We start from the raw sequence: 113,899 nt of genomic DNA, 5'->3' as shown, positions 1-113,899 counted from the left end.
CGACCCGGTATATTCAAAGACACCTGCGAATTGGCGAGGGAGGAATACGAGAATAGTGCCCGAAAAAAAAACGCCAATAAGTATGTTTTAGTAATTGATGAAATGAATAGAGCCAATATATCGCAGGTATTCGGAGAGTTAGTCACGCTACTTGAGAAAGACAAACGTGGCGAAAAAATCACACTCGCACACTCCAAAGATAAGGAATTCTCTGTCCCCCCAAACCTCTACATCATTGGAACGATGAACACGTCTGACCAGTCTATCGCGCTAATTGACTCTGCGATCCGCCGACGATTTCGGTTTATCCGATTCGGTCCTGATTACGAATATCTCCGTGAAGTCTACAGTATGTCTGGACAGGATGAACAGCCGACCAATCTTGAACGTCGTCTCCAACTAAACTCCATTGATGCTCTCGAAGTGATCAACGACAGAATTCTCGACGCGGTTGATTTAGGGCAAGGAAAGCAGATCGGTCACTCGTATCTGTTATCGGATTCTGAACCCCAAGAGTATGACTTAGAAAGTCTACACGACGCGTGGAAATATGAGATTCTCCCGCTGATAGAGGAGTACTACTTCGGTGATTTCTACCGAATCCGCGATCAGGTCTTTGCCGAAGTTGATGAACAGCTTACTCACCCATCTCGTCCAGAATTTCGAAGTGACTTCACTCTTGAAAATCTTGACCAGACACTCCGTGGATTAGTTGATACATAGTGATGGTGACTGAAGAACCGCTTCGTGAATGGGTCCCTTCTGACCCATTATCACTGAGTACCCAAGATTTAGAGTATATCAACCAGAAAATAAACCGTAACTCTGACGGTAAGAAGGTCACGAAGCTTGATGTTAAACCTTACTCATCTGAGAGATTTAAGATTACTTCCAAAAGGCACGTTGGGACTGTCTCCTTACCTAGTGGTACTGTTCTACGTATCCGGCCCAAAGTTGAATTGGAGCTCCTGAATTTGGTTCGTTTCGGAATCGGCGCACCTCCAGACTCGTATCTTGAAAAGGCTAGTTATGAGGTCGCTGACGATTCAGAGTTCACGCGTCTCATTGCCTACTATTATTCTTCAATTCTACAGCGAGTGCTTCAACGAGGTATCCGGCCTGAATACGTCAATCAGAATGAGAGCAGAAAACAGGTAAGAGGGAAAATAAACCTCCATCGTCAACTCCAGAAGAGAGGACCTATTTCGACTGAATTTGAGTGTGATTACTCTGAGCTCAGTTATGATTCGACTCTGAATCAGACGCTCGTACATGCTGCTATTATCCTCACACGACTACATTCAGGTGACAAAATAACTCATCGTCTTAACCGGCAGATTACCATACTCAAGGATGCAGGGGTTTCACAGAGGAAAGTTCCCATACATAGCCTGCAGACTATTTCCTCACAAATGAGACTCACTTCCACGTACGAAACGGCACTAAAGATTGCGAATATGGTGATCCGGCAAACTTCTATTGAAAATCTGCATGCCGGAGCTGGCGCTGGAGCGACGTTCCTCCTGAATATGGACAATCTCTTTGAAATGGTTGCCCGGCGTGCTGTAAAAGCCGTTTTTGATAACTCGAAAATAACCGTCACGAAGCGTAATATTGGCTATTTGGCGAAGCGACGATCAGATGATCAACCTCTCGGTAGACCTATGCAACCGGATATTATTGCTCAACTCAATGGGGGCAGTGTTCTTGTCGGAGACGTTAAATGGAAGGATGTATCAACCCCAAGCAAGCAGGACGTGTACCAGGTATTATCATATTCTACACATGAGCACGCTCCCGGCATCTTATTATATCCTCCTAGTGTGGTGCCTGAGCCTCGGGTCTATCAACTGAGTAATGATCAAGAACTCTGTGTCCTCAGCCTTAATCTGGATAAACCGAGCTATGAGGACTTTGTTGCCACTATTACTGAAGATGTACAGACTGCCGTAGAATCGCTAGAAGTTTTCTGAGTAAAGCAATAAAATCACCTGTTGTATATCGATTGAAAAGTTGTTTCTGCCGTCCGAAGCGCTCCAATCGTAGTGTACTGAATCGATTGTGGGGACCTCTTCTTACACGGAACTTGGACTCCTATCCATCTCACCCTATGATGACTCACCGACACTATATCAAAACCTATGTATGAATCATGGATTAAGACCTCGATAGCAAGATATCATAGAGCGAATAGTTTGGATAGTCGTATATAAGTATAACTGCCGAACAAGCCGTATCTGATTGAGTTATGCAATTAGATTAATACAGAAGCATATTAAATATTATATTAGATCCGTCTATCTTGATATTTTATTCGCAAACAATCTCACGAAGCTCTTTGAGTAACTCAGGATGATGCTCAGCAAGAACTTCCAAATCTTTGGGTAGCTCATCTTGTACCCTGCCCCTGACTCGAGAAATAGCCTGGTATCGCTTATTTTCTTCAGTTTCACTCGTGTTCGAAATTTGTTCACGATCGGTCTTGGTCATGAGTGCACGTGTTCTACCCATCGATTTGGAGTTTATATCCACCATTCTAAATACTCCGTTGATGTGCACATATACAAACGTATGCAAATATGCAAACATTTATGATGCAAACAGTACAATAGATAATTGAGAACTCATCCAGAAGATTCCCGACGATGTGCGTCGTCGGGGTGGGTTCTCATAATCTAGGAGAAAACCCATGAGAATAAACGGACCAATAATAAAAAAGACTGTTGAACACAACTTAATTGAAGAAATATATCAACTGAAAATAAATTTTCTCGGGGAAGGGGAGGCGCTGTGCGAAGCGTGCTCCCGCAGAGTAACGGCTGGATCGCCGGTTATAGCGTGTTTCAGCCGATCGGCAGAGTCGGATTGCTACACGATTGATGGGCTACGATGTGCGGACCATCCTGATTGTCCGGACGACTTTACGGACGAGCGAGACGCGGTGCTCGTACGCGGTCGGATGGCACGGTGCGCAGATCAGGCAATGCAGACATCGTGGCCGGTCTTTCTTGGCGAAGCGATCGTTGCGGTTTCACGTACTGGGTCGACAGAACTCACACGGGTTTGTGGACCCACTGAACAGACAGATGGTTTTCAAACGACATTGCCAACCGCTGGCGATGGTGGATGGACATATGGCGATCGCATCGCAGCAGATGTAAACACAGCGTACGAGGAAGACTCAACAACGAATATGACAGAGCTGTGTGATCCGATCGCGGACGGCTCTGAATCAAGAAACTCGATAACTGAAAGAGGGGAGCACTGACCATGCGATCGGACGACGATCGCGGGTTTGAGAGTGATCACCTTCCGATGGAATTCGACCTCCCTGTCGACATCTCGGAGACAACGTTCCCGGATATCTACGTTGGACTCAATATTGGATTGTTAGCGCCCGGTGACGGGATTATCACCGATCGACATCATGCCTCGGCCGATCGGTATGAGGCGGATGACCCGATGAACCAAATAGCAGGCCAGATCTCGCCGTTCACGTTGAGTGGATGGCTGCGACATGGCTGTGAGCGAGTGCATCATATCGCTGGCGTCACAGCATGCCATCCCGGTGAGCCGAATGCGGATTTCAAACTCAAAGATGTGTACGATCGGGATTTGGCGGCGGGCTATCACGAGAAAGGAAGCTGCGATCCAGACCGTCGTGATGGAGAATCCAAGTTCCCGATGCCAACCAGCACGTGCGTTGTGTATGACTTGTTTGGTGGGTTTGGCCATCAGGCAGGGAAGCTAATTCGTCGGCCGATCGGGTTTTCGCCGATCCGCCGGCATGTAGATGTCCTCAAAGGCGAAGCCGAAGCACATTATCGACAGCTGAATACACATGTCCGATCGCGGAATGAGGCGGATGAAGGCCAACCACTCCGGCATGCGACACAGGATGCGGTTGGAAATCTGGACGGGACGTGGCGACTGACGCTCCGAGAACTCCGCCCAGAGTATGTGGGATTGATTTGTGAGGCAGTGTGCTATCTCAAATCGAATAATGACACATATTCAATGCAGTTAGGCGGATCGCGGAATTTCGGTGCAGGCATTGTCCATGCGAACGTGATCAATCCACTGTATTCGGATGCAGAGGTACGGCGTGTCTACAATCGCGCACAGGGGCCCACACAGTCGATGGAGAAGAAAGACGAACTCTGGCGCGAGGGATTACGAGATAGCTTTGTCGAAGCATTACAGCACCGTCTGAGTAACGAAGACGGAGAGTTGGGCGAGAGCCTCGAGACTCGATCGGCCAGCAAGGAGAATTCGGGTGGTGATTCGAAATGAGCGATGAAGCACTGTGTCGTGCATATCGACATGACGTACACAAGCTCCGAGGTCGGAGCCATGCGTCGGGGTTCCGGTCGTACCGTGGCGTGCCGATCAACGAGGAGGTTCCGTTTGGGGCGGATGCTGATGCAGCGTTGCTTAGTCGACCGCATGGGGAGCCAACACAGGTTTTGGCGAATCATGTGTCGCCGGAGCGACTCTCATTGCTCACTGGTGAGCCGGTTCGCCAACTGGACACCTCTTCTGAGGTGTTGGACCCGCTTGTGATGCCCTCTGATGCAGCGGAACTACATGCGGCATGGCTCACGAGTCAGACGGCCGCTGGAATCACCGAGTCTGTGTACTACCCATACACATCCCTCAAATACCACACGCTGCTTGTTGCCGCATTGTATCGATGGTACCGAGCGGGGTACACATTTGATGAGCTCTCGATCGTCGCAGAGCGTGGTGATCCGGATGCAAAACCAGAATATGAACCGCTGTCCGATCGAGCACTTGCGTCCGATCGTGTTCGGGCGCATGAGACGATTTGTTGGACACCGGTGATGGTGTTGCATCTCTCGCCAGACAAGGGTGATGAGCAATCGGTTCGGCTTGGCAATGCACCAGCGCGCTCGTTTGCCGATCGGTGGTCACAGCTTCCAGCTCACCCGTTGGCTGTAGACGGCGATCGGCAGGCACGGATTCTGGATGCACAGTTGCGACGGATTCGATCGTGGTCGGTTGCACTGCAATATATTGAAGACGTTGTGTACGATCGCGCAGGAGTGTTGCCGCCATGGAAGGCAAGTAACGAGACATCCACTGGAGGTGACGTTGCATGAGCTCACAGATCCAGTCAGTGCTGTTTGAGTTGGACACCAGCTACTATGGCCATCCCTACTACGTGAGCGGGAATGCGCTGTATGCTGCGATCGCACAATCGGTTCCAGGAGCGGTTGCCAGCAACCTTCGCGTAAGCATGGGATCGCTGTTCGTTGGCGAGTATGGACAGATACCAGCCGCCACTGACGAGAGTCGTCGATCGATCTACTCGACCAGTTTGCCGGATGTAGAGCGCTATGAGGATCTGTTCATCTTCAGAGATGCTGCCCAGCGGTGGTTGTTAGACAGTCGAGCACGTGAGGTGCATAACTGCCTGACATTGGAGAACCATGGTGGGCGGATTGCGGTTGCTCCCCAATGTCGATTCGGCCGGCCACCCGGTGGACGAAGATACAAGCGAACGGTCAAGGTGCATATCCACTGTTATTTACAGGCCTATGACCGTCAACGTAGGGATATCCTCCCGATCGAAGATGACGATCTTGATGAAATACAGGTTGGTGGGGGCCGGAATTTTGGATTGGGCCAGCTGACGCTTGTTGATACCCAGTTGATCGATCTGGATGAGCTCTCGTACGCAAGTCTGCATGCGAGTGATACGTTTGAGATCGATCTCTACTCGCCGTACGTATTGCACAGTGAGCATCCCAGTGGCGATGATCAATCGGTTCCATGGTGGTGGGAGACCGAGCAGCTGCTTCGAGAACGACAGACGAAGTTGGCGTTTGGCGACCACTGTTATGACGTGCAGACGATTGATCACGGGCAAACCGTTCGGTATGTTGGTGATGCCCCGATCGAGACTGCCCGGAATGGAATCAACCGTATTGGGACACATTCAAAGATTGGCTTTGGCGAGTTTCGGGTTCGCCCAGCAACGGTCGATCGCGTCACAGAGATGGATGGCTCGTCTGCAGCAACCCAAACAAGGGCCGCTGCTGTTCGATCGGCAACCCCACAGCGCATGGAGGACGCATAATGGCGGATACATCATCACTGCTGACGCAGATTGCATTCGATATCGAAACAACAGGTTTTGAGATAACTGACGAGGTGACCGCAATCGGCTTCATGCTCCCATTGGGTGCTCGGATATTCTGCCAAACAGCTGGACGAGAAGATGTCGATAATATCGATGTAGAGGCAGCGGTTCGATCGGAGTCAAGCAAGCACACAGTTGTGTCGCTCCACACAACGGAGACGGATTTGATTCGAGCGGTGGATGCATTCTGTCGCGATCGGCTGAAGGATGAAGATGTAGTGTTAGTTGCCTACAATGGCGAGAGTTGGAGTGGCGGATTTGATCTTCCATTCCTGCGCACACGCCTGTCTCGGATTGGCGAGCCATGGCCGTTTGTGGATGTGGCCTATACGGACCTGCTCCCGATCGTGGAGAAGCAATTCAACACCACGGCTGCAGACGCTGAACAGAACACGCTGGCACATGCATATCGTGCGCTTGTCGATGGCGATGATTCGGAAATTGACCCATTTGTCGATAGTGATGAGGCAGTACGTGCATTTGAGGAGGGTAATTTTACAGACTTGTGTCTGCACAATCTCGCCGATATCTGCCGGACAGCTGCGATCGGAACGGTCGCCGAGTCGTACTGTAGCCGATCGGATTTCACGCTGAAATCACTCAGCCCAACCAGAGGTGATCGGCTGTAATCCCGTGACGTCGGAGGGGGTGATCTCAGGCGACGGCGACGCTATGAGACATCATTTGGATGTACCAGTCACCGTGTGCCACTCTGATCAAGGATGCAAAAGGGCGTCTGATCAGCCGTGACCACGAGCAGAGACAGATATTGAAGCGATACACCATCACTACCCGCGGTTTGCACCGATCGACAATCAACAAACAGACAACAAGACATGGAAGAAATAAACACAATTCCACGAAGTAGCCGACAGAAACGAAGCAACCCAACTCACCAACCGCAGTGCCGATCGATAGGAGGGACGAACTAATGGCGTCTGGCAATCCTGACCGCGAGAATGTTCCGTCAAATGTTCGCAAAAAGATGCTCCGTCGGGAGAATTACAAGTGCGAACTCTGTGGTGGACGCGGTATTGAAAAAGGCGGAAACAAAATCTTAGAAGTTCACCATCAGACGTATGATCCCGAGGGATACGATGTGCACGATGAGGAGAATCTTACCGTACTATGCATTCAATGTCACAATTGGACCCACAAACAGCCCCAGCAAGAGGCGTTGCCGATCGACGTCAGCGAGGAAGCAGCAAATAAAATGCTTCCACATGATTTCGAGATTATCAGCATACTCCACAAGAAGGGACTGCTGTCAACACCTGAACTGAAAGATGAATTAACAGCAGACTTGACTCATCCCGCGGTCAGAGAGCGGTGCTGGGTGATGATGGGCCTCTCAGAGATCATCCCAGACGTAGATGAACCACTCATTAATCAAGATGTCAAGACTGGCAAGTGGGGATTATCAGGACAGATCGACCATCCAGAGCGTGGTCGCATTCCAGAGAGTGACCAGCGTCTGATCCAGCGCATACATGACGAGCGCGTGTATCGAGCATTAGAACGAACTGGAGATCGGGACCTCGTTGCTGAAGTGTTTGGTATCGCACCACGAACGGTCTTGCATAAAGAGAAACGAGCGCTTGCATACAAATTCCCGCTTGATGCGCTCGAAAGTAGTGCTGGCAGACCGCGAAAGGAGGACACTGACACGGAGTAGGTGATAGACCGACGCTGGATGGTTGAGAGCGTGTCTCCGACACACTAGATTTTTTCACTACATTCGAGGACGCACGCCGATCGGCCAGCCTACACTGCAGTCAGAGTCGCAAGACCGTACAGAGAGATAACTACGCACGATACAGTGGCACAGACGTGTCGCCTACCGGAGGCTCAATCTGTGTCCATCACACTACACGATGAGAGTAACACGACAGCAACAGAGTCCGCATAGCAACGATACCGAACATCCAATCCTCACACCAGAATCGAGTGAGGTACAATCCCGATCGGCTCAAGTGGAGGTAGCAAAATGACGATCGGACCGCTCCGAGAGACTATCACACAGCTCCTCGATCGGGTATCCAAACTTGAAGCGACAGTCGCTGAGCATGAGCAATTAAAACACCGAGTTGAGAAGGTCGAAGCTGAAAACGATCGGCTTCGAAGCACTCTCTCGGAGTACGAACGTCGATTTAACGCAACAGATGCGAAGACAGACGCGATCGCGAAGAAATCACAAGTGAACAAAGAGCGAGTTGAGGAGCTGCAAGCACGTGAGCTTGAGAAAGGTGCACATCTTGAAAGAGAGAACGTTGATTCTCAGACGATCGACGTCCACGACGGTCGCCTCGAAAAGATCACCAAGGATGATGGGAAGCAGTACTTTCGGCTCCCGAATGGGGAAGATCCGCTTGATCGAGGTGGAAACATTACGCTTGCACATGCGGATCTGCTTCCGATCCAGCAGCTTGCACGCGTTGATGATGATATGCTGCGATCGATGACTTCCTCGCGGCCTGCACGGCTTGCAGCGAAGTTGTGGAAAGCACGGGAAGACGATACTGTTGGTGACAGCCCTTGGAAGCGTGGCTCACGATCGATTCGTGAGTATGTGAAATCAAGCGACCTCAGACACTGGATACGTCGGCAAGATCGAGGGATCTCAAAAACCTACGCGAAGAAGTTAGTCTCACGAGTATTCGACGCACTGTTAGACCTGACAAAGAATCGGGTTGCTATTAGTCGCAAGACCGAACGAAAGAATGGGCTCTCATACACAGAGCGTCGTCTGCTCATCCCGAGTGATGCTGCAATCCCCGGAGAGGTCGGTGACTCACCAACGGATACAGCGACAGATGGTGTCCACGGGTAAGGGTGTCACCGCACGTCTGTAACCGCTGATTCACGTTCCCAAGCGGGAATTCACAGCTTTCACATACACCATATCACGCGATCGGCCCTGTGTTCGCGGTTCCGTTACTGTCGAGTCCGTCGATCGATCGGTCGTCGTCGGTATGCTCTGCGGACTCCCTTGAGATAGGTATCTATGGACACCAGATGTCTCCAGGGCGATACAATATATATCGATGGCATATCTTCGCGATCCACTTGAGTAGAAGAATCCCGATCGAAGCTGTTTGAGGTTCTGCGTGAGTTTAGCGGTGTTCGTCAATCCACTCACACCACAAGTGAAAGTTTTCAGCCCCACATTGGTCGGCGATCGATTGCAGAGTTCCTATTTTAATTCGATCGTGAAGCGGAACGGTCACGGTTCGTTTCTCACCAGTGTCTGGATTCGTATATTTGAGAATGACGTGGCTACCCCGTTGACGATCGCGGTAATAGCCGAAGCCCGTAAGGACATTAACTAGTTCTTTTCCGGAAAAATCACGTGGTGGATTGCTCACGAATCAAACCACGGTGCATCGGGTTCCGGATATCCCGCTTCATCAGCTCGTGCTTCAAGCGTTAGCTCGACTGCCTCGTCCAAATTTTCGAGTGCTTCTGATCGAGTTTCCCCTTGGCTCGCAACACCAAGTTCCTCGTCGATCGCGGACCAACCACCTTCCGCGTCTTCAATGAGGCTGATTTTTCGCATTGTACTCATACTTCAAGATACGTTCGAGCCAAAAATAAGAGTTTGGGCGCCACTTCTCTCCATTCAGATATTCGAGCGTTCCAAGATGCAGGGTTGGCCAAACAAGCGGGAACCATAGCCTTGAGATTTGTTCGTATCGTATCGAAATATTCTCTCGTGTTCACTTACTAGAGCCCCTTATTGGTCTATTTTTAGATGACCAAAGCATTTGTATACATTGTAAACATAGTATACTGTATGGGAACAATATCTACGAGGGTTCCAGATGAACTCGAAGGGGATCTTGAAGAGTATCTTAAGAAAGAACGGATAGACCGGAGTACAGCCGTCAGAAAACTCTTATCAGAGGGCCTTGAGCAGTGGCGTCGTGAGCAAGCACTCAAACGTCTCGGTGCTGATGAAATCACCTTTATGAAGGCAGCTCAGCTTGCTGATATGTCCGTTTGGGAATTCGCCCAGTTCGCCAAAGAGCATGACATTACGTGGGTTTCTGGTGAGCATCTTGAAGGCGATCTTGAGGAGCTGTGAATGTGGGTTTTCGACGCAACACCGCTTATTTATCTTGCAAAAGTCGATCGGATTGAACTTGTCTGTCATCTTGACGGAACCTGTTATATCCCTCAAGAAATCTACTCAGAGGTCGTCGTCACTGGGCTTGAATCAGGATATCCTGATGCTCGCCGTGTTGACCAAGGTATTGAGTCGGGGAGTTTTGAACTAATTTCAGTTGATAACTCTGAACTTATTACGCGATTGAAACGCAATCCTAATCTAAGTACCGCTGACGTAGCTGTCCTTGGATGTGTTACATCGGTTGACGGAATTGCCGTAATGGACGAGACGTCTGGGAGGACCGCTGCGGAAATTGAAGGAATCGACACTCGGGGGACAGCCTACATCATTCTGTTTTGTGCTAAGCATGGCTATATTAGCATTTCAGAAGCGCACGAGAGTATTGATTCAATGATTGAACACGGCTGGTACTGTTCACCCCCTTTGTATACACAACTCGTCAGAAAGCTCGAATCATTCGATCAGTGACGTCCTCCACGACTTAAGCGTCGTCACAAGACGCAAACCGTCTTATTGGTATTTCCCATCCATATGAGGCTCCTCGATGAGTCTCTGTATCGTGCAACGTTCTGCGACCGATACTTCACCAGTACTATTGTATTGCAATCGCGGATATCTGATTAATAATGAAGGAATAGACTGTTCAGGAGCTATACGAAAAGATATAGAATTTGAAGCTGAGGGAGACACGCTTCGAGGATGGCTATACACACCAGATGGTAACGAAGGACCCGTACCAACAGTTGTTATGGCGCACGGGTTTTCAGCCGTGAAAGAGATGTACCTTGACAAGTACATCATCTGTATCGACCGATCGTATCCAAGAGTGGTGCAACCAGTTCACTACTACAGCGACTCAGCGTTAGTTCTGGTTCGGTAGCGATTATATCAATTGAATAAGAACTTGATGAACAACTTCTGTTGGTTAGCCGTGGTCTGAGTTAATTTACAAAAGTGAGGTAAGTTCACTCTCTCTCGGACGAGGAGTACACCCGTTTTGTGAACAACCCCGAACCAAAAGGGTCGGGTTCTCACCCTGATCCGCCTATAGAGGATGCATGTGACAAACAGTGAACATATCAGCAGAGTCTGTAGAAAGGTTTACTCGGTAGTATATTCTACCAGCTAGTATGGCGACATCGGTGAAGATGGATGACGACACCAAGTCTCGTATCGAACGGTTACAGGCCGAGATTCGACTAGAAACGGGGACACGAGTGACCCAGCAGGAGATCCTTGCCCGGCTCGTCGAGCGTGCGATCGAATCGAAGGCCGACCTCATAAACTCCTTCCGCAAAGAGCGGGTTCCGCTTGCTGACTCTGATCGTGAGAGATTTCACGATGGGATGGTCTCCTCAGGCGTCACGACGACAGAAGACGATATCGACGACGTGCTATACGGATGAGTGTATTCGTCGACACTGGCGTGTTCTTCGCGCATCACGATACGGATGCGGCTCGGCACAACGACGCCGTCGATGCGTTCGATGCGTTGCTCAATGGAGAGTACGGACAGCCGTACACAAACGACTACATCTTTGACGAAACGGTGACGCTTACACGTGCTCGAACAGGGTCATTCGAGGCCGCGAACACCGTTGCGAGTCGAATCCTCGGTGAAGAGCCATTTCCTCACGTTTTTGAGCTACTCCACGTTCAACCGGACGACGTTCAGGCGTCCTTAGAAGTCTTTCGCCGATACGACGACCATGACCTCAGTTTCACCGACGCGTCAATCATCGCGCTGTGTGAGTCACGTGGTATCGATGCAGTATTAAGTTTCGATACTGATTTCGATGGACTGATCGACCGCATCGAACCGGGATACTAAGCGGTGTTTCAATCCATAGTACCACCCACAGATGACAGAGGAAGCCCTACCGACTAATCCCCTCACAACTCTTCAAATCCAGTTGACTCACCAACACCGAAATTAGCACGCTCCGATCGGACTGGTTTGGATGGCTGCCCATCCATTAATTCAACAAACCCGTCCACATACACTTGAGGGTCTGCATCGATACGGTTACGTCGCCGAAACCGATCGGCATCGGATAGCTCGTTTGGGAACTGAAGTGCAATATCCACATCCGATGACTCAGCTGCTACCCCTCTTGCATGTGATCCAGACAACACTGCGAAGCTGACCTCGGTTTGATTGAGGTAGGTTTGAATCCCATCAAGATCGATTGTTTCGAAAGAGGGATGGTCAGATTTGGACATACTGGCGCTGTTGAAACCCTCAAATCGTGACAGGATTGTCCTGCTGAATACAGAGCGCGTATCTTGCATCCGAAATCAATACGAAATCACCGATCCCTAAGCCCACATATCGACCGATATTTTAGGAGATGGATCGAACGAACTGGACTTTAGTGAGGTACTGAATGGATTAAGTGCACTCCGGAATCTCAAAATTATTGAATTACTCCGCTGGATCATCATCCGGTGAAAGACTCGACACCTTGTTGAGCACAATAAACAGGAATCCCATCGCCGCCGGAATGTTTCCCGTGTATAAGAAGAGAATCGTCGTTATCGCAGCAATCGCTGCGATCCTACCGTCGGATATACGGGATCCAATCGCGGCGGCACCCGCATGGGTTGAACTCCAAAAAGTCAAATACAATTCCCGTGCTGTTTCCGTATCGACGTTGCCGAGCTGGGCAACGGCTTTCGCCCCCTGTTCCTCGTAACTTTCCCGATCTTCTGGTTCTTTCTGAAGTTCCTCTTCGTCGATCTCTTCGATAACTGAGTACGATTCCCAATTATCGGGAGGGGACGACGCTGCGGTGGAAATCGCTTCAATGAATTCCTCATCAAAGTAGACATTGGCTTCTTCAAAGACGCCTAACGTGGGGAGAATTGCTTCCCGCATCTCTTCGACTTGGAGACTAAAGTTTTCAATAATCGGTGCGACTGGAAACTCGATTTCCGGTTTGATGAGGGGAAGAATATGTCCGATTCTCGGTATATCAAATTGGATTCCTTTCAAAAAGGTATCCATGTCTGGTAGTGATTCGAAGAGTTCTTGATACGGACGATATGGATTATTGGGAAGTGATTGATCCAGGTCGATTTCGTCGACATCGTGCTCCCGGATATATGCGCCAACGAACTCCACAACATCCTCCTGAGCTTCTTCTCGAGTCCGATCATTGTTCTCGGCGGTCACCTCGATTGTCCGCCCCGAAAAGAACTCCCGACCGGCGGTATCAGCATGACCCGAAGCGTAGCCCGAGAACTCTGTGAAGATACGTGTATAGATCGAAAGGAGCCTAGTGGCTTCCTCTTGATCAAGCGCCAGACCCTCGCTTACGAGAACAATCGCTTCAGCGGGGCTTGTGAACTCGGATTCTTGGTACAGGTTCCCCGCTTGTCTTATTAGTTCACAATCCTCGAACTCGGCGTGGGCCAGGTTCTCCTCTCGACGTTCCTCAAAATTCGATTCGAATAATTCGTCCGCAACGTCCTCCGGGGTGGGTTCAAATTCTTTCTCGTTCTCTGATTTCTCGTTATCTTCTGTCATTAAAAGTTATTCACATTGGGGTTGCGAAAAAGTTCCTCTCATCCACTCTTCATTTACCGGTGATAGTGATCCAATATCCACTTTAAGTGTAGGTACCACATTGCTGAATGTAACCTCTATATCCAGCACGACCACGAAAGGATGTCAACTTCTAACCATTTCAACAGAGCCACATACTAGTACTTCACGCTGCTTGTTAATACATTTCAGGAGGTATCGCAGTTCTAGCGATCGTCTGAATGTTGCAAAATGACGAAGTATTTTATATATTGATTCGTTAATATGCAACAGTATGCTCACAGAAGGAGAGATTCGCGCCCTTACTGCCCTCCACGGTGAGCAGACGGTCTCTGAACTCGCGACGAATCTCGATCGGAGTCTTAGCTACACCTCAGAACTCGTCGATCGGCATCGGATAGCTCGTTTGGGAATTGAAGTGCGATATCGACATCCGGTCAGGAACCCACGACTTTAGTCGTGGGTTTCCGCCTTGAATCTCTATGAAAAATGAAGTATGAGTAAGTGGATAATCGTTGGGGGATACGCGGTGATCAGCGTGTTCCTCGTGGTGGCATCGTGGATTGTGAAGGTACCTGGCGATCCACTAATTACAGGACCAAGACTGGTGCAGTTTGCTGGCGCTGGGGTGGTTCTAGTTGCTGCGCTCACAACAGTCATCGATAATGGTCAACTGGGAAAGACCGTTCACAAACGGGGATTGGCAACGCTTGGTGGTGTTATCTGGTTTATTGGTATTATGATCGAGTTCGCTGTGTGAACAGAATGTACTGAACACGGAAGTTCAAAATATCTGGCTTTCTGAGGATTTCAACAGAGCCAAGGAGAAGACATTACGATATTGATCACGAGTGTTGATGATGTTGATCCAGACCTTGAGGAATCAGTAAACAACCACGGGTCGGGTGACCCGTGGAACTCTCACGGTTCCCTTCAGAACCGTTCGGACCGTTCTGTTTCCTCTGATGGGATTTTTGCCTCGTCAACTGAAGCGGTCCATCAGGATCATATATATGTGACAACTCGAAAGACCACAATATGCTAGAGAACCTGGTACCATATTTTATCATTCTTGTGGTGACCCCTCCGTTTCTCATCTTCGCAGGCTATCTATGTTACCTCGGCATCGGAGATCTACGGAAGATGTATATGACCATAACTTCCAAACCCCAACCGATTAGTGAACTTTCCACCCGGAGCGGACCAATTGAGGTAGAAGGAACAGCAGTCATCGCTGAAAAACGCGAACCAGTTCCTGGATTATTCACTGGCACCAAGTGTCTTGCTTACGAGTACAGCACCCAAGCACCAAAAGGCTCGGGGCCTTCAGATGCATCGTTTAGTGATGATGGGAAATTTGAGGTTCTTGATAAAGGGAGAGAGAACACGACATTCGTCGTTGAAGATGACACAGGTCGGGTTCTCGTTGATCCAACTGAGGCCAGGTTTGAGTTTCTACCGGAGTACTACTACAATGCACCGTTGAGTGACACCCCAAAACCGGTTGAAAAATATATGCAACAACACCCGGAATCACAGCCACCAGAACTTGTTATCCACCCTATGATTTCACATATTATGAACAATCACAATCGATTCGTTGAGCGGCGACTAGATATCGGCGATACGGTGTATGTTAAAGGTTCCACACTAGAGCCAGCTGGGTGGGACTCCGATGAAAGCATTCTTGTTAGAGATGGAGCGGACAACGTCGAATTTGTCGTGTACGACAGATCGAAACGTCGGACTGCATGGCGCTATGGAATATTCGGCAGTGGGAAAGTAATTGCAGGCATCATAGGTGCAAGTATTATGTCGTTTATTCTATATGAAAACGTACTACACGTATTTTGAAAAACAGTACCCAGAGGATTTGTGCAGCAGACGGAATTCGATCTGTAATCTCGCTCCGAGCGACATCATTCATGAATCCCTGCACCGTATTTTCGTGAATAATCATTGAGGGGACACATACTAACGTGTCATCCATACCGAATTAATTGTTATCCTACTTGTGATGCCCAATCCGAACTGGGATCGTCCGTGCGTTCACCAGAACGTGCCAATGACATCTTACTCGCCGTGAACGGCGAGGTTTCCTCACGCTGGGGGTATCGCTTACCGGCCCACGGAGGCAACTTGCGGGTTTGTATGCTCCTCGTTGGGACGGGGAGAGCGTGGTGACTCCGACCAGTTGTGGTCGTCCCACTTGAGGCATACAGGCCGTGCCATCGACCGTGTTACTGTTGTCTGTCGTCTCAAAAGCGATTCACTCGCTACGAGATCGGCGTGGCCTTCAAACCCACACGAACACGCTAGCGAATCTTGATGCCGAACCGTGTCTGTGGTCGACCCACAGTTTGGACAGGTTTGGCTCGTCCAGGCTTCGGATCGAACCTCAACACTGATGCCGTATTCTTCAGCAGTACAGGCTAACCGTGTTACGAATGCTCGAAACGCCCAGAAGTTGTGGGTCTTCGCGTTTGTTTCGACCGACCAGTGAGTTTCCAACACGTCGGTCAAATCGCCCACGTACACTGTCGAAACGCCTTCATCGTACAATCGCTCGATCAAGTCGCGTGCGAGAGCGTCTTGGGCGTGATCGCGTCGTTTTGTCCTGCGGTCGTATAAGCGGCGGATACGGTGACTACTGTATCGGCCGTCTCTCAAGAGTGATTGCAGACGGGCAATCTCTCGTGTCGTCTTACAGAATCGCCTGAACAAATCACGTCCTTCGTACAGATACTGTTGGCCGGTTGTGGTTGTGCAAGCGACGAGGTTGTTTGCACCGATGTCCAGAGCGGCTTCTTCCGAAGCCAGTGGGTGTGCCAGCCGAGAATCGTCAATAGTGACTGGCTGAAAGGCCCTGAACGTCTGTGCTTGCTCGTCGTAGAACAACTCCAACCGACCTTGTTTCTCGCACTCCTTCCAATTGGGTTCTCCCCGGACTTCGAGCCGGATGCGTTCGCGGTGTCCCAGCCCGTACTCGTCTTTCAGGTCTTGCCCAACGAGAATTTCGAGGCGGGAGTATTTGCCCCACTCAACGGTGTACGACGTGTTGCGAATGTATGTCCGAAACTCGCGTCCGTCGTCTTCGTTGCCCCAGTATCCGGGTTTGCCAGTGGGCTCGCCTTTTTGCTGCTTGGCGAAGAACGACTTCCACGCTTTGCGGTTCTTTCGCTCGATCTGCTGAACAGTCGACGCACCGAGAACGCCACCGTATCGGCCTCGGTATTCGCTGATGTCCCATATGTCGCCGTCTGGGTCAGCGTAGTTCTGTCGATGTTCGTAATTGATCTCGTTCCAGAGAGCGGCAGAAGCGTCCAATAGACGACGTAGCAGCTCCTCGTCCTCATCGGACTGTGGAACGACCACGAACTTGTTGGTACGCTCCATTGCCACATTATTGCACTGGAACGCAGATAAATACTACTTCTTGAAGGTGAACAGAAAGTCAGAAGGGATACCCCAGATTAAGCGTTGAGCGCGGTTTGTGCAGTGTTTTGTCGGATTCACGCCCGGCGTGAACGCCGGGACTCTCTCCTTGATTCAGGTAGCTTCTTTTGTGGCGAGGTATCGATCGAAACCGTATGTGCCCTCCAAATGGATCTCCTGAGACCGACAACAGATATGACGCAGGTATCGATGAAGAGAGACTCCATCATACCGTACGAAGCCTGTTGAAGATGCGATCCTCAACATCCTCGGTACGCTATTTTTTCTGGGACTCAGTCTCGTGCTCGTGTTGTATGGATCGATCGCTGTAGCTTTTAATATGGTTCCTTGCCCATTGGCGGTCTAGAGGAATCTCATCACTCACATCAAGACTCGTGATGAACGACTGCGGAGAGCCTCCTCGTTCGTTTTCTCATCCTCATCAGGTGGTAAAATAACAAGATTCGTATAGACCTTGCTGTTTGATGGCCCACCTTTGACGATTTCGTGGGTCGGGAGGTGGTCTGCACGTACAAGGGAGTGTCATTGGCTCATGGTATCCCCGTTTCAGTTCTTGAAATAACGTACGTTGCAATACCTTTGACAGTTACTCTCCACTTACTACTACGCCGTGATAGATTTCTTGACCAATAGATTTGCAGGTGGATTGACCAGTGATTCCATCCTAATAGTGTCTAAAAAGGGTTTCAACAGAGATGAGAGCCGGATTTGACGGGTGCTCTGGGCGATATACTAGGTGAGTAGTTTTTCCGAGATTTATAACATTAGTTGACAGTATAATTTTTTATTCAGATTCAGTGGTGAAACTCGCGCTCAATACAGGGTGTCAGTTATTTCATAATATCTTCCTATGGCTCGTAATGCTCTCGGTGGACGACTTCTGACTCATCTCCTTCCTCATCGATCGCCGTGACGACAATTTGGTCACCGTCGGTATCGTAGGCGATATAGAGAGTATGACCACCATCCCATGTTGCAGTAAATTCGTCATCGTCCCGGTCAAATACTTCGGTGGACGCACCTTCGATCGTAGATTCAATCCTTATCCGGTTGGCGTCAACTCCTCGCTCTTCGGTGATCACGACAGCAGCTTGCGGAACATCGCTTGTCGCGCTTTCATGATCCCAATTGATCTCAACGACTACGTCATCGTTTTCATCCTCAATCGGTTCTTCAAACGCCTCTTCGGGATCATCTGGTGTATCATCAATCGCTGCCGCAAACAAGTACCGCCACTCACCATCCTCAGTAGCCATCATCCAAACCATATCATCCTCAGTTGGATCTTCGGCAATAACCTCGACTGTTGCCAAGTCTTCGCCGTCGAGAGTTTCATCGAGATCTTCCTCTTCGAACCAGAACTCTGCACCCTCTAACTCAAACACATCCGCGATCGTGGCATCGTCATCAATCACCTCCATTTCAATTTCATCAAGCTCTTGCTCGTCGCCACCACCGCGGAACTCCCAGCCATCTTCGACCCAAGCAGCGGGGTCTAATGGGTTGCGTGAGTGAGATACTTCGCTCATCTGGTCTATGTCCTCATCCACGGCCGCCTGTAAGAACGTGCGAACAGCAAACAATGGTCCACTACCCGGATAAGTATCATTGTCTTGGTATTCATCCGTGTTGTCTTCAGTCCCGTCATCAGTCGTTTCTTCTCTCGGCTCGTCGCTGCTGCTATCGACCTCGTTGTCGCCTAGGTCGCTTTCGTCGGCCGGTGGCTCGGTCGTGAGGCATCCCGACAACGAGAAAGCAGTGATGAGTCCGGCTTGAACTGCGCGCCGTCGAGAAACTGTGACACTCTTAGTGATTTGGTTGCTATCACCACTTTGGGAGGGATTGTTTTTCTTGGAGACCATAATACAACTATATAGATTGTATATCTTGAGCGTTTGGGATTAAGAAAGATTTCACAGCGTCAGGGGATATTTTGGAACCGGCGATGTGGTTCGACGCCAGTCGTGACAGTGACTGCTCTGGACGTCGCTGAGCTGTCCCTACTAACTCTCCGGACAAGGCCACAGGTATCTTTTGACCCAACATCTTACTTTAAACAGGGAATCCCGTCAGTACTACTGAACTCACTGATCGTAAGCACAGCCCAATATGCATGTTTAATTGTTCGCTCGGGGCAGGTTACATATGGAAAATTTTGTCCCCCGTATGAACGAGCGGCGTGTCCATGTAGTCCCTCTTGGACACGAATACGATCGTATCGTCACGCCCCTCCATCGTCATGGTGCCGACGTGGTATACCTGCTTGTTTCACACCCCGATCGTGACGCCGACCGCGGCGCCGTTAATTTCGACGTGGCGTGGGAGGATCCCGACGCAACTGATGTTGACGTCGAGTCGCTGACCGAGTATCAGCGCGATGCGTTGACTACGATTGCAGAGTTCGCCGAAGTCCGGCCACTTCCGGTTCGATTGAACGATGTATATGATGTGCTCGGCGTGGCAACAACGGTCGCAGCACAGCATGCGGTCACTGATCCGGATGGCGATCGTTTGTTTGCCAACGTTTCGACTGGACCACGAATCACAGCAGTCGGGCTTGCTATGGCGTGTATGGTGGTTGGTGCCCGACCGTACAGCGTTACACCGGCGGAACATAACCACAACAGAGCAGCGGAGTCAGTCACCGCTGGCGTTGATGAGATCATCGACCTCCCACTCTACCCCGTTGATGGACCGAGCGCAGAGCAGGTCGCAATCCTTGGCCGTATTCATGAACGCGAAGCAAATAACCGGACAACGGACAAATGGAACCTCATTGAGTGGGCTCAAGATTACGAGCTCCATTTCGTCGTGGACGCTGGCGGGAGTCGTACGGCAAAGTATCGTGCGCTGGAGACACACATCCTCACACCGCTGCGTGAGCGTGGATACGTTGAACTACGGTCAGTTGGCCGATCTGATGATGTGCATCTCACCGACACCGGCCGTCGCGTTTATTATGCGTTTGAACACAAGAATCCGACCCACTAAAACTGCTGGCGGTATACATGAGCCGTTTTATATAGGTTATACGGATTGTCCGGATTGTCCGGAATATACACAGTTAAGATAGAACTTCTAATAACAACTTAGTCAATATGTGCGACGCCTCACTCGGAGGTGATGGCCCTCCCTCGTCTGTGGCTGGTCCCCGCTGACACGTCTATCAGCTCCAGTTGGGTGTCGCCTACGGATCGGCTGTTCTTGTCGGCCGAACCGTTTTCTAAGTACTCGATTCTCATTTCTCATTGACCAACTGATTCAGCACAGATTTAGCGACTCCAGTCGATCGATTTGGGCTCACTGACAGAAAGTTTGAGGCAGTTGCACTTGCACACGATCGTGGGGATCGCGCTGTTCGTCTACCCGATCAATCTCGATTCGGATATTTGGTGAACAAGGACCCGTGGAGAATGACTATTCGCGGTTCTGAAACCAATGCTAGCAACTGCCACTGCTTCCAATGATAGGCGTGTAATTGCTACTCCAACAACAGGAAGACTCAGAACTTAGTGAGATAGCAAGAACGACTACACACAGCTTGGATATATAAGCAGAATTATAACACAGATCGGATCTGTTGAAATAGTCAAATTTTAATATTTTTCATGGGTTGTGCTGCATACAAAGAGTGAACGCAGCACTGTGACTCTGTTTGGTTCGTCCTGCGTGGGTCGAACCAGCATGTCCGTAGACGTGTGTACTGCGCAGTGACTATTTGTGGGTTGAAATCGGTTTTCCCGTATGACTGACTCGCTGAAAGGCAGAATGGTTGGAACAGAGGCGTGGAACGATACACGGCTTATTAATTTGGTTTCACCAATACTCGCGCTTGTTAGTGTTTTTCTCGGTAGATCATTTGGTGTTCACCTGGTTTCTTCTGAACTGGGTGAAAGTCTAATCGTGATCTCCTCAGCTCCGTGAAACAGTTGGGCCCTGAGTTTAGCAGCCTCTGAACAACGAATCAAGAGGAAGTCTGTAGTGTGCAGTTGGTACGCAACCAAGGATCAAGATATGTCGGGTTATTAAGAGCTAAAACCAATTTAGCCAGAAAATATAAACCATGCTGTAAGACCAATAAAGATGCCTATAACGGGCCCCATTGCTATAAGAAACCCATTACTGGCAATTAACCCGCTGAAGATCCCGAGTACTACTCCGATAACAATACCAAAGGCCACGCAATAAGCGAGTAATTCATCATCGCTCAATTCTTCGGTAAATTTGTCCATGCCTCTGAATGGAAAACAAGCATCATATCTCTTTGTGAGAGTGGTTCAGTTGAAACCCTCTTCACAGAAATACAAGGCGGATGCCACGGGGCTTGACCCCGAGGCTGTTGACGTGTAGAGGCTAACTTTTGACGACTTTTGAGTTGAATTCCCCTACCCAATGATTTCAATAAGCCTACTTCTTCCTATATTGGCGGTTCTTAGACGATCACGAATAAATCAATGAACGACATCCGCTCAGTATGCACGCATACTGGTCATTCAGCTTTTGTGGTGTAATAGACAACGGCCCCGGAAACGAGTGCAATTAGTAACCCAGCACCTGCACCGATTGTAATCCCGGTCCCTACATCAGCACCAACAATCTGTGCCATCACCATTCCCCACCCGGCACCGATTACTAACCCAACACCGATACCTGCACCGACCACTGCTGAGCCGTTAAAATCATCGGAAGAACCCATCTATGAGTGATAACTGCACTCTTAAATAAATCCTCCTACCTAAGTCACCTCAAGACACCTGACTTTCACTGAGCGATACGTCTACTCGCTGCACTGATTTGTTAGAGGGCTTGGTCAAGGTTGTGGACGATACACGCCCGGGCGAGTTCACGAAACTGCTTCCACCAGCGTCGTGAACGGACGAACGCGCAGTACTTCCATTTGAGCGTTGAGTTAACTGTCTCTGAGTGACTCCGTTGGCCGTAGAGGTCGGCGGTTCCGGTGTACGAACGATTCGTGTGAGGTTCAGCAAGACCATGCTGACCGGAACGCGAGTGTGAACGTGGCGTGGTGAGCGTGGGCAAAATACGCTGGCGTAGATATTGAATCGGTTACTTACCGGACTCACAAAACCCAACCACAAGTTCGGTTGGTGCGTCTGTCCGGGTCGGGGCGTTCAGTAAACCGCCCATCCTCATCCCGCGAAATCGCTTCGCGTGGAGTGCTATCGGCGTAGGCTGAGGGAATTACAAAAGCCACGGGCCACCGCGCCAGTGGTCGTTTACGCGTACGTTCGATGTCTTGTGAAGTGATGTGAACTCACCATCGCCTGTCTCGCTCATAATGTAAACCGATCGCTCTGATCAGTCAATACAGGGAGTTTAGTCACCATGAGAACCAGCGTATTGAAGAACAAGCCAAATTGGGATTATACTTGCAAGTATGAGGAATACGATGCCAGTCACCCAGTTCAAACTAGATATATACTCATATGCACCTCCCATAGCGCCTCTTGTGGCTATTAGGAGCAGTACAAGGAGTGCGAAGACTAAAATAAAACTAAGTCCCTTTCTGAGGTGCAGGTGACCTGTCTCCATACTATAAGAATTTTAACTACTCTCAGATAGTCCTTTCCCTGTTTAGTCCGCAGTTCTCATCGACAGGCTGTTTCAGGTGAGAACCGGTCTGACAAATTGGATCTCAACAAAGCCGATGGGAGGGTTACATCGACTGTCGAGTCGACTTGCCGCCCTCAACAAAAACCATTAAATATCTGGCAGAATCCAATAGATTGCTTATGTCTCGCCAGCCCTCCATCAGTGGTATTGATCGGTCACCAATTGGATCAACTACTTCCTCTCGCCGCCATTTTCTTGGGATCACAGTCGCAGTCGGTTCGGCGACACTCGCCGGATGCACGAGCGCTATTGATCTCCTGGCTGGACTCGTCCTTGATGACGTCAATCTGTTTAATGCGACTGACCGTACACTCTCCGGAGAGATCACAATCACTGATCCCAACGGGACGGCTGTCCTCACGGAATCGTTCGAAGTCGACCCTGAGGGGGAGGACGATGAAGATGCCGACGGAGACTCTGGGGCCACGTTTGGAGATGTGTTCAATACTGACGGGGTCTACCGAATTGCACTTGAACTTGATGAGGATAGTGCTCTTGATGGGACGACAGCGACTGCACAGGAGGTCTCGATTACGGACACAGAAGACGAACACATCGTCGTCGTGCTCGGTACTGAGGAAACCGATACGCCAGTCAATTCGTTTGTTATTGAAGAATTCTCCGAGATGCAGGACCAGTTGAACACTGACTGAGCCAACGGTTTCGACTCCGAGGCTACATAGAGATTTCAGGCTCTGTTGAAATCCTCAAAGAGTTACAGGTCTGCCCTGTAATTCCACGAAATGAAGGCCCTCCCGAAGTCGCAGATTCTCCAGTTTACTGAGAAGGCGATTCATCTGGCACACCGAGCGGTCCCTCGATACTCCTCGAAATTCTCCAAACACCGCTATACGCTCCCACAGGACGTTGTTCTGCTATGTCTCAAAATTCGGAAGAACACGACCGATCGTGGCCTGCTTGACGAATTAATCGAGATGCCACGCATTCGTCGAACTCTTTGATTAGCTGAACTACCTACGCCTTCAACGCTCTGTAAGGCGTTCAATCGGCTTGATATGGCTGTGTGGCGTGTCATATTGACTCTCTCAGCAACACTACTTCCGACAAGTGGCGTTGTTGGTGTTGATGCGTCAGGATTTGACCGCAGTCACGCCTCGAAACGAGCTGAACTCACGATTCAGCCGCTCGAAGTGACGCTGTTGGTAGATACGAAGGTGAACGCAATTCTCGATTTACAGCTGACGACGACTCGAAAACACGACTCTGAGCGGTCAATACAGGCAAACTGTATAACGCGACAGACATCAAATTACTCCCTGAAATGAACAGCTAGTAACTTCTGGCATTCACCGAATATGATGGCCGTTTGAACAAAAGCTATAGATTTATATACTTGTGTAAAGCACTCTTTACTGTAAAGGGTGTTTTACACCCGTGATTAGAATGAGTGAAGGACTTACCGCGACACAGCAAGTCAAGAAGCGAAAACAGTACAAAAAGTGGGTAAACTGGGCCGTTGGACTCGGTACCGTCTGTCTGTTTATTATGACTGCGGTGTGGATGTTTATTCAAGAACCAGTGGTACTCTTTGTGGGACTCGGGCTCTACTGGCTCGGTTGTCTCGGGATGGTTGCTGGATATTGGTACTCCCCGGTTTCGGTTAGAGATGAACTCGAACAACAGATGGAGCGGGAGGCCAGCCAAACAACGATTATGTTCGTCATAGCAGTGACGACAGTCGGACTCCCAGCGGAAGTCGTCCTTACCACGACTGGCATCTATACTGCCCCTGCCGCTGTTCGAGGTGCAATCTGGGGATACATGTTACTGATCCTCATTTTCTTATCAGCCCGCTGGATTGGGAAACAACAGTACAAATAAACGCAGAGTCGTTATGAAAAACAACATTTCGACCTACCGCGAACGTGAAGGGTTAAGTCAAGGAGAACTCGGCACAACTGTCGGTGTTTCACGACAAACGATTAACGCAGTTGAGCGAGACCGCTACGATCCATCGCTGGAGTTAGCGTTCAAACTTGCCGTGTACTTCGAGTGTCAGATTGAAGATCTGTTTGAGCCAGATACTGATCCGATTGAGAGGGAATCGATGTAATCCGCAACACCGAGCGCGACGACCAATCCCGCCAACTGGAGTTCGCTGAAGTCAGTGTTCGTCCAGATCTCAATAAGAGCGACCGACCCAGCCATCCCGATTCCGAGTCCGATTCGACAGTCAGCTCGCGTCGATATTTACCCCACCAGACCATGATACCAGCACCCAGCAATGTCATAGCGAATCTAACAGTGTGGGTTCGCTATACCATCGTGTCTTTGTTCGTGTTGTCCTGCGGTCTTAGCCGTTGTTGGTGGCCAGAACCTAGGGTCATCTGCATGACATTTATTAGGACTGCTACTTTGTCTAATATATGAGTGAGTGGAAGTTATTTGCTGCGTCCATTGCGGCTGGTGTATCATTATTATCTATTATTATTCTTGTGAATTTGGGCATGGTGGTCCCCATGGCAGCAATGGGCCTCCTCGCAGTACTGTCTATCTCGTATTTCGTCAGTAAGAGCATACTTGCGGACGATGCCGATGAATCCGACGGGGCGAGAACCGAGCAGGGAGAAACTATTGACGATCCCGTCGAACAACCCCGACAGGCGTACATGGACGGAAAGATCAACGAGGCTGAACTCGAACGACGAATAGGGGAGAAACTCGGGGAAGGCAAATATCGCGACGCTGAGACATATCTCGAAACAGAGCCGAGACGCTAGATGCGGTAGCAAGAGACCCTCTCGGCCGAGACCGAACGGCTACGAATCTACCGTTTTAACGGCCAAATTCCAGCTGATTGCGAAGTATTAAATTGGTTGATACAGTGCAGATATCGACCTATCATCTCATAGGAGACCAGTTTTCGGTCGTTGCGACCTTCGCGCTGTGTATTCATCACGAATCGAGGTAGATAGTTCCAGCGTACTAATGATTCGACGAATTTCAATCAATCCATACGCAAGGTTACGATCGGCTTGGGGTGAAATCGTGCGCGGCCCTGCTCCCGGCGTAACCGTTTGAGTTGATTGGTCTTTTTATTCCTCCCAAAATGCACGTTGACGGGCTTCAACCTCGGAGAGAGCCACTGAGAGAACGTCACGCCAATCGCTGGGATGAAATAAATCACCTCCAGGTGTTAGTGCATTTAGACCAAGGTGGATGTGGTCACGAGCGTTGTGATCTGATGGATGGCGGTCCCATCGATGATCAAATTGTCCTTGCTCATGATCTTCGTGGTAATGGAGCGAGAAGTCACCGTTCTCAAACCAAACGATTTCGATCTGAGCATTTGGGCTCTGTAGTTTCAGTACACGGTGGTTGATTTCACGGGATATCTCACGCGTATGCTCATAGATCGCAGTTACAGTTGATGACCCAGCCGAAGACGAGATTGTTTGGATACTTGCGACCGAGGATGGTGAATGGCGATATCTGTTTGCAGCATCAATAGATGACACGCCAGACAATCCTGAAGAAGTGTTTGAGGAATCAATCGAGGATAAAAACGACGACGTAGTCGTTGCGATCGTTTGAATTACCAACAGAGGAAGTGGTGTAAGGTGTGAAATAAGGTCGTTGTATGTCCAAAATTTGAGCACATGACGCTCAGCACCGTTTTTGTATTAAAAAGTCAGTCTAACAGATCGAGATCGCCGCGACGCTCTCGGTGCATAATACCCGCGGTGAATATCCGAAGTTTTGAAACAAGTTCTGACTCTGTCTCATATGTTTCCACCCGTAGGTCCCATCGTACCTGTGCCGACCGTATCATGGCACTCGTAACATTGTTCTCGTGAACAAAGAATAGCCGATCTCCATGTGTTTCTGAAAGTGCCTCAAGAATACTTCCAGCTTCTTCTCCGACGCCAAAGTTGTGTCCAAGAAACGGTAAAATAAACGCAGTTGCATTGCTGTACCTCGTATATTCGATACTCTGAGTTGCTGCGTCTACATCATCGGTATCCACGTCAATATCGAGGGCGAGAAAGGCGTTCACTCCTGGTTTCACGCGAAGTTCACCCTGTATCCGTCGTAAGAGTGCTTGTGCTGCGTCGATCTCATCTTTGCTTTGAAATAATCGACGGAACGGACCCGGAAGGTCTTCTACGTTAATTTCTTGGCGCTCTTTCTCGCTAAGAACGTAGTTGAGGTTGAACGATTTGTATGGTCCCATTAAGTAAAAGAGAAACCGATCGTAAGTCACGTCTCCTAATTGTTCGACAATCAGGTCACGCGATATATCGACAGACATACACGGTCATGTTCACTGTTAGTATTTAAAAAGTCCTTTTTTTGAGAATTGTTGGCTTGAGAAAAGCTAAAAGTCACCCATACGTAATAGAACCAAAGATGGCTACAAATCGAACGCAAACTTCCGAAGGTGGGTTTCCGGAAGATCCAGAAGATTTGCTACCCGAAAGTAGCGTCCTCAGTCTTGAGGAGTACCTTGGGATGCACGCTGCGGTTGGGCACCGTACTCGGTACGAAATCCTCTACCGCCTCGTTCACAGCGATGAAATGAGCCCCAAAGAGCTGGAAAAAGTAATGGATATTGACGATAGTACTCTCCACTATCACCTTAACAAACTCGTCGATGTTGCTCTTGTCGAAAAACGTCAGCGTACCGAACGAGGACAAGATGGTTTGTATACGTACTATCGAGCAACAGTATTCGGATACGTGACACTCACAAACGGTGTCGACGAGCTGATCCGTGGTGAGCAAGAATTCGAGACAATGTATAACAGTTCGATCGGTCACTGACTTGTTTCCACTTGGCAACTTGGAACGGGGAGGATGCAGAGGCGATCTGATCGGTCGGGTAACGGTTCGAAACAACAGTTTGGTCCTTATTTGTGGGCTACAATGCTGGATCAGATAACATTGCGTCCCTACGGCTTACGGCTCAGTAATTCTGATCTCACCATCAACCTCGTATATCCACCCACAGCTCAACAACTGGTCGATCGCATGAGTTGCTTCGTATTCCGTGAGATCATCACCCGCTGCTTGGATGACGAGCACTGCTTCTTCACGATCGAATCAGTCAGTTGCGACAGAAAGGGTTCGTCGAAGCTGACGTACGAAACGACGGTATTAGTAGCGGCAGCTACTACCTGTATGATCTACGGATTATCCCCGAGATGGTAGACGAAGCACTGAATTTGCAGTGAGTTGGCTGTTTTAACTCGTCAAAAAAGGTGTGTGTGCTACGATCGTAATAGATCTGCGTTAGTAGCACAGAGAATGTATGTAGCAATCTAGTCTTGTTGCCTTCATCAGCTGATTGAGCCAGGTCGTGCTTCATAACGCCCGTTGTCACCCCGACAGAGACGAAAAATAATAGTCGCAACTCTTGTGCATCAAGCCCAGCGATGCTTGGAACGACTCGCTTTGCACGAATCACTACTACGTGCGACCAACTGTTTCTCATCTTATGTTCGAGGACCTCGACAAGGAGACATTCGAGGATAATATCCCTCTTGCGTCCGATTTGACCCTAATCTTACTCTTAATATTAAGATTAACTAGCTGTAACAGACAAAATCCATTTGCACGCACACACAGAGTTATCCAAGCCAATTACTTCGAATACAGATCGTTGGGATAGAGAACATGGAGTCCGTCAACATTGTCGAAATCTCGATCCATCGCGACAAGGTCTGCGCCACTATCTCGAGCAACACCCGCTATGAGGACATCAACTGCATTGATTTGTGTACCCTGATCGAATAGCCGAGCGCGAATCCGAGCACCTTCTTGGGCTGCACTTCGACTGAATCCGATCACATCGATCCAATCGAGCGAGTCATCAATCGCTGCAATCGAATCTCCCTTCTTATCAGATCGTTCTGCCCCGGCATAGAGTTCCCACAATGCCAGCGTTGGAACACCGTACTCAGCATTTGGTCGCTCTTCGAGAAACGTCAGTGCGTGATCTCGACCATGAAGGTAGTCAATGAGAAAGCTAGTGTCCAAACAAAGCATCTTGTCGCTCCTCGACCCCCTGGTCGAACTCGTCACTTGCTTTCTCAACCTGCTCTTCGAGATCAGTTTCAGCGAATGACCCAAATCCGCTTTTGAAATCTGGAGTCTCATCGTCTTCGTCGACGATCCACCAGACGACTGATCGAGCACCAACGCTTTTTCGTTCGACTGTTCCTCGTTCGTGCAGGTCGACGAGTCGCTTTCGAACAGCACTCCGCCCAATTGGGAGCTCATCTGCGATTTCAGTGGCAGTCATCACCGGTGCAGATGCCCGTTCAAGAATCCCAAGAATGTCGGCGTCTGTGACCGATGGTGAGTACCGTCCACCTCCATCCCGATTTGATTCAGACATACATGGGAATTCTCACTGTACTGTATTAGCTATTACTCTCGTGAGCTATGGACATATATATCCAAGATACACGAAGCGAATGGTGTGGTATTCTCTTACCCAAAGTCGTCGATTAGACCGGTGGTCGACAGAGGATAACCTTAATCTTAATCTTAATATTGAGATTGATAAGTTCCTCTGTTTCCAACACACAAAGAGCTCCGAGTCCATCTGGTCCATTTTGCACGCTCACGAACAGTCGTCCATCAGATTGAGTGGTTATATTAAAATGATTTGAAGCTTGATTCACCTATAGGGGCACACCCCAGCCGCAGGGTGGAACTATTTATACAGATTAGGCGAGAAAACCCACGGCTTTAGTCCTGTCTCTTACCCACAAATCGAACCAGTATCGATCTTGGTGAATATGACTGAAAACCCCGAGGTCTACGGAGAGAACAGTCTTGTGGAACGATTTTGGCGATCTCGCTTGTCCACATTCAGCACCCCCTCGATCGCCGATCTCACCGCTCGAACCTCTCTTCATGTTGCTCTTTCAACAGTAGATCTGGGGAGACAACGTCTGAAACGACTGTTTGAGACTCGGCGAACTTATGGGTAAGAGACAGGACTTCAGTCGTGGGAGGATGTCACATCAACGCTCTTGTGGCGTAGATTGTTGGTGAGTCATAGTGCAGCTTCAAGGATATTTTTTAGAGCTTCTTTTCCTGGTTTTCTGAACACCTCACGTTTAAGCTGAAACGCTCTCAGATACGGCGTCAGTTTGTCCTTGGAGACTCCTCGATGAGGAGAGAGCCACGATCGCACCAGCGATCTGTGGCTCTCGCAAGTGTTCACGTGAACGTCTCCATCAACGTACTCGCCGTCGCCATGGACGACGTATTCACGAGTGAATGCGTCGTCTTTTCAAGTGCTTCATACGCCCGAAAGCCGTCAGTATAGACTGTCAAAGACTCCTGTTGGCGGTTAGCCAGCAGGAGTCGGACTGTCGATTCATCGGCGTCTTTCGCTGGGATCACGTGCCGTTCACCGGTGCCACGATCTGCGAGAATGAACACGGGTGGCTTGTCCTTGTTGTATGTTCCACGCGAGCGTGACGGCTGGTCGCGCTCGCGGCCTTTGAGTCCGGCTTTTACGTACAGTTCGTCGGTCTCAACAGGACCTTCGAGATGTGGAAGAAGTGCGTCCAGCGCCCGTAGGAAGCGCTGGACGCGCCGGTAGATCGTCTTGTAGGACAACGCCGATTTCCACGTCAAACTGTCTAAGACTCGTGTTGAAGCGGATATAGGTGTAGACCGCGAAAAACCATTTTCTGAGAGCAACTGCTGAGTCCTCAAAAACCGTGCCTGTTTGATCGTTGAACGTACGGTCGCAATTTTTACACCGGTAGCGCTGGAACACTCGATAGCTGCCGTACCGAATCACGGATTCGCCACGGCAGCATGGGCAATAGACGCCGTCACGCCAGCGAACCTGTCGAAGCAGGTTCGCAGCCCGACGCTCCGAGACAAACGTCTTGATTGGGAACATCGTTTGTCGGGTGACACGTTCGTGTCACCCTTGTCCTCTGTGACTTCCAGCTACTGCCAAGACTTGACCAACAATCTTCTACCCAAGAGCGTGGTTGTAACACCGCGTCGCGGTTTAGCTGAGTTGAGCTGCTAAGCCCCCTTCCTCAACGAGCGCTGAAGGCGCAAGCAGGGAGAGAATACAGCACCTCAACTCAGCTAAAATCGGTGGAGATGTCAATTTTCGTAAGATCTGCTCACGTATTACAGAACGTGGTATACTCTGTATCAAATTCTCGTGGAGGCGGTTGTTGGAATTGTGATCCCATCTCTTTCGTTGTATACGGATTTTGTAACAAAGTCAACAATTCCTTGATTTTCGACAGATTCTCCGTCTCCATATACTGATACAGTGCCTCCTCTACTAGGTAGTTGCGAGGAATATAGCGTGGATTGGCTTGCTGCATTAGCTTCTCATCTAATCCAATAGCAGCTATGCGATCCCGTATCTGTTCGAATTCCGGTGATGCGTAAGCTGGGTCATCAAATGAGCCCGGTGTCTCTAACTCGAGGAAGGTGTTCGTATAGTCTGCTTTTGAGTCGCGAAGCCAGTCGACAAATTCATCCACAAGTTCTCTTTGACCGCCCGAGTCTATCCCTAATTTCTTCCGCATCATTGCGTAGTATTGTGCATCAAACCGGTCCTCAAATTCGTCTAGTTTGCCTTCGAGTTCATCATACGTAAGTGCTGATCGTGCACACAGTGGTTGGAGTGCCTCTGCGAGCCGCTCAAGATTCCACCGCAAGATGGGTCGCTGGTTCCCGAATGCATATCGTCCCTGTTTATCGATCGAACTGAACACCGTCTCCTCATCGTAGTAATTCATGAACGCACAGGGTCCGTAATCAAATGTTTCGCCATCGATGCTCATATTGTCCGTATTCATAACCCCATGTATGAATCCGACACGCAGCCAATCAACAACCATCTCAATCGACGACTGCATGACTGCATCGAAGAAATCCAGATATTTCCGATCGTTTGCATTTATTTGGGGGTAGTGTCTGTCAATAACATAGTCCGTGAATTGCGGTAGTTCGTCGGATGCTTGGCTTGCAACATATTGGAAGGTCCCGTATCGAATGTGACTGTTCATTACTCGGACAAGGACGGCTCCGGGCTCTGTCTGTCGTCGTTTCACTGCCTCGCCAGTTTTGACGACTGCCAGACTTCTCGATGTTTTGATGTGTAGATTCTGCATCGCGTATGAATACAGATACTCTCTGAGCATCGAACTGACAGTTGCACTACCATCACCTCTTCTAGAGTATGGCGTTCGACCAGACCCTTTCAATTGAATATCGTATCTCTCGCCATCGTGTACATGCTCGCCGAGTATCATCGCTCTCCCATCGCCTAAGAGGGTAAAACTTCCAAACTGGTGACCTGCATATGCTTGGGCGATTGGTCCTTCTAAAAGGTCTTGGCCTGCTAGGATTTTTGCATTGAGATCAGCCGTATCCAATCCCAGATCGGCACACAGCTCGTCATTAAGAATCAAAGTTTCAGGGTTGGCGATATTTTTTGGGGTTGCTCTGGAATAGAGGCTTGAGTCTAAATTTTTGTAAGTGGTGTCGAATGAATAGGCCATTTAGTTCTGTATGATATTAGCCTGCTTGCTTTAATAATCTTGTTTTGAAATTATTAAGCCACGGTAGGTTCGAGAGGGTTAAACTGGCGTTTGCTGTCTACACGCCTGATCATTTCACCCAATTACTCAGGCGGCTCTGTTAAAATCCTGTTTTTAACTCTTACAGGCTAAGTCCCCGCCCTCAAGGAGCGACCAAAGGCGATTGAAGTAGGCAGAAATAGTTCACACACTACCAAGGTGGAACAACCGGCCAGTGCACTTTTGAACACTACCCAAACAATTTTTTGGCTGCATCAGGGCAGACCATGTGCAGTATGTTATTATCTATAGATTTTGAATTAGCTATATTTATTAATATTCAATATTATTTTATGAAATAGGTGAGAAGTATACCCCAAATGTTCAATCTAACGACACCCAGAGACCGCGAAGAGAAATCAAATAGTGCTACGGTATCGCGCCGGACTCTGGTATCGGGAATGGCGGGTGTTGGTTTTGCATCGATTGCTGGTTGCCTTACAGCAGGCGATTCAACCGAGGGGACGATCCGTATCAGTCTGGCGAGCGAGCCGACTGACGGTGACTGGGGGGAGTACGGTGGCGTCGTTCCCTACTACACGCCATTCCACGAAACGCTGACGGCCTCTCCACCTGACCTCCAGTCGGTTGAACCACGACTGGCAACAGGCTGGGAGGTAGTCGACGAGACGACGTGGCATTTCACCATTCGCGATGACGTGACACTTCACGACGGTAGCGAACTGACAGCGTCGCTCGCTGGCGACGCACTGTCAGCAATCCTCGAGGCTCGCCCCATCGGCTTTACTCGCCTTACGCCGGACAGTTTTACGGCCGTTGACGAGTATGTCCTCGAGATCGAAACGACACAGCCGGAACCAGCGACGCCCGGGAATCTCGCTCATCCGCTGCTAAGTATTCAACATCCAGACGCGGATGATCCGGTGGGAACCGGCCCATACGCTGCAGAAAGCGTAACCTCTGGCGAGCCTGTTGAGGCAGTAGGATTCGACGACTACTGGAGGGCCGTCCCGGAAACACAGCTCATCTTCGAGGGCGTCTCCGATCCCCAGACGCGGTCACTTCGCCTTGAGTCTGGAGAGACTGACGTGGCACTAGACCTCCCTCGCGGGAGCTACGGTGAGCTCGCCAGAAACGACGATCTGAAGATTCGAACCGAGACGGAACCTCGAACTGGGATGGTAATGGTGAATCGCTACCGTGAGGTGACGAGCGACCCCGATCTCAGGAAGGCCCTGCAGTACGCGGTCGATCAGCGCGAACTTGTCGAAGAGGTACTCGATGGGATTGGCGAGCCCGCACGATCGCCATTCTCGAATGTGATCCCGTGGTCTGCCCACGACGAACTACCGGAATACACGGATATGGATCAGGCTAGAGCGCTCCTCGAGACATCGGAGTACGACGGTGAAGAACTTCGATTTATCATCGATGGCAATCAGTCCGAACAACAACTCATCGCACAGGAAATGCAGCGCCGATACAACGAAATTGGCATTGAAATTGCAATCGAACAGGTCGAGTCAGCTGCCTTCTTCGGCGAGTACACCGGAGGCGAGGCGGATCTCGCGTTTGTCGAACTGGGATCAATAAATGGGGCTGCCGATTACCTTGTGTACGTGATGTATCACTCCGAAGGCGGAGACAACGTCGGCCAGTACGAGAGCGAGGGGACCGGCGTCGTCAATCCCGGCGAAGAAGTTGACGAACTCATCGAACAGGGTGATACAGCTTTTGATGAAGATGTCAAACACGAGGCTTACCGCGAAGTACAACAGCGTGTAATGGATGATGGGGTGACAATTCCGGTCTATTACAAAGATTACGTCATCGGAACCGATGCGGACGTTGACGGCCCCGACCTCCACGCCATTCCCCACATGACCGACTGGACGACACTGTCAAAATAATATGTGTTGGTACTTGTTGAAACGCGTCGTGAGCTCGGCTGTCGTCCTCGGCTCAGTGAGTCTCGCCACCTACGCACTGGTATTAATTACGCCGGGCGATCCCGCAGAGACGATCCTCCGCGAGCGGCTCAACAGTCAACCAAGCGATCAAGAGGTCAGTCAGTTCCGTGCGGAACATGGCCTCGAGGAGCCGTTCCACGTACAGTATGCAAACTGGCTTGGCAATGCCGTTAGTGGCGATCTCGGTCAGTCATACTTTCACGGCCGGGCGGTTCGCGAGTTGATCGCAGCTCACCTCCCGGCGACGATCGAACTCGCTGTTGCCGCGATGATCGTCGCGCTCGTTATCTCCGTTCCGGCGGGCATCGTCAGCGCGGTGTATCGCCAGACCTCCCTCGATTATATCAGCCAGGCCGGGGCACTCTTCGGGGTTTCGGTCCCCAACTTCTGGTTTGGATACCTGCTGATTATCCTCGTTGCACTGCCACTCAACGCCATTCCGACGTCGGGGGCAGGAAGCGCTGCACACCTCGTTTTACCAGCAGTGACGCTTGGGACTGGACTAGCCGCGGTCATTACCCGGCTACTACGCGCGTCGCTGCTCGAGACGCTCGAGGAACCGTATGTGAGAACGGCACGATCGAAGGGATTGTACGAGCGAGTTGTCGTTTATCGACACGCACTTCGAAGCGCCCTTATCCCGGTTGTCACCGTCATTGGGCTCCAATTTGCCTACGTCCTAAACGGTGCGGTAATCGTGGAAGCCGTCTTCAATCGACCGGGGCTGGGAACGCTTCTCGTCGACGCAGTCTTCGCCCGAGACTATCCGGTCGTACAGGGAGTTGTGCTGGTGACCGCTGTATTATTCGTGGTGACGAACTTCCTCGTCGACCTCTCGTATCGGTACCTCGATCCGCGAATCGATCTGGAGGCGAGTGCATGACTGACGCGAACACACCCACGACAGAGGCTGATCCATGAACACACTCTCCGACCCGGGTCGATTCGAAAGCATCAGACGATCGAATTTACTCACTGCACTTAGGAACAATCCCGCGAGTCTCGCTGGCGGGATCGTCATTGCACTTGTCACGCTAGTTGCTATCGCTGGCCCGGTGCTGGTCGGCGATCCTAACGCCGGTGCGCTTTCGAACCGTCTCCAACCGCCATCGATGGCTCATCCCCTCGGAACGGACCCCCTTGGTCGAGACGTCTTGTCGAGGCTAGTCTATGGTGCGAGGATTACCCTCGCCATGGCTGTGTCGATCACCCTTATCAGACTTATTATCGGTTTCGTCGTCGGACTGTTGGCCGGACTGTTCGGCGGACTCGTCGACGAGGTGTTGATGCGCGTCGTCGATTTCCTCCTCGCATTCCCCGGAATCGTTCTGGCGCTCGTTATCGCCGGTATTCTCGGGCCGAGTCTTCGCAATGTTCTCCTAGCACTGGTGGTCGTCGGTTGGGGCAGCTACGCCCGCGTCGTCAGAAGTTCGGTGCTTTCCGTTCGGGAAGAGCCATTCGTTGACGCTGCGAAACTCGCAGGTGTCTCCCGCATACGACTGGTCTGGACGCACTTCGTGCCGAACGTCGCTGGTCCCGTTGTGGTGCTTTCGACGCTCGATCTTGGCGGTGTCGTCCTCGCTGCAGCGGGTCTCTCCTTTCTCGGATTGGGTGCACAGCCGCCAACACCGGAGTGGGGGACGATGGTTGCGGATGGCTCTGATTACCTCCGATCAGCACCGTGGTTGGTCAACGTGCCCGGGGTCGCGATCGCTGTCGTCGTCCTCGGGTTCAACCTGCTTGGCGACGGACTCCGCGACTCACTCGATACGGATCCGACGAGGGTGAACCGATGACGACTGACGAAAGTAACCCGGCATCTGCCGACCGTCACGACAAGCGATCGGCCGTCAGTGTCGAGAACCTCACCGTTCGCTACGGGGACACAGTAGCTGTCAAGAATGTTTCATTCAGCCTCGATCAAGGGACATTCGTCGGCTTGGTGGGCGAATCAGGTGCCGGTAAGTCGACACTTGGACTCGCGCTCGTTGGTCTCGCCGGTGAGCCGTCAGGATCGATTCGAATCGGTAGCACGGAGCTCGTCGAAGCGGATGAGTCGACACTTCGACGGATCCGACAGCGGCGAGTTGGGCTAGCGTTCCAGAACGGCGGTGATGCTCTCCACCCTGCATACACCCTCGGTGAACAGATCGCCGAGAGCGTCGACGGGAAACGGCGACGGTGGCGGCGACGACACGAATCGCACGTTGAGAGCCTACTTCTGGACGTCGATCTCGAGCCGGAGCTTGCAGACCGATACCCGCACGAGTGCTCTGGCGGCCAGAAACAGCGGGCGCTGCTGGCGGTCGCCCTCGCAGGCGAACCCGACCTGCTCGTGCTCGACGAGCCCACGAGCTCGCTCGACGCGGTCACGCAAGCCCGTGTGCTTGAGACGCTCGAACAGGTTGCGAGCGAACGGGACCTCACCGTCTTGCTCATTACCCATGACCTAGATGTCGTCGAGTACTGTTGTGACCGGACACTCGTCATGCGCAAGGGTGAACTCGTCGACCAGAATTCCACTAACCGATTGTTCTCGAACCCGACGCATCCATATGCCTCGACGCTCGTTAGTGCTCGCCAATCCAGTCCGTGGGCTGCCGACGGTGGATCACAAGCGACTCTTGACTCGCGTAGCTCGTGCGACTCGATCGTTGCCGAACTCGAGAACGTGACCAAGCGGTACCGCGACGGTTCGATCGTCTCCCGACTTCTCGGACACGGGACCACAACTGACGCGCTCATAGATGCGTCGCTTGCCCTCCGGACAGGGGAGTGTGTTGCTCTCGTCGGGCGGTCCGGTGCCGGCAAGACGACGGCGGCCCGACTGATCGCCGGACTCGAGACGCCGTCCAGTGGGACGGTTCAGATACACGGTGAGTCGGTCGGTCCAGTGACTGAACGCCGACAGGAGCTACAGGCAGCGGTCGGCTACGTGTTTCAATCTCCTCGATCGAGTCTCGACCCGCGGCGTACCGTCGCCCAAAGTATCGCCGAACCGCTTTTCGGAGCCGGCTGGGAACGACCCTGCCGCCAACCGCGGGTCATGGAGCTGCTCAAGCAGGTGGGACTCGAAGGGTACCAGAACCGATACCCGCGCGAACTCTCCGGCGGCGAAGCCCAGCGGATCGCCGTGGCTCGTGCGCTCGCACTCGAACCGGAACTGCTGGTTCTCGACGAGGCGACGAGCGCGCTCGATACGGTGACGACTCATCGTCTCTGCTCATTGTTCGAGCGACTCGGTCGGCGGGACGGCCGATCCATGTTGATTGTGACGCACGACTTTGACATCGCCCGCCGACTGTCCGATCGAACGCTCGTGCTCGCTGACGGCCGAATCGTTGACGGTGGGTCTACGAACGCACTGTTTACCGAACCGACACATGTCGAAACGCGGATGCTGATCGACGCGACGCTCGATGGAGCTCACCTCAATACCCAGACACACAGCACACATGACATTGACGAACCAGACTGAATCAACTTGTACCGCACCAGAATCGACGAACAGAACGGCGAATGAACCAGTGATCGATCCGCCAGATGACGAGGGATACCACGTCGTCATAGTCGGTGGTGGACCCGCAGGCTGTGCAGCCAGTCTGTTCTTGGCCCGCGCTGGCCTTCGAGCGCTACAGCTCAAGAACGGTCGCTCGACGCTTCAGAAGTGTGCCTACGTGGAAAACTACCTCGGCTTTCCGCTGGGGATTGAACCGCGAGACCTCCGTGATATCATGCAGGCACACGTCGCACAAACACCGTGTACCATTCGAGAAACGACCGTCAAGACAGTTAGCAGAACCAAGGACGGGTTCGACGTGATCCTCGACGAAGGCCCGATTCCTACGCGAACCGTTCTCGCCGCCTCGTGGTCCAAAAGCAACTACCTCGAAGAACTGGGGGTCGAAACCGAGCAGGAAGAAGACGGGCCTGTCGACGAGATTATCACCGACCCGCAGGGTCGAACGAACGTCGACGGACTCTACGCCGCCGGTCGTATTACTGGGACGCCCCATCAGGCACTCGTAAGCGCCGGAGACGGTGCTCGAGTTGCATTGAACCTAATCTCCAAACTAATTCCAGAGTTCTACAACGATTGGATCGCGCCAGCGGGATACTACGAGGGGTACGGCAAGGATATTCCGGTCGGTGTCGAAGAGATCTCACACGAAGAGCGACGCTTGCGTGCCAAGTGTGGTCGAGCGTGGATGCGAGAATGGTTTACCGAGGAGTCGTGATCTCCTCCTCAGCGTAAATGATGCCACAAGACGCTGAGCTTCTCGTTGGCCAATCAGAACACATCTGTTCTGATGATGAGGCTTCCTACGGCACCGCACCACTGGGTTAGGATATTCGATGGTTTACGATCTGTCGTCATGACAGACCGGTGGTGGGGTCGTTCGAAAATCGAAGAGTTTCGTAATAAAGCGAGATTCCGTCTCTCGAACCACTACACTGCCGTTGCTCCTATTCCGACAGGGTGTCTCGGACGTTCTGGACCTCGAAGACTCGATATTGTGTATTTAAATAGGCGGTGGAACCACCTTGGTGTAGACCATGCTACGATACGCTATCGATTAAATATCCCTACTACCGCCAAACATGGGTTGTCGAGTAATTGTCGGGTTCACGCCCGCTGAGCAAACCTCCATTTTGCGATGCCCATCAGAATGCTTGCATTCTGAGGACGCCGTGCACAGCGTGGTGTCCGACGGAATTCTCTGATTAGAGAACGGAAAATTATTAATCTTAAGTATTAAAATAACAACTTTGATTATCGAGTAGGTATAGATTAATAATAACTGTGTCAACAAAGTTAACAGAGATCGAGGCAGCTGAGAAAGAGCATGGATCTGGGGCGCGTTACATCGCGTTTGTCGGCGATCGCGACGCTGGAAAGACAACAATCGCCGCGCTCGTCGCGAATCGACTGGCCGAACGAACCAATGTTCGGGTGATCGGTGAGGCAACACAACTGGTGACCGACCACGAGACGAGCACCGACAATGGCTTTGGGATTGAGTGGACGGTCGAAGACTGCCCATCAGGGACGAAAGCGATCGAAACGCGAGCCGACCAACTGGATACGGTGTTTATTGTCGCAACGCCTGCGACACTTGAGCGCGCCGAGACATACGAGCGCTTTGCGAACCAACACGATATCAACTGCTTCCTTGTAGTTAATCAATTTCGCGAGTCGGCGAGGGATCGACTCCGAACGTCCGACGGGCCGGAGATCGCCGAGTACTTTTACGATGACGAGGAGGTTTCGACGGCAATCGCCGATGGGCGCGTGCCGGAGCTTCCTGAATGGACAGTTGAGGCACTACTCATCGAAAGCCTCCAGCCCGAGCGTCAAGACCTCGAGTGCGCACTCAAGGCGCTCGAACGCGGTGAGCGCTCGATCGTCAACGTCGAAGTTGATGAGCAAGCTGACGCCGAGTCGCTCATTAGCTCGTTCGAATGTGCGGGGTACAGTGCGGCCTATTTTGAGTGTAACTGCCGGTGTCACGATGGACACGTGCTGGCGCACTGACGACTAAATAGAGAATGTATGCAACAAACAGTGAACACATCAGCATATTCTGTATAAAGATTTACTCGGTACTATATTCTACCAGATATATGACAACGTCGGTGAAGATAGACGACGATACCCAGTCTCGTATCGAACGGTTACAGGCCGAGATTCGACTCGAAACGGGGACATGAGTGACCCCGCAGGAGATCCTTGCCCGGCTCGTCGAGCGTGCGATCGAGTCGAAATCCGACCTCATCGACTCCTTCCGCGAAGAGCGGGCTCCACTCGCTGACTCCGATCGTGAGAAATTTCACGATGGGATGGTATCGTCAGGCGTCACGACGACCGAAGACGATATCGACGACGTGCTGTACTGAGTGTATTCGTCGACACTGGCGTTTTCTTCACACATCACGATACGGATGCGGATCGACACAACCATGCGTTCGATGCGCTGCTCAATGGAGAGTACGGACAGCCGTACACGAACGACTACATCTTTGACGAAACGGTGACGCTTACGCGTGCTCGAACAGGGTCGTTCGAGGCTGCGAACACCGTTGCCAGTCGAATCCGCGGTGAACATCAACTAACAAATTCTTTCCATTAATTTGTTGATCTTGGAGGGCTCTGTTGCAATCCTTAGAAAGTGACTGATATTGTCCTCCCCGCGGTCAGTAAAGGCGATCAACGCACCGATGTCGAACGACGACCTCTCCACGGCATGTCAGTAGCAGCGTGCAAGATACAGAGGATGTAGTCAGCAGCAAGTTGAGGGTGATTAAGTAGCTATTACATCCATCCGTGATTTTTATTTATTCTATTCACATAGAGAAGTGTATGACCCGAAATACCCTACCAGACGACTTTTTTGATTGGATTTCTCCAAAAAAGGAAGCGCTCATTCAGGTGCTACTTGAAGCTGAAGGGGAGTGGGTTATGGGTGATGATGTTCGGCAACGAATGAGAGACTCCCATGGACTCAATGTCCCTGATGAGAGTGGGGCTATAGCGAGCCACCAAGGACATTTAACGAAGCGATACAGCAAGAAATTTAGTCGTGATATAATTGACGTACGTTGGGCAGATGAGAGTCGTGGGCTTGCAAAGTATCGAATTGGGGACAAATACATAAATGAGCTTAAAAACCATTTCGGCAAATAGGCGCTGTGCATCTTGCACGCCACTCAGGATACCATTTGGATCTGGTAGAATTCTGATCGGCCAATGAGCATATCTCAGTGACCAACTGTTTCAAACAAGAACGTGTCTGAAGGAGATGATTTCAACAGAGCCACTCATTTAATATACATACACGTTTGCGAATGCGTAAACGCATAACGCATATAAAACCTCACTAGCTAATCAACGCGTCAACAGATACTACTCGCTTCGAGCCACTGCTTACAGAACATCGAGGAAAGAGCCCACGATTTTAGTCGTGTGAAGGATGTCAAATGGTACGCGTGGTCATGAATATCAACACCGTCAGTACGATGGCGATTGTCGCCAGAGCTGCGATACCGCCTGAAATATATTAGCAAGGAGCGTGAAGTACTAGTATGTCCAAATCTGACCATCCCTCTTTCGAAACAATCGATCTTGATGGGATTCAAACCTACCTCAATCAAACCGAGGTCAGCTTCGCAGTGTTGTTTGGATCACATGCAAGAGGAGTGGCAGATGAGTCATCGGATGTCGATATCGCACTTCAGTTCCCAGACGAGCTATCCGATGCCAATCGGTTTCGGCGACGTAACCGTATCGATGCAGACCTCCAGGTATATGCGGACGGATTTGTTGACGTGAGTGATATCGAGTCACTCCCAACGCATGTTGCGTACGCTGCGCTCCGAGACGGGATTCGTCTTGTTGGTGATTCAGAAAAAATCGCCACATACAAACGCCAAATTGACACCAAATATGATGCGGATGCGAGCAAGCGAGAGCGAGAACAGCGAGAATTTATCGATCGGTTGGCTCGTGGTGATATATAAATGGTTGATGATAATATTGTCATTGACAAACTTCGATATATCAACGAGTATACGAACGATCTGAAGCAGATTCGGGGTATGTCAAAACAGCAGTATGTTGATGATATCATCGTCCAACGAGCCGTTGAGCGAACATTTATGAACCTAATTCAATCCTGTATTGACCTTGCCCAGCATATTCGTGCTTCGGAGGGCCTTTCGCCAAGTGGAACTGCAAAAAATGAGATCGAGTCACTTGGGATTGCAGGTATACTCTCACCAGAGGTTCAAGAGCAAGTAGAAGAAGCGGTTGGCTTTCGAAATATCCTCGCCCACCGTTATGGTGACGTAAACCATGATATTGTGTATGGTGTATTACACGACGACCTATATTGGTTCGACCAATTTCAGCAGGAGATCGCACAGTGGTATCAGGAATTAGAATGAATCGGGACACGTGACATCCTCCGCACGACTGAAGTCGTGGGCTTCCCACGCCCGTTACGCTGGTTTGGGAATTTACGTTTACGACCCGACACGCCGATGGGAGTGCCACGCTCTGGGCGATACTGTCGACGCGCCGGTCGTGAAGCTGCTCATCCTGGAATGCCTTTTCACATCGAACTTGCAGCGCCTGCGGATCGAGCTCAGTGCCGAACACCGCTGTTGTGAACGCCCCCATGGAATCTCTGATCAGCTGGGCAAGCCAGCGGGACCAGTTTTCTTCCTGATTGGTTCGTAACGGCCCTGATTGCGGGATGTCAGTCGTCCAGTTGATCGCGAGTGGGTCAACATCGAACGGGCACGCGCTCGCCTCCCATTGCTCATTCAGTTCGCGCAAGACATCATGCAACTCGACGAGCTCGCCGGTGAGACCACTGGTGTACCGGAGCCACCATTCATCAACTACATCCCAAGATAGATCGAGCTGGCTCATAGGGTGCCACCCTCTGTGCGTGAGTCTTTGGTATTAGTAGTGAGTACCATTGATATCGTCGAGTTCGAAGCGTACCACTATCATACTTGTTCAGTTATCGAACTCTTAGACGACTCAAAGGAAGAGACTCAGTTCGTCAACGCAGCAACGAACTTTTGAAAAATGCTATCGTGGTCTTATTGACCAATCAGAACACACATGTTCTGATGTGCGAACGAGAGCACTGCTCTCGTGAACGGCGGGATTCTCGTCTTGAAAAAAGAGAGGTAGTCCTGTTGAAATCCTTAGAGACTGATATGTTTTTGTGTTTGTGCTAAGTATAGAGGATATATCCAGCACGGTGAATATATTCATCCGCCCCACCTTCGTTGAAGGGACCATTATATTTGGAATATAGCTGTGACATGAAGACGGGGCGAACTACGACGAACAGTAGTAGCTCAATATAAAGGAGGAACCCAGCGCCAAACGAGCTTTGGTGAAAATAATGAGTCGTCAGATCACGCCGAACAGTATGACAAACCCAATGAGGAAACTGAGAATACCAAAGACGTATTCGAAATAGAACCACCAATTAGCGAACTCAATTTCATCGGCGTCTTTGTTCGTTCCAAACGCTTTTATTTCTCGGTTCATCTGGAGAGACCATTCTGGTTGGAGGAAGCAGATCAAACCGAGACCAAAAAAGAAGACAGCCAGGAGGGTTGACATATTTACAAGACGGTGTCTATCCGTCAAAAATTTTTGCTCCATCTGAGAGACACAGGCCGAGCGCTGCGAACATCAATCATACACTTAGCACGGCTACTGAATGACTGGTACAATAGATTTCTCGTGAAGTAAACGATGAATAACATATTGCTCTAACCCTCTGTATAGACCGACCCGGACAAACGAACTTCTGCAAACTTTCCGTGCGAGATATGCGCGTTGTACTCCGCACCCGGTTTTTGTCAAAGCTGAAGCATTTCAACAAAGCCAGATAGGTGTAAGTGAGTTCTGGCCATTACCGAGAATGTGCTCTCGGTTGAGTCGACAGCATTCACTCATCATCAAAGCAACAGTTGGCGGCCACATTTAATATTTGAGTCGAATTCGTTTTGAGGTCTACGCCTTCGTTCAAAATAGCCCCGTTGACGATCTGTCTCAAATTGTAGAGCAAACCGCCAAGGATCATGAAATAGTATCGACATGCGGCATCTTTTGGCTGTCCCTCTGGCATGTTATTTTTCACTCCACGTATGACTGCCTCTATTCCACCCCGTTTTCGATACAGGGCGAACGCCTTATGTACCTCATTCTCTGATAGTTTATTATCAGTTATGAGTAGTAGGTGGGATTTGCTTGATCTCTTTGGGTTCGAAGCAATTGGTTTTCGCGATTGTGAGCCTGATTCACCGCCTTCGATTGACAACTGTTTGCTACTAGTACCAGTACCATTCTCATCTGAATCTGTATTGTCTGTGAGCGGATAGGCAAGTAGCCAGACATCCTTTTCTACATCAGCAAAGTCTAAACGACTCATTTGTACTTTATCATTTAAATCCGAATTTATTCGTTGTTCAGACTTTTTGCTCCTCTTTGCACCAATGATCCAATCGATACTTTCGTTATTGGTAGTGGATGTTCGCTTCATATTACGAAGGCCTTCAACTAGCTCACCTCTGTAATATTGACGGTCGAAAACTATCGTACCTCTCTCTATATCAGGTATCGTTTCAAAATGTTTCAACTGCTCAATCGAGATCTCCGAGAGATAGCTAGTGTTGTACAATACCGGCCTAATGTTTGTAACTAAATTGAGGCCCTTTCCCGTGGTGCCGACCACGTTATATCCCCAACCGCTTTTACTTTCGCTTGTATCAAATTTTGACTTTTTGTTATCTATTCGAGGATCATTTTCCGTCTCTCCCTCGTAACCGGCTGTGCTCTCTATAACAGTACCATCACAAGACAAATGATGTTTTTCTTTTGTGACACCGTACTTGTTCGCGAACTTGATGGATTCTTTAAAAGCTTGATCTGCCTGCTCAATGAGTTCCGTAGGATACGCTTTGTATTCAACGGCCTCGCCAGAGAGGGTCTTTTGTTTTGGATCAATTGGGCCCCAATCAAGCGACTTTATCAAGTCGTATATATATCCGCCAGTCGGAATTTTTGATCTGTCATGTTGATAATCAACTGTGTCTTTGATTTTATCGGGTGCAGAATTATATAATGCAGTACAAATCAGGGTGCCAATTATATATTTAAATTCCTTACTGGAATTGCTAGCTCTGTTGAATGTAAGCGTTGAGCAGATTACGGTATCAATATATTCTTGAACAATGTTTTTGAGAGCCTCTTGTTCTATTGGTCGCTCGGTCCTTGTGAAATCAGTATCATCAAACGAAAGTCCATGGGTTTCTGCAAAGTGTTCTGAAGACCATCCATTCCTATGGATTGAACCTACAGCGTGCTTTGCAACAAGCTCTATTTTATTTTTTTCTTCCGGAGTGACTTTGTTTTTCTTTCTTGATAGCATCCCTGCGTTTATGGTTTTTTGAACACCAATCGAACCGAACAGATCTGGATGCTCTCTAAGATATCTGATCGTCTCATTCACGCCAAGTCCACGAGCGAAATAAAAATAGAGCAACCTAACATACTTCTCTCTAATAGAGAAATCCGTTGGATCGATGTCCAGTTCTCCATAACAAAAGTCTTGAAATTTAAGGATTTTCTGATCAGTTACCTCATCACTTGGAAGTTGGTCCCCATGGTTTTTACTTGCTAGAAAGTTGTTCAAATTCAGGTGTCGTTCGGGATTCTCGTTTTTACTTGGGTGTGTATTGAACTGTATGGTTCTACCTCTTGCTTCGTCGCTTGCAGCATCTACCGAATTTTTAGCTTGCTTTTTTTCGATCGTCTGAGTTGAGGTCGTCTCTTTTTGATTGGGATCTAGATGATCTTTTGACGCATCTGTATGTTTAAGATAACTGTTATTCTTCTTCATAATAGATCTCTATTCAACAGACACGTATAAAACTCATTGAAGATTAATATTTATATCAATATTATTTTCGTTGAAATATACTTATTTGCTCTGTGAGGTTCGGCGACAGGCTAATCGATCGGAATATTTTGTCCATTATAACAATTCCCACAGCATTCACCAAAGAATTGGTACGCAGTCGAACGTTTACAGTTGTTGAGACTTATAGAATTTCAAGGAGAATACCCGCGCCTTTAGGCGCGGGAGGATGTCAATTGGTACAGTAGTGAATCATCTCGCGGCTTGACCCCGAGGAGGTTCACGTCACAAGAGCGTAGCTGGAAAATACTGGTTATGCTAATTCTGTCAATCGACGCTTATCAGTATCCGTGAGCAGCTGAACGTCATACTGTTTCTCGAGAGAAGCAATCTCCTCGAAACAGTTGCGTGCATCTGTTTCGTTGCCATCGTTGAGATGCTGAGTACCCTGCTTGCGTTTGACTTTTGCTAAGCCTTGCTTGCCAGCATATCGAGGTAAGCTCTGACGGTAATACTGAGCAGCACGATCGAGGTGCATCCACCACTCGTCTGTCACTCCCTCTTCTTTTTTAATTGTTGTAGCAAGTTGCCAATGTGTATCCGCTAATTGTTGCACTACATTTCGCTGTTCGTACTCTTTGGATGCAAGATCCAATGCTTTCTGCAAAGTCTCACGTGCTTCATCTAAGCTCTCCGTGGTACTTCTTTCCAAAAGCGCATCTAATCGATCTCGCTGTTTCAAACTATCACTCTTCCAGACAATATGCCCACCGAGGTCAATACCGTACGTGGAGTCTCCCTCAGTAGAACCAAGGCGCAGCATTATGCTACCATCCCGATCGATAAATTCGAGATCCTGGACGTTCCCATGCTTGTTTTCGTGTCGAATGACCTGTTCACCAGTGTCGACGTGGAAAATATATGTACTGCAATCCGGGTTGTACGTGCTCGTTGCAGCGTACTCTCCATCAGACGTGATGGCAGTTGGTCCAAGATTCGAATCGAAGTCGTGTTTTACGAGTGGATGACCACTACGATTAAAAACGTGGAGCGTTCCGGACCGGGTTTCTCCCCAACCGAACTGCCAATCAACAACAGACACAATCCCGTTTTTAGCTACTGCAGCTGCATTTGGGCGGGCAATTTTGGTGGTAAAAGATAATTCATCATCTTCGAAGAGAAAAACGCGGCCGTGCTGCGGATCGTCGTTACCTTCACCGGATCGACCATCTTGCCAGGCTGCCGTGTAAGCACTGTTGGGTGAGGTAACAGTCTGTGTGTGGTACTGCTCTCCGTTATATTCGAAACTCATCAACCCGGTTTCGTTGGGATGCTCGGGAGCATTGCTTTGTCTCTGTACTGTTACTCTCCCGTCTTGAGACACCGACTCACTACTCGTTTCAGAATTTGATTCGGTAGCATTCTCGCTGCTTTCTTGTCTATGTGTAGACTCCTCGGACTGGACTGTGGCGGTCTCCGTCGGTGAATTTCCACTCGTTTCTCCGAGATCGACGCTCCTTCGCCGCCACAAGTAGACACCAGCAGGAATGATTGCAAACAGCCAGATGAGTGATGTCAAAACGTATGCCCACCAATACTTCGGCCAATCGCCTCGCCTTCGGAGGGCTCTTGCATCAAAAAAGAGTGCGATCGGAAGCCCAAGCCACACGGTAAAGAAGATGATCGCCCACAATGACTCGGGGAGAACAGTGACTCCAAAGAACCCAATAAACCAGCCGGGTATCGACGCGAGGATGGCTTTCTGCCAGCGTGTGGATGGAGCCGGCTCCGATCGGCTCGTATCAGTATTTGATTCTCGGTTCGTCTTAGCGACACCCGGATCTGCGTCTGGTGGCTCGTCCGATTGCTCAGAGTCGTTATCTGCAGGCGTAATGAAGTCGAAGTACTCAACGAAGAGATCGAGCGCATCATATTCTACGAGAAGTGAGACAAGATCATCTCCATTGATGAGTTTCACATTGAGTCGGCTAGCGAGATCGCGAGCTTGTCCAGTGAACTCATTTGTGGTTACGATCACCACTTTGTCTACACCGTTGTATTGCTGTCCAAGACTTGCGTACTGCTGAATATCCGGAGAACCGACTGTCGTGTTCGGTCCGTATCGTTTTGCCTGAATGAGTGTCAGTTGGTCATATGGGTGACTTTTTCGAGCAACGACATCGACACCTTCGTCCATCGATGCACTGGAGACTTCCGTTTCCCACCCCATACGCTCCCAGAGGTCAGCAACGAAATGTTCGAACTCGTAGGGGTCCATCTGCTGCAACACGGTTTTCAACTGCTCGGTGCTTTCGACAGGCCCCTCCTCAAATGGAGGTGTATTTGTGGAGTCTGGTGTACCTTGGCGATCGGATTGTGTAGAAGCCTGCGACTGTGAAGGGCCGGAATTAGTGTCTTTTCCCACATTGCGAATCCACCGGTACAGTTCACGGTAGAGGTAATATCGAAGAAAGCGTTTCACGCTGGTGTCACCCTCTGTTGACTCCTCGCCTCAAGAGCACTCTGTTTGTCCCACATACGTTAGTGTATTGTTAGGTTATGGGTTTCTCATCTTATAACTTGTTGGACAAATGGGCTTTCGGTTGATCAGTAGACTCACCAGTGACCAGTCTTTAGCTCGAAGAGAACCGCCATATAGCGCGCTGAACTGGTTTTGGTGCTTAAACAGATCTTCAAGAAGTTGACTTCGATAGAGTACCTCCTCTCGCAATCTATAAGTCATTATCGTACTAATGATTACTTAGAGTATGACCTTTTACAATCGGGTTGAAGAACTCGAGGCCCTCAATAGTTCTTTCGAGTCCCCAGGCCATGATTTCATTGTTATATACGGGAGGCGACGTGTTGGGAAGACTGCGTTGCTCAAAGAATTCTGTGCCGATCGACCGCATATTTATTTTTTAGCCGCACAAGAAGCCGAGTATCGACAACGCGAGAAATTCGTCGACAAAGTTGCAGGCTACTTCGACGAACGTATGCCCCGAATTGACGGGTGGGACGAGGCCTTCGACTATCTTGGAGACAAACTTGACACTGAAGATCTCGTAGTAGCAATCGACGAATTCCCGTATCTCGTTGCCGAGAACGATTCGCTCCCGTCATACCTGCAGGGATTCATCGACGAGCAACTCCAAGACACTAATTCAATGGTGGTTCTCTGTGGATCGAGTGTGAGCACTATGGAGTCTGAGGTTCTGGGCCACGAGAGTCCGTTGTATGGTCGACGAACTGCACAGTTTGATGTACAACCGTTCTCGTTCAAACAGGCCCGAAAAGTCATGGACTACAATATGGCAGACTCGATTCGGTCCTACGCAATTACTGGCGGGACGCCAATGTACCTCACCCTCTTCGATTACGACCGATCGATTGCCGAAAACGTAAGATCTCAAATCCTGTCGCCGACAGCAGTGCTGTACAACGAACCGGAGTTCCTTCTTCGGACAGAACTCCGGAATCCCGCCCGGTATATGAGTATTCTTGAAGCTGTTGCACTGGGTCATACGACTCCAAACGAGATTTCAGGTGCGACAGGGATCGATGTTGGTCCGTTGTCGAAATATCTCCAAACGCTTCGGCGTCTTCGGCTCCTCGATCGCGAAGTTCCTGTGACTGCCTTGGGCAAAAAATCGAAACGATCGCGTTACCACGTTGCTGATGAGTTCCTCCGGTTTTGGTTCCGGTACGTCGAGCCGAACCGATCCAGCATTGAGGAGGCTCCTGAAATCGTATACGATGGAACGATCGAACCGGACCTTCCGACTCATGTTGCGAGTACATTCGAGAATGTGTGTCAGGAAGTCGTCTGGGAAGGCATTCGAAATGGAGCGTTTGAACCGTACTCGGAAGTTGGTCGGTGGTGGTACGGGGAAGACGAGATCGACATCGTCGGTCTCTCGCCGACCGATAATCGAATTTTATTCGCCGAGTGCAAATGGACCTCAGAACCAGTTGGGGAGGCACTCGTAGATAATCTGCAGGCAAAGGCCCCAAAGGTCCGATGGGGGCCCGACGATCGAACAGAGGAGTTTGTGCTGTTCTCGAAAAGCGGATTTGTCGACGGCCTCGAAGAGCGTATAGGAGACAACTGGTCTCTGTTTGCGCTCGCCGATATCAATGGTCACCTGTCGACTGACTGACTGACTTTATACGAACGTCGACTGCTTTGTGGACTGAGCGACGCTTGACGATACCCGGAGTCAGTGATGAGAGCTCGTCTCGGCATTCGCTGGTTCACAGAATAACAAGGCGGATGCCACGGGGCTTGACCGGGGTTGTTGACGACTGGCGATTCCTCGGTACAGTACATCGAAGAGCACGAGAACAGAAATCACTGGTGTGACATCCTCCCCGTCGTAAACGACGGGGCTTCCCACACGGTGGGAATGCCAGTCAGTCGTCGTCACCAGAACCGTAGGTTCTGGTTGGCCCACGAGACATAGTCTCGTGAACGCTGGCTGTAGGTTTCGACTCTCGAAACGTTGTAAGTGTCATCTGCGAGGGTGTCTCGCTCTGCTCACACTGAGTCGTGGCCGTGTCACAACGGCTCCCGTCCTGTGGCGAGTCATCGCCTGCCTGTTTCCACGGCAAGCTCTCTCCCCACGGGTCTACGCGACGTGCGATGTTCGCACTCGCGTTGATGTCCGCTTGGAACGTCGATACGTGGCACTCTGGATTCTTACACTTGAACTCGGCTTGCCGAGGTCGATACCCGATGTGCTTGCACGAGTGACACGTCTTCGAGGTGTACTGCGGGCGGACGTATCGAACTGGAATACCGGCGTCCTTCGCCTTGTCCTCGATACGACCCTGCAACCGAGCAAAGGCCCACGAGTGCAGGCGACGGTTCATATACTTCCCATAGTCCAGCGACTCACGGATATACGCCAAGTCTTCCATCACGATGACGGGGTTCTCAAACTGACGGGCGTACTCCACAGATTCCCGAGACGCCTTCTCGATGATGTCCGTGAGCCGGTTCTGGTAGTACGAGAATCGCTCCTCGATACGCCACTCGGAGGCGTCTCGCTCTTGGAGTCGCTTGAGTGTCGTGAACATCTCCTTGCGGATTTGTTTGGCCTCTTTCCCGGTGATGAGAAGGGGTTTCGTGGGAGTGTCGTGTTGGAGGGCACAGCCCGTGACCAACATCGACTCGCCAATATCGAATCCAACCCGAGTCGGGTTCTCGGGAAGTTCGGAGGTGTCCTCGATTTCGTATTCAACGGTGACGTGGAGCGTCCACATCTTCCGGTGTTTCTGCAACCGAAGTTCGCCCACCTTGGTACTCGACTCGTCATCGAGCATCTCGTCCCACAATTCTTGCTGTTCGGGGTTCGGTCGGAGTGGAATCCAGAAGTTGGTTCCGCGACCGGGTTGCGGAACGTTCCAACAGATTTCGTACTCACGCGAGGTGTCGCGGTCGAACTTCCCGGCTCGGTTCACGAACCTGAGCGGGTGTTCGTCGCCCAACTCGTTGGCGTTGTACGTGTTGTGGAGTTTCGGGACGTAGGATTTGAGAGCGTCTTTCGCTTGGTACGGTAGGTTGTACGGCGTCACCACGTCGTTCGTGGCACTCATCGTCGTACAGTCTTGCTCGAAGGCGTCGTTGAGTGCGTCTCGGTATTCGGACAGCGTTTGCTGGAGGCGTTGCTCTTTGCACCGCGTGGGTGGTGCGAACGTGGCTTCCAGCGTCTTATTCGCCGTCTGAGTCGTTGACATCGTAGCCTTCAGATTCGAGTGCTTTGCGGAGGAGTTCGGGGTACGCTCGTGAGTGGCGTATCCCGTTATCGCGGGCGTATTGCTTCACGGCCTCGTGAAGTGGCCCGCCTCGATCCATATCGAAGTCGGCTCTCATTCGCCTAAGCGTAAGTTTCTATGTAAGTTAAAGCTAACGGTCGGCATTCGGGCTGGCTGTCAGAACGTGGTTAGTTCAGCCATTGTCGGATTCCCTCCTTGCAGGAAGATGGGCCAACCGTTCCGTTGCAGACGCTGCACACCGCAGGCGTCTCTGGAAGCGAGAGTACAGTATTGTGCTCACGGAGTGTCTGTAGCTGTCCAAGCACGCCACGATCGGTCAGGAGCACAACACTGTATTGCTCATCTGTCGCAAGCGATCGATCGCGGGTGAGGAGTGTCCGACCCGTTTCGATCGCAAACTGTTGTATCTCTTTGTCCGCCTCCAACCCCTCGTCATGGACAGATACGGTATCGTAGCCACACATTCGGAGATAGCGTGCCAGCTTGCCACACATGGCATCGACCACAAATCGGTGTTGCTGTCGCGGTGAGTCTGTCATCAATGGAGGAACGATCGAAGTTCGGACGGAGGGAGGCAGTTAATAACGTCTGTACCCTCGGCCCACCCGCGACGAGCCGTGTAGACACCGTATCGAAGATACTCGAAGGAACCGGGACCATGTGCGTCCGTGTTGATGGAGATTGGTGCATCTGCGTCAACAGCTGCGCGGACTGCATCACCGTGCAGGTCAAGCCGCGCTGGGTTTGCGTTCACCTCAAGTGCAGTGTCGTGTTCTGCTGCGTGTCTGGCGAGTCGGACAAAATCAATATTGAGGCCTTCTCGGCTGTTGATTAGTCGCCCAGTCGGGTGGCCGATAATATCCACTGATGGATGTTCGATAACCTGACAGAGCCGATCGGTCACTGTCTCGGTACCTCCGCTGAGCGCGCTGTGTGGTGATGCGACAACAATGTCTAACTCCGAGAGGATATCATCACCCGTACTGACACCACCATCTTCAGTGATATTCGTCTCGACCCCGGCAAACACTTCGATTTCGGCAGTATCGTTGAGCGCTTCGATCTCTGCACGCTGTTCTTCTAACGTCTCATCTGAGAGACCAACACCGCCGACAATGCCCGGCCCTGTTGCATGGTCAGTCACACAGTGGAATTCGTATCCACGATCGGCCGCAGCGGTGACCATCTCTTCGATCGAATACCGGCCATCGGACCAGTCTGTGTGCGTATGGCAGTCTCCCAACACCTCATCAACCGCGACAAGATTGGGAAGTGAGCCGTCAAGCGCGGCCTCAATTTCGCCAGTGTCTTCTCGTAGCTCCGGTGGAACGACCGGCATATCTAACGCACCATACATCTCTGCTTCCGTCGCTCCACCGAGCCGAACGCCTGCACGTTGGCTGTCTTCCGCTTCCGAAACAGCAGACACGTCAAAGATACCGTATTCGTTGAGTTTGAGCCCGCGATCGATCGCGACATTCCGAAGATGAACGTTGTGTTCTTTGCTCCCGGTAAAATACTGTAACGCTGCGCCGTACTCGTCGGGGACAACCACTCGAAGATCGACTCGAACGCCATCCGCCCGGACGCTTGATTTGCTTGTCCCGGCTTCGATCACTGAATCCGCAGTTGGCCACTCGGTAAAATACGCAACAACCGCTTCGCTATCGTCGCTTCCAACAAGCACGTCTACATCACCGATCGTGTCTTCCCATCGTCGGATGGAGCCTGCAACTTCGGCTTTCTCAACGTGCTCGTTCTCTTTGAGGTACGTGAGAAGTTTGTCTGCAACTGGGCGTGCATCACCAAGTCGTTCGCGCTCCTGTGACTGCTTGGCAAACGGTATATTCTCGAGAATGTTTGACTCCGTCTTTGCACCAAATCCTCGTATTTCCTGTATCTCACCTGCCTCTGCGGCCGTTTCGAGCTCTTCAATGGTCGTAATCCCAAGCGCGTCATAGAGGGTGCCAACGGTTTTCGGTCCGACCCCTTCTACCGCAGTGAGCCCTGCCATATCCACAGGGAGCTCCGTTTTGAGCGTTTCAAGCTCTTCGATCGCTCCAGTCTCAAAATACTCGACAACTTTCGCGCTGATTGCGTCGCCAACCCGGTCGATCTCTCCAACCGCATCTTCGCCGGTCGCGGCGAGTTGTTCGATCGCTTGTGGATAGTCTCTGATATTTTCGGCAGCCCGTCGATACGCATTTGGCTTGTACGAAACACCGGTTGCTTCCAATAGATCGGCAAACGTTTCCAGCTGTGTTGCGATTTCGTCGTTTCGGCTCATACTTACATTCGACCCCGTGTTCCGCTCATTTTGTCATCACCCAATGCCTTTTTGAGGAAGCTCATCCACCGTTTCGTGTCAACTGCTTCTTGTTTCTTTGCCTCCTGCTCGAGGTTAGCCGGACCAAGCTGCTCAAGTGCATTGAGTGCACGATCGATCCCAATGATCGCTTCGGCGATCGTTTCACCCTCCCCATAACTGACTTCGTTTTCGTCAATAAGTGAGAGGCGCTCGATCCGCTCGCGCCGAAGATTTCGTTTTGCGTGATCGACTCGTTCACGTTCGCCTGGTGGAATGGTATCTCGCCGCTTAATTTCGAAGACGAACTCACGGAGGTTGATCTCCTCGCCTTGAATCTCGATCGCTTCCGGGAGCGTGACACCCACCGTTGCACTATCCCGGTTGACCCGTTCGAGAAGCTGTTTCCGCTGATACTCTTTCACAGGTGTCTTTCGATCGGTTCGCACTTTGCTCCTTCGGCAAGCACCAATTACTCTGTCAACGATTCCGACGAGTATCTCCCTGAAACTGAAACTACTTATGTGAATCGACAGTATCTGATAACATGGGTCTGTTTGATCGACTTCGCGGCGACAATGCCCCGCGAGTCGCCTTTCTTGGTATCGACGGTGTGCCGTTCAGTCTGCTCTCTGAAAATCAGTCAGCGTTTCCAAACATGTCTGCGATCGCGAGTGAAGGTGCAGGTGGCAAGATTGACAGCATCGTTCCGCCAGAGTCAAGCGCGTGCTGGCCTGCGCTTACAACCGGTGTCAACCCTGGCGAAACCGGAGTCTACGGATTTCAGGATCGAGAAGTTGGCTCATACGACACATATGTCCCGATGGGACGTGATGTGCAAGCGACGCGCGTCTGGGATCGGGTGACTGAGGATGGACGAAACGCAAGCGTATTTAATGTCCCTGTCACATTCCCGCCACAGCGAAATATTCAACGAATGGTCTCGGGATTTCTCTCCCCAAGCGTTGAAAAAGCATCCTACCCCGATGAGCTCCAATCAACGCTGGATGAGCTTGGCTACATCATTGATGTCAACGCAAAGCTCGGCCATAAGGAGGATAAATCGGAGTTTATGAAGCACGCACACAAGACGCTTACACGCCGTTTTGAAACCTTCAAACATTACTTTGCAGCCGATGACTGGGATCTGTTCTTTGGCGTGTTTATGACCACCGATCGAGTCAACCATTTCTTGTTCAAAGACTACGAACAGGACGGACCAAACAAGGAGTTGTTTATGGATTTCTATCGACAGCTTGACGAATATATTGGCGAACTGCGGTCGATGTTGCCGGATGATGTGACGCTAATTGTTGCTTCTGACCATGGATTTACCTCGCTCAATTATGAAGTCCACTGCAACACATGGTTGGAAGAGAACGGTTGGCTCTCGTACACGGGAGACGAGCATCAAGAGCTGGGCGATATTAGCGACGACACTCGTGCATACTCGTTGATCCCTGGCCGATTCTATATTAACCTCGAAGGTCGTGAACCGCGTGGGTCGGTCCCAGAAGACGAGTATGAGTCTGTTCGTGCTGAGCTCAAAGAAGAGATTGAAGCGCTAACTGGTCCGGACGGAACCCCGGTCTGCGAGCGTGTCGTTGAAAAAGAGGCGGCCTTCCGTGGAGCGCATGATGCAATCGCACCTGATCTCGTCGCAATTCCAAACAACGGCTTTGATCTAAAATCCGGCTTCCGGGGCCATGAAGACGTGTTTGGGACTGGACCACGAAACGGAATGCATAGCTTCGACAACGCAACACTGTTGATTGACGATCCGGACGCGGCTGTTGTTGACGCTGACCTACTCGATATCGCACCGACTATCTTGGAGCTACTGGATATCGAACACAAACGAACCGAGTTCGATGGTGCAAGCCTTATTTAAATCGTTCTAAAAAAGATTCTCAAGTTCATCGTTTTGGAACAACGATTTCTGATCAACCTTCTTTTTGTCCTCTTCTTTCTGTTCTTTTGCGGCTTGTCGTGCACGTTCGATGAACTGATTCACCCGGTTTGAGCGTTCAATTCCCCCAAGCAGTATAAGCGCAGCAATTCGATCGGACTTGACTGGGAAGTCACCACCTCGAACCTGCATGCTGCCGGTTTCATCTTCAAGCCACCGCCGCGCCTTTTCGACACCTTTTCTAGAGATTCGCTTCGGCTCTCCAGCAATCACAAGCAGCGCTGAATCCGCATCCGTCGCACCAGGCACACTTGACCCAGTAAGGAGCGCATTTCTGGCAGCGCTCATCACGACGTTGATATTCTCTGCGGGGTCTTCCGCTGCTGGTGAGCTTGCGTACCCGAGTGCGGAAATGCCACCCGATCGGAGTGTATTGATCACTTCGCTTGTATCAACAACGCTTTCACCGACACCTTCGGTTGCTTCGCCAGCCGCAAACAAGAGACCAAAGCGCCGTGCAATGTTTTTATTAATTGCGTTGTATCCTTCACTGACGCTTTCACCGCTTGCCTTCCACGCGTCATTGTCAAGCAGCATGAGTGAATCTGCTTCCCGCGCAAGCGTCTTGAGCGATCGACCTGCATTTACCGCATACATCGTCCCTTCATCTTTCCCCGGAAGGACGCCAAGTGCATAGATCGGAACGTCGTACACCTTCTTGAGCTCATGGACGAGAACTGGTGCCCCGCCGGAACCGGATCCGCCACCTAATCCAGCTATGACAACGATCGATTCTGCATTTGCGTGAATCTTGCTGCTGAGTGTCCCCATCACCTCTTGGATATCTGATTGCATAACCTCAGCCCCAAGTTCGTTATCCCCACCGACACCGTGTCCGCTAACCTGTGATTGCCCGATTAGCACTGTCTCAATTGGAAGCGAAGAGAGATCCGTTTTTGCCGTATTGATTGCAACAGCATCAATAACTGAGTTAAAACCCATCTGAGCATCAAACTCGGAGAGGGCCGTGGCAATTTTCCCACCTGCTTGTCCCACGCCAACGAGAACTGTTTTCATGAGCAGTAATCCGTAACCGTGCGGCTTCAATGTTGCCCCGACCAGGATTTGTCCGACAGAGAACTAACACAAGGCAATGTTTTTCGGCACAACGGACCCACATCAGCGTATGTTATATGATGCGGTCGATGAGCCAGAGTTGGCCTCTCCAGAGTCGCTTTTGACAGCGTACTACACGCAGCTTCGAACGGTAATAGACACCGTTGGCGTATCGGTGGTTGCAAACGAGTCCGGTGTTTCAGCCGAAACGATCGATGCAATTGCAGCCGGCGAAACACCACGTGTTACAACTGAGGATGCAGCCGCAATCCTTGCTGTTTCTGATACGCACCCTGAGACTGAAGCGATCGTCTACGAACTTCGAGATCACCTTCTCATGGGAATGACGGCCGGAATTTTGAGTGTCGATGCGATCGCTGCAAAAATCGAAGTTGACCTAACCGGACAGGAAGTACAGCAAGCACTTGAGGGCCGAACAGAGATGACACTCGAAGCGCTTGCCGCGATTCAACACGTTATTGAAACGGCGAACAACTGATACTTATGAGTGAAACGGTTACAGAACGAGTGGACGTTGTGATCCTTGGCTGTGGGTACGTTGGAATCGAACTCGGAAAACAGCTTACCGACGCAGGATACAGTGTTGTTGGTGTCCGTCGGTCCGAAGACGGCCTCAATTCGATCGATGAAGCAGGGTTCACTGCCGTCGAGGGTGATGTTAGCGATCCAGATTCGTTGGCAAAGCTACCGGATGCACGATGGATCATATTTGCAGCCAGCTCAGGTGGGCGTGATGCGACCGCAGCAGAGCGAATCTTCGTTGAGGGATTGGAATCATCGATTGCAGCATATGGCTCGCGATCGAATCCTCCTGAGCGCCTTGTTTATACCTCAAGCACGGGAGTGTATGGCGATCATGATGGCGAGTGGGTTGATGAGTCAACACGAGTGAACCCAACAACAGACAAAACGATCGTCCTTGCCGAGGCAGAGCGTGTTGCCAGACAGTATGCAAAAGAGTATGGCATCGATGGAACGGTCGCTCGCTTTGCAGGGTTATACGGCCCCGATCGCTATCGACTCTCCCGATATATTGAGGGGCCAGTCACAGAGGGATACCTAAACATGATCCATCGAGATGATGCTGCAGGATCGATCACGCATCTATTGACAAACGATCTTGCACGTGATGAGGTTGTGCTTGTGGCTGATGACGAACCCGCTGACAAATGGGGATTTGCAGACTGGCTTGCTGAACAGTGTGGTGTTCAACACCCTCCAAAACGAACAAAAGCTGAACGCCTTGCAGCGGGCGACCTTTCAGACGCAGCGCAACGGCGGATCAAGACCAGCAAACGATGTTCCAATACAAAACTCCGTGAGCTTGGCTACGAGCTCCAGTATCCAACCTATCGAGAGGGGTACGCAGCAGCAGTTGCAGCGTTCAAGCGCTCCCAAAACGAGTAGCATCTCCGGCAATTCTATAGGCGGAGCAGGGCGAGAACCCCGACCCTTGAGGTCGGGGGTGAAGCCCGTCGAAAGACTACACATGCTCACTGCGATTGATGTACTGTTCAATCGTTTCTCGACTCACCTCACCTGCTGTTCCCACATAGAACGAACGCTCCCAACACCCACCGCCCCAATACAACGACCGCATCATTTCGGGATATTCTGACCACAATCTTCGTGCTGTCACGCTCTTCAACCGTGACACAATCTCACTTGGCGAGTGTTTTGCATGCGCTCCCAAGAACACATGAACATGGTCAGGAGAGATATGCAACGACCGCAACTCGTAGTCGTTCCGCTCGATAATCGCATGGAACTCCGATTCCAATGTCTCTGCAACGTAGTCGAAAAATGAGTGTCGATACCGGGGGCACCACACGAAATGATAGTTGATATTGTACACTGTGTGGTTTGAGCGAGTCGCCTCTATACACACTACACGAAGTAACAACATTTAAGTGAATACACTTCTAAGTATTTACTGCAAAAAAGATGACACGACGATTCACCGTCGATTTCGAGGAGGACTTCTACAAAGACTTCTCGAAGAAATGCATCGACGAAGACCGAACAAAAGCCGATGTCGTACGAGAAATCCTCCGAGAGTGGACGTACGACGAAGACACTGAGTGAGTAGCACGCATGGACATCGAAGACCAAGGCCTCACGAAAACCCTCCCACTCCAACTCCAGTTTTACGAAGAGGGTGATGAGGTGAAAGTCTTCGAGTCCACACAAGAATCGCGCTCAGTGTACAACGACACCATCCACCTCGCCAAACAAGGCGCAGACTGGGATGACATCCGTCGCCAGATGGAGCAAGACGCCACCCTCGTGAAGAATAACACTCAGTTGGTCGTCAAGAAAGCTCTCGAAGCGATGGAGAACTACTACGAATACGACGACTACAACATTCCCAGTCACACCAAAACTGGGCTATACCCTCTGCGGATGAACCACAAAGAAGGATATACGCTCTCACTCACCGACGACGGTGACGTTTCGTTCCGTATCTCTCCGAAACCATATCACCCAGTTCGGGGGACACTCGTTGGAGACCCGGTGCATCTCGACGTGCTAAAAGCCGCGTTGTCGAGTGGCGAGTGGAAGATAGGGACGGCTGAAGCCCTCTTTACAGATGGCCGTGCTGAACTTCACGTCAACGTCACCCACCAGACGCAGACCGTTCGAGACAAAACCGACTCGAAGACGGTGATTGGAGTGGATGTGAACGAGGATAACATCGCGTTGACAGCGATGAATGAAACGGGAGTTCTCGACACGCTTGTTATCGACTTCCCCGAAATCAAGTCTGAGCGTCATCGCTATTTCACGATAAAAAAGCGGATGCAGAATGCGGGGAAGCTGTCGTACAAGAAGGTGGTTCGTGACCGGGAGTATCGGTTCGTCCACGACAGGCTCCACAAACTGTCTCGGGCTGTAGTCGAGTTTGCGAAGCGGTTTCCTGACCCGTGCATTGCTCTTGAAGACCTCAAGGATATGCGTGAGTCAATCGACTACGGCACTCGGATGAATCGTCGGCTCCACGCGATGCCGTTTCGTGCAACGCAAGTGTTCATTGCGTACAAAGCAGCGTTTGAAGGTGTTCCGATTGCTTCGGTTGAAGCGGAGTACACGAGTCAGGGCTGTGCGTTGACTGCGTGTGAACACGCCGAGCGAGCGAATCGACGGCGGAAGCGATTCAAGTGTAAGTTGTGTGGTCACCAAGACCATTCGGATAGGAATGCGTCGGTGAACATTGCGAAGCGTGGATTGAAGAAGTGTTTGTTAGATGTGCCTGCTCTCAAGAGCCTTCCTCAAGTTCGGAAGGTGTCGTTCGAAAGATAGAGTCTTTCGTGATCACGAAAATCTTCGATTTTCGGACGACGACGGTGGGCATCGGGGCGTGTGAACCGCCCGGCCTCATCCCTCGTAACCGGTTGAGATGGCCTTGCTCTGGAACGGGTAGGCGTCAAGGTTGCAGGGAGTGTTAGCGATAATCTGAGGGAACCACGAAGAAGCCCCGACCCTTGTGGTCGGGGTTGTTCACAATATCTCAGGTGGGTTATGACCAGTATCTGAGGACAAAAAACGGGGAAAGTTGATACCAGATGCCACTGATTATGTGTCATATGCGGACCGCAGTCGGCACCGGGGACCTCTACGCCGAAGCAACGGAGTTTGCACAGACACAGCCGGAGTTTGTCGTTGGAGCGGCGCTTCTGTTCGGTGCTGTCATCTTGTTTGTGTACGCGATCGTACGCTGGCGACGGCCTCACGGAAAACGATTTGCACGGCTTCTCAAAGAGCGAGATGAGATTTCGATTTTAATGCACCCAAACCCGGACCCAGATGCGATGTCGGCTGCAACGGGCGTTGCTGCGCTTGCAGAGCAGTTCGATACAGACGCAACAATCCAGTATGCCGGACAGATCAGACACCAGGAGAACCGTGCATTTCAGACTGTTTTGGATCTCGATTTTGACGTCATTGACCACGTCACCGACCTCGCTGCAGAAGATGTCATTCTTGTTGATCATAACGAGCCACGTGGGTTTACGGGTGCAGATGGTATCCTCCCGATTGCGGTGGTTGATCATCACCCCGGGGATGGTACCGGTGAACTGTTTACTGATGTCCGAACCGACTACGGTGCCTGTGCAAGCATCATCGCGGAGTACTTCCAAGATATTGGTGCCGTTCCAGTTCCTGCAGATAGACATACAAGCGAGACTGGTGCTCGCTACACAGTTCCGTCTGCAGTCGCAACGGGGCTCCTTTGCGGGATTTTAGCAGATACGAACCGGCTCACTGTGGGTGCAACAGGTGCGGACTTTTCGGCAGCATCATATCTGTATCCTGGTGTGGATGATGATCAACTCGATCGGATCACCAATCCTGCTGTCGATGCAGAAGTGCTTGAAGTGAAGGCACGTGCCATTGCTGGTCGAAAAATCCGTGGTTCGTTTGCGGTCTGTGATGTGGGGTCGGTCTCAAACGCAGATGCAATTCCACAAGCTGCAGACGAGCTCATCCGGCTTGAAGGAGTCACTGCGGTTGTTATCTGTGGAGAACGTGAGGGAACACTGCACATCTCTGGTCGATCACGAGACGATCGCGTACATATGGGGAAGGCCCTTGAGACCGCAGTTGAGCCGCTTCCAAATGCCGGTGCCGGTGGCCATGCACGAATGGGTGGTGGAACGATTAACATCCAGCCCGGGCTACCAGATGGCGGAGACACCGGCCCTGAAACGCAATTTTCACGCGATTCGTTCACTGATCGGCTGTTTAAGGTGCTCGCTGGCGATATCTAACATCGAATTCACGGCGCGGACAGCACGCTTTTCGAGCGTGAGAGATAACAGCGTGTATGGGTACCGCAAGCGGAACATGGGGGTATCGTGACCGATTTGGTGGGTCATATGGACGAACCTACTTTCGGCGATACCCGCCGGGTGTCTGTTCGAGTATTGGAATTGGGACATATCTTGGTGCACCGACTGAGGTACAAGATGCTCGGTATGCTGAAGCGCTATCGAGCGGTCTCGAACATGGGATCAATGTTATTGATACCGCCATCAACTACCGCTGTCAACGAAGCGAACGGGTAATTGGAGCAGTATTGAAAGAGACATCGATCGATCGAGCGTCGATCGTTCTCACAACAAAAGGTGGCTTTCTCCCGTTTGATGGCTCACGCCCGGAGAATCCAAGTGCGTATATCCAAGACCGCTTCATCGATACGGGCCGTGTCGACCCAGCAACACTTGTGCGGGGGAGTCATTGTATCGCGCCGACGTATATTTCCGACCAACTCGATCAATCGCTCTCAAATTTAGGTGTCGAGACAATTGATTGTTACTACGTCCACAATCCGGAGACACAGCTACTCGAACGCGATCGAGAGACCGTCTCCCAGACGCTTCAATCAACATTTGAACTGTTGGAGCGCCGCCGAAAAGCAGGTGATATCCGACAGTACGGTGTGGCGACATGGGATGGGTTCCGTGTCCCAACTGATCACGAGCAGTACCTTTCGCTGCCAAAACTGCTGACGATCGCACAAGAAGCAGCCGATCGAGTCGGTGTTGATGAACATGGGCTGACGACGTTACAGCTCCCATTTAATATCCATATGTCGGATGCATTCTCACGGAAGAATCACACGTACACGATCGATGGAGAGACACGACAACTCAGCACGCTTGAAGTCGCACACGAAGCGGGACTGTTTGTGTTTACAAGTGCAAGTCTCGGGCAGGGCGAACTTGCGAGTGGGATCCCTGCAGACGTTGGTGCACAGGTATCCGGTGATACAGCTGTTCAGCGAGCGATCAACTTTGCTCGTAGTGCACCGGGAGTGACCTGCTCGCTGGTTGGGATGGGAACGCCGGATCACGTTCCAGAGAACGCAGCTGCAGGGACGTTTGATCCGCTCGGCGCAAGCGCCTTCGATGCAGTGTTTGAGTGAGTGCGAACGTTGATTGTCTCTGCGCACACACCACGTAGTAATGACACTTCAGATCGCGCTCATCGCACACGATAAAAAGAAATCAGATCTGATTGAATTTGCCCAAGAACACCAGGAGACGCTTTCCCGTGCGGACATTATGGCAACTGGGACAACAGGAAAGCGACTCATGGAAGCAACCGACCTAGAGGTCGATCGGAAAGAATCAGGGCCGTTGGGTGGTGACCTCCAGATTGGCGGGAAAGTTGCAGACGGTACCTGTGATGGTATTATTTTCCTCCGTGATCCGCTCCGTGCACAGCCACACGAGCCAGACATATCCGCACTGCTGCGTATTTGTGACGTTCACGACGTTCCATTAGCCACAAACCTGGCTTCCGCAGAACACTTTATTTCCGGAATGTTCTCCTGAGGCGGAGTTATTATATCTGATCGACTACTGGTCATCTATATGACTGCTCTTCGTCGATCGGTTGCGATTGTCGTCATCGCGACCGTTGGTATCGGCCTGTTTTTATTGGCTGGTGTCTCTGCCGCCTCCGCATCGACGATTGGTGCAGCCGATGTGCAACCACAGGCCGAGGAGGAGTTTGGTCAGTGTTTCCCCGGGGAAGGATATTCGATTACGATCGGCTCAGAAGGGCCACAGATTGATTCGATCGTCCATTTCTCGCTGCTAACCAATTTAGGAGCGCCCGGATCGATGGGTATTGAGATGGCCGGGACAACCGGCGACGAGTATATTATTCTGCTTCGAGCTGGTGTGCTCTTTGAGGGTGTTGGAGAGCCAACTGCGTTCCTTGCCGATCCGATGGCCCAGTTTTCAGTCGCCTTCGAGTTTGATTTCTCGCTACCGATGTTTGCTGGGATGACTGGTGGCGACTTCAGCTACAGCGATGATGGTGCACCGATCGATGCACCGATCGGAGATGCCGTCTGTTAGGGAGAACTCTGTTTCCGTGTTAGTTCACGATAGAATGCCGTCGAGTACGTGGCATATACCGCAACGAACACCGCAGTCATGGCGATCAAAACGACCATGCCCCCGAGTTGAAAGCCGAATGAGACTGGCAAGAGTGAAAATGAACCCTCCGTCGGTGCAAACAGAAGCGAGATGCTCCCTGCAAGCAGTCCAAAGCCTGCACCACCGACTACCAGCAAGATCGTATAGCCAGTGACGCTTAGAATATTATTTCGGACCACACCGAGGCTTCGGGCAAACGCAGAGACAAGTTCGTAGTCATCCAGCACGATCGCATGCGCATAGAACTGGATGAGTGCAGTGAACAACAAGTAGCAGAAAAACAGTGCCACAACTGCGACACCGAGTACAACTATGCCAACACTCGCTTCAACAGGCGAGACAACAAGCGTCACGAATCCGATCGCAAGCACCAGCAGCATAGCCAGTCCAAACAGGACAGACGCACCGAGTAAGAGAATATATGCAAAGAACAGCCGGACGTAGTGGCGCTTTCCACCATCAAAAAATGTTGCTCGCGACGATTGGCCACTGAGTGCACGATCGGCCGCTGTAATGAGTCCACCTTGGAAAAACGGGAGGACAAACAGAAAGCCGAGATTCCACATCACAGAGACGACGAGGTTGAGTGTCGGATACTGTTGGGTCACGACCAGCAGCGATTGTGTGAGACCGAATGCAAGACCAATGGCGAGGAGGAGTGGCGTCTTGAGTACAGTGCGGACTGCGGTTGCGAATGATTGGAGGGCAGCCATATTGTACATCTCAAGACACATTTTAATGGCTCTATTGGTCTCCGAATTTGTCTACACTATCCTTTTTAACATGTCTGCAACATGTAGTATTAATGTCCGCTTTGAATGCTCCTCCAACCGAACTAGAACCCGTTTCGTGGGGGCCTGTTCGGTATATCCGGCTGTACTCCGTCTGTCTCGGAATTGCGGTTGCCTCACTTGTGGCAATTGCAGCTGTGGCGATACTGGCGGTACCCGCTATTGTTTCAGACGGTATTTCTCCGTCAACAGTTCTGCTTGTTGGGGTGTTATTCCTCGTTGGTGGACCGGCGTCTGCGCTGTATCTCATCTCCGGGTATCGAAACGTCTCCAGTCAACGACAGCGCGAGATCCGGCAGTGGATTCGACAGCACATTTCGGGTGTCTCCACACTGAGCCCGCTGTGGGTTACGATCGGTGGGAGTGGGATTCTCATTCTTACCTGGGGCGTGCTTGATGCTCCATGGCTGTTAATTAGTGGATCGCCGTTGACTGTTGGGCTCTTTCTCGGGATTGTCTTTTTTGCTAGCACTGGAACCACCTACACGATCGACCCGAATCCTGACAAGCCAGTTTGTACTGTCAGTACGGCAACTCGCGATCGATCGAACACACGACGGCTGGATGGGTTGTGTGGATTTCGGCGGATTTCGACGCCGTGTTGCGTTCTCTTTTTGCTTCGATCAAGGGGAAGCGCTTGGATCGCAAGTCCATATCTTTTCGTGGTACCACATGCGACTGCAGACGCAGTTGAAGCAGCATTGGCTACGATTGTGGAGACAAATACAGTTGAACGAGCCGATCGGGTCACTCGAGGTATCCTTTTTGTGCTTGGTGCGCTCTTTTTGTTTCTTCTCGGTGGGATTTGGCTCCTTACGAACGAGGTTTTTGTGCTGTTTCTATTGGGTTCCATTCTTGGACTTTTTGGCGTGTTACTGATTGTGCTCAGTTTCCGTATCTAGGTGCGATCGGCCGTTTTGTGTTCCACCCCCGCAATGATTCCGGACCATATACTGCAACAAGGAGTGTAGCGATCGCGATCGTCACCGCAGCAGCGAGCGGGGAAATACCACTTGTAAGCCCTACAACCTCTCCTGTAAGGTTGCCAAAAAAGTGTAATGAAATCACGGCAAGCACGCTCCGTTGGGTATTGTTGTAGACCCACGTTCCGATGATTGCAGTGAATACAAGACTTGGAAGGAACCACCATAATTGCGGGTCAAAGGTTGTCGTGCTGTAGTACCCAGTCATGTAGAACAGCGGGAGATGCCACAGTGCCCACACAGTTCCAAGGATCAAACTCGCTGTGAGTGCGCTCCACCGCGCTTGTAGCTGGTCGAACCAGTAGCCGCGAAGCCCGATCTCTTCGACGGTTGGAAACACGAATGCAACTGCGATGAGAAGCACAACGGCTGCTGGATCACTCAAGCGATCAATCGAAATGAGTGTAATCGGTGTGTCAGTGATACCGAGCACAAGGACGATGGCCGCGACACCCCATGTGAAACCGGGATAGTACAGGGTGATAATGAGCCACCATTGACGGGGAATTCGGTTGATTTCAGTGAGTCGTTGGACGAGATCAGTATACCCGTTCCATCCAGCAGTAACCCACAGGAGTACAACTCCTGCAACAACCGGACTCATGCCACCAAGAAGGAGCAAAAAGACGTTTGGGATCGACCACACCGGTGCATCGGAGAAAATAAGTGGAATCCAGAACAGCAGCGCCCATCCCAAATATAGGATCGGAAAAATCCACGGCTCATGCTGCTGGACGATCGATTTGAAGCGATGTGTTGGTCGAAAGCCCAGCCAGTAACCCATACATACGTATGGTCTCACATCGGTTTATGTTGGCTTCAGAAGAGCTGATATGTCATTTTTCGTCTGTTCGGTACTTCGAGAGTGCATTATGATCAATCTCGATGCCAAGCCCTGGCTTATTGGGCACTGAAAATTCACCGTCAGTTGCAGACCACTGTGCATCATCTTCGAGCAGTGACGATGCTGCGTGGATGTTGAGCGCACCGGTTGGATAGGTGATTTCGGGGGAGGCAAGTGTGAAGTGTGCGTTTGCAGCGAGTCCAATTCCGAGTTCAACCATCCCACCCATGAAACAGGTTAGTCCGTGCGCTTTTGCAACGGTTGCGACCTGCCGTCCGTTGTAGAGACCACCTGTTTTTGCCAGTTTGATGTTTACAATATCCGCTGCATCCTGTCGGGCGATCGCCGCAACATCACGTGGCGAAAAGCAGGCTTCATCCGCAAGGATCGGCGGTTTGACCGCTTCTTTGACCCGTCGGAGTCCGTTGAGATCGTCGTACGCAACTGGCTGTTCAACCAGTACGAGACCGTTTGCGGCTTCGTCAAGCATTCTGATCGTTCGAATTGCCTCATCTGGCATCCAGCCCTGATTTGCATCAACCCTGATTTTTGCATCCTCGACAACATCGGTGACTGCTGCGATCGCCTCCCGTTCACTGTCTGGATCATCACCACCGACTTTGATTTTGAAGGCGTTGTACCCCGACTCGAGAGCGTTGGCTGCGTCCTCTTTCATCTCTTCGGGTGATTTAATACCGATCGAATAGTGCAGGTCAATCGATCGATCCGCGTTCTTTGGCCCACCCAAGAGGTCGTACACTGGTCGATCAACGGTTTTCCCAAGGAGGTCATACAGCGCAATATCGACCGCACAGATGGGGAACGGCATATCGGAAATGCGCCGCTCCATCGTTTCGATCGTCCGTGGGATTCTGAACAGATCTGATCCAACGACGATCGGTTTTAGCTGCTCTTCGATAAGTGATGCACAGCTCTGTTGGGTCAGTCCTCGTGGCCAAAACGGAGTGGGAGCAACTTCCCCCCAGCCAACAGCCCCGTTTTCGCCTTCAATTCGGACGACGACATGATCATACGTATTTGTCTGTTGGTCGGATGCAAGCGAGAGGCTTGTCTCGTATGCAGTCGCTTCAGGTACTGAGACAGGGATAACTTCGAGATCGACGACTTTCATACTCTCTGATTGCGTAACCATGATAAAAGGTCGATGGAGCCGGAAGAACGGCTGGAGTAAAAAACAATCCAACACGTCGATGTTCGTCGTTGGCCGCTGGACACAGCTATTTATGTTCGGTATCTGAACTACGCCCAATGTTACTCGATCGGATCGTGTCATCTGTTGATGAACGAGAAGAGATGCTTTCTGCGCTTGCGCTGGATATCTGGGATCACCCACAGCTAGCGCTGGATGAAACGTATGCAGCAGCAGAAATTAAAGGAGTGTTAACAGATGCTGGATTTACGATCGAATCCGGTGTTGGAGGGATGGAGACCGCGTTTGTTGCCCGCTTTGGTGATGAAGGGCCGGTCGTTGGAACGATGGGCGAGTATGATGCGCTGCCCAAGCTTTCACAACAGGCAACTGCACAGAGAGAGCCAGTTGAGCCTGGCGCGCCAGGACATGGCTGTGGACATAATCTCTTTGGCGTCGGGAGTTTGGGTGCTGCGCTTGCGGTTCGTGATGCGATCGCTGCCGGTGAGCTAACTGGATCGGTGATCTACTTTGGGACGCCTGCCGAAGAGGTTGGCATTGGTAAACCGTTCATGATCCGAGACGGTGCATTTTCGGATGTCGATGCGATCGTTTCATGGCATCCCGGCTGGTTTACTTCGGCCAGAAAAGGGAGCAGTCTTGCTGTTGATAGCTGGGAAGTAACCTATAACGGTGTCTCTGCACACGCTGCTGCAGAGCCGCACGCAGGGCGAAGCGCGTTAGATGCACTCCAACTCGCAAACATGGGGATCGAACATATGCGAGAGCACGTCCCTGATGCAACCCGTATCCATTATGTAATCAAAGAGGGCGGTGCCGCACCGAACGTCGTTCCACCGGTTGCTCGCGGCGAATACTTGGTCCGGGCACCAACCCGATCGCACGTTGAAGCAATCAGCGAGTGGGTGACAGATATCTTTGAGGGCGCAGCGATGATGGCTGATGTTGATGTGACGATCCGTAAAACTGCCGCAGCATACAACGTGTTGCCGAATCACGCGCTTGGTGATCTTATTGTTGAGACGATGGACGAACTCGGGGGCTTCAGTGTGAGCGAGAGCGATCGACAGCTGGCTGCAGAGCTCAAGGAATCCATTGGCGATGTGTCAGGTGCAATTGCACAGCTCCCAACCGAAGACGCCCAACAAAAGGCGCAGACACAACCGCTGCTCACAGATCCTGTTGCACCGAATGATGTTGGGAAGACTGGGTCGTACTCCACAGATTCCGGTGACGTGAGCCATGTTGTCCCGCTTGGTCGAATGACGACTGCAACGTTCCCGGTTGGGACGCCACTGCACTCTTGGCAAGCGGTCGCTGCAAGCGGCAGTGTTGGAACAAACGGGATGTTGTACGCCGCAAAAACGATCGGCGGCGCACTTGCAACACTGCTCTCCGAACCAGCACGCATCGAAGACGCACAGAACGAGTTTGCCGATCGAACCGCAGAGATAGCGTATACATCTGGACTTCCAGCCGATGTTACCCCCGCAGATCTTGTCGATCGGTGATTACTTGTTGTTGATAGGTGCAAATAGTTAACTCCCCACATGTGGAGGGTCTGTCATGTCCAAGCTTCTTGCGGACAAGACAGCAGTGATCACAGGTGGATCGAGCGGTAACGGACGAGCGATCGCAATCCGGTATGCCGAAGAAGGTGCCAATATTGTCAACGCAGATATTCAGTCGGAGCCACGAGAAGGCGGCACGCCAACGCATGAACTCGTCGCTGATGAGTATGGTGTTGATGCAACGTATGTCGAGTGTGATGTCACCTCGATCGATGATCTGGAGGCTGCGGTAGCCGCAGCAGACGACTTTGGCGGGATTGATGTAATGGTCAATAACGCGGGTGTCTTTCGGGGTGAGGAGTTCCTTGAGACAACCGAAGAGGAGTATGATTTTATTATGGACATCAACGTTCGGGGTGTCTTCTTCGGTGCACAAGCAGCTGGAAAGCGACTTGTTGAAAACGGTGGGGGAAGCATCATCAACATTTCCAGCGTCGCTGGACTGCAAGGCTCTGCAGACTTTGTGACCTACTGCACCTCAAAAGGTGCAGTCCGGCTGCTGACGTACTCGCTTGCAGCAAAATTAGGGCCAGATGGTGTTCGCGTGAATTCAATTCACCCTGGTCTGATCGAGACGGCAATGACTACCGACGACGTCGCTATCTTCGGAACTGAAGCCGAGGAGGGCTATGTTTCAACGATTCCATCCCGGCGAGCAGGCCAGCCGGAAGATGTTGCTGACGCTGCATTGTATCTTGCTAGCGATCTCGCGGATTACGTCAATGGTGAGTCGCTTGTTATCGATGGAGGAATGGCTCATACACAGTGATGTGGTGAGCGCCTGAACTATCGGCAGAGATTATTCTTCTTTCTCTTCGTCAGCCTTGGCACTGGGGAGAAGGTCATCACTACTTCGTTTATACATCGGTTTACGGGCAAACGCGCGGATCCGTTCCATTTCCTCGTCAGTAATCATTGATTCGCGCATGTCTCATGAATAGCGTGACTGTGTACTTAACCGAACTTACCAGATACCAAAATATACACACATCCATGACTGTCATTAGCACACAATTACTTTGTATCTGGTTTGTACTCCGAAACTACGGCTTTGACAGTTCAGCGAGGGATATGGTATATGGTCGATCGTGTACTTGTACCCACAGATGGCTCTCCGCTCTCGTTTGCTGCGATCGAGTATGCCCTTGGGGTCTTTCCAACTGCAGAGGTGCGGCTTCTGCACGTTATTGATCCGAGGGACGTGTACTACTCATATGAGTCAAAAGTCGATCGTGTGTTCGATCTTTCCGGCCGAATCGATCCACATGAGCTCGATCGCATCGAAACCGAGACCACGGTTGGTTCAACGGGTCGCGAAATTGTAACCGCTGCCGAGGAGCACGACTGCAATGAGGTTATTATGGGTAGCCACGGACGAGCAGGTGTTGTTCGAGTTCTTCTTGGGAGCGTCACAGAGCAGGTTGCCCGGCGAAGCCATGTCCCGGTGACTGCATTTCGGTATCGAAATCGAGATGACTCGAATGCATCCACCGCAGTTACGCGCCCTGGAGCCAAGGTTCTCGTTGGAATTGATGACGCATCACAGGCACAACAGGCACTTTCGTACACGTTTTCTCGATTTCCCGACGCTTCAGTCACTGCATTGCATATTATCGATCCATACCGTGCGTGGTTCAGTGGGGGACGACCAATCTACAGCGAGCGCGAGTACGATCAAATCCGAGCTGCAGCTCAAGCACTCGTCTCGGATGCAGTCACACAAGGTGAGAATGTGGGTGTCTCGATCGAACCAGCCGTCGAAGCAAGCGAATCTGCAGCTAGAGGCATTGTCCAGCACGCGGACACACATGATATTGATCACATCGTTGTTGGCAGTCATGGCCGAGAGGGAATTGCTCGTATTCTGTTAGGGAGTACCGCTGAAACAGTTATGCGACGGGCAGGTGTCTCAGCGACGATCGTCCGGTAGCACAACGCCAATCGGCAAAACGACGAATCCTGCTGTTCACCGAGCTTTGAGATTATGCACAACTTCGAGCCGATCGACTACCTCTGCCGTTGGTTCGAGTGCGGACTCGATTGCTGCCGCAGGTTTGTATGCCATCGGAGCTTCGTCTTTAACGGACTCAACAACTGACTCCGAATAGATCCCATCCATCGCAGCTCGGAACGCCTCGATTGAGATGGTGTCAAACGCTTGGCCACGGCTCATCACACGACCGGCACCGTGTGGGGCGCTCTGGTTGTACTGGTCGTTTCCGCGACCATCTGCAATGATTGAGCCGACCGCCATATTGAACGGAATCACCAGCCGTTGTCCCTCTCGTGCTGGTGTTGCGCCTTTTCGGATTGTGAGATCTCTGAAATCAATGTAGTTGTGAACCGATTGGAACCGATCGACTGGCTCAATAGCAAGCACATCACAAACGGCATCGCTCATTAGCTCTCGATTCCAGCGAGCATACTGCTGTGCAAAGAGCATATCCACATAGTAACCGTCTGCTTCCCGCCCGTCCAGCCAATCGAGGCTGTCATTCCGCGCCTCAATCAGTTGGGTCGGCCGCGAAAGCAGGTCAAATGTCTCTTCGATCTGTTTCCCCGTAAAATCTGCTCTGATTTTGTCTTTCTTAAGATGTGACTCACCCATGCCGCCGGTGACCCAGCGGTGTAACGCAGCATCGCCCACGGTTTCGAGGTCGAATTTGAAGTACGGACTATATTCGCTCGGAATTGCATCCCGAAGCGAATCTGCCGATCGGTACTCATTTGCTTTCTGTTGCCAGTATTCAGCAACCGATTTGCCGAGGTATCGCGATCCACTATGGATAACAAGCCAGTAGTCTTCTGACTGTGTCGCCTTGTTGAACTCAATAAAGTGATTTCCGCCGCCAAGCGTTCCAGCACTTTTGATTATATGACCGATTCCCTGTCGCTGATTACGGAGCACCCGATCGCAGAGTGATTTGACGTATTCCCCATCATACCCTGTAAATTCAAACTCGATCGGATCGATCGAGCGGCCAAATGTTGACTCGTATGCGCTGTTGAACTGGTCAAAGACCTCATTTGCGCGATCGAATGGGAACGCATCAACGAGATGCGGTGCCTCGTCGTACTCGTGTACTGAGCGCCCCATTGGTATCGCAGCGCGAACTTCGGCTTCTCGATCGTGGTCAGTGAGTGGAAGCCGGTCACCGAGGTTTGTTGCGGCCATTCCGCAGCCCACATCAACACCAACGATGTTTGGAACAATCTTGTCTGCAAGCGGCATGGTGAACCCAACCGGAGCTCCTGCACCGAGATGTGTATCCGGCATCATTCGAATCGGCTCTGTGAATGCAGGGTGATCAAGGAGCGACTGAATCTGCTCGCGGACATTCGGCTCAACGAGTGACTCATCGTCGGTCATAATCCGTGCGGTGGTGTATTCTCCCGTCAGTTCGATCGGCATGGTTATTCCTCCCACTGATGCCCGTGTGTTGTCTGTAATCCTACCATACGAGTAGTTAGCTGTTGAGGTACATATCGGCTGCAGTCGGTTGTGTTTGTCTGTTTGTACACTGGCGCTCAGTGTTTGTTGGTCCAAATCTGTCTTTGGCAGCGAATTATCATTAGACAGTACTATTTAATATATACCATGTGATAACCGCATACATTGAATTCAAGCATCTAGACCCCTCTAGATCATGATATTTGCCGCAACCTCTAATACATCACGAACGACCATTATACTTGCATGGTATCAATTGACATAGAAACTGAAGACGGTCAAAAAGAGGCATTGCGGCGGATGATGCTGATTCGATCGTTCGATGACACGGCTGGGACACTCTTCGCAGATGGTGAGATTCCTGGATTTGTGCATCTGTATATCGGAGAGGAAGGGGTTGGGGTCGGTGCATGTGCAGCACTCGAGCCTGACGACTATATTACAAGCACCCATCGCGGGCACGGTCACTGTATTGCGAAAGGGTTGGAACCGCAGTCGATGATGGCCGAACTGTACGGTAAACGCGATGGCTACTGTAACGGCAAAGGTGGTTCAATGCACATCGCAGATGTTGACGCAGGGATGCTTGGCGCAAACGGAATTGTTGGCGCTGGCCCACCACTTGCAACGGGTGCAGCGCTCTCTGCAGCACAAAAGGATGAAGACCGTGTCGCACTCGCATTCTTTGGTGATGGTGCAGTCGCACAGGGACAGGTCCATGAGGCGATTAATCTTGCAGCAACATGGGACCTTCCAGCCATTTTCCTCGTCGAAAACAACCAGTTCGGAGAGGGAACGCCGGTTGAGAAGCAGCACAATCTCGAAAACCTGAGCGAAACTGCGGAAGCGTACGACATTCCTGGCTTTACGATCGATGGAATGGACATCACTGCCGTGTACGAAGCAGTGCAAGAAGCGAGAGAGCGTGCCAGAAACGGCGATGGGCCGACATTCATTGAGGCAGATACCTACCGCTTCAGAGGTCACTTCGAAGGTGATCAACAGCCGTACCGCGAAGATGACGATATTCAAGAGTGGCAAAGTCGCTGTCCGATCGATTCCTTCGCAAGCAGACTCGTTGATGCAGGCGTCATGACCGATGATGAGGTTGAATCCCTCCGTGCGGAGGTTGATGAAGAGATCGCAGCCGCAGCAGAATACGCACAGAACGCAGACGAGCCGGATCCAACCGAAGCATACGACGATATGTACGCGGTATCGGTTCCTGAACTAACCATGTTCGCCGGGCGCAGCGTCCGCGCTGACGGCGGCTCCCCAACAAACACAGACCAATGAGCACTGAAACCGGCACAACACACGGCAAAAGTACCGAAACGATGACTGTTCGCGAGGCGATTCGCGAAGCAATGCGCGAGGAGATGCAACGGGACGAGGATGTCTTCCTTATGGGTGAAGACGTCGGTCTCTTCGGTGGCGTCTTTGACGTGAGCAACGGCCTTCTTGAGGACTTTGGCGAAGAGCGCGTCAAAGATACACCAATCAGTGAGGCAGGATTCCTCGGCGCTGGTGTCGGGGCTGCCGCAACTGGCTCTCGACCGATCGTCGAGATCATGTTCTCCGACTTCATGGGCGTTGCAATGGAGCAAACGATGAACCAGATGGCGAAGATGCGTTATATGTTCGGCGGCAAAACGGAGATGCCGATTACGGTCCGAACAACGGAAGGTGGTGGCATGGGTGCCGCAAGCCAACACTCAGGGACGGTCCACACCTGGTTTGCACACTTCCCTGGCATCATCGCTGTCGCACCTGGGACGCCTGCGGCTGCAAAAGGACTGCTCAAGAGTGCAATCCGATCGGACGATCCAGTGTTCTTTTTCGAGAACAAGATGATCTACGAGCAGTCGGGTGAGGTCCCAACCGATCCTGATTTCACCCTCCCAATTGGGGAGGCAAACGTTGAACGAGAGGGTGATGATGTAACCGTCATCGCAACCCAGCGGCTTGTTGGCGAGTCGTTGCAGGCCGCCGAGGAGCTAGATAGCGAACTCAGCGTTGAAGTGATCGATCTGCGATCGCTCTACCCGCTTGATACGGAGACGATTGTTGACAGCCTTGAGAAAACCGGTCGTGTCATCATTGCTGATGAGAGTCCGATCTCATACGGAACACATGCAGAGGTGATGGCTCGGCTCATGGAGAACGGGTTCTACTCGCTTGATGCACCACCAGAGCGGATTGGTGTTCCAGACACCCATATTCCGTTTAGCCCATCGCTCGAACAAGAGGTGCTCCCAAGTGCGGCGGATGTCACCGCAGCAATTAGGCGGTTGACCTGAATGGGCGATCGATCAACGCCAACGGTTGGCGTGATCGTTAACCCTGCTGCCGGCCGCGACATCCGGCGGCTCACCGGCGGCGCAAGCGTGAGTGACAACTACGCAAAGCGCCGCACTGCAACCTGTGTCCTGCAAGGATTGACACTCGCCCCTGACCGGATTCGTGCGCTCGTCATGCCCGATCGTGCGGATCTTGGGCAGCGTCTCGTTGGCGGTGCAGACGACATCGACGCCGATGTCTCACTCCTTGACATGCAGATCACCGGTACACCGAAAGACACCCGAAATGCGGCAGAACAGTTCAGTGACGTTGCTGACTGTGTGGTTGTACTTGGTGGCGACGGCACAAACCGGGATGTCTCGACGACGATCGGTGATGTCCCAATGGTGAGTATCTCCACTGGGACGAATAACGTCGTCCCGACACCGATTGACGGCACTGTTGCAGGTGCGGCGGCTGGGCTAGTTGCGACAGATGTTGTTGATATCGAGGCTGTTACCCAGCGCCATGGGACGATCGAAGCAACGATCGACGGAAAAGCCGGCTCTGGAACCGTCTCCGGTCTTGCCACAATGGGGCTGCTCGATCGGCCGTTTATCGGTACGCGTGCAGTGCTTGATGTCTCGGAGTTCGTCGGCGGTGCGGTTTCGCGCGCATTCCCGACTGAAATTGGTCTGTCAGGGATTGCGGGCGGCATTCAAACATGTGCACCAGATGACGCCGGTGGCCTTGGCCTTCGGTTTGGTGATGGGCCAGATGCAGACGCACACACCGTCCGCGCAATTACGGTTCCTGGTGTTGTCAATACCGTCTCGGTTTCCGAGTGTGTTCGTATTGAGTCCGGCGAGCCATGGACGGTGTCGATCGATCGCGGTGTTGTTACCGCCGACGGGGAACGAGAACGGGAGGTTTCGGATGCGGAGGTGACGTTTACAGTCTCTGATGCGGGGCCCCAAATCGTGACGATCCCGGCCGTGTTTCAGCAGGCAGTCGATCGTGGTGTACTGTCGATGCAGCCGATCGAACAGAAACGGTGACCGCAGCTACGACCATGCACTTTGGTAGTCAGTGATAAATGTCGAGAGGGGCGTTGGCTCTTGATCAAAATGATGTTGGAGATCGCTACTCACTCGATCGGCCAGCCCAAAACGGGCGGTTGTATAGATACCGGTCATCACGATCGCTTTCAGGATGGGTTGTGAGCGGGCTTGTCGGATGATAAACCGCGGAATTGAGATGTTGTGATAGGTTACGGTGTGGGGTAGCTCAGCAGAGAGCAACTCACAAACCGTTTCATAATCGACTGCAGTTGGGCCCGTTAGATCAAACGCGCCAGTTATGCCATCGACGAATGATTTTGCTGCAGCTGCGGCGACATCACGTGCATCAACAACGCTCGTTTTTCCGGCCCCAGCTGGGACTGAGAGTGTCCCATTTGCAATCTCTTCACGGTGTGTTGTTGAGAGATTTTGCATGAAAAATGACGCTCGGAGGAACGTTGTGGAGATCTCTACAGCCGAGAGCCACGATTCAATACGAGCATGTGGGATCAATGGATTACGTTCCGCACCGATGACTGAGAGGAAGACGATGTGCGTGACGCCAGCACTCACTGCCCCTGCAAGTGCAGGAATAATATCACGTTGAACCCGAGAAATTGCCGGTGGCCGGACAAGAAATACTGCTGAAACATCTTTAAACGCTGCTCGATACGTGGTTGGATCAGTGAAATCGAACCGGACAACATCGGTCGCAGGCCCGTCGTAGTGCTCCGGTGAACGAACCGCTGCACGAACGGGTTCCGACTCGGCTTTGAGGCGTTCGCAGACTGCAGAACCCACAGTTCCAGTTGCACCAGTAACAAGGATCATACATGCTCCCAGTCGACAAGTCCGCCAATCACAACTGCAGCGGTGAGTAGATGCATGAGCCCCAACACCGCAAGTCTTGGAGTGGTTGCTCCCGGGAATGTTGCAGCTTGTTGGAGCGTGATGAGCGATAGAACTGCAGCCACGACTGCAATTACCATAAACCATCGATCGGCCGCAGCTCCAAAGAGCCGCTGACACCCCGCATAGACCACGACACCACCTACTGCCCCGACTCCAGTGGCGATCGCAACCGGGGCAACACTAAATGGATCGAACCCTCCGGCCCCAAATATGACGAGCGCGGTAGCGAGCATGGCTACATTGACAATAATCGCAGTGATGACCACCGTTGCACCACGACGAACGAGGGAATTTCGTTGCATAATTAACACTACGGAGACAACACTGTTATACTTGCAACTTCGAAGTTTCGAAGTAATAGGCTTCTATTGAGTAAATTCATAAGATGCGATTGCAAAAGTAGACGTATGGATCGAGCCGCTATGCTTGAGGCTTTCAATTCGATCGTCACTGTCCATGACGCACGCTCGCTTCGAGAAAGCCTCTCATCAAGGGAGCAAGAACAGGTCGAAACGACAGTTACAGAGCTATTTGATCTTCTTGGGAAGGCACACGCAATGGAGATCCTGTCTCTATTTGCATTTGCTGATAAGCCACTTCGCTTTTCAGAGATTGAGTCTGCGCTTGAGATTGTCGCAAATACGCTTTCGGTGCGACTGCAGGAATTTGTGGCTGCTGGGCTCCTATCTCGGACGAAGTACGATGAGGTACCACCGCGCGTGGAGTATCGCCCGACACCGAAGGCAGAGGCGTTGTTTCCCGTGTTTGGGTATGTTCACATCTGGGCGATCGAACATGAACTGGACGCTTCAAAAGACGGTGAAAATACGCACTAAAGAATAATCAAAAAGACGGTCAGTGTGTAAGTCAGTACGCTCAGCCGAGGAGGTACTGCATTTTCGGGTATTTCTCTACCAGCGGTTCGCCGCTGATTTCGAGCTGTTCGATGTATTTGTCTGCTCCGAGGATTCGACCTGCACCGAACGCTGCGATCGCGAGGAAGATGATTGCGTAGATGAGAGTCGAGTCGAAGGCCGCAAGAATGTCTCCTTCCCAGCCGCCGAGGTAGAACGAGAACATCTGAAGTGCGCCCCCGAGGGCGGCGAGTCGGACGAAGCCGCCGACAAGGAGTGCAACACCGATGAGCACCTGCGTGACAGGGATCATGACGTTTACAATTTCCATGAGCGCGGGGCTTGCGGCCATGGCAGCGTAGAGCCCGCTGACAGGGCTTGCAGCGTCAACACCGTGGACAAGGTAGCCCGAGGCGTTGAACGATTCGCCGCTGATAAAGGCGAATTTACCGAGGCCGGCAAAGAGTATCATTCCACCCATGACGAGTCTGAGCGCAACGACAAACCATGCCGAGAGCGAGTGTGGTTCACCTTCGAGGGTAATTCCAGCAAGACGGCTTTCGAGTCGGTTGTTGTTTGTAGTTGACATCGTGAGTCTCTCCTATGATAGTACAGATGGCTGAGACCCCCATATAACCAATATCCGTTTCTCAGCACGTGGGTATGTCACGAAATTTATCCCCAATATCAGGGGTGTTTAAGTACCGTTGGGAATGCAACTACGCGGTCCAATCGATCGAGACGTCAACATCATCTCGAAGCAGCTCTGCAATATGGCAGGTTCGCTCACCAGCGGTAACAATCCGATCGATCGTACTTGTATCCGTATCGGAGACGCCTTTGAGCGTAATATCGATCTCAATCGACTCAACCGAGCCACCCTCAGGTGCGCTCGTCGAGTTGACTTCAACTGTATTAAACGACACATCGCGCATCTCCGCTTGAATACCAATGCTTGCGGAGAGACAGGCAGATAACGCGCCCGTGAAATAGTCTACAGGCGTTGGGTGTCTGCCACCACCAAACTCGGGTGTGACATCAAACGGCCACGCATAGTCACCGGCGTCGATCGTCCCCGAAAGGTCCGAAGTAAGCGTTGCAGTGGCCTGTTGGTGTGGCAGGGCTTTGTCTTCACTTTCGACTGGTGTCGTCGGAGGGGATTCAGTACTGGTTGGTGCATCACTCGGACGCACACCATCGAGCAGCGGCCATGGATTCTCAATATGGCCAACCAACGTGGTGAGGAACCGGGCGGCGTCTGCACCATCCACAACACGGTGATCAAACGAGAGATCAAGCGGGAGGACCGTTTTGATCGCAACTGCGCCATCCTGTGCGACTGGCCGATCGCCCATTGCGTTTACCCCTAAAATTGCTACCTGTGGTGGGTTGATAATTGGATCAAACGATTCGACACCAAGCAGTCCAAGGTTGGATACAGTGAACGTGCCGCCAGTGAGGTCGTCCATTGAGTAGCTTCCTGAGAGCGCCTTCTCTGTCATCTGTCCACGTTTTGTGGCAAGTTCGTCGATCGAAAGCTCGTCAACGTTGCGAATGACTGGTGTAATAAGACCATCATCCACATCAACAGCGAGACAGATGTTTCGCTCGTTGTACAGGTAATGGACATCATCTTCGAATGTTGCATTAAATTCCGGATGCTCACCCAACGCTTCCGAGAGTGTCGTGAGCAAGATGTCCGTCACAGACACTTTTTCTCCAGTAACTGCGGTTGCTGCGTTAGCTGCACGCTTGAGTTCAGCAGCACCTGCAGTTCGGTGCTCGGTGACGTGGACTGCGTTTTGGTAGCTCTCACCCAGTCTGGAGCTAATCGTTCTGCGCATCCCATCCAGTGGCCGCTCTTCGGCGATCGTTCGGCCATCAGACGTTGTTGTGGTAGCGTCTGTATGTGACTCAACGTCTTCTTCTGTGATCGCGCCGCCGGGGCCGCTACCAGAGACGGTGGCGAGATCCACACCAAGCTCTTCTGCTCGTTTCTTTGCGCGTGGGGAGGCTTTGATGTCTTCTGTCGGTGTCGGGCCTGCGGATTCAACATCTTCTTCCGTGATTGCGCCACCAGGGCCAGATCCTGAGACCGTTGTGAGATCCACACCAAGCTCTTCGGCGCGTTTTTTCGCCCGTGGCGATGCTTTCACACTCGTTGTTTGTGACTGTGCTGTTGCAGTTGTTTCTGCAGCAGGTGCATCGGCTGTTTTCGTTTCCGGTTCGGGAGCGGCTGGCTCATCGGTGTCGACTGACGCGAGGAGATCACTGATGTCTTCGTCTTCACCGGCGACGATCGCCATCGGATCACCCGGCGGGGCACTGTCCCCTTCCTGTAGAATAACCTCCCGGAGAACACCATCTTCCCGTGCATCAACCTCAGCAGTTGTCTTTTCGGATTCAATCTCTGCGATCGGCTCATCTTTTGTTACTGTACCGCCCTCCGCAACAAGCCATGCGACAACGGTTCCTGAATCCATCTCCAACCCAAGCTTTGGAATCTTGACAACATATGCCATGAATAACACTCATTTTCGATCGTTATAGATCATGTGGCTAGTTACCGTGAGTGTATATCTCTGTAACTAGTACTATACTGCGGACGCAAGGATTGGGAAAAACGAGGTGCGTCACTTCGCGTAGTAACTGGTGAAAAAGCCAGACAGAAATGAGGAGATCCCGACTGCAACAAGCAACTCTTTTTTGTTCCATGGTCCATCCTCACGCTTTGCCGTAACCGCAGTGATCACGAGACTAAGCGCGAGCGAAATAATTCCGTTTGCGAGGTGGTCTTTCATTGTACCCATAGCTGGTTTTCGATCTGTATGTATACAAACCATTCGCCGACTCCAATACCAGTGATGGAGTAATCGACTACTGTGTGTATCTAACTCGTACATACGACCAAGAGCATTGTTGACGAATATCATGTATGGAAGTAGCACGATGGTACGGCCAGCGCGACATTCGTATTGAAGAACAAGACACAAAAGACGTCGGAACCGGGCAGGTTCGAATCGACGTCGATACCTGCGGTATCTGTGGTTCGGACCTCCACGAATATGCTGCAGGTCCAATTTTTATTCCAGAAGGCGACCCACATCCGATCTCAGGTGATATTGCGCCGATTACGATGGGTCACGAGTTCAGTGGCGTGATTACAGAGGTCGGAGATGAGGTTTCGGACTTGCATGAGGGTGATGCGGTTGCAATCAATCCGATTCTTTGCTGTGGGGAGTGTCGACAGTGCGTCGCTGGCAACTACCACATCTGCGATTCGATCGGTTTCCTTGGACTCTCCGGTGGAGATGGCGGCTTTGCCGAAGAGTCAGTCGTCGATGCGGTCCATGCAGTGCCGATCGGTGACCTTGACACCGAGTTTGGCGCGCTTGTTGAACCGCTCGCCGTTGGACTTCATGCAGTTCGGCGCTCAAAGCTGCAAGCCGGTGATTCCGTTGCTGTCTTCGGTAGCGGTCCGATCGGTCTCTCTGTGATTCAAGCAGCTCGTGCGGCTGGTGCAGGGACCATTTACGTCTCCGAGCCACGTGCAGCGCGACGCGATCGCGCCGAAAACAGCGGTGCGGACGTATTGATTGACCCAACAGCAGTTGATGCGACGGCGGAGATTGTTGAGGCAAGTGGTGGCGGGGTTGATGTCTCGTTCGAGGTTGCAGGGATTGAGCCGACATTCAATGCGGCACTTGAGAGTACACGGCCAAGCGGGACTGTAACCGTTGTGAGTATCTGGGAGGAGACCGTGAGCATGCACCCTAATAACGTCGTTCTTGGAGAGCGAACGATCACAGGAACGCTTGCATACCTCGGTGGCCCTCGAGCAGGCGAAGAGTATGGAATGGTCATTGACATGCTTGCAGACGGAACGCTCGATCCGGATCCGTTTATTACCGATCGAATTCCACTGGGAGATATTGTCGATCGTGGATTTGAATCGTTGTTGGATGACTCAAGCGACCAAGTGAAAATATTTGTCAAACCGTGATCTCAGCCACCAACCCGCATAAAACTGCGTGCAGCCTCACGTGATCGAATCGGGAGTCACATACTCTATGTGTCAACTGCATCACACAGTTTATTTACTTACACAGTGATATATGGCTGCCAATGCAACCGCCAGTAACAAACCAACACAAGATCGCACCTCCAGTGAGTGCAACAGTCGGGGTCGTTGAAACCGTGGCCTCGATCAAAGGGGTGCGCGAATCTGACCTGCAACCCTTGGCAGAAGCCGTTGACACTGACTTTTTGGACTGGTTGTTTGAGGGGACAGAAACAACAGAGAGCCCATATGCGGTTGTGTTTTCCTACAGCGGTTACGAAATTACGGTCCGCAGCGATCGGACACTAACACTGCGGCCGAAATGAATGTACTACTGATGCTATTGGAGCGGTGTGGCTTCATTTTTGTATCGATCGAATAGATCGTTCCCCCATGCAATTGCGTCCGGATTGTCTGTATCGATCCACGAAATTGGGGTTCCCATCGCTTCTGTGTGAACACCAAGCCCAATTCGGTCCTCGAAGAGTGCTAACGCGAGTGGGAGCTCATCATGAATATATGCAGTAACACAGTCTTGCTCAAATGATGTCGTTGCGATATGGTTGTACTCCGCGAGGATTAGCTCGACAACACCTGGATCATAAATAATCTCAGTCTTCATTCCATCAAGAATCTGCTCATAGGCTAGTTCGACATACATTGGCTCAAGAAAGCTTTTATTAAACCCACGAATTGCGTTTGCACCAGTGAACAGCTCAATAAACCGATTCATTGGACGGAATGGATCGTCATACGTCGCTTTCGTCACTGTTGCATCAGTGAAATGTTGGTAGTTCAGATTGATTTCCGCTGGCAGTGTGTTCAAGAGTGGTTTCAGTGCAACTGCGATTGAGATGTCATCATAGTATGATCGTGTGGACGTGCCGACGATTTCTCCAAACGGAGTAAGCTCATATCCACCATCCTGTTTACTGACGATTTCGGACGCCTCAAACGCAGTAAGGATACGATGACTGGTGGGGCGTGAGACATCAATATGATCCGCAAGGTCGCGTTTGTTTAGCTGCTGTTTGTCCTCAAATGCTTCAAACACAGCGGCCCTACGGATGAAATTGAGTAACTCTTTGGGGTCGATGCTGTGCTCTGACCCATAGTCCATAGACTTGTAACTATTTTTGAGGAATCATATAGTTTCTGCTAGAAGAAATTGCATCTTCGAATATGTAAACCATGTCATGAAGTAACATGATTTTGCCGTGGATTGGACACCCTCAAACCGTACACTTATGATGCTTATAAATAATAGATGTGTATTGGATATTCTACAATGAGCTATCGTGACACGGTGAAGATACAAAATGTGGTTGGATCGACCGGTATTGACCAAGAGCTTGCGCTTGAGCAGTTAGCAAAGGACCTCGAAGGATCGGATTATAACCCGGATAACTTCCCGGGCCTCATCTACCGCTTGCAGGATCCAAAAGCGACAACACTCATCTTCCGATCGGGGAAGATTGTCTGTACCGGATCTCAAAGTGTTGATCTCCTCACCGAGGCAATTACCATTGTGTTTGGTGAACTCAGCGAACTCGGAATCCCCGTTCCTGAAGAACCCGATATTACAATCCAAAATATCGTGTCTGGTGCTGATTTAGGTGAAGCGCTCAATCTCAACGCGCTTGCGATCGGCCTTGGACTCGAATCTGTTGAGTATGAGCCAGAACAGTTCCCGGGGCTCGTCTACCGACTTGACGATCCATCCGTTGTGATCCTCCTCTTTGGATCCGGAAAGCTCGTTATTACCGGTGCAAAGACATATGAGGAGGCTGTTGAAGGTGTGGAAGTCGTTGCCGAGCGCGTCTCAGACCTAGGACTGCTCTGAGTGACATCCTCCCCGGCGTAAACTCCGGGGCTTCCCGTACCGCAAGTTGGGATATTTGACGGTCTACGACACGACTTGTTCTCTCGTCCGAAACGTCCCGCTCTCGCGGTCGAACAAGTATGTCGATGGCTGTGTCGTTCGAAAATCGAAGATTTTCGTGATGACGAGAGATTCCATCTCTCGAACCACCACACAGCCGTTACTCCTATCTTCACCGTGAGGGCTCGGAGTTATTTTCTTTCGCATGTTCTCCGCCCCGTTGCAATCCGCGTTCCCGACCAGATCGCACGACGAACAAACGTACAAGCCACGTTCAACACGGTTCGACTTCGTGTCATCGCCACACGCCGAACACGTCTTCGAGGTGTCCCACTCGTTCTTCTTCAACACCTCAACGCCACGTATCTCGCCTTTGTATGCGAGATACTGGTAGATGCGATCGAACAGTGGATTTCGTAGTCGAATGACGCGATTCACGCCCGTTGAGCAAACCTTCGGTTTGCGATGCCCGTCAGAACGCTTGCGTTCTGAGGACGCCGTAAACGGTGGGATTCTCTCGCTGTTTAAAACGGTGACAAGCAGAATTCTCCGGGTCACCGCACCCGGGGATGAATGCGACAATCGCCCGACCTGAACCGAATCTTCAAGTTGTACGCCCCCAACATATCGGTAGTGGAGCAGACGTTCAAATACCGCGTATACCCGACTGAAGATGTCGCGAGTGAGGCCCGCAGACACATCAACATTTGTCGGGAGGTGTACAACCACGCACTCGGACGCTACGACTCTGCTCCTGACGGCGAGAAGCCGACGTACACTCGCCTCCAGAACAAACTCCCTGCGTGGAAACGCAAGTGGAACTCGTGGAAAACGGTGAATTCGAAGTGCTTGCAGATGGCCGTCCGACGCATCTTCTCAAGCCTCAGCGTTCTCAAGTCACTCAAATCCAACGGCTACAAAGTGGGGAGACTCAAGTGGAAATCACCCCGAGAGTTCCGCAGTATCGTGTTCAATCAGTCTGGCTTTGACGTGGATAGTAACACGGGCCGAACCGAACACGCCACACTCGAACTCTCGAAACTCGGAACAATGGACGTTGACTACCATCGCCCAATTCCTGAAGATGGAACCATCAAAGAAGTTCGTCTTAAGGAAGAAAAATCGGGAAAATGGTACGCTTCGGTCGTCGTTGACCACAACCCAGAATACCCCGATAAACCAGCCGTCAAAAATATCCAACTTGAAGATACTGTTGGTATTGATCTCGGTATCCTCAAGTTCACGCACGATTCAGACGGTACTGCGGTTACGCCGTTGGACGAGTCTGAAGACCGTGAGCGAATCGAGAAACGTCACCGAGCGTTGTCTCGAAAGGAACACGACTCTGCGAACTGGGAGAACGCACGAGTGAAACTTGCGGAAGCATACGAGACACTTTCGAACAAGCGTAAGGACTGCATTGAGAAACTCGCTGGCTCGTACACGACGCAGTACGACGCGGTGTTCTTGGAGAAACTCAACGTCCGCGAGATGCTCAAACAGGACTCGAATGGGCGGAACATAGCGTCGATGTCGTGGAGTGACGCCATCAAGACGTTCAAGCGTCACGGCGATAAGAACGGTTGTCACGTCGTGACCGTCCCACCTGAGGGGACGACGAAGCGATGTGCTCGTTGTGACGGTGAGTCCAACAAAGCACTCTGGGTTCGGGAACACTCGTGTCCGAGTTGTGGGTTCGAGACTGACCGGGACGAGAACGCTTCATATAACATCCTGAAACTCGGGTTAGACAAACTAGGTATCGAGTACGATGTGGATGCGATAGTAGGTCTGGGAGAGGCCGAATCAACGCCTGCGGAGACTGCGCTCCCTACGGGTGCGGACGTGAACGACAATTCGTCGTTTCGTGTCGTGCCTGCAAAGCGCGTCGTTGAAACAGGAAGCCACGGGTCAGGTGACCCGTGGTAATTCACTTAGCGCTGTATATTATTTGAGTGAGACTCACAATCATAATATTCTTGTTAGCGAAGTTATAAGCTGAAATATACACGGGTACTGATGCTCTCCACGTTGAAATATTAATGTGGGGTACTACGTTTCAGTAGTTAGTTAAAATATGACAATAAATACCACGACACAGTCGTTTTTCACCTCGTTGCATCGTTGTTTTTCGCCATCACACACTCACATCTGATCTATCGAATGACAGAAAATATCGCTACAACAATTGTTGAAACGGTTGCTGCAAACGAGAATGTTGAGCCAACAGACCTGCCACCGCTGCACTATTCGATCGACACTGATGCGCTTGCACGGGTCGTTGAAACAGGAGCAACCCGTGTTGAGTTTGAGTACGTTCGATACACCGTTGTAGTCTCCAATACCGAAATCACAGTGCAGTAGCTTTCTGTCAGTGACCAACGACTAAAGTCGTGGGCTTCCGCCCTCAAAATCAAGATGAAGCAGTGTCTGCCGGCAGTCTCACGCAGATGTGAAGAACCCCGACCTCAAGGGTCGGGGTTTCCAGCCTCACAGCGTGGATTTCCTGTTTCTGCGACGGAACTTGTATCCACAGCAGACACAGGGGTTCCAGTCTCCACAGGCGTGGATTCGGAGTCTCCCACTCCTATTTGATGCCGGCGGCGAAATCAACTATAGTCGGACGTGTTATTGTCCAGCAGACCACGGTCAATGAGTGCTACCGTCACGATTCCCCTTTCGAGTTTTTTGCATTTAGTGGTTTATATCCGAGTTGTCGGATTCATCCCCGACCTCAAGCCTCGGGGTATTATCCTTGACCGCCGATAAATGATCAGAGAGAAGGCCGCGACTGATACATTTCTCACCCAGCAGGAACCACCACGTATGTTAATTCTCTCCGAGCGCGTCGGTGGATGTATGCTACGACGATCGTTCGGTATTCTTGGTGTGATACTTGCACTGTTTCCCAACCGGGTCATCGAGTGGTATGAGCAGGTTGCATTTGCAGACCGTGGTGAGAGTTCGCCAAAGACGTGGCTGTCACCAGCAATTAGAGCCAAGGGGGTCGTTTTTATATTCGCTAGCCTCACCGGAGGGATACTGTATCGTGGCCTTCTGTTCGGGACGGGAGTGGCAGGAATACTTGCGTTCTTGTTCCCGAAACAGTATCTCAAGACTGGAATAAAGGTTGCATACACCCACAGTGGCGATGTTGTTTGGAAGCCGTTGTTCATTACGATCGCACGCATACTTGGTGGTTGCTATGCCATCGCTGCATCCAAATCAATACTAAAACAGTTGAACGGAAATTGAGAGAGCCCCAGTCTGTTGTGGTCCAGTATACTCACACACCGGGGAGCGAGTTTGACAAACGCATAGCGGTCGATTACTGTATCGAAATATATTGGAGATTGAATTTCCAGTCGGAAGGTCCTTGTCTACGACTGGTTGGCTGGTGCCTCGGCGAAAGAAACACCTTCTATCGTAAATCGCGCACCGCCACCGTCACGCTCCGTGACGCTAATCGATCAACCGTGTGCCTCCACAATCCTGCGCACAATCCCCAATCCAAATCCACTGCCACCGCTGTGTGTTGTGACACCCACGTCAAACAGCGACTCTCGTATTGATTCTGGCACGCCGGGGCCATCATCTTCAACGACAAACCCGGTCGCTGTTGTTCGGACCGTGACGATAACTGGTCCAGTACTGTGATCGCGGGCATTACGGAGTAGATTATCAATTACCTGTTGGAGTCGCAAACGGTCCGCGAGCACGACTGCGTCTGCATGATTAACGATTGTGAGACTATCTGTTGCAATTCGATCGGCCGCTTCTGCAACAACATCCGCTAGTTGAACCGGAGTCGGGTCAGTGACAGTTTGTCCCTGTTTTGCAAGTGCTAATAACTCATCTCTGAACGTTTCGATCTCTGTTACTGTCTTCCGAATAGTTTCGAAATGTGTTGGATCTCCAGTTTCCTCTGCGAGTGTCGCATAGCCGCTAATTACTGACAGTGGTGTTTGGAGATCATGTGAAATACTCGATGCGAACGCATCCAACTGTTCGTTTTGTGCCGCAAGTTCACGACGCTGTTCTTCTTGGACAGTAACGTCTCTGCAGAGAATCACCCAACCAACAGTGACGGTGTCAATAGACAACGATGATCGGGTGAGCTGGAGTAGCTTCATACCGGTATCATTTGCCACAGAAATAAGATGTGGATCTTCTTCTGTTGCTGCTCGAAGTTTGGGATATGCATCGATAATCGTCTGAATATCTGATCCGATCGCAACATCATCCACACCAAAGAGTCGCTTTGCTGCAGGATTTATTTCAACAACGGTCTCATTCTGATCGATGACAATAACGCCGTCTCCCATTTGTGAAATAACGACCTCTGATGCGATCGGTCGGAGATCCAAGGCTCGATATCTGAAAATTGCGATCCCAAAGAAAACCGAAGAGAATGCAAGTGAGATTGGTGTGAGATTTATCTGAACCGCGCTACCGAGCGGCGGGACATTAAGCAGATGTATTATATTAATTACCGTCGGAACCACGGCACCAACTGTGAGCAAAATCGCTTGACGACGTACGATCGAAGGAGATCGTACTGCATAGATGAGAAGCAGAATCACTCCAATGAAAATAATGATATACGAATACGTGAGATGCATCAGATAGAGTGGCCCATTTTCAGTTACAAGAACAGCCTGTGCAACATTGAATTCAATATAGACATCTGTGAAGGCAAGCTGATACGGATTTGTCGGAATCGAAACAAGCAGTGCAAACGGAATGAAAGAGATTGCTGCGATCGTCTTTTTCGTGAGCCAGGACTCACGGCCAGTGTACGCCAGTGCAAAAATGAGCCAAGCTGGCGGCGTAATAAGTGATCCAATGTGCATGATCCGGTAGGCGAGAAACTTTCCTTCGAGCGTTGGGCTCGCAAGCTGGATTGCGTACAGTATGGCCCAAAATGTCCCCGAGAGAGTCATAATAACAAATGCAATCAGATACCGTTTTCGACCATGTTTTCGTATAACGTAGCCGCCGTATGCAGCCCACAAAAACGAGGTTACAGCAGCAATAAAAAGAATAAACGTGTATGGCGTTATGTCCCAGGACATTTATGAGTCTATTTAACGGCTAGTTTGTCAAATATACAGATATATTATTCGATATTATACCTCGCGAATTAATTTCTCGAAGCAAACAGCGTTATATTTCTCCGATCGTGTTTATACAGAATCAAGGAGAATACCTGCGCCTAAAGGCGCAGGAGGATGTCAATGATCGAAGATCAGAACGGGAAGAGCGACTCAGCGTCTGGGTCTCGCTCGATCAGTTCAATCTCGTGTCCGTCTGGATCCTTCGTGAAGGCGTACATATTGTCACAGGATTCCGGATCTCGGTACTCCGGTGCTTCTCTGAGCATGAGGTTCTCCCAGTCTTCTTGGAGATCGTCAACACGGATACAGAGATGGCCCCATGCATCGCCGAGCGTGTACTCACGGCCGTCGTAGTTGTAGGTGAGTTCAAGACTCATTGCCTCTTTCGATGCGTCTTCGGGCTCAAGGAAGAAGTTTGCAAAGGAGTCTGCTTCCCAGCGACCAACGTCTACGTAGTCGAACTTTCGGACCCAGTATCCAAGCGCCTCATCGGCATCTTCGACGCGGATCATGGTGTGGTCGATACTCCATTTCTCGCCAAAGTCGCGTTTGACAATCTCGATCTCGTGGCCATCCGGATCTTTGACAAACGCATAGCGGTTGCCACAGGATTCCGGATCACGATAATCGTCGACACCGTTGTCCATCAGCTCATCGTACGATGACTGTAGCTCATCTTCGGGCACGCGAACCGCAATGTGGCCCCACGCGTCGCCGACTTCGAGTTCGTCGCCACCCTCGTTGTGGGTGAGTTCGAGGTACGCACCCTCTTCGTGCATATTCTCCGGCCCCATGTAGACGATCGTGAAGCCATCGCCCTCATACCGATCTTTCTCTTCGTACTGCAGGTTGGTCTCATACCACTCAAGGGATTCCTCAAGGTCCGAGACGCGAATCATCGTGTGATCAAGAATTCCAGTCATGCGTTCTATCTATTGGTTCCCCACCGCAAAAACGTATTGACACACCCAACCGATCGCCGGAATCAAATGACTCAATCTAACAGTTGTTTCGGTGATTTTGCCCCTTGCTCTAGTAATTCAGCATCAAACGAAGCGAGTGTGGCATCGGCAGCATCGGCTGCCGAAAGAATCATTGCATCCATCGGATACAGCAGGGTCTCTGACTGTAGGCGGTTCGCTGCCATCATGTCTGAAGCGTCAGGAAACGTCACAGTCATCCGGGAAGTGATACGGTGCTCAATGGAATCAATACGATTCCGTTCGAATCGCTTCTTTTTGCTCAGCACGCTTCGCAACTCCATTAAGCTGAGAACCGATACAAGCGGCTCGTCGGTTTGATCAAGCAGTTCAATAGCTGTTTCGGACCGATCGGTGTCCAGAGTCAGTGCCGCGACGAGGACGTTGGTATCAAAAAGAACACTCATATCCGTTCGCGGACATCACGAACGGCTTCAACGGAGTCAATCTCTACGTCGAGGCCCAGCTCGGATAGTGCCTGACCGAGCGGGATCGTTTCGTCATCGTCGGGATCTGAAGAAACAAACTCTTCGAAGTCATCCGAAGTGAGGCTCATAGACAAAGTTGCCCACCAGTCCACAAAAGGCTACTGGTCATATTATATACATGAGACTAATCGTTTGGTGCTTATTCAATATACTGGCTCGCCATCCACGAAATTGATTGGCCTGTAAGAGATCGGGGATCGACTACGCTGGAGACAACATCGAAATGCCGTCGTGTGATCCAACCACGATCGACTCACCAACCAATGCCAACGGATGGCCGGCATTCGCGCCTGCAGTCTCAATCTCCCACAACACCTCACCAGTATCCACGGTCAGCGCATACAGCTTCCCACGCCGATCGCCGGACTGCGCTGGATAGCCACCGCCAGTATAGATCACGCCATCTGCAACTGCTGGTGCCCCGATCGGTTCATCAACTGTTGTCTCCCAGAGACGTTCATCAAGATCGTGGCTACACGCCGCAACGGTACTGGTCTCCATCGCACCCGATCGATTGTCATAGCCTGCAATAAGAATTCGATCATCCACAATTGCCGGTGTGAGCATGTATGGCTCAAAGACCCGGCTGTAGACGACATCTCGATCGATCACACGAACTGGAGTCTCAGCACCAAAATTTATATCCGCACCACCGATCGCGATCGTCCCGTCCACAACTGTTGGTGCGTTTGGGCGAATGGTGCTCGTCTCCGTCGAAAGCGAATACTGCTGGTCGATCGTTGGTTCGTGTGCTCCATCCACAGCAAAAATAGTGTACTGTCGATCGTTCGCCCACTGCAGATCCCCATCACTAACCGCAAGAAAGCCCTCGCGTCCATCACTATCTACATGCCACCGCTTCTCACCGCTGTCTGCGTGGAGTCCAAACAGTCCCTCATCCGTCGTGACGTATACGGTTCCATCTAGCTCTATCAGATCGATTGCCCACCGATCGAATTCGTGCTCCCAGATTGTCTCTCCCGTCTCCACAGTGAGGGCGACAACTGTCTCCGCCCGAATCACGTAACATCGCCCCGCGATCGCATTCACAACTCGCCCTCCCTCATCAACACGCCACTGCTCGGTCCCGTCTGTGAGCGAAACGGCATGGACTGATTCGGCTGTACTTGCAACGATTGTCTTATCAACAATCACCAGCCGATCGCAGGTTGTTGGTGTGTCCACCTGCCACTCGACAGTTGGTTCCGTTTTTGGCGGCGTTGCAGCCGGAGAGACAAGATTGTTCGCTGGCGATCGTGTTGGTCGGGGCCAGTCAGTTGGATTCTCATCCGGGGTGACGCGCCGATCGGCTGGCTCAGTGTTTCGATGTCGATCGTCACCGAAGCGATCGAGACACCCTGACATACCAATACCAAAACTGACAGCACCACCGGTTTTCAACAATGTGCGTCGATCGAAGGAGGGCATCTAGTCGTATTCACTCGATCGTCTGACATAGGTTTTCGGCCTTCGGTTCCTGTCAACGCAACGCATGCAAACCGGCGATCGATGCCCCCTGACGAACGCCCTTAAACGTCGCCCACAAACAACACGGAAGTGTCTCGGGTCCCCAATCCTGTTCGGCTGGTTATTCTCTATATTGGGCTTGCGCTTGGCCGGCTTGGGCTGATCGACCCACACAGAGCAAAGCGTACAACGGAGCTTGCCTGGCCGCGTGTCGTTACTGGCATTGCCCGGATGTCAAAGAATGCGGTCGATGTCGCAATGGTTGGCGTTGCAGTCGGCTCTGCGGCAATCGCAGGCGTCGGATTTGCCGGTCCGTTCTGGGGGCTCGCATTTTCGATCGGTGGCGGTATTGCTGGTGGAACGATCGCACTCGTTTCACAGCGATATGGCGCTGATGCACACGAGTCGCTTGGCGTTGCGGTTCGATCGAGTACGCTCCTTGTGATCATCATCAGTCTCCCTGTTGTCGTTGTCTTTTGGACCATTCCACATGAACTGATCTCGCTGTTGAGTTCGAATGCGGAGGCGATCGATCTTGGCGCGGCGTATCTCCAAGTCGTTGGGCTTGCAGTCCCGCTTGCAGGACTCAACCTTGTTGGAAGTCGGGTGTTGGTCGGCGCCGATGACTCCTATATTGCGATGTTGATCCGTGCTGGTGGGGCGATCGCCAACATTGTGATCAATGCGGTTCTCATCTTTGGGCTTGGACTTGGGGTTGTGGGGGCAGCCATGGGGACCGTGCTGTCGAACCTCTTGGTAACGGCTGCATTTGCGATCGGACTCTCACGAGGGCGACTCATTGGGATTGGCGAATTTCCGGTACAGATCGATCCGTTCGGCGCATACGTTGATATGGAGACTATCCGCGATCTCATCTCGATCGGACTACCGGTCATGGGCCGCAATCTTGTCTGGACTGTTGCGGAGTTCCCAATGCTTCGCATTCTGGATGTCTTTGGCCAAGATGTCGTGGCTGCATTTGTGATCGCCCGCCGGATCTGGGGGATCATGAACACCCCTGGATGGGGATTCGGCCTTGCATCCTCAAGCCTCGTTGGACAGAGTTTGGGCCAAAGCGACGAACAGACAGCAGAGGCATACGGCCGAGATATCATCCGATTTTCCGTTTCTACCTACATCGTCTCCGCAATTCTCATTGCAATCTTTGCAGAACAGATTGTCAGGCTCTTTGTTGATAGCCCAACCGCACCAGAGATTCCGATCGCAGTCACATTGGTGTATGCTGCCTGTATTGCGGTGATTTTACAGGGTGTCTCGAGTGGTGCAGCAGGGCCACTTGACGCAAGCGGTGATACGGTCGTTCCGTTTGTCAGCCAAGGGCTTGGAATGGGGCTCTCAATTGTGTTCGCAGCGATCGGCGCATTCACCCCGATCGGACTGTGGGGGCTCTACATCGCATTTGTTGCTGAAACAAGTGTGCCAGCCGCGATTAATTACTGGCGATTCCGATCGGGCAAGTGGAAAGCAATCAGTCGTGGATACCGGCCGGATACTGCAGCCGATGACGACTAGCGATCACACCGGTGAGAGCAAGCGGAAATCAGCGCAATACCAATAATTTTATTCACCGATTGTGTGGTGACTGTATCAGATGATCTCTCAGACCCCACTGAAGCTGTGGGTGACACTTTTTGTTATTCTCTGTACGCTCTGTCTCGGGGGGTATGCGCTGCGGCGATACTACCGTGAACGACAGACACGGATCCTCCTCTCGTTTGGCGCATACATGTTTGCGATCTGTGCATTTCAGTCGGTGCTTTTCTACGAACAGCTGGTCTCAGATGTAGACACAAAGCTTTTGCTCGTCAATCTCTCGAACGGATTCTTTATTTGGATGATGCTGTACACGCTGCTTTGGTTTGCGCTGATATACTCTGGGAACAACCAGTGGGTCAACAGATGGACTGTCTCACTTGCTGGGATACAGATTGCAGCCACAACTGCGCTCGTCCTTGCTTCTCCAACAGCTCTCTACACTGTTCACGACGTCACCACCTTAGGAACCGTCACGGTCTTCGGGATAACGTCGGTTGAGTATCTCATTCTTGAGCGAGAAGTGACCCTGATCTTTCAGCTATTAGCACTGTATGGAGTTCTTGCCCAGGTTATCGCAGCCGCTATTCTCACACGGTATCTGTACCAAAATCGAAGAATTATCAATTTCGGTCATACAATCACACTCTCGATCGCTTTTTTAATGCCGATCGCACTTGCATCCCTGATTGCGCTGCAGCTCCTCCCGATCGGCCAGTATTTTACAGACATTGGGTTGGGTATTACTGCAATTGCGTTTGGAGTGACGGTGTTTCGGTACCGGCTCCTTGATCTTGGATCGATCGGCCGTAAGCAGGCGATTCGCTCAATGTCAGATCCGATCGTTATCATTGATACCGATGACAATATCGTCGATAGCAATCCTGCGGCGCGTTCGCTTGTTGGTATCGAATCAGATTCTCTTGGGCGTGAACAAAAACAGATGTCGATCAAGACGTTTTTTACACCGTTTGATTCCCTTATTGAACACGTTCGACAGTCCGATACCAGCGCAGAACTCACCCTAGAGACTGCTGGTGGGACCGCATATTTTCATCTCCGCCGTTCATCGATTGAGAACAATCGAGGAGCAACAGTTGGAGCGTTGATCGTGCTGCAAAACGTGACACAACTAAAACAACGCGAGCAGACACTCAGACGTCAGAATGAGCGGCTTGAGCGCTTTGCTGGCGTTGTCTCTCACGATCTTCGAAACCCGTTAACGATCGCAAGCGGATATACACAACTGCTCGCAGAGACGAGTGATCTGAACCATATCACAACGATTGAAGATGCCCACAATCGGATGGGAACGATAATCGATCGGCTCTTGACGCTGACAAAAGCTGGCGAAACCATTGCTGAATCCGAACTCGCACGCGTTGACCTACGGACGCATGCCCAACTTGCATGGGAGGTCACGGATACACCGGATGCAACGCTTTCAATCGAGATTTCCGGCCCGTACATGATTGACGCCAACCCGGACATTCTTCAACACATCTTCGAGAATCTGTTTCGGAATGTAACCGATCACAATGACGGCCCGGTGACGGTCACCGTTGGCACGCTTGTGAGTAATTTGTCCGCCGAGCCGATCGGATTCTATATTGCAGATGATGGCGATGGGCTTCCATCAGATTCCCAAGAAGAGTTGTTTGAGTATGGGTACAGCACTAACCAGTCCGGAACCGGTCTTGGGCTGTCGATCGTCCAAGATTTCGTGACCGCACATGGGTGGGCGGTTACAGCCACAACCAGTTCCTCTGGCGGTGCTCAATTTGAAATTAAAACGGAGTGACTGGCTCGTACTCTTGATACGAACAGCCTTCAAAAAGTTCGCGTCCGTTCACCCGAGGAAGTACCGTGCACGCGGGTACTTCTCGATGAGTGGTTCGCCGCCGATTTCGACCTGTTCGATGTATTTGTCCGCGCCGAGGATTCGGCCTGCGGCGAACGCGCCGATCGCGAGGAAGACGATCGCGTAGATGAGGGTGGAGTCAAAGGCTGCGAGTATGTCACCTTCCCAGCCGCCGAGGTAGAACATCGACATTTGCATGGCACCACCGAGGGCAGCGAGTCTGACGAAGCCGCCGAAGATGAGTGCAACGCCGATGAGGACTTGGGTAACTGGGACGATGACGTTAATCAACTCCATGAGCACCGGGCTTGCAGCCATGGCACCGAAGAGGCCGCTGACCGGGCTGGCTGGATCGACGTTTGCGAGATAGCCACTTGCGTTGAATGCTTCTCCGCTGACGAACGCGAACTTATCGAGGCCAGCGAAGAGGATCATCCCACCCATGACGAGGCGGAGGGTGACAACGAACCAGGCTGAGAGCGAGTGGGGCTCGCCTTCGAGGGTAATTCCAGCGAGGCTGCTTTCGAACTTGTTGGTAGCTTTCGTGGACATTGGGAGTTCCTCCTACAGATAGACAAACGGGTGAGAACCCCGTATAAACCCGCCCTGATTCCCGTTTTCTGCATATGTCATGGTTTGTTCCCCCTGCATTTGGGGGTTTTATATGTCAGGGCTGACTGGCTGGCATGCCATTTTTAAGCACTGGCCAGTAGAACCACCACAGAATAAACAAAAAGACGATCGGTGCAACCGGGATCGCACTCATCATCGTCTGGAATGCGAATCGAGACCACAGCCACAGCGAAGCGATTGTCGCAAGGACAAGCAGACTGCCGGTTACTCGGGGATCTTCACGCTTGAGGAAGACACCGCTTGCAGCACTCACGATCGCGCCGACATAGAATCCGGCACCGATCGGCCACAGCTGTAACGCTCGTGGGAGCGAGTCAAACCCTTGCGTTGCATTTAGATACGCATTCAGATCAAATACAGAGAAGGGATTTGTGTTGACCAGCCCCCATGCCATGACTGCAGTGACATCTCCTGGTGCGTTCTGTAGCACGAGCCACGGAACGAAGAACCCACAAATGAGGACACTAAGTTCGATCGGCCCAGATCGATCGGACATAGCTATTGTATGGCCTACACTGACTATTGCCTATCGCCGGGTGATGACCCGAAGGACATCTTCATCCGCGAGAACGTGCTCTTTGCCGACCTGCTGGTCATCGTGTTTGGCACTTGGCCCTGAGACACGAGCAAACCGGAACCGTTCTTCCAGATCTTTACCGAGCTTTTCGCAGGCATCGCCAATAGTATCGCCCTCAAACAGGACAAGCGGCTCATCGTAATCGACACCCCGACCTGGTTTGTCCATATAGACGCGGACAAGCCCGAGCGAATCCCAAATCCGTTCTTTGAGTGCATCCAGCCCTTTCTCTTTCTCTGCAGAGATGAATGTCACTTCATCCGGATCAAGCCCGTATTCTCTGAGATTTTCATGCACTGTTGGGAGGTAGTCGTGATCAATAAGATCGGCTTTGTTCGCAACGACGATCGAGGGGATGTAGACCCGATTATCCATCAGCGAATCAATAATCTCATCAATGGATGGATTTCCACGAATGGTTGCTTCGGCGTTCACATAGCCGTACTCGTTGAGCACGTCCTTGATAGTCTGTTCATCAAGATCAACCGTATCCGTCTTGTTGACGTTGATTCCACCTTTGTGCTTCTTTGTAATATGAAGGCTTGGTGGCTCGGTATCAAGTCGGATCTTATTCAGATACAGCTCCTCTTTGAGCCGCTCGTATTTTTCGATCTCAAATACAGACAGCATAAACACAGCAAGGTCAGCAGTCCGAACAACGGACAACACCTCTTTACCGCCACCACGGCCACCAGCTGCACCTTCGATCAATCCCGGCACGTCAAGCACTTGGATGTTTGCTCCGTTGTGCTTCAACATACCCGGGTTCACATCAAGGGTGGTGAACTCGTACTCGCCAGTCTCGCTTTCAGCGTTTGTCAGTGCGTTAATGAGCGTTGACTTCCCAACGCTTGGAAACCCAACCAGCGCAATCGTCGCATCACCGTGTTTTTCAACCGCGTATCCTGTCCCACCACCGGCAGAGGACTGGTTTTCGAGCTTTTCCTTTTTTTCCGCGAGCTTCGCCTTCAGTCGCCCAATATGGGCCTCTGTCGACTTATTGTAGGGCGTGCTGGCGATCTCATCTTCGATCGCTTCAATCTCCTCCTCCAGTCCCATTATCCGTGTGTCCGCCGTCGGCGTCGAAAAAGGTGTTCCTTCGCACCGGTGTATTGGTCCGCTGTGTACGATGTTCAATAGAGGAGTGTAATATATCCGAATTTGTGGGTGTCATGCGATCTGTGCACGTCTGTGCGCTTGAATTTCATCCAAACTCGACACTATTATACGGTGAGATTCCGTCTAATTGAATGAGATGCCGGACCCCGCACGCCTACGAGACAGTACGCAGATTGTACTCCCTTGCGGTGTGCTAAATGGACTTCGCGAAAAGCTTGAAGCAGACTTTATGATCACGATTTTTGAGGGCGACGAACAGCACTGTCGGATTATCGGGAGTCCGGTCGAGATTAAAGAAGTCTCCAGTTTCCTCTCACGTCAAGGCGTCCCCTTACAATAGAGAACGTACTTTTTATTGACACAAAAAGTTGATATCCCCCAGCACAGTCTGTGTGGATAGATGCGAGACGATCGACGAACACGCGTCATCGTAGTTGCTTTCCTCATGATCGTGCTCTGTGGACTCCTTGTCTGGGCCGGGACACTTGAGTCCGATCCAGACCGAAATGAGTTCCCCAATGAGAACGATTTTGTCATGTCGTATGATGCGTACGTTGGTGATCGCGTCCAAGTCGGCGGCACTGTCGTCGAGACAGATCCAGTTGTCTTCGTGGTGACCACAAAAGACGGCGATCGCATGGAGATTACTGCGGTCTCGTTTGAAGGGGACCCATCGGTCGGTGACGAAATAAACGTCTACGGCACCCTTGAGACGGAGCAACGCGTCATCGTGATCGATTCATACACGAGAGAGCCATGGGAGCGCTACTATATGTATGCGGTATCGTTTATCGCAGGTTTGTGGGTGTTAGTTCGATTTGTACGCGGGTGGCGATTCGATCGCGATACGTTTGCATTCAAACCACGGACCGAAGCGAGAGCGGAAACGGAGGAGCAATATGGCTGATCTACTTACGCATGCCCTTGCTGCGTACGTCATTGCGGTTGCCCTCTCATTCCGGTACGAGTGGATCACAGCCCCGTATGTGACTGTCTGTATGATGGGTTCGATGATTCCGGATATGACCAAAATTAGTCTCGTTCTTTCGAGCGAACAGATTGAGGCTGGACTCGGAATTCCGTTTGACTGGTATGCGCTGCACACAGTCGGTGGCTCGTTTCTGTCTGTGCTTATTGGAACCGTACTTGTGCCGTCTGCGTATCGGAAACGAATATTTGCACTCCTCGCGATCGGTGCTGCATCACACATTCTTTTGGATGCGTTCCTGATCAAACCATCCGGATATATGTCTCCGATGTTGTGGCCACTGACTGACTATCGGTTTGCGATTGATGGGTTTTATTTATCAAGCGATCGGTGGCCAGCACTCGTGAGTGGGGTGCTTGCGGCGATCGTCTGGCAAGCAAAACGGTATCATACATCTTCCCTAGACGCGGTGTCGGAGTCTGACTCATCAGTGTAAGCCAGTGGGTCCATGTCGAAGCGGGTACTCGATGAGTGTGTGCCGGGCACTGTGTCTGGCGAGTCTGCAGAGTCGATCGGCACACGCTTCCCACTCATCTACACACGCGTGATGTAGTTCCCACTGGGGAGTCGTTGACCCAGAAAACTGTGGTGTCGGGCCAATCGTATCTGTGTTTGAGACGTCGGTGATTGGTGCGTCACACCAAAGGCAGTGGGTCGCGGTCTCAGTCATATTCTAACGTTGGAGACCGCTTGTATTGTCACACAAAGTCGAGGAGAAATCCCACGACTTTAGTCGTGCGGAGGATGTTAAGACGGGACTACTGTTTTTTGTGGTCTCGATCGGTCGGCCGGGCAGCGAGCAGCGTTAATAGAAGGAGACCACCGATCGAGAGCCATACTGGCAACGGCGTGGTATCGTCAGTTTGTGATGGTGTACTGGTGTGCGTATCTGATGCGGAATCGTCGTCACTTTCTGTCTCCGTTGGGTTTGGTGTGATTACGGTATCGCGATCATCGTCGCCTGCCTCCGTTTCCGTTTCTGTTTCCGTCGTTGGGGATGGTGTCGTTTCGGTTTCAGTCGGTGTGTCTGTCTCTGTTGGGGTCTCTTCTGTTTCGGTTGGTGTCTCGGTCTCAGTTTCCGTTGGTGTCTCAGTCTCTGTACTCTCCTCGTCCTCCGAAGACTCAGTTAATATCTCGGTGAGCCGTTTTGGTTCACTTGCGCCCAAGATATCTTTTTGTCCTTCATATATTTCGGTATCACTCCGAACAACAGTATATATTTCATATTCATCAAACTCACCGCTAGAGATCGACACCGACCCATCATACGTACTCTCATTAGACTCAGACAACGTTTCTCGAACTTCATTGTCTTCATCCCAAAGCAACACCTCTGCTTGTGTTATCTCATCACTGTCTGTAATCTCCGTTGTTTCAACAGTTATTCGTACTTGGTCAGATGACTCTTCAGTGGCAGTCACAGACAGGTCATATCCTGCGACAATAACAGGGACTGCGGCTTGTATTGGGCCATCATAGAGACCGACAACATATGTTCCGGGCTCAACACTCTCGGTCCCAAATATAACAGTATCATCTCCTCGAATTGTTGTCGTATCCGGTGCAGGCCGTTCTGGCTCTCCACTCTCGTCAATCCGTTCGAGATTTACCCTCGCTGTAAAGTCTGCGTCTGGGAGAATCGCGTCGACACTGATATCTTCTCCGTGATCTACAACTGCCAACTCATCAATGGTAAGGGTATTCCCATCCGGATCGTTGATTTCTTGTGGTCCCTCTGGTGAATTAAATGACCCTGCAATCGAGAGGCTATACCCAGTCGCACTAACCGTGATGACCGCTACACTCAAAACCACACATAAAATAAGCACTGTGGAGAGCGATCGAATAGACGGATAAGACATTGTTTCTTTGTTATACGCCGTGTGTAATAATCTACCTACTGAAAACGAGAATCGGTAATAACATCTTCCTCGCCGTTTACGGCGAGGTTTCTCCGTCCACACTCGGGGTCGCACCCTGCAAAACGGTGCGTGGGATCCGGATTGTCCGACGGGGGCAAATTCACCCGGCGGGATCGGAGTGTCTCAGTTCGTGCGCTGTACGTGAGTCCCGTGAGCGATATGGCGTATTCGGTGTCCGTGTAGACGCGGTATCTCCTTGCACCGTGCATCCCCGCCGTCCCCAAAGGATTTCCGGGATGCCCCCGAACGACTTTTTCAAGCCGTCCGAGCACGGGTCGTGCCATCGACCTGCGTCACCTCTCTGCCACAACGGTGACGCTCAATCACGGCAGGCTCGCGTTTTTGATGCCCACCTTTCGGCGGGTGCGCCGGTGAACGTGAGTTCGGTCGAAGGTGTGTTATCGACCACGCCGACGAGGGGAACGCCAAACCACCCCCGGTTTTCCGCGTTGAGTTACCGGAGAGACGACCCTCGACTGCAGAATTCCGTAGTTCGAAGTGAATGTGGTCGGATTCACGCCCGGCCTTCAGGCCGGGACTCTCTCCTTGAATCAGGTAGTAATCGTGTATTAACTAGTAGTTAGTAGCTGTATACTGTTGACGAAAATACTATACCTTGGGCCAGAAATAGTTGGTTACATGACAAGGCGGAAAAAAAGAATATTGTTACCAATATTTCTCGTTTTACTGATGTTAGTATCGCCAGTTGCCGCAGGCGCAGCCCCTGCGGGTGTATCGGGTGGTTCGCAAGATGCAATTACCGGATCTCCGGGTGATCTAACACACAACGCTGACCTATCAGACAACTCTGTTGAAATCACGGACTCAATCAGCGTTTGGGAACGTTCAATAGTCCCTCTTCGTGCTGATCGAAATAGTGCCGCACTCACTGTAGATGCACCAACTGTCCAGGTCAACCAAGATGGGTTTGCTACGAGTACAGATTTGATTGACTCATTCCCAGTGTATGACGAGCAAACCACGGTCGACTTCACATTCGATACGACAGATACAGGTTCACAGGATCTGAATGGTGAAGATCTTGATTTCTTTGTTGTGAAATTAGATGAAGATATTGACAGTGATGATGTCGACGATACTGTTCCAAGCTCAATTAATGAGCTTCGGGACATGTTCGATAAAGACGATGCCAATGCCAATACCACGATCACAAAAACAGAACCGGGATCTGCAACTGTAGGTTCAAATGGGCAGGTTAGTTTCGATCACGCCTTTGATGATTCCGGAATGTATGCTGTCTTTGCATCACATGGTGATGGAGATATAAATCTGGACAATGGAAATTTCGATTCGGTTAGTGGTGGCGATGTGACTATTGTTGGTCTCGAAAGTGTCGCTGTCCAAGAAGAAAGTGCCTCTGCGGAAATCACAACAGATGATGCAGAAGCAGGCGATACAATTGAATTTGATGTCGACGCCAACGTCGGAACAGATGGTGACCTGAACCATGCGCTAGTTGTCTATAATAAAGAACAATTCGAGAACTCCGCATTCACGGTAAATGCCCCGAGTGGTGTTGACTCAGACACCTCTACAGACGAATTTACTATTGACCACTCTATTGAGGAAGTGATTGGAAATGCAGATCTTGATGGCGATGTGAGCGTGCTTAACCGACAAATCAGTGAGCAGAGTGCATCAAACTTCTTGCTTGCAGATGCGGTGAACTTTATTTTCGATGAGGCAGATGTAGATCGTCCAGGTACTAACCCTGGCGACGATGTTCTCTATGCATCCGCAGTCGGTATCGGTGACGCCGATCGCTCAGAAACACTAACCGTAGAAACTGATGATGCGTGGGAAAATGGCGAATACAAATTCGTCTATGTTGCAACTGGAAGCGACTCAACCCAATTCTCAACTGATAAGGGAACGTTTGACTTCCCGATCGAAGACGAAGATGATGACCCTACCCCGAGCCCATCACCATCACCATCACCAAGTCCGTCCCCATCCCCAACTCCAACCCTCCCTGAACTCACCCCTGACAATCCAAGCACTGAGACTGAAGTGACAGAAGCAAACGCAAGCTCTGTCGCAGTTCGGGTAACCAATGGGACTTCTGCAAACGTTCGCTTCACAGAAACTGACGAAGATCGAACAAGCGGTGTTTCCTTTACCGACCTGAACTTCACAGCAAACCAAGGCGTTGATTTCGAGGTCACGTCAACCCGATCAAGCATGGCACCATCGGGAACACCTGATGTAACAACGTCTGCTGGTGGACTCTCCTACCTTCAACTAGATTACGCTGACGAGGTTGGAGACAGCGTTGATGAGGTTCAATTCAGATTCAGTGTGAGTGAAAACCGACTTGAGCGGAATGATATCGATCCAGAGGATGTTGTCCTCCTCCGTCAAGAAGGGGATAACTGGAATACCCTTGAGCCAAAACTCCGTGGTCAACAGGGCGACCGATATGTCTTCGTTGCTGACTCTCCCGGACTGTCCGTTTACGCAGTTACTGGTCAAGACGATGTTGATGCAAGCGTTACTGATGCTTCACTGAGTGCAGATGAGATCGAAGTTGGCGAGAGCGTTGATGTTGATGCAGAAATCGAAAACGAAGGCGGTGAAGGAGAGTTCACGGCTGAACTCGAAGTTGATGGAGATGTCGTAGCACAAGAGACAGTCGAACTCGATGTTGGAGAGACAAAGACAGTCTCATTCACAGAAACATTCGACGAGGCGGGTTCGTTCGACATTGCTGTTAATGGAGTCACAGCAGGAACGCTCTCGGTCACGGATCCAACTGAAGACCCAGCAGATACCGAAACTGAGCCACCAGTAACGACCGAAGCACCAGAGGATGATGGAATTGGTGGCTCCGCGTTGATCATCCTTATCCTGCTCTTGATTGCACTCGCAGCAGGTGGTGCATACTACTATCAACAACAGCAATAGGATGATGACGTAGAAGTCGTCGATAGCGACTACAACGAATAAATCTGGTCTTAATTTCCGGGTGAAATTACTGCACCACTCATCGACCAATTCAACAACCAAAGCGTCTTACGAGTTCCCTGCAGATATTATGCTATACTAACATATCTCGTGATTGTATATGCCAGCTGACACTCCTCCACTCATTGAATGTCAAAATCTGACACGAAGCTACACACTTGGAACGCAACGAATGCTCAGTCGATCGGCTGAGCGACCAACAGTGACTGCACTCGATACAATTTCAATTTCAATCGATCGAGGTGAGGTAGTTGGACTCTCAGGGCCGAGCGGAAGCGGGAAATCAACGCTTTTGCATCTTATCGCAGGACTCGATACACCAACGAGCGGGACAGTCACGTTTGACGGAACTGACCTTAAAACACTATCTGGACGCCGTCGAACAAAACACCGGCTCGAAAATGTCGGTATTGTGTTTCAGCATTTCCACCTGCTTGATGCGCTTTCCGCACGTGGGAATGTTGCTCTCCCACTTGTTGAGTTAGGGATCAAAAAACGCGACCGCCGTGTACGTGCAAAAGAACTCCTTGAGGCGGTAGGGCTTGGCGATCGAATTACACACAAACCAGCCCAACTTAGTGGTGGTGAACAGCAACGCGTCGCAATCGCTCGCGCACTGGTTACGAACCCACGGCTTGTGATTGCTGATGAGCCGACTGGTGAGTTAGATACCGAGACTGGTGCTCAAGTGCTTGATCGATTCAAATCAGTCGCAGAAGACACTGCAATCGTGCTTGCAACGCATGACCCTGAAACGTTAGCAATCGCAGATCGAGTGATTTCGCTCCGCGATGGTAAGCTCGTTGCTGATACGAGTAAAAGTGCCGATATAAGCGAATCAGGACCGCGATCTCAAACTGAGTCTGTGTCTTCACAGTCCAACTCGGTGCAGTAACCAATGGCAGGTGACATCCCAACCCCGGGTCGAATCCCCGCAACAGTGAGGCGGATCACAGCAACGATCGCGATCGCAGCAAAACGAGCGATCGTTCAAGCACGCGGTTCTGATGCAGGCCGATTTTGGTCACGTGTTGGTGGTGTTGCGCTTGCAGTTGCACTAATGCTTGTTGTGACTGGAATTGGGGTTGGAATTGCAACACAGTCAACAGTCTACAGCGACGATGTTGACTACTGGATTACACCGGATACACCAGGTGAATCATCAGTGCTTGTCGATACGGATGCCCCACAGTTTGGCTCCGTTCACCCAACAGCCGAACGAATAACCGGATTTGAGGACGTTGAATATGCGACACCAGTCTTGACACAGGTTGTCCGGTTACAAGCCCCAGATGAGGCAAGCGAGTATGTGCTTGCGATCGGCGTCGTTGGCAATGAGTCGCTCGAACACGTTTCGGACGTGACTACTACAGGGCTGACACCAGGGGATCCCTACTATAACGATGGTGGATACGATGGTGAATGGACCGGTGAAATGGTATTTTCCGACGGCGCAGCATCACTGCTTGGAGTGCAAACGGGCGATGAGATCTCCGTCCAACGCCCATCCGTCTCTGACGATCGATCGTTTCATGTTGCAAACGTTGATAGCGGCGACAGGCAAGGCAGCCAGTTCCCTGTTGTCATCATGCAACTGAGCGAACTCCAGACGCTCACGGGGGCTGCAAACGCGGACCAAGCAGAACAGATTTTAGTCTCTGCGAATGATCCCGCTGTGCAATCCCAACTCGAAAATATCTACCCACAATCAACTGTCGAGACACGATCGGGCGTCACAACACAACAGGTGCTTGATGATGAGTTACCGCTTGCACTGTCAATTACTGCATTCTTGATTGCGATCGTTGTCGGAACGCTGTTTGTCATGACGATGACTGGGTTGGAGGTGACTGCCGATCGGGCACAGATTGCAACCCTTGCAGCGGTTGGGATCTCCGCACAGAGCCGATTTACACTCATTGCAACGCAAAGCATACTCAGTACGATTCTTGGTGGGCTTGTTGGTGTTGTTCTTGGATTTGGTGGGCTGTGGCTTGTCAATGAGGTCTCAATGCAAACACTGACCACGGTTCCTGTCGCTGCAGCCGAACCAATTCTTGCATTGTATGGTGTTGTCGTCGCAGTGGTTGTTGCGCTCCTGTCGCTGCCATACATTGCAATCTTGCTTCGTCGAGTTGGCGTTGCTGAGGAGGTGTTACAATGAGTCGGATGCTCGCTGGTGGCCGCCGATTTATCGCTGTCTGGGGGCTTGTGTTCAGCCAGCTTCGCCATCATCGGTTCCGAACACTGCTTGCGATCGTTGGCATTGTCCTTGCTGTGTTGACAATGACGCTCCTTGCTGGGACTGGCTATGGGGTGTTAGAGACTGGTGAGTCACAATTTGAATCCGCCGATCGGGACCTGTGGGTGACGAGTGGCCCAGTTGCACTCTCTGCAGCCTCCGGGGGGTTCGAGAATACGCTGTATGATGCACATGTGGTCTCCAGCGAAATGAGCGAGTATGATGGGGTCCGGAATGCAGTACCACTTGGGTTCCACACGGTCTACGTCAGTGACGACGGGTCGGAGTTTGACACGATCGTTGCAACTGGTGTGACTGGCTCTGGAAGTGCCGTGTCGATCAGTGAAGGTGAGGGATTTTCGGGTGGTGACACACACTACGCTGGTGGTGAGTATGACGGGCCGATGACGCACGAAATCTTGATTGATCCGCAGCTGGCCGATCGCTACGATGTCGGCGTGGGTGATACGCTCTACATGGGTGGCTCGCTTGCTGCTGCGGAGTCAAACGAGTTTACGATCGTTGGCATCTCCGGAACCTTCTCACAGTTCCTTGGAACACCAACCGCGACTGCACGGTTGAGTGAGCTACAAACAGTCACTGGCACAGAGCGTGTTGATGCGGCGACGTTTATTACGATCACGCTTGAGGATGATGCGGATCCAGAAGTAGTACAAGCCGCACTCCAAGGAGATTTTGACGAGTACGAGATCCGAACAAACGCTGAACAGCTGAATGCGGTCGTGCAGAACCAAGCGCTTGTCCTTGCAGGTGCGGTGACGCTCGTTGTGCTTGCGTTTATTGCAGGCTTGGCGCTTACAGCAAACCTGCTTGCGCTGATTGTCTACCAACAGCGAGAGACGCTTGCTGCGATTAACGCAATGGGTGTCTCTCGAGGGACGATCGTGAGCTTGCTGGCTGGACATGGCTTTGCGATCGGAGTCCTCGGTGGCATCATCGGTGCTGCGGTCACGCCTGCAGCTGCAGCCGCACTCAACCGAGTCGCGTATGAGTTGACTGGATTTGAAGGACTCGTCGTCGTGGAGACAGATGTTATCATTCTCGGGTTGGTTGTCGCTGTTGTGATGGGTACTGTCGCCGCAAGCGTTGCTGGGTGGCGAGTGAGTCGGTTACCGGCGATCGATCAGTTGTGAGTTGTGACATCCTCCCTGTCGTAAACGACGTCACAAGACGCGCTGCGTCTTGTTGGCCAATCAGAATACATGTGTTCTGATAACGGGGCTTCCCGTATCGCAGTTGGGTTATCTCTTCCAGACCCTGTCGGTGCAGCGATCAACAGCACTGTGTCATCTTCCACACCAACCTCGAGTTCACAGAAATACAAGGCGGATGCCACGGGGCTTGACCCCGTGGAGGAAGCCGACATGAGTGCTGCACGTTTACCTATATTTATCGGCGGTCAAGGAGAATACCCCGACCCTTGAGGTCGGGGATGAATCCGACAACGCGGGTACAAATCATTAAATAGGCACATTATCTAATCAACAGACAGCGATGGAACACAGCCACCGTTACCGCGCTTACCCACGCGACGAAGTAGCGGCGGCTGCCGAACATCACATCGACGTTCATCGCCAACTCTACAATCACGTCAAATGGGACTACACGAATAGTCCCGACGACGACAAACCCAAAGAATACACGCAGAACAACAAACTTCCAGAGTGGAAGCGACAGTGGCCCGTATTCGCCGAGTTATACTCGAAAGCAGCACAAGCCACCGTCGCCCGCTTTCACCGTAACCTCTCGAACCTTCGCAAGAAGAAAGAAAACGGATACAAAGTCGGGTGGCTCAAGCGGCAAGCACCCAGCGACTACCGAAGTGTCACGTACAACCAGTCAGGCTTCGACCTCGATAACAAGAGGGGCCGAGACAGGGTTGCGTCTGTCCGCTTCAGTAAAATCGGCTGGATGAAAATCCGTTATCACCGACCACTCCGCAAAAATGCCACTATCAAGGAAGTCACACTCAAAAAAGAAGTGACTGGAGAGTGGTTCGTCTCGTTCAGCCTCGAAACTGACGACGAACACGTTCCAGAGAAACCCGAACTGGATTCGCTTGACGCGAGCAACAGCGTGGGAGTCGATCTCGGCATCTTGAACTACATCCACACGTCGGACGGAAAGGCAGTGGAGTGGCTCGACCTCGAAGACGAGTACGAGCGACTCCGGCGAGAACAACGCAACCTCTCGCGGAAAGAACACGGCTCGAACAACTACGAGAAACAGCGCCAGAAAGTCGCTAAGACGAAGCGGAAGATTCGGCGGAACGTACTGGACTATCAGCACAAACTGACGACGTGGCTCGTTCGTGAGTACGACGCCGTGTTCGTCGAAGATTTAAACGTTGCTGGAATGCTTCAGGGTACGGGGAGCGCCCGGAACAAGCAGGATGCAGCGTGGCGACAGTTCATCACCCTGCTCGAATACAAAGGCGATTTGTACGGCACACACGTTGTACAAGTGCCTTCTCGTGGGACGACCAAAGAGTGTGCGTGTTGTGGGGTAGAAACGACAAAACCCATTTGGGTCAGGGAACACTCGTGTCCTGGCTGTGGGTTTGAGACAGATAGGGATGCGAATGCATCGATGAACGTCCTAAAAAGAGGGTTTTCTATATTAGGGCTGGGATGGCCCGAATCCACGCCTGTGGAGACTGTGACCGCTACGGACACCGCTGATATCCAGCGTGTGTCTGCAAGTCACGTCATCGAAACAGGAAGCCCCGAGGCTTGACCTCGGGGTGATTCACTTCATCGACCGTGCAATTGTGTAGGAAGATGTATACTTTTACAGATCGATATAGTACAGTGTATACCTGCTCGATCGATGTTTCGACCTCACCCTCCAGAGACCGCTCCCCCACTAGTCAGATTTATTCCGCTCTTTTTTGCAAACTGTATCCCGCTTGTAGGCGTGATCTGGTTACATTGGGAGGCGGATATTCTCATTCTGCTCTACATCGTCGAACTTCTTTTTTTGCTCTTGCTTGCGGGCGTCAAGTCTCTTTTTGCTGCACACCCACCGAAAGAGACCGAGAGCGATCTTGCAACGGTTTCGAACGCAACGCTTTCTGACACTCGTGGATCTGTCACGGTTGTCTCGTGGCTCCCACCGATCTACCCACGAAACGTTCCATATGCTTTTGGGATTACTCGACGGATTCTGTGGCTTGCGCTTGTGCTCACAATTATCCTCTCGACAGTGATTGAGCCACTGCAAGTGCTCCAGCAACCAGTATTTTGGGCTGCTGTTGTCGCGCTTGTGAGTGGGCATCTTGTGGAGACGGTAACACAGTACTTTGGTCATGCCGAATATGAGCAGCTCTCTCCATATGGTGTCCTCGAGCCGCCTGCTCGACAGGGATTTTTATTGGTCATGTTATTGCTTGTTCTCGGGGTACTGCTCGAAACCGAAATCGGCAGTATTGTTGCACTCTCGATTCTCGTTAGTGTCAAGATTCTTTCCGACTGGGCAGTGTATCACGTGGATCGGTCCACCAGTGTAAGCCGGTTTACGCGCTGGCTCGCAGGCCCCGGTGAACGTGACACTGCTGATTCTCGCACTGCTCAGGTACCAGTTCCAAGCGAAGAGCCGACGGCTCGAATACAAGCGGATCAGCGTACTGTACTCCTTTCGAGCGTCTTCCGATCGATCCCAAAAAGCCTCCAAAAACATCTTCCATTGGCCGGTATGGCTTGGATTGTCTTCCTTATTACCGTTGGTCAGGCGTTTTCGGCGTTACAGTTCCAACTCATTACGTTTGGGTTGATTGTGGGCGCATTCGTATTCGGCACGATCATAGAAGCGGGGAGTTGGTACGTTCGATACGGTGGGATGGAATACCAACGCCGTGGTGATCGCGTTGTCGCGTACGATCGGTTCTTTGAGATGCCACAGTGGTCAACACCGCTCAATGAGATCCGAAACGTCGAGGTGGCGTCCGGCCGACTTGCGGATCGGTTCACTGATGCACGAACCTTTTCGATGACAAGTGGGTGGGACGACAATGATGCCGATCGGATCATTGGCCCGACAACAAATCCAAAAAAGGCGATTGAGACATTTTCACTTCCAATCCCAACGGCTGCGGTTGATTTTGAGCCACTTCGCCGTGGTTATGCTGTTATTGTCGTTTTGATTCCCACGGCAGTCTTCCTTGGAACGCTCGTTATGATCGGGCTTCCATCACCACCGATTCAAGCATTCCTATTTTTGTTTTTTATGCTCCCAGTCGTTGTAACACTCTCTCAATCCCTTTGGAAAGGGATATGCGAATAAAGTGACACCCTCCTCGCCGTAAGCGGCGTCACAAGACGCAAAGTGTCTTGTTGGTCAATCAGAACACATGTGTTCTGATGGCGAGGCTTCCCACCGCACTGCGGGCGGCTGGTTTGGGAACCTCGGGTTGACACACCGACGAGTGGTGGGAGTGCCACGCCCCCGCTACTCCTATCCTATAAGGGATCCAGAGTTACCTGATTATTTTGTGTCGGTATCCATCTCCTCTCACGCAGGAGATACCTGTGAAAGTCAGATATGGTATCCCGATATTGTCCGATTATCCCGACATGGGGGTGGATATACCGCCTCGGTCGGAGTACGTTATGTTTCAATCCACGATAAACGTAGGGATTGTCGGATTCTCAGGGCGGGATTCTCTCCTTGTAGAAAGATAGATAATGTGGGAGCTAGGCGATGAGCCGCATACCCCACCGAACCACCTCTGCACTCACAAAGACAAGCCCCTCAGCTCGTGAGAGAGCGTTTCCGGACCACAGTGCAACAACCATTGCGATCGAGACAAGACTGAGCCAGCCAAGCGTTTGGACTGCCGAGTTACCTACGACTAGTGGGTTGAGTATCGCAGCAACGCCCAGTATTCCAAGCAGATTGAATATACAGCTTCCAAACACGTTCCCAACAGCCATTCCAATATGCCCCGATCGAGCAGCCACAACGGAAACTACGAGTTCGGGGGTGGACGTTCCTGCAGCAACGATTGTCTCCCCAATTATCCACTCAGAGATATCGGCAGCGGTTGCGATTGACACCGCAGCGGAGACCAGATAGTGACCACTCACCAACACGATAAGAAATCCACAGAGTAGGATGCATCCGTGTTTAGCTGCTTCGGGAAGTGGAATCCAATCTGTGATCACATCAAGAGGAATCTCTGGTGTATTCGGGTATTCGGTGGTCATCGATAGATGTGAGCGCTCTGTGTGGATGAGAGCTGTCACATACCCGCCTAACAGGAGAAGAAATGCGAGTCCATGGACTCGCTCGATTGTTCCACCCAACATGAGGAGCGTCATCCCCACAACTCCGGTGGCACCAAGCAGTGCGATACCATCTCGATGAATGAGCGATCGCTCAACAGGAACTGCTTGCAGGAGCGAGACGCCACCAAGAATCAGTGCTAAATTGAATATATTTGACCCAAGAACGTTTGCCACCGCGATCGATCCAAATCCAGAAACTGCAGCATCCGCACTCACAACTATTTCAGGTGTAGAAGTTCCCACTGCGACAATCGTCAGCCCAATCACTAACTCAGAAATCCCTCTCCTGCGAGCAAGGACGACTGCTGCATCGACTAAAAGCCTGGATCCGAGCCACAGACCACCGATCGAGAAAATGAAGATCGCGATCTGCTCACTACCGGAACTCACTATGCTCACAACACTATCTCAATAAGCCACGCTGTGCAATTAAACAGTATTCAAAGAAACGTGAGGGTCAGTACTGGAGGTGTATGTTATTATTTCGAGCCGAACTCGCGGTGTGAGAGCAATTTGTACGGGAACCGAAGCTCAATTCTTGATGGTGAGCGCCCAACTTGTACGTCTCGTTCAGTGGGGATTCGTTCCGTGATTCCCGACTCCGAGAGCTCATAAATAAGGCGCTTGATTGTTCCTTCTGAGAGATCAATATCTCGCTTTGCGATGCTCTCTGTTGCTCGGCCCACACTTGTGAGTGCTTGTTCGGGTAACTGAGTAAGCTGGTTCAGTACTAAGAGCTGGCTCTTAGGGAGTGCAAGAACACGACCTAATGGGACACATGGACGTGGAACGCTTTTAAATCCGGTTTGAAGCTGATTGTCGGTTATGTAATCCGAATCGGTCTGTTCTGCTTCGATTACCGCGGTAAACAGTGCAGAGAGAGCGTCGTGGACATCTCCATCTGCCCACTCTGCAACTTCACGAAGCTGATCGTGTGACACTGCATTACGAACTAAGCTGTCTGAGAGACGACCAGTCAAAATTTCGACCAGATCATGTGTCTGGTATGGTGTACATTCGATCGTATTGATTACAGATTCACCGTCGACACCAGCACTCTCTGGTGTTTCAGCACCGATCAGAACGACTGATAGATCACTCTGTAGTGGCTGAAGGATCTCTTGAAGCTGCAGAATTGATTGGGTCTCCGGCTCTCCAACATGGTCAACAGCAACAACAACGCCATTTTTTGTCGGCGCAAGCGCTGCTTCGAGTTTTTCTTGGACCCATGCAGTACCGACACCTTGTGTTGGGACTGACTCGTCAATGAGCCGGTCCAAAATTGCGCGATAGAGCGCAAATCGTGTTTTTGCTGTTCGTGCATCAATATAGACAAAATCAAACACCGATACAGAATCAACACGCGTTGTCGTATGAATCGGCTCGGTCTCTGGCTTGATCGTTCTATTAAATGCGCGAAACAGCGCTTTCACGACCGCAGTTTTTCCGCTTCCTTTCGGACCCCACACATAGAGGTCGGATGGGTGTCTCCCGAGCAACGCTGGCTCCAACTGATCGAGCAGTTGTTCTAACAACGATCCGCGGCCGATCGGCTCACGTGGATGAAACAGCGGGCTCAATGGCTCGTAGTCCAAAACCAACTGCGGCTGGGAACTCGTTTGCCGCCGCCGTGCAATTCGCTCGTCAATATTCATGTTGTATATCTATGTTGTTGGGAATCGTGGCTCAGCAGATGATAAATATCCGATTTTGAAAGATGTTTGGCCGAAGGGTTCGGCTATTTAGAGGCCGAATGTTGGCCAAAGGGTCGTACTGAAGATACCAATTGCAACAAACACAGTGAACAGTAGACCGGATGCTGCAATACCTGCTGCCGGTGGGTCAACGTGTGTTTTGCCGTGTGCGTAGAAGATACGCTCTGCGACTTCACCAACGACACCGCCGAAGATACCGAAGATGATCGCAAAGACCATTGCGATAATCGGATCGTAGCCGCTGCCGATCGCGCTGAATGCTGCAACCGAACCAGGGAGCGTCATGTGGTGTGTGACTGGGAAGTCATCGATGCCGAGGTTGAGGAACAGCAGACTTGCTGCACTGATACCGAAGACGAGCACTGGGCTCTCGGTAGCGATGTAGACGAACCCGCCGATGATACCTGAAATTGCACTGATTGTGATGACGCCGTGCCATTTGTACTGCCATGGAAGCCAAACGCCAGGTGCATTCTCTTCACCGCGCTCGAATGGACCCATATCGAAGACGTTGTTTCCGTACACTTCGCCGATCACGCTATATCCGAAGACAACACGGTGAACGAGGGCGGAGACAAACACCATCAGTGCGATGTTGTCAGTTCCGAACCCAACGAAATTGAGCAGTTCAACCGCTGCAAATCCGAAGACACCGAAGACACCACCAACAATCAGGACATCTACATTATGCGTTCCTAATGCCGAGGTGATATCTTTTCCATCTTCGAGATAGCCCTTCTTTGCTGCGTACGCAGCTGCGGCCGCACCACCAGCGAAGGCGATGTGCGGACCAAAGAGTGGGCCGAAGCCGAGTAAATCAGTAATCCCGCCACCTGCACCTGCAAACGCAGCTGCCTCACCAGCAATCACCATGAAGCCAGTGAAGACGAACGCTGGAAGTGCACCAATCGCAGCACCAAATGCACCGCCAGCGAAAGCAGCCAGCCAGAACACTGGGTTACCCAGTGCAGTTTCTAAAACCATTAGTCTCCTCCGTCACGTGCCCAATCGAGCGAGCGTTCGACTGCTTCCTGCCAGCGCCCGTAGCGTGCATCCACGTCGCTTGTGTCTTTTGGTGAGAACTCCCGATCGATCTG

General features: G+C 51.2%; 113 protein-coding genes and 8 pseudogenes (1 of these 121 cut by a window edge). 71 read left to right on the top strand and 50 right to left on the bottom strand.

From position 1 onward, the window contains the following. Positions 1-723, top strand: the end of a protein-coding gene (locus AArcSt2_RS12530) for an McrB family protein (protein WP_250585110.1). 819 nt of this gene lie to the left of the window's left edge; 723 of the gene's 1,542 nt are visible here — the last part of the coding sequence; its start codon lies beyond the left edge, outside the window; it ends in the stop codon at positions 721-723. 2 nt (positions 724-725) lie between these two features. After that, positions 726-1,973, top strand: coding sequence for an McrC family protein (locus AArcSt2_RS12525; RefSeq protein ID WP_250585108.1), 1,248 nt, complete (start codon positions 726-728; stop codon positions 1,971-1,973). 337 nt (positions 1,974-2,310) lie between these two features. Here AArcSt2_RS12525 and AArcSt2_RS12520 read toward each other — a convergent pair whose 3' ends face one another. After that, positions 2,311-2,511, bottom strand: a complete 201-nt coding sequence (locus AArcSt2_RS12520; protein ID WP_250585106.1) for a hypothetical protein — start codon at positions 2,509-2,511, stop codon at positions 2,311-2,313. Between the two features lie 178 nt (positions 2,512-2,689). Here AArcSt2_RS12520 and AArcSt2_RS16915 point away from each other — a divergent pair, with 178 nt between their 5' ends. The 7 genes from AArcSt2_RS16915 to AArcSt2_RS12485 all read left to right on the top strand — a co-directional run bounded on the left by AArcSt2_RS16915 (position 2,690) and on the right by AArcSt2_RS12485 (position 8,996). Further along, positions 2,690-3,268: a DUF8112 family protein gene (locus tag AArcSt2_RS16915; RefSeq protein ID WP_484549545.1), complete on the top strand. Its 579-nt coding sequence runs from the start codon at positions 2,690-2,692 to the stop codon at positions 3,266-3,268. Positions 3,269-3,270: 2 nt separating this feature from the next. Next, on the top strand, positions 3,271-4,293 hold the full coding sequence (locus AArcSt2_RS12510; protein ID WP_250585102.1) for a hypothetical protein: 1,023 nt from the start codon (positions 3,271-3,273) through the stop codon (positions 4,291-4,293). Then, entirely contained in the window at positions 4,290-5,123 is an 834-nt protein-coding gene (locus tag AArcSt2_RS12505; protein WP_250585100.1) for a DUF8168 family protein, read from the top strand. Before AArcSt2_RS12510 ends, AArcSt2_RS12505 begins: the two co-directional genes overlap by 4 nt. Continuing rightward, positions 5,120-6,103, top strand: a complete 984-nt coding sequence (locus tag AArcSt2_RS12500; protein ID WP_250585098.1) for a hypothetical protein — start codon at positions 5,120-5,122, stop codon at positions 6,101-6,103. Before AArcSt2_RS12505 ends, AArcSt2_RS12500 begins: the two co-directional genes overlap by 4 nt. Further along, positions 6,103-6,795, top strand: coding sequence for a 3'-5' exonuclease family protein (locus AArcSt2_RS12495; RefSeq protein ID WP_250585096.1), 693 nt, complete (start codon positions 6,103-6,105; stop codon positions 6,793-6,795). The genes AArcSt2_RS12500 and AArcSt2_RS12495 overlap by 1 nt, the downstream gene beginning before the upstream one ends. A 302-nt stretch (positions 6,796-7,097) precedes the next feature. After that, positions 7,098-7,841, top strand: coding sequence for an HNH endonuclease (locus AArcSt2_RS12490; protein WP_250585094.1), 744 nt, complete (start codon positions 7,098-7,100; stop codon positions 7,839-7,841). Between the two features lie 312 nt (positions 7,842-8,153). Then, a complete protein-coding gene (locus AArcSt2_RS12485) occupies positions 8,154-8,996 on the top strand; it encodes a DUF8008 family protein (RefSeq protein ID WP_250585092.1) in 843 nt (280 codons plus the stop codon). Positions 8,997-9,279: 283 nt separating this feature from the next. On the opposite strand, the gene AArcSt2_RS12480 is transcribed toward AArcSt2_RS12485, so the two are convergent. Further along, positions 9,280-9,531, bottom strand: a complete 252-nt coding sequence (locus tag AArcSt2_RS12480) for a type II toxin-antitoxin system HicA family toxin (RefSeq protein WP_250585090.1) — start codon at positions 9,529-9,531, stop codon at positions 9,280-9,282. After that, a complete protein-coding gene (locus AArcSt2_RS12475; protein WP_250585088.1) occupies positions 9,528-9,731 on the bottom strand; it encodes a type II toxin-antitoxin system HicB family antitoxin in 204 nt (67 codons plus the stop codon). Before AArcSt2_RS12475 ends, AArcSt2_RS12480 begins: the two co-directional genes overlap by 4 nt. A gap of 228 nt (positions 9,732-9,959) precedes the next feature. Between AArcSt2_RS12475 and AArcSt2_RS12470 the strand changes: the two genes are divergently transcribed. The 4 genes from AArcSt2_RS12470 to AArcSt2_RS12455 all read left to right on the top strand — a co-directional run bounded on the left by AArcSt2_RS12470 (position 9,960) and on the right by AArcSt2_RS12455 (position 12,126). Next, complete coding sequence (locus tag AArcSt2_RS12470) at positions 9,960-10,250, top strand: UPF0175 family protein (protein WP_250585086.1); 291 nt, start codon at positions 9,960-9,962, stop codon at positions 10,248-10,250. After that, positions 10,251-10,763: a PIN domain-containing protein gene (locus AArcSt2_RS12465; RefSeq protein WP_250585084.1), complete on the top strand. Its 513-nt coding sequence runs from the start codon at positions 10,251-10,253 to the stop codon at positions 10,761-10,763. Positions 10,764-11,425: 662 nt separating this feature from the next. Next, positions 11,426-11,701: a hypothetical protein gene (locus tag AArcSt2_RS12460; protein ID WP_250585082.1), complete on the top strand. Its 276-nt coding sequence runs from the start codon at positions 11,426-11,428 to the stop codon at positions 11,699-11,701. Then, positions 11,698-12,126: a type II toxin-antitoxin system VapC family toxin gene (locus AArcSt2_RS12455; protein ID WP_250585080.1), complete on the top strand. Its 429-nt coding sequence runs from the start codon at positions 11,698-11,700 to the stop codon at positions 12,124-12,126. The genes AArcSt2_RS12460 and AArcSt2_RS12455 overlap by 4 nt, the downstream gene beginning before the upstream one ends. Positions 12,127-12,188: 62 nt before the next feature. Here the strand turns inward: AArcSt2_RS12455 and AArcSt2_RS12450 are convergent, their stop codons facing one another. Together AArcSt2_RS12450 and AArcSt2_RS12445 are read right to left on the bottom strand one after the other, a co-directional pair. Then, positions 12,189-12,518 carry a nucleotidyltransferase domain-containing protein gene (locus AArcSt2_RS12450; RefSeq protein WP_250585078.1) on the bottom strand — a complete coding sequence of 110 codons (330 nt, stop codon included), beginning with the start codon at positions 12,516-12,518 and terminating at the stop codon, positions 12,189-12,191. A gap of 202 nt (positions 12,519-12,720) precedes the next feature. Beyond that, on the bottom strand, positions 12,721-13,824 hold the full coding sequence (locus AArcSt2_RS12445; RefSeq protein WP_250585076.1) for a hypothetical protein: 1,104 nt from the start codon (positions 13,822-13,824) through the stop codon (positions 12,721-12,723). A 292-nt stretch (positions 13,825-14,116) separates the two neighbouring features. Here AArcSt2_RS12445 and AArcSt2_RS16765 point away from each other — a divergent pair. From AArcSt2_RS16765 to AArcSt2_RS12430, 3 genes and pseudogenes are all read left to right on the top strand, one after another. Beyond that, a pseudogene (locus AArcSt2_RS16765) lies at positions 14,117-14,233 on the top strand (transcriptional regulator TrmB); the annotation flags it as partial. 105 nt (positions 14,234-14,338) lie between these two features. Beyond that, complete coding sequence (locus AArcSt2_RS12435; RefSeq protein ID WP_250585072.1) at positions 14,339-14,602, top strand: hypothetical protein; 264 nt, start codon at positions 14,339-14,341, stop codon at positions 14,600-14,602. 389 nt (positions 14,603-14,991) lie between these two features. Next, positions 14,992-15,696: a hypothetical protein gene (locus tag AArcSt2_RS12430; protein ID WP_250585070.1), complete on the top strand. Its 705-nt coding sequence runs from the start codon at positions 14,992-14,994 to the stop codon at positions 15,694-15,696. Positions 15,697-15,960: 264 nt separating this feature from the next. Here the strand turns inward: AArcSt2_RS12430 and AArcSt2_RS12425 are convergent, their stop codons facing one another. Together AArcSt2_RS12425 and AArcSt2_RS12420 are read right to left on the bottom strand one after the other, a co-directional pair. After that, positions 15,961-17,238, bottom strand: coding sequence for an RNA-guided endonuclease InsQ/TnpB family protein (locus AArcSt2_RS12425; RefSeq protein ID WP_250585068.1), 1,278 nt, complete (start codon positions 17,236-17,238; stop codon positions 15,961-15,963). A 908-nt stretch (positions 17,239-18,146) separates the two neighbouring features. After that, a complete protein-coding gene (locus AArcSt2_RS12420; RefSeq protein ID WP_250585066.1) occupies positions 18,147-19,160 on the bottom strand; it encodes a hypothetical protein in 1,014 nt (337 codons plus the stop codon). A 283-nt stretch (positions 19,161-19,443) separates the two neighbouring features. Between AArcSt2_RS12420 and AArcSt2_RS12415 the strand changes: the two genes are divergently transcribed. Further along, a complete protein-coding gene (locus AArcSt2_RS12415; RefSeq protein WP_250585064.1) occupies positions 19,444-20,289 on the top strand; it encodes an HFX_2341 family transcriptional regulator domain-containing protein in 846 nt (281 codons plus the stop codon). A gap of 1,052 nt (positions 20,290-21,341) precedes the next feature. Here the strand turns inward: AArcSt2_RS12415 and AArcSt2_RS12410 are convergent. From AArcSt2_RS12410 to AArcSt2_RS12400, 3 genes and pseudogenes are all read right to left on the bottom strand, one after another. Beyond that, positions 21,342-21,530, bottom strand: a complete 189-nt coding sequence (locus AArcSt2_RS12410) for a hypothetical protein (protein WP_250585062.1) — start codon at positions 21,528-21,530, stop codon at positions 21,342-21,344. A gap of 257 nt (positions 21,531-21,787) precedes the next feature. Continuing rightward, positions 21,788-21,994: a hypothetical protein gene (locus AArcSt2_RS12405; protein ID WP_250585060.1), complete on the bottom strand. Its 207-nt coding sequence runs from the start codon at positions 21,992-21,994 to the stop codon at positions 21,788-21,790. A gap of 101 nt (positions 21,995-22,095) precedes the next feature. After that, positions 22,096-22,248: pseudogene (locus AArcSt2_RS12400) on the bottom strand (IS5/IS1182 family transposase); the annotation flags it as partial. On the opposite strand from AArcSt2_RS12400, the pseudogene AArcSt2_RS16840 reads away from it, so the two are divergent. The 6 genes and pseudogenes from AArcSt2_RS16840 to AArcSt2_RS12375 form a co-directional block, all read left to right on the top strand. After that, a pseudogene (locus tag AArcSt2_RS16840) lies at positions 22,236-22,490 on the top strand (RNA-guided endonuclease TnpB family protein); the annotation flags it as partial. The pseudogenes AArcSt2_RS12400 and AArcSt2_RS16840 sit on opposite strands and share 13 nt — an antisense overlap. A 561-nt stretch (positions 22,491-23,051) precedes the next feature. After that, the gene (locus AArcSt2_RS12395; protein WP_250585058.1) at positions 23,052-23,585 is read left to right on the top strand and encodes a hypothetical protein; all 534 of its coding nucleotides are present in this window, start codon (positions 23,052-23,054) and stop codon (positions 23,583-23,585) included. Between the two features lie 90 nt (positions 23,586-23,675). Next, positions 23,676-24,161: pseudogene (locus AArcSt2_RS12390) on the top strand (transposase); the annotation flags it as partial. Between the two features lie 175 nt (positions 24,162-24,336). After that, the gene (locus tag AArcSt2_RS12385) at positions 24,337-24,774 is read left to right on the top strand and encodes a DUF2178 domain-containing protein (protein ID WP_250585056.1); all 438 of its coding nucleotides are present in this window, start codon (positions 24,337-24,339) and stop codon (positions 24,772-24,774) included. Positions 24,775-24,787: 13 nt separating this feature from the next. Continuing rightward, entirely contained in the window at positions 24,788-25,006 is a 219-nt protein-coding gene (locus AArcSt2_RS12380; protein WP_250585054.1) for a helix-turn-helix transcriptional regulator, read from the top strand. 313 nt (positions 25,007-25,319) lie between these two features. Then, complete coding sequence (locus AArcSt2_RS12375; RefSeq protein ID WP_250585052.1) at positions 25,320-25,673, top strand: hypothetical protein; 354 nt, start codon at positions 25,320-25,322, stop codon at positions 25,671-25,673. 315 nt (positions 25,674-25,988) lie between these two features. Here AArcSt2_RS12375 and AArcSt2_RS12370 read toward each other — a convergent pair whose 3' ends face one another. Beyond that, positions 25,989-26,411 carry a toxin-antitoxin system TumE family protein gene (locus AArcSt2_RS12370; protein ID WP_250585050.1) on the bottom strand — a complete coding sequence of 141 codons (423 nt, stop codon included), beginning with the start codon at positions 26,409-26,411 and terminating at the stop codon, positions 25,989-25,991. 173 nt (positions 26,412-26,584) lie between these two features. Next, positions 26,585-27,205, bottom strand: coding sequence for a DUF7509 family protein (locus tag AArcSt2_RS12365; protein WP_250585048.1), 621 nt, complete (start codon positions 27,203-27,205; stop codon positions 26,585-26,587). Positions 27,206-27,303: 98 nt separating this feature from the next. On the opposite strand from AArcSt2_RS12365, the gene AArcSt2_RS12360 reads away from it, so the two are divergent. After that, positions 27,304-27,717: a helix-turn-helix domain-containing protein gene (locus tag AArcSt2_RS12360; RefSeq protein ID WP_250585046.1), complete on the top strand. Its 414-nt coding sequence runs from the start codon at positions 27,304-27,306 to the stop codon at positions 27,715-27,717. A 135-nt stretch (positions 27,718-27,852) separates the two neighbouring features. Here AArcSt2_RS12360 and AArcSt2_RS16735 read toward each other — a convergent pair whose 3' ends face one another. From AArcSt2_RS16735 to AArcSt2_RS12340, 5 genes and pseudogenes are all read right to left on the bottom strand, one after another. After that, positions 27,853-27,978: a hypothetical protein gene (locus AArcSt2_RS16735; protein WP_302928943.1), complete on the bottom strand. Its 126-nt coding sequence runs from the start codon at positions 27,976-27,978 to the stop codon at positions 27,853-27,855. Positions 27,979-28,536: 558 nt separating this feature from the next. Next, positions 28,537-28,932: a PIN domain-containing protein gene (locus AArcSt2_RS12355; protein ID WP_250585044.1), complete on the bottom strand. Its 396-nt coding sequence runs from the start codon at positions 28,930-28,932 to the stop codon at positions 28,537-28,539. After that, positions 28,922-29,293 (bottom strand): MarR family transcriptional regulator, encoded by a 372-nt coding sequence (locus AArcSt2_RS12350; protein ID WP_250585043.1) that lies wholly within the window; start codon positions 29,291-29,293, stop codon positions 28,922-28,924. The genes AArcSt2_RS12355 and AArcSt2_RS12350 overlap by 11 nt, the downstream gene beginning before the upstream one ends. Before the next feature lie 666 nt (positions 29,294-29,959). After that, positions 29,960-30,823 (bottom strand): annotated as a pseudogene (locus AArcSt2_RS12345) (IS1595 family transposase). 235 nt (positions 30,824-31,058) lie between these two features. After that, entirely contained in the window at positions 31,059-32,453 is a 1,395-nt protein-coding gene (locus AArcSt2_RS12340; protein WP_250585040.1) for a protein adenylyltransferase SelO, read from the bottom strand. Between the two features lie 479 nt (positions 32,454-32,932). Here AArcSt2_RS12340 and AArcSt2_RS12335 point away from each other — a divergent pair, with 479 nt between their 5' ends. The 12 genes and pseudogenes from AArcSt2_RS12335 (at position 32,933) to AArcSt2_RS12285 (ending at position 42,881) form a co-directional block, all read left to right on the top strand. Continuing rightward, positions 32,933-34,402 (top strand): ABC transporter substrate-binding protein, encoded by a 1,470-nt coding sequence (locus tag AArcSt2_RS12335; RefSeq protein ID WP_250585038.1) that lies wholly within the window; start codon positions 32,933-32,935, stop codon positions 34,400-34,402. 1 nt (position 34,403) lies between these two features. Next, on the top strand, positions 34,404-35,345 hold the full coding sequence (nikB, locus tag AArcSt2_RS12330) for a nickel ABC transporter permease (protein WP_250585036.1): 942 nt from the start codon (positions 34,404-34,406) through the stop codon (positions 35,343-35,345). Positions 35,346-35,379: 34 nt separating this feature from the next. Next, positions 35,380-36,258, top strand: coding sequence for a nickel transporter permease (nikC, locus tag AArcSt2_RS12325; protein WP_250585034.1), 879 nt, complete (start codon positions 35,380-35,382; stop codon positions 36,256-36,258). Beyond that, complete coding sequence (locus AArcSt2_RS12320; RefSeq protein ID WP_250585032.1) at positions 36,255-37,940, top strand: ABC transporter ATP-binding protein; 1,686 nt, start codon at positions 36,255-36,257, stop codon at positions 37,938-37,940. The genes nikC and AArcSt2_RS12320 overlap by 4 nt, the downstream gene beginning before the upstream one ends. Positions 37,941-37,989: 49 nt before the next feature. Next, on the top strand, positions 37,990-38,700 hold the full coding sequence (locus AArcSt2_RS12315) for an NAD(P)/FAD-dependent oxidoreductase (RefSeq protein WP_250585030.1): 711 nt from the start codon (positions 37,990-37,992) through the stop codon (positions 38,698-38,700). 566 nt (positions 38,701-39,266) lie between these two features. Beyond that, positions 39,267-39,998: a hypothetical protein gene (locus AArcSt2_RS12310; protein WP_250585028.1), complete on the top strand. Its 732-nt coding sequence runs from the start codon at positions 39,267-39,269 to the stop codon at positions 39,996-39,998. An 89-nt stretch (positions 39,999-40,087) separates the two neighbouring features. Then, positions 40,088-40,360, top strand: a pseudogene (locus AArcSt2_RS12305) (hypothetical protein). Next, positions 40,357-40,587 (top strand): annotated as a pseudogene (locus AArcSt2_RS16760) (type II toxin-antitoxin system VapC family toxin); the annotation flags it as partial. The pseudogenes AArcSt2_RS12305 and AArcSt2_RS16760, both read left to right, overlap by 4 nt. Positions 40,588-40,823: 236 nt before the next feature. Continuing rightward, entirely contained in the window at positions 40,824-41,147 is a 324-nt protein-coding gene (locus tag AArcSt2_RS12300; protein ID WP_250585024.1) for a hypothetical protein, read from the top strand. Between the two features lie 398 nt (positions 41,148-41,545). Continuing rightward, positions 41,546-41,980, top strand: a complete 435-nt coding sequence (mntA, locus tag AArcSt2_RS12295; RefSeq protein ID WP_250585022.1) for a type VII toxin-antitoxin system MntA family adenylyltransferase antitoxin — start codon at positions 41,546-41,548, stop codon at positions 41,978-41,980. Beyond that, positions 41,981-42,406, top strand: coding sequence for a type VII toxin-antitoxin system HepT family RNase toxin (hepT, locus tag AArcSt2_RS12290; RefSeq protein ID WP_250585020.1), 426 nt, complete (start codon positions 41,981-41,983; stop codon positions 42,404-42,406). Positions 42,407-42,710: 304 nt separating this feature from the next. Then, a complete protein-coding gene (locus AArcSt2_RS12285; protein ID WP_250585018.1) occupies positions 42,711-42,881 on the top strand; it encodes a hypothetical protein in 171 nt (56 codons plus the stop codon). Between the two features lie 510 nt (positions 42,882-43,391). Here the strand turns inward: AArcSt2_RS12285 and AArcSt2_RS12280 are convergent. From AArcSt2_RS12280 to AArcSt2_RS12270, 3 genes are all read right to left on the bottom strand, one after another. After that, on the bottom strand, positions 43,392-43,607 hold the full coding sequence (locus AArcSt2_RS12280) for a DUF6199 family natural product biosynthesis protein (RefSeq protein WP_250585016.1): 216 nt from the start codon (positions 43,605-43,607) through the stop codon (positions 43,392-43,394). 331 nt (positions 43,608-43,938) lie between these two features. Continuing rightward, the gene (locus AArcSt2_RS12275) at positions 43,939-45,891 is read right to left on the bottom strand and encodes a hypothetical protein (protein WP_250585014.1); all 1,953 of its coding nucleotides are present in this window, start codon (positions 45,889-45,891) and stop codon (positions 43,939-43,941) included. Positions 45,892-46,222: 331 nt separating this feature from the next. Continuing rightward, a complete protein-coding gene (locus AArcSt2_RS12270; protein WP_250585012.1) occupies positions 46,223-48,334 on the bottom strand; it encodes a restriction endonuclease in 2,112 nt (703 codons plus the stop codon). A 343-nt stretch (positions 48,335-48,677) separates the two neighbouring features. On the opposite strand from AArcSt2_RS12270, the gene AArcSt2_RS12265 reads away from it, so the two are divergent. Continuing rightward, a complete protein-coding gene (locus tag AArcSt2_RS12265) occupies positions 48,678-50,069 on the top strand; it encodes an ATP-binding protein (protein ID WP_174654700.1) in 1,392 nt (463 codons plus the stop codon). A 253-nt stretch (positions 50,070-50,322) separates the two neighbouring features. On the opposite strand, the gene AArcSt2_RS12260 is transcribed toward AArcSt2_RS12265, so the two are convergent. The 5 genes from AArcSt2_RS12260 to AArcSt2_RS12240 all read right to left on the bottom strand — a co-directional run bounded on the left by AArcSt2_RS12260 (position 50,323) and on the right by AArcSt2_RS12240 (position 54,417). Next, entirely contained in the window at positions 50,323-51,648 is a 1,326-nt protein-coding gene (locus AArcSt2_RS12260; protein WP_250585010.1) for an RNA-guided endonuclease TnpB family protein, read from the bottom strand. Further along, complete coding sequence (locus tag AArcSt2_RS12255; protein WP_174653310.1) at positions 51,623-51,784, bottom strand: hypothetical protein; 162 nt, start codon at positions 51,782-51,784, stop codon at positions 51,623-51,625. Before AArcSt2_RS12255 ends, AArcSt2_RS12260 begins: the two co-directional genes overlap by 26 nt. 70 nt (positions 51,785-51,854) lie before the next feature. Next, positions 51,855-52,226 carry a DUF5615 family PIN-like protein gene (locus tag AArcSt2_RS12250; RefSeq protein ID WP_250585008.1) on the bottom strand — a complete coding sequence of 124 codons (372 nt, stop codon included), beginning with the start codon at positions 52,224-52,226 and terminating at the stop codon, positions 51,855-51,857. Continuing rightward, positions 52,226-53,974 (bottom strand): DNA polymerase/3'-5' exonuclease PolX, encoded by a 1,749-nt coding sequence (gene polX / locus AArcSt2_RS12245; RefSeq protein WP_250585006.1) that lies wholly within the window; start codon positions 53,972-53,974, stop codon positions 52,226-52,228. The genes AArcSt2_RS12250 and polX overlap by 1 nt, the downstream gene beginning before the upstream one ends. A gap of 2 nt (positions 53,975-53,976) precedes the next feature. Next, on the bottom strand, positions 53,977-54,417 hold the full coding sequence (locus tag AArcSt2_RS12240; protein ID WP_250585176.1) for a DUF5788 family protein: 441 nt from the start codon (positions 54,415-54,417) through the stop codon (positions 53,977-53,979). 122 nt (positions 54,418-54,539) lie between these two features. Between AArcSt2_RS12240 and AArcSt2_RS12235 the strand changes: the two genes are divergently transcribed. Next, the gene (locus AArcSt2_RS12235) at positions 54,540-55,883 is read left to right on the top strand and encodes an alkaline phosphatase family protein (protein ID WP_250585004.1); all 1,344 of its coding nucleotides are present in this window, start codon (positions 54,540-54,542) and stop codon (positions 55,881-55,883) included. A gap of 6 nt (positions 55,884-55,889) precedes the next feature. On the opposite strand, the gene AArcSt2_RS12230 is transcribed toward AArcSt2_RS12235, so the two are convergent. Then, positions 55,890-56,978, bottom strand: coding sequence for a tubulin/FtsZ family protein (locus AArcSt2_RS12230; RefSeq protein WP_174653145.1), 1,089 nt, complete (start codon positions 56,976-56,978; stop codon positions 55,890-55,892). A 109-nt stretch (positions 56,979-57,087) separates the two neighbouring features. On the opposite strand from AArcSt2_RS12230, the gene AArcSt2_RS12225 reads away from it, so the two are divergent. Continuing rightward, positions 57,088-57,516 carry a DUF5791 family protein gene (locus AArcSt2_RS12225; RefSeq protein WP_250585002.1) on the top strand — a complete coding sequence of 143 codons (429 nt, stop codon included), beginning with the start codon at positions 57,088-57,090 and terminating at the stop codon, positions 57,514-57,516. Between the two features lie 29 nt (positions 57,517-57,545). After that, positions 57,546-58,445, top strand: a complete 900-nt coding sequence (locus tag AArcSt2_RS12220) for an SDR family oxidoreductase (protein WP_250585174.1) — start codon at positions 57,546-57,548, stop codon at positions 58,443-58,445. A gap of 76 nt (positions 58,446-58,521) precedes the next feature. Here AArcSt2_RS12220 and tnpA read toward each other — a convergent pair whose 3' ends face one another. Further along, positions 58,522-58,920 (bottom strand): IS200/IS605 family transposase, encoded by a 399-nt coding sequence (gene tnpA / locus AArcSt2_RS12215; RefSeq protein WP_250585172.1) that lies wholly within the window; start codon positions 58,918-58,920, stop codon positions 58,522-58,524. 62 nt (positions 58,921-58,982) lie between these two features. On the opposite strand from tnpA, the gene AArcSt2_RS12210 reads away from it, so the two are divergent. The 6 genes from AArcSt2_RS12210 to AArcSt2_RS12185 all read left to right on the top strand — a co-directional run bounded on the left by AArcSt2_RS12210 (position 58,983) and on the right by AArcSt2_RS12185 (position 63,907). Continuing rightward, on the top strand, positions 58,983-59,123 hold the full coding sequence (locus tag AArcSt2_RS12210; protein WP_250585000.1) for a hypothetical protein: 141 nt from the start codon (positions 58,983-58,985) through the stop codon (positions 59,121-59,123). A gap of 9 nt (positions 59,124-59,132) precedes the next feature. After that, complete coding sequence (locus tag AArcSt2_RS12205; RefSeq protein ID WP_250584998.1) at positions 59,133-60,338, top strand: transposase; 1,206 nt, start codon at positions 59,133-59,135, stop codon at positions 60,336-60,338. A 284-nt stretch (positions 60,339-60,622) separates the two neighbouring features. Next, positions 60,623-61,807, top strand: a complete 1,185-nt coding sequence (locus AArcSt2_RS12200; RefSeq protein WP_250584996.1) for a DHH family phosphoesterase — start codon at positions 60,623-60,625, stop codon at positions 61,805-61,807. Between the two features lie 56 nt (positions 61,808-61,863). After that, positions 61,864-62,964: an aldo/keto reductase gene (locus AArcSt2_RS12195; protein WP_174653148.1), complete on the top strand. Its 1,101-nt coding sequence runs from the start codon at positions 61,864-61,866 to the stop codon at positions 62,962-62,964. Positions 62,965-63,004: 40 nt separating this feature from the next. Continuing rightward, a complete protein-coding gene (locus tag AArcSt2_RS12190) occupies positions 63,005-63,376 on the top strand; it encodes a methylglyoxal synthase (protein ID WP_250584994.1) in 372 nt (123 codons plus the stop codon). Positions 63,377-63,415: 39 nt separating this feature from the next. Continuing rightward, positions 63,416-63,907 carry a DUF7332 family protein gene (locus AArcSt2_RS12185; RefSeq protein WP_250584992.1) on the top strand — a complete coding sequence of 164 codons (492 nt, stop codon included), beginning with the start codon at positions 63,416-63,418 and terminating at the stop codon, positions 63,905-63,907. Here AArcSt2_RS12185 and AArcSt2_RS12180 read toward each other — a convergent pair. Then, entirely contained in the window at positions 63,904-64,701 is a 798-nt protein-coding gene (locus tag AArcSt2_RS12180; RefSeq protein ID WP_250584990.1) for a DUF7847 domain-containing protein, read from the bottom strand. The two genes, AArcSt2_RS12185 and AArcSt2_RS12180, sit on opposite strands and share 4 nt — an antisense overlap. Positions 64,702-64,793: 92 nt before the next feature. Here AArcSt2_RS12180 and AArcSt2_RS12175 point away from each other — a divergent pair, with 92 nt between their 5' ends. Continuing rightward, entirely contained in the window at positions 64,794-65,681 is an 888-nt protein-coding gene (locus tag AArcSt2_RS12175; RefSeq protein WP_250584988.1) for a hypothetical protein, read from the top strand. Here the strand turns inward: AArcSt2_RS12175 and AArcSt2_RS12170 are convergent. Both AArcSt2_RS12170 and AArcSt2_RS12165 read right to left on the bottom strand, forming a co-directional pair. After that, entirely contained in the window at positions 65,665-66,546 is an 882-nt protein-coding gene (locus AArcSt2_RS12170) for a CPBP family intramembrane glutamic endopeptidase (RefSeq protein WP_250584986.1), read from the bottom strand. The genes AArcSt2_RS12175 and AArcSt2_RS12170 overlap by 17 nt on opposite strands. 52 nt (positions 66,547-66,598) lie before the next feature. Next, positions 66,599-67,738: a mandelate racemase/muconate lactonizing enzyme family protein gene (locus AArcSt2_RS12165; RefSeq protein ID WP_250584984.1), complete on the bottom strand. Its 1,140-nt coding sequence runs from the start codon at positions 67,736-67,738 to the stop codon at positions 66,599-66,601. Between the two features lie 137 nt (positions 67,739-67,875). Between AArcSt2_RS12165 and AArcSt2_RS12160 the strand changes: the two genes are divergently transcribed. The 3 genes from AArcSt2_RS12160 (at position 67,876) to AArcSt2_RS12150 (ending at position 71,278) form a co-directional block, all read left to right on the top strand. Further along, entirely contained in the window at positions 67,876-69,288 is a 1,413-nt protein-coding gene (locus AArcSt2_RS12160; protein ID WP_250584982.1) for an amidohydrolase, read from the top strand. Positions 69,289-69,343: 55 nt separating this feature from the next. Next, positions 69,344-70,117 (top strand): SDR family oxidoreductase, encoded by a 774-nt coding sequence (locus tag AArcSt2_RS12155; protein WP_250584980.1) that lies wholly within the window; start codon positions 69,344-69,346, stop codon positions 70,115-70,117. 309 nt (positions 70,118-70,426) lie between these two features. Beyond that, a complete protein-coding gene (locus tag AArcSt2_RS12150) occupies positions 70,427-71,278 on the top strand; it encodes a universal stress protein (protein WP_250584978.1) in 852 nt (283 codons plus the stop codon). A gap of 36 nt (positions 71,279-71,314) precedes the next feature. Here AArcSt2_RS12150 and AArcSt2_RS12145 read toward each other — a convergent pair whose 3' ends face one another. Continuing rightward, positions 71,315-72,760 carry an RtcB family protein gene (locus AArcSt2_RS12145; protein ID WP_250584977.1) on the bottom strand — a complete coding sequence of 482 codons (1,446 nt, stop codon included), beginning with the start codon at positions 72,758-72,760 and terminating at the stop codon, positions 71,315-71,317. Between the two features lie 285 nt (positions 72,761-73,045). Here AArcSt2_RS12145 and AArcSt2_RS12140 point away from each other — a divergent pair, with 285 nt between their 5' ends. Genes AArcSt2_RS12140 through AArcSt2_RS12130 form a run of 3 tightly spaced genes read left to right on the top strand, consistent with a single transcriptional unit; the run spans position 73,046 to position 76,137 of the window. Next, positions 73,046-74,095, top strand: coding sequence for a thiamine pyrophosphate-dependent dehydrogenase E1 component subunit alpha (locus AArcSt2_RS12140; protein WP_174653158.1), 1,050 nt, complete (start codon positions 73,046-73,048; stop codon positions 74,093-74,095). Beyond that, positions 74,092-75,099 carry an alpha-ketoacid dehydrogenase subunit beta gene (locus AArcSt2_RS12135; protein WP_250584975.1) on the top strand — a complete coding sequence of 336 codons (1,008 nt, stop codon included), beginning with the start codon at positions 74,092-74,094 and terminating at the stop codon, positions 75,097-75,099. The genes AArcSt2_RS12140 and AArcSt2_RS12135 overlap by 4 nt, the downstream gene beginning before the upstream one ends. Next, positions 75,100-76,137, top strand: a complete 1,038-nt coding sequence (locus AArcSt2_RS12130; protein ID WP_250584973.1) for an NAD(+)/NADH kinase — start codon at positions 75,100-75,102, stop codon at positions 76,135-76,137. A gap of 6 nt (positions 76,138-76,143) precedes the next feature. On the opposite strand, the gene AArcSt2_RS12125 is transcribed toward AArcSt2_RS12130, so the two are convergent. Next, the gene (locus AArcSt2_RS12125) at positions 76,144-76,971 is read right to left on the bottom strand and encodes an NmrA family NAD(P)-binding protein (RefSeq protein ID WP_250584971.1); all 828 of its coding nucleotides are present in this window, start codon (positions 76,969-76,971) and stop codon (positions 76,144-76,146) included. After that, positions 76,968-77,354: a DUF6069 family protein gene (locus tag AArcSt2_RS12120; RefSeq protein ID WP_250584969.1), complete on the bottom strand. Its 387-nt coding sequence runs from the start codon at positions 77,352-77,354 to the stop codon at positions 76,968-76,970. The genes AArcSt2_RS12125 and AArcSt2_RS12120 overlap by 4 nt, the downstream gene beginning before the upstream one ends. Before the next feature lie 105 nt (positions 77,355-77,459). Here AArcSt2_RS12120 and AArcSt2_RS12115 point away from each other — a divergent pair, with 105 nt between their 5' ends. Beyond that, positions 77,460-77,888: a winged helix-turn-helix transcriptional regulator gene (locus tag AArcSt2_RS12115; protein WP_250584967.1), complete on the top strand. Its 429-nt coding sequence runs from the start codon at positions 77,460-77,462 to the stop codon at positions 77,886-77,888. Between the two features lie 40 nt (positions 77,889-77,928). Here the strand turns inward: AArcSt2_RS12115 and AArcSt2_RS12110 are convergent, their stop codons facing one another. From AArcSt2_RS12110 to AArcSt2_RS12095, 3 genes are all read right to left on the bottom strand, one after another. Then, positions 77,929-78,495 carry a DoxX family protein gene (locus AArcSt2_RS12110; RefSeq protein ID WP_250584965.1) on the bottom strand — a complete coding sequence of 189 codons (567 nt, stop codon included), beginning with the start codon at positions 78,493-78,495 and terminating at the stop codon, positions 77,929-77,931. 130 nt (positions 78,496-78,625) lie between these two features. Then, positions 78,626-80,428, bottom strand: a complete 1,803-nt coding sequence (locus AArcSt2_RS12100; RefSeq protein ID WP_343233293.1) for a 2-oxo acid dehydrogenase subunit E2 — start codon at positions 80,426-80,428, stop codon at positions 78,626-78,628. 111 nt (positions 80,429-80,539) lie between these two features. After that, positions 80,540-80,716: a hypothetical protein gene (locus AArcSt2_RS12095; RefSeq protein ID WP_250584963.1), complete on the bottom strand. Its 177-nt coding sequence runs from the start codon at positions 80,714-80,716 to the stop codon at positions 80,540-80,542. A gap of 125 nt (positions 80,717-80,841) precedes the next feature. Here AArcSt2_RS12095 and AArcSt2_RS12090 point away from each other — a divergent pair, with 125 nt between their 5' ends. Beyond that, positions 80,842-81,909 carry a 2,3-butanediol dehydrogenase gene (locus AArcSt2_RS12090; protein ID WP_250584961.1) on the top strand — a complete coding sequence of 356 codons (1,068 nt, stop codon included), beginning with the start codon at positions 80,842-80,844 and terminating at the stop codon, positions 81,907-81,909. A gap of 122 nt (positions 81,910-82,031) precedes the next feature. Further along, entirely contained in the window at positions 82,032-82,292 is a 261-nt protein-coding gene (locus tag AArcSt2_RS12085; protein WP_250584959.1) for a HalOD1 output domain-containing protein, read from the top strand. A 14-nt stretch (positions 82,293-82,306) separates the two neighbouring features. On the opposite strand, the gene AArcSt2_RS12080 is transcribed toward AArcSt2_RS12085, so the two are convergent. Next, complete coding sequence (locus AArcSt2_RS12080) at positions 82,307-83,086, bottom strand: helix-turn-helix transcriptional regulator (RefSeq protein ID WP_250584957.1); 780 nt, start codon at positions 83,084-83,086, stop codon at positions 82,307-82,309. Between the two features lie 168 nt (positions 83,087-83,254). Here AArcSt2_RS12080 and AArcSt2_RS12075 point away from each other — a divergent pair, with 168 nt between their 5' ends. Then, positions 83,255-83,809: a TATA-box-binding protein gene (locus tag AArcSt2_RS12075; RefSeq protein ID WP_250584955.1), complete on the top strand. Its 555-nt coding sequence runs from the start codon at positions 83,255-83,257 to the stop codon at positions 83,807-83,809. Between the two features lie 63 nt (positions 83,810-83,872). Here the strand turns inward: AArcSt2_RS12075 and AArcSt2_RS12070 are convergent. Further along, positions 83,873-84,259 (bottom strand): annotated as a pseudogene (locus tag AArcSt2_RS12070) (zinc ribbon domain-containing protein); the annotation flags it as partial. A 222-nt stretch (positions 84,260-84,481) separates the two neighbouring features. Here AArcSt2_RS12070 and AArcSt2_RS12065 point away from each other — a divergent pair. The 3 genes from AArcSt2_RS12065 to AArcSt2_RS12055 all read left to right on the top strand — a co-directional run bounded on the left by AArcSt2_RS12065 (position 84,482) and on the right by AArcSt2_RS12055 (position 87,103). Then, positions 84,482-85,777 carry an RNA-guided endonuclease InsQ/TnpB family protein gene (locus AArcSt2_RS12065; RefSeq protein ID WP_250584953.1) on the top strand — a complete coding sequence of 432 codons (1,296 nt, stop codon included), beginning with the start codon at positions 84,482-84,484 and terminating at the stop codon, positions 85,775-85,777. Between the two features lie 234 nt (positions 85,778-86,011). Next, positions 86,012-86,212 (top strand): HalOD1 output domain-containing protein, encoded by a 201-nt coding sequence (locus AArcSt2_RS12060; RefSeq protein WP_250584951.1) that lies wholly within the window; start codon positions 86,012-86,014, stop codon positions 86,210-86,212. A gap of 462 nt (positions 86,213-86,674) precedes the next feature. Beyond that, positions 86,675-87,103 (top strand): hypothetical protein, encoded by a 429-nt coding sequence (locus tag AArcSt2_RS12055; protein ID WP_250584949.1) that lies wholly within the window; start codon positions 86,675-86,677, stop codon positions 87,101-87,103. Between the two features lie 215 nt (positions 87,104-87,318). Here AArcSt2_RS12055 and AArcSt2_RS12050 read toward each other — a convergent pair whose 3' ends face one another. The 5 genes from AArcSt2_RS12050 to AArcSt2_RS12030 form a co-directional block, all read right to left on the bottom strand. After that, on the bottom strand, positions 87,319-88,923 hold the full coding sequence (locus AArcSt2_RS12050; RefSeq protein WP_250584947.1) for a histidine kinase N-terminal 7TM domain-containing protein: 1,605 nt from the start codon (positions 88,921-88,923) through the stop codon (positions 87,319-87,321). A gap of 173 nt (positions 88,924-89,096) precedes the next feature. Continuing rightward, positions 89,097-89,888, bottom strand: coding sequence for a VOC family protein (locus AArcSt2_RS12045; RefSeq protein WP_250584945.1), 792 nt, complete (start codon positions 89,886-89,888; stop codon positions 89,097-89,099). A 71-nt stretch (positions 89,889-89,959) separates the two neighbouring features. Continuing rightward, complete coding sequence (locus AArcSt2_RS12040; RefSeq protein WP_174653178.1) at positions 89,960-90,352, bottom strand: PIN domain-containing protein; 393 nt, start codon at positions 90,350-90,352, stop codon at positions 89,960-89,962. Then, on the bottom strand, positions 90,349-90,501 hold the full coding sequence (locus AArcSt2_RS12035) for a hypothetical protein (protein WP_174653179.1): 153 nt from the start codon (positions 90,499-90,501) through the stop codon (positions 90,349-90,351). The genes AArcSt2_RS12040 and AArcSt2_RS12035 overlap by 4 nt, the downstream gene beginning before the upstream one ends. 133 nt (positions 90,502-90,634) lie before the next feature. Then, positions 90,635-91,861, bottom strand: a complete 1,227-nt coding sequence (locus AArcSt2_RS12030) for an outer membrane protein assembly factor BamB family protein (RefSeq protein ID WP_250584943.1) — start codon at positions 91,859-91,861, stop codon at positions 90,635-90,637. A 129-nt stretch (positions 91,862-91,990) separates the two neighbouring features. Between AArcSt2_RS12030 and AArcSt2_RS12025 the strand changes: the two genes are divergently transcribed. Together AArcSt2_RS12025 and AArcSt2_RS12020 are read left to right on the top strand one after the other, a co-directional pair. Then, entirely contained in the window at positions 91,991-93,433 is a 1,443-nt protein-coding gene (locus AArcSt2_RS12025; RefSeq protein WP_174653181.1) for an MATE family efflux transporter, read from the top strand. Positions 93,434-93,512: 79 nt separating this feature from the next. Further along, positions 93,513-95,255, top strand: coding sequence for a sensor histidine kinase (locus AArcSt2_RS12020; protein WP_250584941.1), 1,743 nt, complete (start codon positions 93,513-93,515; stop codon positions 95,253-95,255). Positions 95,256-95,303: 48 nt separating this feature from the next. Here AArcSt2_RS12020 and AArcSt2_RS12015 read toward each other — a convergent pair whose 3' ends face one another. The 3 genes from AArcSt2_RS12015 to AArcSt2_RS12005 form a co-directional block, all read right to left on the bottom strand. Beyond that, a complete protein-coding gene (locus AArcSt2_RS12015) occupies positions 95,304-95,867 on the bottom strand; it encodes a DoxX family membrane protein (RefSeq protein WP_250584939.1) in 564 nt (187 codons plus the stop codon). Between the two features lie 115 nt (positions 95,868-95,982). Then, entirely contained in the window at positions 95,983-96,444 is a 462-nt protein-coding gene (locus AArcSt2_RS12010; protein WP_250584937.1) for a TIGR04206 family protein, read from the bottom strand. A gap of 30 nt (positions 96,445-96,474) precedes the next feature. Then, positions 96,475-97,584 carry an OBG GTPase family GTP-binding protein gene (locus AArcSt2_RS12005; protein WP_174653185.1) on the bottom strand — a complete coding sequence of 370 codons (1,110 nt, stop codon included), beginning with the start codon at positions 97,582-97,584 and terminating at the stop codon, positions 96,475-96,477. Between the two features lie 196 nt (positions 97,585-97,780). Between AArcSt2_RS12005 and AArcSt2_RS12000 the strand changes: the two genes are divergently transcribed. From AArcSt2_RS12000 to AArcSt2_RS11990, 3 genes are read left to right on the top strand one after another with little or no spacing between them, the layout of a single operon-like run. Next, positions 97,781-97,984, top strand: a complete 204-nt coding sequence (locus AArcSt2_RS12000; RefSeq protein WP_174653186.1) for a VNG_1110C family protein — start codon at positions 97,781-97,783, stop codon at positions 97,982-97,984. Positions 97,985-98,044: 60 nt separating this feature from the next. Further along, entirely contained in the window at positions 98,045-98,551 is a 507-nt protein-coding gene (locus tag AArcSt2_RS11995; protein ID WP_250584935.1) for an OB-like fold-containing membrane protein, read from the top strand. Continuing rightward, positions 98,544-99,068 (top strand): metal-dependent hydrolase, encoded by a 525-nt coding sequence (locus tag AArcSt2_RS11990; RefSeq protein ID WP_250584933.1) that lies wholly within the window; start codon positions 98,544-98,546, stop codon positions 99,066-99,068. Before AArcSt2_RS11995 ends, AArcSt2_RS11990 begins: the two co-directional genes overlap by 8 nt. A gap of 322 nt (positions 99,069-99,390) precedes the next feature. On the opposite strand, the gene AArcSt2_RS11985 is transcribed toward AArcSt2_RS11990, so the two are convergent. Beyond that, on the bottom strand, positions 99,391-100,494 hold the full coding sequence (locus AArcSt2_RS11985) for a hypothetical protein (protein ID WP_250584931.1): 1,104 nt from the start codon (positions 100,492-100,494) through the stop codon (positions 99,391-99,393). Positions 100,495-101,244: 750 nt separating this feature from the next. On the opposite strand from AArcSt2_RS11985, the gene AArcSt2_RS11980 reads away from it, so the two are divergent. The 6 genes from AArcSt2_RS11980 to AArcSt2_RS11955 all read left to right on the top strand — a co-directional run bounded on the left by AArcSt2_RS11980 (position 101,245) and on the right by AArcSt2_RS11955 (position 110,083). Next, on the top strand, positions 101,245-103,479 hold the full coding sequence (locus AArcSt2_RS11980; RefSeq protein ID WP_250584929.1) for a PGF-pre-PGF domain-containing protein: 2,235 nt from the start codon (positions 101,245-101,247) through the stop codon (positions 103,477-103,479). Positions 103,480-103,639: 160 nt separating this feature from the next. Next, positions 103,640-104,434 (top strand): ABC transporter ATP-binding protein, encoded by a 795-nt coding sequence (locus AArcSt2_RS11975; protein WP_250584927.1) that lies wholly within the window; start codon positions 103,640-103,642, stop codon positions 104,432-104,434. Positions 104,435-104,437: 3 nt separating this feature from the next. Further along, positions 104,438-105,703 (top strand): FtsX-like permease family protein, encoded by a 1,266-nt coding sequence (locus AArcSt2_RS11970; RefSeq protein ID WP_250584925.1) that lies wholly within the window; start codon positions 104,438-104,440, stop codon positions 105,701-105,703. Then, positions 105,700-106,935 (top strand): ABC transporter permease, encoded by a 1,236-nt coding sequence (locus tag AArcSt2_RS11965; RefSeq protein ID WP_250584923.1) that lies wholly within the window; start codon positions 105,700-105,702, stop codon positions 106,933-106,935. Before AArcSt2_RS11970 ends, AArcSt2_RS11965 begins: the two co-directional genes overlap by 4 nt. 361 nt (positions 106,936-107,296) lie before the next feature. Further along, a complete protein-coding gene (locus tag AArcSt2_RS11960; RefSeq protein ID WP_250584921.1) occupies positions 107,297-108,538 on the top strand; it encodes an RNA-guided endonuclease InsQ/TnpB family protein in 1,242 nt (413 codons plus the stop codon). A gap of 93 nt (positions 108,539-108,631) precedes the next feature. Further along, positions 108,632-110,083: a DUF6498-containing protein gene (locus AArcSt2_RS11955; RefSeq protein WP_250584919.1), complete on the top strand. Its 1,452-nt coding sequence runs from the start codon at positions 108,632-108,634 to the stop codon at positions 110,081-110,083. A 410-nt stretch (positions 110,084-110,493) separates the two neighbouring features. Here the strand turns inward: AArcSt2_RS11955 and AArcSt2_RS11950 are convergent, their stop codons facing one another. The 3 genes from AArcSt2_RS11950 to AArcSt2_RS11940 form a co-directional block, all read right to left on the bottom strand. Then, positions 110,494-111,477, bottom strand: a complete 984-nt coding sequence (locus AArcSt2_RS11950) for a calcium/sodium antiporter (RefSeq protein ID WP_250584917.1) — start codon at positions 111,475-111,477, stop codon at positions 110,494-110,496. 89 nt (positions 111,478-111,566) lie between these two features. Then, the gene (locus tag AArcSt2_RS11945) at positions 111,567-112,742 is read right to left on the bottom strand and encodes a Cdc6/Cdc18 family protein (protein WP_250584915.1); all 1,176 of its coding nucleotides are present in this window, start codon (positions 112,740-112,742) and stop codon (positions 111,567-111,569) included. A gap of 87 nt (positions 112,743-112,829) precedes the next feature. Further along, entirely contained in the window at positions 112,830-113,786 is a 957-nt protein-coding gene (locus AArcSt2_RS11940) for a DUF7973 family transport facilitator (protein WP_250584913.1), read from the bottom strand. Positions 113,787-113,899: the final 113 nt, after the last annotated feature.

The sequence above is a fragment of the Natronocalculus amylovorans genome (assembly GCF_023638035.1).
Lineage (GTDB): Archaea > Halobacteriota > Halobacteria > Halobacteriales > Haloferacaceae > Natronocalculus > Natronocalculus amylovorans.
The sequence above is the reverse complement of the archived record's forward strand: the minus strand, read 5'-3'. Positions and strand labels throughout refer to the sequence as shown.

Excerpts from the sequence above, each read along its gene's own strand:
- AArcSt2_RS12525 (WP_250585108.1), top strand. The coding sequence starts at position 726 with ATGGTGACTGAAGAACCGCTTCGTGAATGGGTCCCTTCTGACCCATTA.
- AArcSt2_RS12520 (WP_250585106.1), bottom strand. The coding sequence starts at position 2,511 with ATGGGTAGAACACGTGCACTCATGACCAAGACCGATCGTGAACAAATT.
- AArcSt2_RS16915 (WP_484549545.1), top strand. The coding sequence starts at position 2,690 with ATGAGAATAAACGGACCAATAATAAAAAAGACTGTTGAACACAACTTA.
- AArcSt2_RS12510 (WP_250585102.1), top strand. The coding sequence starts at position 3,271 with ATGCGATCGGACGACGATCGCGGGTTTGAGAGTGATCACCTTCCGATG.
- AArcSt2_RS12505 (WP_250585100.1), top strand. The coding sequence starts at position 4,290 with ATGAGCGATGAAGCACTGTGTCGTGCATATCGACATGACGTACACAAG.
- AArcSt2_RS12500 (WP_250585098.1), top strand. The coding sequence starts at position 5,120 with ATGAGCTCACAGATCCAGTCAGTGCTGTTTGAGTTGGACACCAGCTAC.
- AArcSt2_RS12495 (WP_250585096.1), top strand. The coding sequence starts at position 6,103 with ATGGCGGATACATCATCACTGCTGACGCAGATTGCATTCGATATCGAA.
- AArcSt2_RS12490 (WP_250585094.1), top strand. The coding sequence starts at position 7,098 with ATGGCGTCTGGCAATCCTGACCGCGAGAATGTTCCGTCAAATGTTCGC.
- AArcSt2_RS12485 (WP_250585092.1), top strand. The coding sequence starts at position 8,154 with ATGACGATCGGACCGCTCCGAGAGACTATCACACAGCTCCTCGATCGG.
- AArcSt2_RS12475 (WP_250585088.1), bottom strand. The coding sequence starts at position 9,731 with ATGAGTACAATGCGAAAAATCAGCCTCATTGAAGACGCGGAAGGTGGT.
- AArcSt2_RS12470 (WP_250585086.1), top strand. The coding sequence starts at position 9,960 with ATGGGAACAATATCTACGAGGGTTCCAGATGAACTCGAAGGGGATCTT.
- AArcSt2_RS12465 (WP_250585084.1), top strand. The coding sequence starts at position 10,251 with ATGTGGGTTTTCGACGCAACACCGCTTATTTATCTTGCAAAAGTCGAT.
- AArcSt2_RS12460 (WP_250585082.1), top strand. The coding sequence starts at position 11,426 with ATGGCGACATCGGTGAAGATGGATGACGACACCAAGTCTCGTATCGAA.
- AArcSt2_RS12455 (WP_250585080.1), top strand. The coding sequence starts at position 11,698 with ATGAGTGTATTCGTCGACACTGGCGTGTTCTTCGCGCATCACGATACG.
- AArcSt2_RS12450 (WP_250585078.1), bottom strand. The coding sequence starts at position 12,518 with ATGTCCAAATCTGACCATCCCTCTTTCGAAACAATCGATCTTGATGGG.
- AArcSt2_RS12445 (WP_250585076.1), bottom strand. The coding sequence starts at position 13,824 with ATGACAGAAGATAACGAGAAATCAGAGAACGAGAAAGAATTTGAACCC.
- AArcSt2_RS12435 (WP_250585072.1), top strand. The coding sequence starts at position 14,339 with ATGAGTAAGTGGATAATCGTTGGGGGATACGCGGTGATCAGCGTGTTC.
- AArcSt2_RS12430 (WP_250585070.1), top strand. The coding sequence starts at position 14,992 with ATGACCATAACTTCCAAACCCCAACCGATTAGTGAACTTTCCACCCGG.
- AArcSt2_RS12425 (WP_250585068.1), bottom strand. The coding sequence starts at position 17,238 with ATGGAGCGTACCAACAAGTTCGTGGTCGTTCCACAGTCCGATGAGGAC.
- AArcSt2_RS12420 (WP_250585066.1), bottom strand. The coding sequence starts at position 19,160 with ATGGTCTCCAAGAAAAACAATCCCTCCCAAAGTGGTGATAGCAACCAA.
- AArcSt2_RS12415 (WP_250585064.1), top strand. The coding sequence starts at position 19,444 with ATGGAAAATTTTGTCCCCCGTATGAACGAGCGGCGTGTCCATGTAGTC.
- AArcSt2_RS12410 (WP_250585062.1), bottom strand. The coding sequence starts at position 21,530 with ATGGACAAATTTACCGAAGAATTGAGCGATGATGAATTACTCGCTTAT.
- AArcSt2_RS12405 (WP_250585060.1), bottom strand. The coding sequence starts at position 21,994 with ATGGGTTCTTCCGATGATTTTAACGGCTCAGCAGTGGTCGGTGCAGGT.
- AArcSt2_RS12395 (WP_250585058.1), top strand. The coding sequence starts at position 23,052 with ATGTCTCGCCAGCCCTCCATCAGTGGTATTGATCGGTCACCAATTGGA.
- AArcSt2_RS12385 (WP_250585056.1), top strand. The coding sequence starts at position 24,337 with ATGAGTGAAGGACTTACCGCGACACAGCAAGTCAAGAAGCGAAAACAG.
- AArcSt2_RS12380 (WP_250585054.1), top strand. The coding sequence starts at position 24,788 with ATGAAAAACAACATTTCGACCTACCGCGAACGTGAAGGGTTAAGTCAA.
- AArcSt2_RS12375 (WP_250585052.1), top strand. The coding sequence starts at position 25,320 with ATGAGTGAGTGGAAGTTATTTGCTGCGTCCATTGCGGCTGGTGTATCA.
- AArcSt2_RS12365 (WP_250585048.1), bottom strand. The coding sequence starts at position 27,205 with ATGTCTGTCGATATATCGCGTGACCTGATTGTCGAACAATTAGGAGAC.
- AArcSt2_RS12360 (WP_250585046.1), top strand. The coding sequence starts at position 27,304 with ATGGCTACAAATCGAACGCAAACTTCCGAAGGTGGGTTTCCGGAAGAT.
- AArcSt2_RS12350 (WP_250585043.1), bottom strand. The coding sequence starts at position 29,293 with ATGTCTGAATCAAATCGGGATGGAGGTGGACGGTACTCACCATCGGTC.
- AArcSt2_RS12340 (WP_250585040.1), bottom strand. The coding sequence starts at position 32,453 with ATGGCCTATTCATTCGACACCACTTACAAAAATTTAGACTCAAGCCTC.
- AArcSt2_RS12335 (WP_250585038.1), top strand. The coding sequence starts at position 32,933 with ATGGCGGGTGTTGGTTTTGCATCGATTGCTGGTTGCCTTACAGCAGGC.
- nikB (WP_250585036.1), top strand. The coding sequence starts at position 34,404 with ATGTGTTGGTACTTGTTGAAACGCGTCGTGAGCTCGGCTGTCGTCCTC.
- nikC (WP_250585034.1), top strand. The coding sequence starts at position 35,380 with ATGAACACACTCTCCGACCCGGGTCGATTCGAAAGCATCAGACGATCG.
- AArcSt2_RS12320 (WP_250585032.1), top strand. The coding sequence starts at position 36,255 with ATGACGACTGACGAAAGTAACCCGGCATCTGCCGACCGTCACGACAAG.
- AArcSt2_RS12300 (WP_250585024.1), top strand. The coding sequence starts at position 40,824 with ATGACCCGAAATACCCTACCAGACGACTTTTTTGATTGGATTTCTCCA.
- mntA (WP_250585022.1), top strand. The coding sequence starts at position 41,546 with ATGTCCAAATCTGACCATCCCTCTTTCGAAACAATCGATCTTGATGGG.
- hepT (WP_250585020.1), top strand. The coding sequence starts at position 41,981 with ATGGTTGATGATAATATTGTCATTGACAAACTTCGATATATCAACGAG.
- AArcSt2_RS12280 (WP_250585016.1), bottom strand. The coding sequence starts at position 43,607 with ATGTCAACCCTCCTGGCTGTCTTCTTTTTTGGTCTCGGTTTGATCTGC.
- AArcSt2_RS12275 (WP_250585014.1), bottom strand. The coding sequence starts at position 45,891 with ATGAAGAAGAATAACAGTTATCTTAAACATACAGATGCGTCAAAAGAT.
- AArcSt2_RS12265 (WP_174654700.1), top strand. The coding sequence starts at position 48,678 with ATGACCTTTTACAATCGGGTTGAAGAACTCGAGGCCCTCAATAGTTCT.
- AArcSt2_RS12260 (WP_250585010.1), bottom strand. The coding sequence starts at position 51,648 with ATGTCAACGACTCAGACGGCGAATAAGACGCTGGAAGCCACGTTCGCA.
- AArcSt2_RS12255 (WP_174653310.1), bottom strand. The coding sequence starts at position 51,784 with ATGAGAGCCGACTTCGATATGGATCGAGGCGGGCCACTTCACGAGGCC.
- AArcSt2_RS12250 (WP_250585008.1), bottom strand. The coding sequence starts at position 52,226 with ATGACAGACTCACCGCGACAGCAACACCGATTTGTGGTCGATGCCATG.
- polX (WP_250585006.1), bottom strand. The coding sequence starts at position 53,974 with ATGAGCCGAAACGACGAAATCGCAACACAGCTGGAAACGTTTGCCGAT.
- AArcSt2_RS12235 (WP_250585004.1), top strand. The coding sequence starts at position 54,540 with ATGGGTCTGTTTGATCGACTTCGCGGCGACAATGCCCCGCGAGTCGCC.
- AArcSt2_RS12230 (WP_174653145.1), bottom strand. The coding sequence starts at position 56,978 with ATGAAAACAGTTCTCGTTGGCGTGGGACAAGCAGGTGGGAAAATTGCC.
- AArcSt2_RS12225 (WP_250585002.1), top strand. The coding sequence starts at position 57,088 with ATGTTATATGATGCGGTCGATGAGCCAGAGTTGGCCTCTCCAGAGTCG.
- AArcSt2_RS12210 (WP_250585000.1), top strand. The coding sequence starts at position 58,983 with ATGACACGACGATTCACCGTCGATTTCGAGGAGGACTTCTACAAAGAC.
- AArcSt2_RS12205 (WP_250584998.1), top strand. The coding sequence starts at position 59,133 with ATGGACATCGAAGACCAAGGCCTCACGAAAACCCTCCCACTCCAACTC.
- AArcSt2_RS12200 (WP_250584996.1), top strand. The coding sequence starts at position 60,623 with ATGCGGACCGCAGTCGGCACCGGGGACCTCTACGCCGAAGCAACGGAG.
- AArcSt2_RS12195 (WP_174653148.1), top strand. The coding sequence starts at position 61,864 with ATGGGTACCGCAAGCGGAACATGGGGGTATCGTGACCGATTTGGTGGG.
- AArcSt2_RS12190 (WP_250584994.1), top strand. The coding sequence starts at position 63,005 with ATGACACTTCAGATCGCGCTCATCGCACACGATAAAAAGAAATCAGAT.
- AArcSt2_RS12185 (WP_250584992.1), top strand. The coding sequence starts at position 63,416 with ATGACTGCTCTTCGTCGATCGGTTGCGATTGTCGTCATCGCGACCGTT.
- AArcSt2_RS12180 (WP_250584990.1), bottom strand. The coding sequence starts at position 64,701 with ATGGCTGCCCTCCAATCATTCGCAACCGCAGTCCGCACTGTACTCAAG.
- AArcSt2_RS12175 (WP_250584988.1), top strand. The coding sequence starts at position 64,794 with ATGTCCGCTTTGAATGCTCCTCCAACCGAACTAGAACCCGTTTCGTGG.
- AArcSt2_RS12170 (WP_250584986.1), bottom strand. The coding sequence starts at position 66,546 with ATGGGTTACTGGCTGGGCTTTCGACCAACACATCGCTTCAAATCGATC.
- AArcSt2_RS12165 (WP_250584984.1), bottom strand. The coding sequence starts at position 67,738 with ATGAAAGTCGTCGATCTCGAAGTTATCCCTGTCTCAGTACCTGAAGCG.
- AArcSt2_RS12160 (WP_250584982.1), top strand. The coding sequence starts at position 67,876 with ATGTTACTCGATCGGATCGTGTCATCTGTTGATGAACGAGAAGAGATG.
- AArcSt2_RS12155 (WP_250584980.1), top strand. The coding sequence starts at position 69,344 with ATGTCCAAGCTTCTTGCGGACAAGACAGCAGTGATCACAGGTGGATCG.
- AArcSt2_RS12150 (WP_250584978.1), top strand. The coding sequence starts at position 70,427 with ATGGTCGATCGTGTACTTGTACCCACAGATGGCTCTCCGCTCTCGTTT.
- AArcSt2_RS12145 (WP_250584977.1), bottom strand. The coding sequence starts at position 72,760 with ATGCCGATCGAACTGACGGGAGAATACACCACCGCACGGATTATGACC.
- AArcSt2_RS12140 (WP_174653158.1), top strand. The coding sequence starts at position 73,046 with ATGGTATCAATTGACATAGAAACTGAAGACGGTCAAAAAGAGGCATTG.
- AArcSt2_RS12135 (WP_250584975.1), top strand. The coding sequence starts at position 74,092 with ATGAGCACTGAAACCGGCACAACACACGGCAAAAGTACCGAAACGATG.
- AArcSt2_RS12130 (WP_250584973.1), top strand. The coding sequence starts at position 75,100 with ATGGGCGATCGATCAACGCCAACGGTTGGCGTGATCGTTAACCCTGCT.
- AArcSt2_RS12125 (WP_250584971.1), bottom strand. The coding sequence starts at position 76,971 with ATGATCCTTGTTACTGGTGCAACTGGAACTGTGGGTTCTGCAGTCTGC.
- AArcSt2_RS12120 (WP_250584969.1), bottom strand. The coding sequence starts at position 77,354 with ATGCAACGAAATTCCCTCGTTCGTCGTGGTGCAACGGTGGTCATCACT.
- AArcSt2_RS12115 (WP_250584967.1), top strand. The coding sequence starts at position 77,460 with ATGGATCGAGCCGCTATGCTTGAGGCTTTCAATTCGATCGTCACTGTC.
- AArcSt2_RS12110 (WP_250584965.1), bottom strand. The coding sequence starts at position 78,495 with ATGTCAACTACAAACAACAACCGACTCGAAAGCCGTCTTGCTGGAATT.
- AArcSt2_RS12100 (WP_343233293.1), bottom strand. The coding sequence starts at position 80,428 with ATGGCATATGTTGTCAAGATTCCAAAGCTTGGGTTGGAGATGGATTCA.
- AArcSt2_RS12095 (WP_250584963.1), bottom strand. The coding sequence starts at position 80,716 with ATGGGTACAATGAAAGACCACCTCGCAAACGGAATTATTTCGCTCGCG.
- AArcSt2_RS12090 (WP_250584961.1), top strand. The coding sequence starts at position 80,842 with ATGGAAGTAGCACGATGGTACGGCCAGCGCGACATTCGTATTGAAGAA.
- AArcSt2_RS12085 (WP_250584959.1), top strand. The coding sequence starts at position 82,032 with ATGCAACCGCCAGTAACAAACCAACACAAGATCGCACCTCCAGTGAGT.
- AArcSt2_RS12080 (WP_250584957.1), bottom strand. The coding sequence starts at position 83,086 with ATGGACTATGGGTCAGAGCACAGCATCGACCCCAAAGAGTTACTCAAT.
- AArcSt2_RS12075 (WP_250584955.1), top strand. The coding sequence starts at position 83,255 with ATGAGCTATCGTGACACGGTGAAGATACAAAATGTGGTTGGATCGACC.
- AArcSt2_RS12060 (WP_250584951.1), top strand. The coding sequence starts at position 86,012 with ATGACAGAAAATATCGCTACAACAATTGTTGAAACGGTTGCTGCAAAC.
- AArcSt2_RS12055 (WP_250584949.1), top strand. The coding sequence starts at position 86,675 with ATGTTAATTCTCTCCGAGCGCGTCGGTGGATGTATGCTACGACGATCG.
- AArcSt2_RS12050 (WP_250584947.1), bottom strand. The coding sequence starts at position 88,923 with ATGTCCTGGGACATAACGCCATACACGTTTATTCTTTTTATTGCTGCT.
- AArcSt2_RS12045 (WP_250584945.1), bottom strand. The coding sequence starts at position 89,888 with ATGACTGGAATTCTTGATCACACGATGATTCGCGTCTCGGACCTTGAG.
- AArcSt2_RS12040 (WP_174653178.1), bottom strand. The coding sequence starts at position 90,352 with ATGAGTGTTCTTTTTGATACCAACGTCCTCGTCGCGGCACTGACTCTG.
- AArcSt2_RS12035 (WP_174653179.1), bottom strand. The coding sequence starts at position 90,501 with ATGAGCCTCACTTCGGATGACTTCGAAGAGTTTGTTTCTTCAGATCCC.
- AArcSt2_RS12030 (WP_250584943.1), bottom strand. The coding sequence starts at position 91,861 with ATGCCCTCCTTCGATCGACGCACATTGTTGAAAACCGGTGGTGCTGTC.
- AArcSt2_RS12020 (WP_250584941.1), top strand. The coding sequence starts at position 93,513 with ATGATCTCTCAGACCCCACTGAAGCTGTGGGTGACACTTTTTGTTATT.
- AArcSt2_RS12015 (WP_250584939.1), bottom strand. The coding sequence starts at position 95,867 with ATGTCCACGAAAGCTACCAACAAGTTCGAAAGCAGCCTCGCTGGAATT.
- AArcSt2_RS12010 (WP_250584937.1), bottom strand. The coding sequence starts at position 96,444 with ATGTCCGATCGATCTGGGCCGATCGAACTTAGTGTCCTCATTTGTGGG.
- AArcSt2_RS12005 (WP_174653185.1), bottom strand. The coding sequence starts at position 97,584 with ATGGGACTGGAGGAGGAGATTGAAGCGATCGAAGATGAGATCGCCAGC.
- AArcSt2_RS12000 (WP_174653186.1), top strand. The coding sequence starts at position 97,781 with ATGCCGGACCCCGCACGCCTACGAGACAGTACGCAGATTGTACTCCCT.
- AArcSt2_RS11995 (WP_250584935.1), top strand. The coding sequence starts at position 98,045 with ATGCGAGACGATCGACGAACACGCGTCATCGTAGTTGCTTTCCTCATG.
- AArcSt2_RS11990 (WP_250584933.1), top strand. The coding sequence starts at position 98,544 with ATGGCTGATCTACTTACGCATGCCCTTGCTGCGTACGTCATTGCGGTT.
- AArcSt2_RS11985 (WP_250584931.1), bottom strand. The coding sequence starts at position 100,494 with ATGTCTTATCCGTCTATTCGATCGCTCTCCACAGTGCTTATTTTATGT.
- AArcSt2_RS11980 (WP_250584929.1), top strand. The coding sequence starts at position 101,245 with ATGTTAGTATCGCCAGTTGCCGCAGGCGCAGCCCCTGCGGGTGTATCG.
- AArcSt2_RS11975 (WP_250584927.1), top strand. The coding sequence starts at position 103,640 with ATGCCAGCTGACACTCCTCCACTCATTGAATGTCAAAATCTGACACGA.
- AArcSt2_RS11970 (WP_250584925.1), top strand. The coding sequence starts at position 104,438 with ATGGCAGGTGACATCCCAACCCCGGGTCGAATCCCCGCAACAGTGAGG.
- AArcSt2_RS11965 (WP_250584923.1), top strand. The coding sequence starts at position 105,700 with ATGAGTCGGATGCTCGCTGGTGGCCGCCGATTTATCGCTGTCTGGGGG.
- AArcSt2_RS11960 (WP_250584921.1), top strand. The coding sequence starts at position 107,297 with ATGGAACACAGCCACCGTTACCGCGCTTACCCACGCGACGAAGTAGCG.
- AArcSt2_RS11955 (WP_250584919.1), top strand. The coding sequence starts at position 108,632 with ATGTTTCGACCTCACCCTCCAGAGACCGCTCCCCCACTAGTCAGATTT.
- AArcSt2_RS11945 (WP_250584915.1), bottom strand. The coding sequence starts at position 112,742 with ATGAATATTGACGAGCGAATTGCACGGCGGCGGCAAACGAGTTCCCAG.
- AArcSt2_RS11940 (WP_250584913.1), bottom strand. The coding sequence starts at position 113,786 with ATGGTTTTAGAAACTGCACTGGGTAACCCAGTGTTCTGGCTGGCTGCT.